The 115,343-nt window shown below is 39.6% G+C and carries 115 protein-coding genes, 2 tRNA genes, 1 CRISPR repeat array and 1 other annotated feature (1 of these 119 cut by a window edge); of the genes, 95 read left to right on the top strand and 22 right to left on the bottom strand.

The genetic code is table 11. From position 1 onward, the window contains the following. The 5 genes from hemW to dnaJ all read left to right on the top strand — a co-directional run. On the top strand, positions 1-493 hold the 3' end of the coding sequence (gene hemW / locus FC90_RS06300) for a radical SAM family heme chaperone HemW (RefSeq protein WP_057908418.1). Its footprint begins 647 nt before the window's first position; the window shows 493 of its 1,140 coding nt (coding positions 648-1,140); its start codon lies beyond the left edge, outside the window; the stop codon is at positions 491-493. Between the two features lie 208 nt (positions 494-701). After that, entirely contained in the window at positions 702-1,754 is a 1,053-nt protein-coding gene (gene hrcA / locus FC90_RS06295; RefSeq protein ID WP_057908417.1) for a heat-inducible transcriptional repressor HrcA, read from the top strand. Positions 1,755-1,775: 21 nt separating this feature from the next. Continuing rightward, positions 1,776-2,387, top strand: coding sequence for a nucleotide exchange factor GrpE (grpE, locus tag FC90_RS06290; RefSeq protein WP_057908416.1), 612 nt, complete (start codon positions 1,776-1,778; stop codon positions 2,385-2,387). 36 nt (positions 2,388-2,423) lie between these two features. After that, positions 2,424-4,265 carry a molecular chaperone DnaK gene (gene dnaK, locus FC90_RS06285; protein WP_057908415.1) on the top strand — a complete coding sequence of 614 codons (1,842 nt, stop codon included), beginning with the start codon at positions 2,424-2,426 and terminating at the stop codon, positions 4,263-4,265. A 119-nt stretch (positions 4,266-4,384) separates the two neighbouring features. Continuing rightward, the gene (gene dnaJ, locus FC90_RS06280) at positions 4,385-5,524 is read left to right on the top strand and encodes a molecular chaperone DnaJ (RefSeq protein WP_057908414.1); all 1,140 of its coding nucleotides are present in this window, start codon (positions 4,385-4,387) and stop codon (positions 5,522-5,524) included. An 87-nt stretch (positions 5,525-5,611) separates the two neighbouring features. Here dnaJ and FC90_RS06275 read toward each other — a convergent pair whose 3' ends face one another. After that, on the bottom strand, positions 5,612-6,385 hold the full coding sequence (locus FC90_RS06275; protein ID WP_057908413.1) for a Cof-type HAD-IIB family hydrolase: 774 nt from the start codon (positions 6,383-6,385) through the stop codon (positions 5,612-5,614). A 355-nt stretch (positions 6,386-6,740) separates the two neighbouring features. On the opposite strand from FC90_RS06275, the gene FC90_RS06270 reads away from it, so the two are divergent. The 5 genes from FC90_RS06270 (at position 6,741) to FC90_RS06250 (ending at position 11,873) form a co-directional block, all read left to right on the top strand. Then, on the top strand, positions 6,741-7,484 hold the full coding sequence (locus FC90_RS06270; RefSeq protein WP_057908412.1) for a response regulator transcription factor: 744 nt from the start codon (positions 6,741-6,743) through the stop codon (positions 7,482-7,484). Then, positions 7,481-8,920, top strand: a complete 1,440-nt coding sequence (locus FC90_RS06265) for a sensor histidine kinase (protein ID WP_057908411.1) — start codon at positions 7,481-7,483, stop codon at positions 8,918-8,920. Before FC90_RS06270 ends, FC90_RS06265 begins: the two co-directional genes overlap by 4 nt. Positions 8,921-9,216: 296 nt before the next feature. Beyond that, positions 9,217-10,572 carry a cytosine permease gene (locus FC90_RS06260; protein ID WP_057908410.1) on the top strand — a complete coding sequence of 452 codons (1,356 nt, stop codon included), beginning with the start codon at positions 9,217-9,219 and terminating at the stop codon, positions 10,570-10,572. A 105-nt stretch (positions 10,573-10,677) separates the two neighbouring features. Next, complete coding sequence (locus FC90_RS06255) at positions 10,678-11,409, top strand: hypothetical protein (RefSeq protein ID WP_057908409.1); 732 nt, start codon at positions 10,678-10,680, stop codon at positions 11,407-11,409. 5 nt (positions 11,410-11,414) lie between these two features. Continuing rightward, positions 11,415-11,873, top strand: coding sequence for a hypothetical protein (locus tag FC90_RS06250; RefSeq protein WP_057908471.1), 459 nt, complete (start codon positions 11,415-11,417; stop codon positions 11,871-11,873). Between the two features lie 46 nt (positions 11,874-11,919). On the opposite strand, the gene FC90_RS06245 is transcribed toward FC90_RS06250, so the two are convergent. Together FC90_RS06245 and FC90_RS06240 are read right to left on the bottom strand one after the other, a co-directional pair. Then, positions 11,920-14,091 (bottom strand): LTA synthase family protein, encoded by a 2,172-nt coding sequence (locus FC90_RS06245; protein ID WP_162258684.1) that lies wholly within the window; start codon positions 14,089-14,091, stop codon positions 11,920-11,922. Between the two features lie 94 nt (positions 14,092-14,185). Beyond that, a complete protein-coding gene (locus tag FC90_RS06240) occupies positions 14,186-15,241 on the bottom strand; it encodes an LTA glycolipid anchor biosynthesis glycosyltransferase, IagA/BgsA family (RefSeq protein WP_057908407.1) in 1,056 nt (351 codons plus the stop codon). A 208-nt stretch (positions 15,242-15,449) separates the two neighbouring features. Between FC90_RS06240 and FC90_RS06235 the strand changes: the two genes are divergently transcribed. From FC90_RS06235 to FC90_RS06220, 4 genes are all read left to right on the top strand, one after another. Then, the gene (locus FC90_RS06235) at positions 15,450-16,064 is read left to right on the top strand and encodes a VanZ family protein (RefSeq protein WP_057908406.1); all 615 of its coding nucleotides are present in this window, start codon (positions 15,450-15,452) and stop codon (positions 16,062-16,064) included. 225 nt (positions 16,065-16,289) lie between these two features. Then, a complete protein-coding gene (locus FC90_RS06230) occupies positions 16,290-17,156 on the top strand; it encodes a GRP family sugar transporter (RefSeq protein WP_057908405.1) in 867 nt (288 codons plus the stop codon). Positions 17,157-17,248: 92 nt separating this feature from the next. After that, positions 17,249-19,771: a YfhO family protein gene (locus FC90_RS06225; protein ID WP_057908404.1), complete on the top strand. Its 2,523-nt coding sequence runs from the start codon at positions 17,249-17,251 to the stop codon at positions 19,769-19,771. 269 nt (positions 19,772-20,040) lie between these two features. Further along, positions 20,041-20,490, top strand: a complete 450-nt coding sequence (locus FC90_RS06220) for a hypothetical protein (RefSeq protein ID WP_057908403.1) — start codon at positions 20,041-20,043, stop codon at positions 20,488-20,490. A gap of 47 nt (positions 20,491-20,537) precedes the next feature. Here the strand turns inward: FC90_RS06220 and treR are convergent, their stop codons facing one another. After that, complete coding sequence (gene treR, locus FC90_RS06215) at positions 20,538-21,251, bottom strand: trehalose operon repressor (RefSeq protein ID WP_057908402.1); 714 nt, start codon at positions 21,249-21,251, stop codon at positions 20,538-20,540. A 199-nt stretch (positions 21,252-21,450) separates the two neighbouring features. Here treR and FC90_RS06210 point away from each other — a divergent pair, with 199 nt between their 5' ends. From FC90_RS06210 to FC90_RS06195, 4 genes are read left to right on the top strand one after another with little or no spacing between them, the layout of a single operon-like run. Further along, the gene (locus FC90_RS06210; RefSeq protein ID WP_057908401.1) at positions 21,451-22,932 is read left to right on the top strand and encodes a PTS transporter subunit EIIC; all 1,482 of its coding nucleotides are present in this window, start codon (positions 21,451-21,453) and stop codon (positions 22,930-22,932) included. A 25-nt stretch (positions 22,933-22,957) separates the two neighbouring features. Beyond that, positions 22,958-24,604 carry an alpha,alpha-phosphotrehalase gene (locus FC90_RS06205; RefSeq protein WP_057908400.1) on the top strand — a complete coding sequence of 549 codons (1,647 nt, stop codon included), beginning with the start codon at positions 22,958-22,960 and terminating at the stop codon, positions 24,602-24,604. A gap of 16 nt (positions 24,605-24,620) precedes the next feature. Further along, complete coding sequence (locus FC90_RS06200) at positions 24,621-25,109, top strand: PTS sugar transporter subunit IIA (protein ID WP_057908399.1); 489 nt, start codon at positions 24,621-24,623, stop codon at positions 25,107-25,109. Between the two features lie 51 nt (positions 25,110-25,160). Further along, positions 25,161-25,403, top strand: coding sequence for a hypothetical protein (locus FC90_RS06195; protein ID WP_057908398.1), 243 nt, complete (start codon positions 25,161-25,163; stop codon positions 25,401-25,403). 140 nt (positions 25,404-25,543) lie between these two features. Here FC90_RS06195 and FC90_RS06190 read toward each other — a convergent pair whose 3' ends face one another. Beyond that, positions 25,544-26,251, bottom strand: coding sequence for a VIT1/CCC1 transporter family protein (locus tag FC90_RS06190; RefSeq protein ID WP_057908397.1), 708 nt, complete (start codon positions 26,249-26,251; stop codon positions 25,544-25,546). A 22-nt stretch (positions 26,252-26,273) separates the two neighbouring features. Beyond that, on the bottom strand, positions 26,274-26,954 hold the full coding sequence (locus tag FC90_RS06185; RefSeq protein ID WP_057908396.1) for a VIT1/CCC1 transporter family protein: 681 nt from the start codon (positions 26,952-26,954) through the stop codon (positions 26,274-26,276). Between the two features lie 192 nt (positions 26,955-27,146). On the opposite strand from FC90_RS06185, the gene FC90_RS06180 reads away from it, so the two are divergent. Further along, the gene (locus FC90_RS06180; protein WP_057908395.1) at positions 27,147-27,563 is read left to right on the top strand and encodes a MerR family transcriptional regulator; all 417 of its coding nucleotides are present in this window, start codon (positions 27,147-27,149) and stop codon (positions 27,561-27,563) included. 252 nt (positions 27,564-27,815) lie between these two features. Further along, the gene (pnuC, locus tag FC90_RS06175; RefSeq protein WP_057908394.1) at positions 27,816-28,574 is read left to right on the top strand and encodes a nicotinamide riboside transporter PnuC; all 759 of its coding nucleotides are present in this window, start codon (positions 27,816-27,818) and stop codon (positions 28,572-28,574) included. A 57-nt stretch (positions 28,575-28,631) separates the two neighbouring features. On the opposite strand, the gene spxB is transcribed toward pnuC, so the two are convergent. The 4 genes from spxB to trpX form a co-directional block, all read right to left on the bottom strand. After that, on the bottom strand, positions 28,632-30,458 hold the full coding sequence (spxB, locus tag FC90_RS06170) for a pyruvate oxidase (RefSeq protein WP_057908393.1): 1,827 nt from the start codon (positions 30,456-30,458) through the stop codon (positions 28,632-28,634). A gap of 127 nt (positions 30,459-30,585) precedes the next feature. Then, positions 30,586-31,329: an ABC transporter ATP-binding protein gene (locus FC90_RS06165; RefSeq protein ID WP_226789484.1), complete on the bottom strand. Its 744-nt coding sequence runs from the start codon at positions 31,327-31,329 to the stop codon at positions 30,586-30,588. Positions 31,330-31,337: 8 nt separating this feature from the next. After that, entirely contained in the window at positions 31,338-32,201 is an 864-nt protein-coding gene (locus FC90_RS06160) for an ABC transporter permease (protein WP_057908391.1), read from the bottom strand. Continuing rightward, on the bottom strand, positions 32,198-33,199 hold the full coding sequence (gene trpX, locus FC90_RS06155; protein ID WP_057908390.1) for a tryptophan ABC transporter substrate-binding protein: 1,002 nt from the start codon (positions 33,197-33,199) through the stop codon (positions 32,198-32,200). The genes FC90_RS06160 and trpX overlap by 4 nt, the downstream gene beginning before the upstream one ends. A 140-nt stretch (positions 33,200-33,339) precedes the next feature. Here trpX and FC90_RS09220 point away from each other — a divergent pair, with 140 nt between their 5' ends. From FC90_RS09220 to FC90_RS06145, 3 genes are all read left to right on the top strand, one after another. After that, positions 33,340-33,507, top strand: a complete 168-nt coding sequence (locus FC90_RS09220; RefSeq protein ID WP_157053047.1) for a hypothetical protein — start codon at positions 33,340-33,342, stop codon at positions 33,505-33,507. A gap of 129 nt (positions 33,508-33,636) precedes the next feature. Further along, the gene (locus FC90_RS06150) at positions 33,637-34,983 is read left to right on the top strand and encodes a glucose-6-phosphate isomerase (protein WP_057908389.1); all 1,347 of its coding nucleotides are present in this window, start codon (positions 33,637-33,639) and stop codon (positions 34,981-34,983) included. A 297-nt stretch (positions 34,984-35,280) separates the two neighbouring features. Continuing rightward, positions 35,281-35,487, top strand: a complete 207-nt coding sequence (locus FC90_RS06145) for a hypothetical protein (RefSeq protein ID WP_057908388.1) — start codon at positions 35,281-35,283, stop codon at positions 35,485-35,487. Positions 35,488-35,703: 216 nt separating this feature from the next. On the opposite strand, the gene FC90_RS06140 is transcribed toward FC90_RS06145, so the two are convergent. The 3 genes from FC90_RS06140 to FC90_RS06130 form a co-directional block, all read right to left on the bottom strand. Beyond that, a complete protein-coding gene (locus FC90_RS06140) occupies positions 35,704-36,345 on the bottom strand; it encodes a C39 family peptidase (protein WP_057908387.1) in 642 nt (213 codons plus the stop codon). Positions 36,346-36,970: 625 nt separating this feature from the next. Continuing rightward, positions 36,971-37,660, bottom strand: a complete 690-nt coding sequence (locus tag FC90_RS06135; protein ID WP_057908386.1) for a hypothetical protein — start codon at positions 37,658-37,660, stop codon at positions 36,971-36,973. Between the two features lie 113 nt (positions 37,661-37,773). Next, complete coding sequence (locus tag FC90_RS06130; RefSeq protein ID WP_057908385.1) at positions 37,774-38,445, bottom strand: hypothetical protein; 672 nt, start codon at positions 38,443-38,445, stop codon at positions 37,774-37,776. A 227-nt stretch (positions 38,446-38,672) separates the two neighbouring features. Between FC90_RS06130 and FC90_RS06125 the strand changes: the two genes are divergently transcribed. Together FC90_RS06125 and FC90_RS06120 are read left to right on the top strand one after the other, a co-directional pair. After that, a complete protein-coding gene (locus tag FC90_RS06125) occupies positions 38,673-39,392 on the top strand; it encodes an MIP/aquaporin family protein (RefSeq protein ID WP_057908384.1) in 720 nt (239 codons plus the stop codon). Between the two features lie 375 nt (positions 39,393-39,767). Next, positions 39,768-41,141, top strand: coding sequence for a glycoside hydrolase family 1 protein (locus FC90_RS06120; RefSeq protein ID WP_057908383.1), 1,374 nt, complete (start codon positions 39,768-39,770; stop codon positions 41,139-41,141). A gap of 43 nt (positions 41,142-41,184) precedes the next feature. Here FC90_RS06120 and FC90_RS06115 read toward each other — a convergent pair whose 3' ends face one another. Together FC90_RS06115 and FC90_RS09425 are read right to left on the bottom strand one after the other, a co-directional pair. Further along, positions 41,185-41,664, bottom strand: coding sequence for a nucleoside 2-deoxyribosyltransferase (locus tag FC90_RS06115; RefSeq protein WP_057908382.1), 480 nt, complete (start codon positions 41,662-41,664; stop codon positions 41,185-41,187). Positions 41,665-41,806: 142 nt separating this feature from the next. Further along, positions 41,807-41,974 (bottom strand): hypothetical protein, encoded by a 168-nt coding sequence (locus FC90_RS09425; RefSeq protein ID WP_164477410.1) that lies wholly within the window; start codon positions 41,972-41,974, stop codon positions 41,807-41,809. A gap of 139 nt (positions 41,975-42,113) precedes the next feature. Between FC90_RS09425 and FC90_RS06110 the strand changes: the two genes are divergently transcribed. From FC90_RS06110 to FC90_RS06090, 5 genes are all read left to right on the top strand, one after another. Continuing rightward, entirely contained in the window at positions 42,114-44,153 is a 2,040-nt protein-coding gene (locus FC90_RS06110) for a KUP/HAK/KT family potassium transporter (protein ID WP_057908381.1), read from the top strand. A gap of 217 nt (positions 44,154-44,370) precedes the next feature. After that, positions 44,371-44,979 (top strand): aggregation-promoting factor, encoded by a 609-nt coding sequence (gene apf / locus FC90_RS06105; protein WP_057908380.1) that lies wholly within the window; start codon positions 44,371-44,373, stop codon positions 44,977-44,979. A gap of 274 nt (positions 44,980-45,253) precedes the next feature. Further along, complete coding sequence (locus tag FC90_RS06100; protein WP_057908379.1) at positions 45,254-45,523, top strand: hypothetical protein; 270 nt, start codon at positions 45,254-45,256, stop codon at positions 45,521-45,523. A 31-nt stretch (positions 45,524-45,554) separates the two neighbouring features. Beyond that, positions 45,555-46,820 (top strand): Y-family DNA polymerase, encoded by a 1,266-nt coding sequence (locus FC90_RS06095; protein ID WP_057908470.1) that lies wholly within the window; start codon positions 45,555-45,557, stop codon positions 46,818-46,820. Further along, a complete protein-coding gene (locus FC90_RS06090) occupies positions 46,813-47,205 on the top strand; it encodes a hypothetical protein (RefSeq protein ID WP_057908378.1) in 393 nt (130 codons plus the stop codon). The genes FC90_RS06095 and FC90_RS06090 overlap by 8 nt, the downstream gene beginning before the upstream one ends. Positions 47,206-47,256: 51 nt before the next feature. On the opposite strand, the gene FC90_RS06085 is transcribed toward FC90_RS06090, so the two are convergent. Continuing rightward, positions 47,257-47,329: transfer RNA gene (locus tag FC90_RS06085), tRNA-Gln, on the bottom strand. Positions 47,330-47,435: 106 nt separating this feature from the next. Between FC90_RS06085 and FC90_RS06080 the strand changes: the two genes are divergently transcribed. Together FC90_RS06080 and FC90_RS06075 are read left to right on the top strand one after the other, a co-directional pair. Next, the gene (locus FC90_RS06080) at positions 47,436-47,687 is read left to right on the top strand and encodes a hypothetical protein (protein WP_057908377.1); all 252 of its coding nucleotides are present in this window, start codon (positions 47,436-47,438) and stop codon (positions 47,685-47,687) included. 71 nt (positions 47,688-47,758) lie between these two features. Next, positions 47,759-47,831 (top strand) — tRNA-Glu (locus FC90_RS06075). 118 nt (positions 47,832-47,949) lie between these two features. Here FC90_RS06075 and FC90_RS06070 read toward each other — a convergent pair. Beyond that, the gene (locus FC90_RS06070) at positions 47,950-48,168 is read right to left on the bottom strand and encodes a hypothetical protein (protein ID WP_057908376.1); all 219 of its coding nucleotides are present in this window, start codon (positions 48,166-48,168) and stop codon (positions 47,950-47,952) included. Between the two features lie 462 nt (positions 48,169-48,630). On the opposite strand from FC90_RS06070, the gene FC90_RS06065 reads away from it, so the two are divergent. The 3 genes from FC90_RS06065 (at position 48,631) to FC90_RS06055 (ending at position 50,632) form a co-directional block, all read left to right on the top strand. Then, a complete protein-coding gene (locus FC90_RS06065) occupies positions 48,631-49,392 on the top strand; it encodes a flavodoxin family protein (protein WP_057908375.1) in 762 nt (253 codons plus the stop codon). An 11-nt stretch (positions 49,393-49,403) separates the two neighbouring features. Next, positions 49,404-49,826, top strand: a complete 423-nt coding sequence (gene mgsA / locus FC90_RS06060; RefSeq protein WP_057908374.1) for a methylglyoxal synthase — start codon at positions 49,404-49,406, stop codon at positions 49,824-49,826. Between the two features lie 110 nt (positions 49,827-49,936). Further along, on the top strand, positions 49,937-50,632 hold the full coding sequence (locus tag FC90_RS06055; protein ID WP_226789485.1) for a YoaK family protein: 696 nt from the start codon (positions 49,937-49,939) through the stop codon (positions 50,630-50,632). A gap of 171 nt (positions 50,633-50,803) precedes the next feature. On the opposite strand, the gene FC90_RS06045 is transcribed toward FC90_RS06055, so the two are convergent. Both FC90_RS06045 and FC90_RS06040 read right to left on the bottom strand, forming a co-directional pair. After that, positions 50,804-51,124: a hypothetical protein gene (locus FC90_RS06045; RefSeq protein WP_057908372.1), complete on the bottom strand. Its 321-nt coding sequence runs from the start codon at positions 51,122-51,124 to the stop codon at positions 50,804-50,806. 23 nt (positions 51,125-51,147) lie between these two features. Further along, positions 51,148-51,798, bottom strand: a complete 651-nt coding sequence (locus tag FC90_RS06040) for a CPBP family intramembrane glutamic endopeptidase (protein ID WP_226789486.1) — start codon at positions 51,796-51,798, stop codon at positions 51,148-51,150. A gap of 125 nt (positions 51,799-51,923) precedes the next feature. On the opposite strand from FC90_RS06040, the gene FC90_RS06035 reads away from it, so the two are divergent. The 9 genes from FC90_RS06035 (at position 51,924) to FC90_RS05995 (ending at position 61,290) form a co-directional block, all read left to right on the top strand. Continuing rightward, positions 51,924-52,982 carry an ABC transporter permease gene (locus FC90_RS06035; RefSeq protein WP_057908371.1) on the top strand — a complete coding sequence of 353 codons (1,059 nt, stop codon included), beginning with the start codon at positions 51,924-51,926 and terminating at the stop codon, positions 52,980-52,982. 1 nt (position 52,983) lies between these two features. Beyond that, positions 52,984-53,643, top strand: a complete 660-nt coding sequence (locus FC90_RS06030) for an ABC transporter ATP-binding protein (protein ID WP_057908370.1) — start codon at positions 52,984-52,986, stop codon at positions 53,641-53,643. A gap of 83 nt (positions 53,644-53,726) precedes the next feature. Beyond that, a complete protein-coding gene (locus FC90_RS06025) occupies positions 53,727-53,954 on the top strand; it encodes a CsbD family protein (RefSeq protein WP_057908369.1) in 228 nt (75 codons plus the stop codon). Positions 53,955-54,102: 148 nt separating this feature from the next. Further along, positions 54,103-54,741 carry a TetR/AcrR family transcriptional regulator gene (locus FC90_RS06020; RefSeq protein WP_057908368.1) on the top strand — a complete coding sequence of 213 codons (639 nt, stop codon included), beginning with the start codon at positions 54,103-54,105 and terminating at the stop codon, positions 54,739-54,741. A 20-nt stretch (positions 54,742-54,761) separates the two neighbouring features. Beyond that, positions 54,762-56,492: an ABC transporter ATP-binding protein gene (locus FC90_RS06015; RefSeq protein WP_057908367.1), complete on the top strand. Its 1,731-nt coding sequence runs from the start codon at positions 54,762-54,764 to the stop codon at positions 56,490-56,492. After that, a complete protein-coding gene (locus FC90_RS06010; protein ID WP_057908366.1) occupies positions 56,492-58,366 on the top strand; it encodes an ABC transporter ATP-binding protein in 1,875 nt (624 codons plus the stop codon). Before FC90_RS06015 ends, FC90_RS06010 begins: the two co-directional genes overlap by 1 nt. Before the next feature lie 124 nt (positions 58,367-58,490). Further along, entirely contained in the window at positions 58,491-59,519 is a 1,029-nt protein-coding gene (locus FC90_RS06005) for a serine hydrolase domain-containing protein (RefSeq protein ID WP_057908365.1), read from the top strand. Positions 59,520-59,600: 81 nt separating this feature from the next. After that, positions 59,601-60,575: a mannose-6-phosphate isomerase, class I gene (gene manA / locus FC90_RS06000; RefSeq protein ID WP_057908364.1), complete on the top strand. Its 975-nt coding sequence runs from the start codon at positions 59,601-59,603 to the stop codon at positions 60,573-60,575. A 70-nt stretch (positions 60,576-60,645) separates the two neighbouring features. Next, positions 60,646-61,290: an HD domain-containing protein gene (locus FC90_RS05995; protein WP_057908363.1), complete on the top strand. Its 645-nt coding sequence runs from the start codon at positions 60,646-60,648 to the stop codon at positions 61,288-61,290. A gap of 66 nt (positions 61,291-61,356) precedes the next feature. On the opposite strand, the gene FC90_RS05990 is transcribed toward FC90_RS05995, so the two are convergent. The 3 genes from FC90_RS05990 to FC90_RS05980 all read right to left on the bottom strand — a co-directional run bounded on the left by FC90_RS05990 (position 61,357) and on the right by FC90_RS05980 (position 63,885). Then, positions 61,357-61,599 (bottom strand): hypothetical protein, encoded by a 243-nt coding sequence (locus FC90_RS05990; RefSeq protein ID WP_057908362.1) that lies wholly within the window; start codon positions 61,597-61,599, stop codon positions 61,357-61,359. A 196-nt stretch (positions 61,600-61,795) separates the two neighbouring features. Beyond that, positions 61,796-62,539, bottom strand: coding sequence for a type 1 glutamine amidotransferase (locus FC90_RS05985; protein ID WP_057908361.1), 744 nt, complete (start codon positions 62,537-62,539; stop codon positions 61,796-61,798). Next, the gene (locus tag FC90_RS05980) at positions 62,536-63,885 is read right to left on the bottom strand and encodes a Mur ligase family protein (RefSeq protein WP_057908360.1); all 1,350 of its coding nucleotides are present in this window, start codon (positions 63,883-63,885) and stop codon (positions 62,536-62,538) included. The genes FC90_RS05985 and FC90_RS05980 overlap by 4 nt, the downstream gene beginning before the upstream one ends. 177 nt (positions 63,886-64,062) lie before the next feature. Here FC90_RS05980 and FC90_RS05975 point away from each other — a divergent pair, with 177 nt between their 5' ends. The 51 genes from FC90_RS05975 to FC90_RS05735 all read left to right on the top strand — a co-directional run. Next, complete coding sequence (locus FC90_RS05975; RefSeq protein ID WP_057908359.1) at positions 64,063-64,656, top strand: thymidine kinase; 594 nt, start codon at positions 64,063-64,065, stop codon at positions 64,654-64,656. A 6-nt stretch (positions 64,657-64,662) separates the two neighbouring features. Beyond that, positions 64,663-65,760, top strand: a complete 1,098-nt coding sequence (prfA, locus tag FC90_RS05970; RefSeq protein ID WP_057908358.1) for a peptide chain release factor 1 — start codon at positions 64,663-64,665, stop codon at positions 65,758-65,760. Continuing rightward, the gene (gene prmC / locus FC90_RS05965; RefSeq protein WP_057908357.1) at positions 65,738-66,601 is read left to right on the top strand and encodes a peptide chain release factor N(5)-glutamine methyltransferase; all 864 of its coding nucleotides are present in this window, start codon (positions 65,738-65,740) and stop codon (positions 66,599-66,601) included. The genes prfA and prmC overlap by 23 nt, the downstream gene beginning before the upstream one ends. A gap of 35 nt (positions 66,602-66,636) precedes the next feature. Continuing rightward, on the top strand, positions 66,637-67,656 hold the full coding sequence (locus FC90_RS05960; RefSeq protein ID WP_057908356.1) for an L-threonylcarbamoyladenylate synthase: 1,020 nt from the start codon (positions 66,637-66,639) through the stop codon (positions 67,654-67,656). Positions 67,657-67,690: 34 nt separating this feature from the next. Next, positions 67,691-68,938 (top strand): serine hydroxymethyltransferase, encoded by a 1,248-nt coding sequence (glyA, locus tag FC90_RS05955; RefSeq protein WP_057908355.1) that lies wholly within the window; start codon positions 67,691-67,693, stop codon positions 68,936-68,938. A 160-nt stretch (positions 68,939-69,098) separates the two neighbouring features. Next, positions 69,099-69,728 (top strand): uracil phosphoribosyltransferase, encoded by a 630-nt coding sequence (gene upp, locus FC90_RS05950; protein ID WP_057908354.1) that lies wholly within the window; start codon positions 69,099-69,101, stop codon positions 69,726-69,728. 326 nt (positions 69,729-70,054) lie between these two features. Further along, a complete protein-coding gene (gene atpB, locus FC90_RS05945; RefSeq protein ID WP_057908353.1) occupies positions 70,055-70,768 on the top strand; it encodes a F0F1 ATP synthase subunit A in 714 nt (237 codons plus the stop codon). Positions 70,769-70,785: 17 nt separating this feature from the next. Continuing rightward, complete coding sequence (gene atpE, locus FC90_RS05940; RefSeq protein WP_057908352.1) at positions 70,786-70,998, top strand: F0F1 ATP synthase subunit C; 213 nt, start codon at positions 70,786-70,788, stop codon at positions 70,996-70,998. Positions 70,999-71,062: 64 nt separating this feature from the next. Beyond that, positions 71,063-71,584: a F0F1 ATP synthase subunit B gene (gene atpF / locus FC90_RS05935; protein WP_057908351.1), complete on the top strand. Its 522-nt coding sequence runs from the start codon at positions 71,063-71,065 to the stop codon at positions 71,582-71,584. Then, positions 71,571-72,113: an ATP synthase F1 subunit delta gene (atpH, locus tag FC90_RS05930; RefSeq protein ID WP_057908350.1), complete on the top strand. Its 543-nt coding sequence runs from the start codon at positions 71,571-71,573 to the stop codon at positions 72,111-72,113. Before atpF ends, atpH begins: the two co-directional genes overlap by 14 nt. A 27-nt stretch (positions 72,114-72,140) precedes the next feature. Continuing rightward, positions 72,141-73,679 (top strand): F0F1 ATP synthase subunit alpha, encoded by a 1,539-nt coding sequence (atpA, locus tag FC90_RS05925; RefSeq protein ID WP_057908349.1) that lies wholly within the window; start codon positions 72,141-72,143, stop codon positions 73,677-73,679. Between the two features lie 12 nt (positions 73,680-73,691). Beyond that, a complete protein-coding gene (locus FC90_RS05920; protein ID WP_057908348.1) occupies positions 73,692-74,636 on the top strand; it encodes a F0F1 ATP synthase subunit gamma in 945 nt (314 codons plus the stop codon). Between the two features lie 25 nt (positions 74,637-74,661). Next, on the top strand, positions 74,662-76,092 hold the full coding sequence (gene atpD / locus FC90_RS05915; RefSeq protein ID WP_057908347.1) for a F0F1 ATP synthase subunit beta: 1,431 nt from the start codon (positions 74,662-74,664) through the stop codon (positions 76,090-76,092). Between the two features lie 15 nt (positions 76,093-76,107). Beyond that, positions 76,108-76,542: a F0F1 ATP synthase subunit epsilon gene (locus tag FC90_RS05910; RefSeq protein ID WP_057908346.1), complete on the top strand. Its 435-nt coding sequence runs from the start codon at positions 76,108-76,110 to the stop codon at positions 76,540-76,542. A 124-nt stretch (positions 76,543-76,666) separates the two neighbouring features. Then, positions 76,667-76,900: a DUF1146 family protein gene (locus tag FC90_RS05905; protein ID WP_057908345.1), complete on the top strand. Its 234-nt coding sequence runs from the start codon at positions 76,667-76,669 to the stop codon at positions 76,898-76,900. A gap of 28 nt (positions 76,901-76,928) precedes the next feature. Further along, positions 76,929-78,230 (top strand): UDP-N-acetylglucosamine 1-carboxyvinyltransferase, encoded by a 1,302-nt coding sequence (gene murA / locus FC90_RS05900; protein ID WP_057908344.1) that lies wholly within the window; start codon positions 76,929-76,931, stop codon positions 78,228-78,230. A gap of 129 nt (positions 78,231-78,359) precedes the next feature. Next, positions 78,360-79,349 (top strand): rod shape-determining protein, encoded by a 990-nt coding sequence (mreB, locus tag FC90_RS05895; protein WP_057908343.1) that lies wholly within the window; start codon positions 78,360-78,362, stop codon positions 79,347-79,349. Positions 79,350-79,381: 32 nt separating this feature from the next. Further along, positions 79,382-79,564, top strand: coding sequence for a DNA-directed RNA polymerase subunit beta (locus FC90_RS05890; protein ID WP_057908342.1), 183 nt, complete (start codon positions 79,382-79,384; stop codon positions 79,562-79,564). A 25-nt stretch (positions 79,565-79,589) separates the two neighbouring features. Next, the gene (yidD, locus tag FC90_RS09110; protein WP_083482020.1) at positions 79,590-79,847 is read left to right on the top strand and encodes a membrane protein insertion efficiency factor YidD; all 258 of its coding nucleotides are present in this window, start codon (positions 79,590-79,592) and stop codon (positions 79,845-79,847) included. Between the two features lie 28 nt (positions 79,848-79,875). Further along, positions 79,876-80,106: a DUF2969 domain-containing protein gene (locus tag FC90_RS05885; protein ID WP_057908341.1), complete on the top strand. Its 231-nt coding sequence runs from the start codon at positions 79,876-79,878 to the stop codon at positions 80,104-80,106. A gap of 93 nt (positions 80,107-80,199) precedes the next feature. Continuing rightward, positions 80,200-81,399 carry an FtsW/RodA/SpoVE family cell cycle protein gene (locus FC90_RS05880; protein ID WP_057908340.1) on the top strand — a complete coding sequence of 400 codons (1,200 nt, stop codon included), beginning with the start codon at positions 80,200-80,202 and terminating at the stop codon, positions 81,397-81,399. Positions 81,400-81,412: 13 nt separating this feature from the next. Then, positions 81,413-81,721 (top strand): glycine cleavage system H family protein, encoded by a 309-nt coding sequence (locus FC90_RS05875; RefSeq protein WP_057908339.1) that lies wholly within the window; start codon positions 81,413-81,415, stop codon positions 81,719-81,721. A 76-nt stretch (positions 81,722-81,797) separates the two neighbouring features. Continuing rightward, positions 81,798-82,041 (top strand) — a binding site (T-box leader). Positions 82,042-82,102: 61 nt separating this feature from the next. Then, positions 82,103-83,137 carry a methionine ABC transporter ATP-binding protein gene (locus FC90_RS05870; RefSeq protein ID WP_057908338.1) on the top strand — a complete coding sequence of 345 codons (1,035 nt, stop codon included), beginning with the start codon at positions 82,103-82,105 and terminating at the stop codon, positions 83,135-83,137. Then, complete coding sequence (locus FC90_RS05865; RefSeq protein WP_057908337.1) at positions 83,130-83,819, top strand: methionine ABC transporter permease; 690 nt, start codon at positions 83,130-83,132, stop codon at positions 83,817-83,819. The genes FC90_RS05870 and FC90_RS05865 overlap by 8 nt, the downstream gene beginning before the upstream one ends. Positions 83,820-83,837: 18 nt before the next feature. Then, positions 83,838-84,659 (top strand): MetQ/NlpA family ABC transporter substrate-binding protein, encoded by an 822-nt coding sequence (locus tag FC90_RS05860; protein WP_057908336.1) that lies wholly within the window; start codon positions 83,838-83,840, stop codon positions 84,657-84,659. 128 nt (positions 84,660-84,787) lie between these two features. Then, complete coding sequence (cas9, locus tag FC90_RS05855) at positions 84,788-88,894, top strand: type II CRISPR RNA-guided endonuclease Cas9 (protein WP_057908335.1); 4,107 nt, start codon at positions 84,788-84,790, stop codon at positions 88,892-88,894. A gap of 230 nt (positions 88,895-89,124) precedes the next feature. Next, positions 89,125-90,030 carry a type II CRISPR-associated endonuclease Cas1 gene (cas1, locus tag FC90_RS05850; protein WP_057908334.1) on the top strand — a complete coding sequence of 302 codons (906 nt, stop codon included), beginning with the start codon at positions 89,125-89,127 and terminating at the stop codon, positions 90,028-90,030. Continuing rightward, complete coding sequence (gene cas2, locus FC90_RS05845) at positions 90,008-90,313, top strand: CRISPR-associated endonuclease Cas2 (RefSeq protein WP_057908333.1); 306 nt, start codon at positions 90,008-90,010, stop codon at positions 90,311-90,313. The genes cas1 and cas2 overlap by 23 nt, the downstream gene beginning before the upstream one ends. Then, positions 90,310-90,981 carry a type II-A CRISPR-associated protein Csn2 gene (gene csn2, locus FC90_RS05840; protein ID WP_057908332.1) on the top strand — a complete coding sequence of 224 codons (672 nt, stop codon included), beginning with the start codon at positions 90,310-90,312 and terminating at the stop codon, positions 90,979-90,981. Before cas2 ends, csn2 begins: the two co-directional genes overlap by 4 nt. A gap of 26 nt (positions 90,982-91,007) precedes the next feature. Further along, a CRISPR array of direct repeats spans positions 91,008-93,287; the repeat unit is 36 nt; unit sequence GTTTTAGAAGAGTATCAAATCAATGAGTAGTTCAAC. Between the two features lie 303 nt (positions 93,288-93,590). After that, complete coding sequence (locus FC90_RS09215) at positions 93,591-93,767, top strand: hypothetical protein (protein ID WP_157053046.1); 177 nt, start codon at positions 93,591-93,593, stop codon at positions 93,765-93,767. Between the two features lie 122 nt (positions 93,768-93,889). Next, positions 93,890-94,672, top strand: a complete 783-nt coding sequence (sufC, locus tag FC90_RS05835) for a Fe-S cluster assembly ATPase SufC (RefSeq protein ID WP_057908331.1) — start codon at positions 93,890-93,892, stop codon at positions 94,670-94,672. A 12-nt stretch (positions 94,673-94,684) separates the two neighbouring features. Beyond that, the gene (sufD, locus tag FC90_RS05830) at positions 94,685-95,986 is read left to right on the top strand and encodes a Fe-S cluster assembly protein SufD (RefSeq protein ID WP_057908330.1); all 1,302 of its coding nucleotides are present in this window, start codon (positions 94,685-94,687) and stop codon (positions 95,984-95,986) included. Continuing rightward, entirely contained in the window at positions 95,967-97,205 is a 1,239-nt protein-coding gene (locus FC90_RS05825) for a cysteine desulfurase (RefSeq protein ID WP_057908329.1), read from the top strand. Before sufD ends, FC90_RS05825 begins: the two co-directional genes overlap by 20 nt. After that, positions 97,192-97,683, top strand: a complete 492-nt coding sequence (sufU, locus tag FC90_RS05820) for a Fe-S cluster assembly sulfur transfer protein SufU (RefSeq protein WP_057908328.1) — start codon at positions 97,192-97,194, stop codon at positions 97,681-97,683. The genes FC90_RS05825 and sufU overlap by 14 nt, the downstream gene beginning before the upstream one ends. Further along, positions 97,680-99,083, top strand: a complete 1,404-nt coding sequence (gene sufB, locus FC90_RS05815) for a Fe-S cluster assembly protein SufB (RefSeq protein ID WP_057908327.1) — start codon at positions 97,680-97,682, stop codon at positions 99,081-99,083. The genes sufU and sufB overlap by 4 nt, the downstream gene beginning before the upstream one ends. A 583-nt stretch (positions 99,084-99,666) precedes the next feature. Then, positions 99,667-100,056 (top strand): biotin transporter BioY, encoded by a 390-nt coding sequence (locus FC90_RS05810; RefSeq protein ID WP_057908326.1) that lies wholly within the window; start codon positions 99,667-99,669, stop codon positions 100,054-100,056. Positions 100,057-100,469: 413 nt separating this feature from the next. Then, a complete protein-coding gene (locus FC90_RS05805; RefSeq protein WP_057908325.1) occupies positions 100,470-100,760 on the top strand; it encodes a WXG100 family type VII secretion target in 291 nt (96 codons plus the stop codon). A gap of 77 nt (positions 100,761-100,837) precedes the next feature. Further along, positions 100,838-103,828, top strand: coding sequence for a type VII secretion protein EsaA (gene esaA, locus FC90_RS05800; protein WP_162258683.1), 2,991 nt, complete (start codon positions 100,838-100,840; stop codon positions 103,826-103,828). After that, entirely contained in the window at positions 103,815-104,276 is a 462-nt protein-coding gene (gene essA / locus FC90_RS05795) for a type VII secretion protein EssA (RefSeq protein WP_057908323.1), read from the top strand. Before esaA ends, essA begins: the two co-directional genes overlap by 14 nt. Before the next feature lie 18 nt (positions 104,277-104,294). Continuing rightward, positions 104,295-104,522 (top strand): hypothetical protein, encoded by a 228-nt coding sequence (locus FC90_RS05790; protein WP_057908322.1) that lies wholly within the window; start codon positions 104,295-104,297, stop codon positions 104,520-104,522. Positions 104,523-104,567: 45 nt separating this feature from the next. Then, a complete protein-coding gene (gene essB, locus FC90_RS05785; protein WP_057908321.1) occupies positions 104,568-105,731 on the top strand; it encodes a type VII secretion protein EssB in 1,164 nt (387 codons plus the stop codon). Positions 105,732-105,744: 13 nt separating this feature from the next. Beyond that, entirely contained in the window at positions 105,745-110,142 is a 4,398-nt protein-coding gene (gene essC / locus FC90_RS05780) for a type VII secretion protein EssC (protein WP_057908320.1), read from the top strand. Beyond that, on the top strand, positions 110,135-110,563 hold the full coding sequence (locus tag FC90_RS05775; RefSeq protein WP_057908319.1) for a YwqH-like family protein: 429 nt from the start codon (positions 110,135-110,137) through the stop codon (positions 110,561-110,563). Before essC ends, FC90_RS05775 begins: the two co-directional genes overlap by 8 nt. Positions 110,564-110,581: 18 nt before the next feature. After that, positions 110,582-110,860 carry a TIGR04197 family type VII secretion effector gene (locus FC90_RS05770; RefSeq protein ID WP_057908318.1) on the top strand — a complete coding sequence of 93 codons (279 nt, stop codon included), beginning with the start codon at positions 110,582-110,584 and terminating at the stop codon, positions 110,858-110,860. A 1-nt stretch (position 110,861) separates the two neighbouring features. Next, positions 110,862-112,262 (top strand): T7SS effector LXG polymorphic toxin, encoded by a 1,401-nt coding sequence (locus FC90_RS05765; RefSeq protein WP_057908317.1) that lies wholly within the window; start codon positions 110,862-110,864, stop codon positions 112,260-112,262. Further along, a complete protein-coding gene (locus FC90_RS05760; RefSeq protein WP_057908316.1) occupies positions 112,262-112,933 on the top strand; it encodes a hypothetical protein in 672 nt (223 codons plus the stop codon). The genes FC90_RS05765 and FC90_RS05760 overlap by 1 nt, the downstream gene beginning before the upstream one ends. Before the next feature lie 102 nt (positions 112,934-113,035). After that, a complete protein-coding gene (locus tag FC90_RS05755; protein ID WP_057908315.1) occupies positions 113,036-113,725 on the top strand; it encodes a hypothetical protein in 690 nt (229 codons plus the stop codon). Then, positions 113,709-114,008: a DUF4176 domain-containing protein gene (locus tag FC90_RS05750; RefSeq protein ID WP_057908314.1), complete on the top strand. Its 300-nt coding sequence runs from the start codon at positions 113,709-113,711 to the stop codon at positions 114,006-114,008. The genes FC90_RS05755 and FC90_RS05750 overlap by 17 nt, the downstream gene beginning before the upstream one ends. A 120-nt stretch (positions 114,009-114,128) precedes the next feature. Next, the gene (locus FC90_RS05745; protein ID WP_151886736.1) at positions 114,129-114,626 is read left to right on the top strand and encodes a hypothetical protein; all 498 of its coding nucleotides are present in this window, start codon (positions 114,129-114,131) and stop codon (positions 114,624-114,626) included. Between the two features lie 138 nt (positions 114,627-114,764). After that, a complete protein-coding gene (locus FC90_RS05740; protein WP_057908312.1) occupies positions 114,765-115,070 on the top strand; it encodes a DUF4176 domain-containing protein in 306 nt (101 codons plus the stop codon). Positions 115,071-115,160: 90 nt separating this feature from the next. Next, the coding region (locus tag FC90_RS05735) for a T7SS effector LXG polymorphic toxin (RefSeq protein ID WP_201781111.1) at positions 115,161-115,343 on the top strand (183 nt) is incomplete at its 3' end.

The raw sequence follows: 115,343 nt of genomic DNA, 5'->3' as shown, positions 1-115,343 counted from the left end.
TCACATGTATCAAGCTGCGATTGATAGTTTTCAAAATGCTGGCTTAGAGCAATATGAGATTAGTAATTTTGCAAAGCCGGGTTTTCAATCGGCACACAATTTAACCTATTGGCGAAATGAAAAATACTTCGGCTTTGGGGCAGGTGCTTATGGCTACTTAGGTAAAGATCGTTATCATAACTTCGGCCCCATTCAACAATATATAGAGCCACTCAAGGCTAATAAGGTGCCAGTGATTGAGCGGCATGTCTTACCATTGACGGAACAGATGGAAGAAGAACTCTTTCTTGGTTTACGGACAATGCAGGGGGTGTCGATTGATCACTTCCAGGATAAATTTAATTATCCATTGCAAACTGTGTATGGGGAAACTGTGGCTGATCAAATTGCTAAGGGATATCTCAAGCAAGATGGCGATTGGCTGCGACTCACTGAAACCGGTAAGTTCTTAGGTAACGAAGTCTTTCAAGCCTTCTTATTGGATAGTTATTAAATCGGCCAATAACTAATTTAAGCTAGTCGCTAGAATAAGAGCGGCTAGTTTTTTGTGCTTAAGGCTGGAAGGCGACTCAGTCTGAAGTCTGATTTTTAGTGAATTCGTAAAAAAAATGGTGTGTTTCTTGACTTTATTTGACGTTCTTGCTATATTAATACTTGTAATTAGCACTCGTTATAATCAAGTGCTAAAAAGAGGTGATGACATGCTGACCGAAAGACAGTTGATGATTTTGAAAGCCATTATTCGTCTTTTTACAGAAAGTGGTCAGCCAGTGGGTTCTAAGAAGTTAATGGCAGAATTACCGGTTCACGTTAGTTCTGCGACAATTCGTAATGATATGGCTGATCTAGAAAGTGTCGGTTTAATTGAAAAGACGCACTCGTCATCTGGACGAGTACCATCGATGCAAGGTTATCGTTACTATCTGGATCATCTCATGCAACCAGCAACTCTCAATCCGGTTGATGTCGCAACTGTTCAACAGTCATTTGGACAACACTACCATAAGATTGATGAGATCGTCTCACAATCAGCGAATATTTTATCGAACCTTACCAGTTATACGGCAATTACGTTAGGTCCGGGAGTTGCGGAAGTGCGATTAACTGGGTTTCGCTTAGTTCCATTGGGGAATCACCAAGTGATGGCGATTATTGTTACAAGTGCTGGGACAGTTGATAATCAAGTATTTACCATTCCCCAAGCAATTTCGGGTGATGAACTTGAAAAAGCAATCCGGCTCATTAATGATCAATTAGTCGGTTTACCACTAACAGTGGTGAGTCAAAAATTAAAGACGGATGTTCCTGTATTATTAGCACATTATATGGCTTCGCCAACTGGTTTTTTGGATATCTTCGACGATGTTTTGAAAAAGGCAAGCCAAGAGCGTCTATATGTTGGTGGCCAGATGAACTTATTGAATTTTTCAGAGTTCGATGATGTGACTCAACTCAAGTCATTGTATAACATGATTAATCAGTCAGATGATTTAGCTAAGTTACTAAATTTATCCCCTGAAGGTGCCAATAGCAAAGTCCAGGTTCGCCTAGGGGCTGAGATGGCGAATGATTTGTTGAAACATTACAGTCTGATGACTGTGAATTATGATGTTGGTGAGCATGGTCAAGGTGTGATTGCATTACTAGGCCCCACTAGCATGCCTTATTCACGGATGATTGGTTTACTTGATTTATTTCGTGAAGAATTGGCAAAGAAATTAATTGATTATTATGCAAATTTAGATGATGATTAATCTTAAAAGGAGCGTGTTCATTTGACCAAGCAAGAAAAGGCTGAAAAACAAACAAAGTCAGCTACAGAGATGCCAGAAACAAAGACACCTAAAGAAGAGACGCCATTTGAACCCGAACTAGAAGCGGATAAGGTGGTTGAACCAGCACCAGAAGCTACAACGGCTGAAAAACCAGCTTCAGATGAACAACTTACTGAACTACAAACGAAATATGATGAATTAGAAGACCGGTTCTTACGTTCACAAGCTGAAATTAAGAATATGCAAATGCGTCAGCAAAAAGAACAGGCTAACTTATTAAAATATGATGGCCAATCATTGGCTAAAGCTGTTTTACCAGTCTTAGACAACTTAGAACGGGCATTAGCAACTGAAGTTACTGAAGAAGGTGCAGCAAGTCTTAAAAAAGGCGTGCAGATGACTTATGATCATATGAAGCAAGCTTTAGAAGATCATGGTGTTAAAGAAATTGAGGCCCAAGGGCAAGCCTTTGATCCGACCATTCACCAAGCGGTCCAAACAATCGCTGCTGATGGTGATCAAAAAGCAGATACGGTGGTTCAAGTTTTCCAAAAAGGTTACTACTTGAAGGATCGTGTTTTGAGACCAGCAATGGTCGTTGTTGCTCAATAATTAAATTTAAAAATCTTAAAAAAGAGGGTATTTTTCATGAGTAAAGTAATCGGTATTGACTTAGGAACAACCAACTCAGCGGTTGCCGTTCTGGAAGGCGGCCAACCAAAAATTATCACAAATCCAGAAGGCGCACGGACAACACCATCGGTTGTATCATTTAAAAACGGCGAAATCCAAGTCGGTGAAGTGGCAAAACGCCAAGCAATCACTAACCCTGATACAATCGCATCAATCAAACGGCACATCGGCGAAGCAGGTTACAAAGTAACTGTTGGCGACAAATCATACACACCACAAGAAGTTTCAGCAATGATCTTACAATACATCAAGAAATTCGCTGAAGATTATCTTGGTGAAGAAGTCACAGAAGCTGTTATCACAGTGCCTGCTTACTTCAATGATTCACAACGCCAAGCAACTAAAGATGCTGGTAAGATTGCCGGCTTAGATGTTAAACGGATTATCAACGAACCAACAGCTTCAGCATTAGCTTACGGTTTGGACAAGACAGAAACAGACGAAAAAGTCTTAGTTTATGACCTTGGTGGTGGGACATTTGACGTTTCAGTGCTTGAATTAGGCGATGGTGTCTTCCAAGTATTATCAACAAACGGTGATACCCATTTAGGTGGGGATGACTTTGATGAAGCCATCATGAACTGGTTAGTTGAAAACTTCAAATCAGACAACGGTATCGACTTGTCAAAAGACAAGATGGCTATGCAACGGTTAAAGGATGCTGCCGAAAAAGCTAAGAAAGATTTATCTGGCGTTACAAGCACACAAATTAGCTTGCCATTTATCTCGGCCGGCGATAACGGCCCGTTGCATTTAGAAATGACATTATCACGTGCTGAATTTGATAAGTTAACCTCCGACTTAGTTGATCGGACTAAAGCACCTGTTATGAATGCTTTGAAAGATGCTGGTCTAGAATCAGGTGACATCGACAAAGTCATCTTAAATGGTGGTTCAACACGGATTCCCGCTGTTCAAGAAGCAGTTAAGAATTGGACTGGCAAGGAACCTGATCACTCAATCAACCCTGACGAAGCGGTTGCACTTGGTGCTGCTGTGCAAGGTGGTGTTATCTCAGGTGACGTTAAAGACGTTGTTTTACTTGATGTCACACCATTATCATTGGGGATTGAAACAATGGGTGGTGTCTTCACGAAATTAATCGACCGGAATACAACGATTCCAACAAGCAAGGCACAAACTTTCTCAACGGCTGCTGACAATCAACCGGCCGTTGATATCCATGTTCTACAAGGTGAACGTCCAATGGCTGCCGACAACAAGACTTTAGGTCGTTTCCAATTAACTGATATTCCTGCTGCACCACGTGGTGTACCACAAATCGAAGTTAAATTCGATATTGATAAAAACGGGATTGTTAATGTTTCTGCTAAAGACTTAGGCACAAACAAAGAACAAAAGATTACAATCAAGAGTAACTCTGGTTTATCAGACGAAGAAATTGATCGGATGATGAAAGAAGCTCAAGAAAATGAAGAAGCCGATAGTAAACGTAAAGAAGAAGTTGATTTGAAGAATGATGTCGATCAATTAATCTTCCAAACAGACAAGACTTTGAAGGAGCTTGAAGGTAAAGTTTCTGATGAAGAATTACAAAAGGCTAAAGATGCGAAGGAAGAATTAGTCAAGGCACAACAAGAAAATAATCTTGAAGATATGAAGACTAAACGTGATGCGTTAAGTGAAATTGTTCAAGAATTAACGGTTAAATTGTATCAACAAGCACAAGAAGCGCAACAAGCTGCTGGTGGTGCTGAGGGTAGTGCAACTGATGGTAAGCCTGATGATGGTACTGTCGACGGCGACTTCGAGGAAGTTAAAGACGACAAAGAATAATGTGTTTAGAAAAAGCCAAAACCTAGTATGGTCTAGGGCCTTGGCTTTTTTTAATCAGTCAATTATGCTATCCTTGTTAAGGTAGATTTAGCGCATAAGTATATGAATGGAGGCCCACAATGGCTGATAAAAGAGATTACTATGACGTCTTAGGAATAAGTAAAGACGCTTCAGATGATGAGATTAAAAAAGCCTATCGTAAACTTTCAAAGAAATACCATCCAGATATTAATAAAGCACCTGATGCAGAAGCCAAGTTTAAGGAAGTCACGGAAGCTTATGATGCATTAAGCGATCCTCAAAAACGAGCTGCTTATGATCAATATGGTCATGATGGGATGAATGGTGGCTTCGGTGGCGGTGCTGGCCAAGGCTTTGGCGGCGGTGCCCAAGGCTTTGGTGGTTTCGAAGATATTTTCAGTTCATTTTTCGGTGGCGGTAGTGCACGTCAACAACCCAACGCCCCTCGTCAGGGTTCTGACTTACAATATCGAATGGATTTAAAATTTGATGAAGCCATTTTTGGAAAAGATACTAAGATTTCTTACAATCGTGAAGCAGAATGTCATACGTGTCACGGTTCTGGTGCAAAACCTGGAACGAGTGCCCAAACATGTCATAAATGTCATGGTTCTGGTCAAGTTCAAGTTGAACGGCAAACTGCATTTGGCCGGATGATGGTTCAAGAAGTATGTGATGTTTGTGGTGGCACTGGTAAAGAAATTAAAGAAAAATGCGAAACATGTCATGGTACAGGTCATGAAGACGAGCGTCACACTGTCAAAGTTAAAGTCCCAGCCGGTGTCGAAGACGGGCAACAAATGCGTCTTCAAGGTCAAGGTGAAGCTGGCACCAACGGCGGCCCTTATGGAGATTTATTTATTGTATTCCGTGTGGCACCGAGTGCTGAATTTAAACGCGACGGGGCTCAGATTTATTCAGAAGTTCCAATTAGTTTCGTCCAAGCTGCCTTGGGGGATGAAATCGAGGTCAACACTGTTCACGGCTCGGTAAATCTAAAGGTGCCAGCCGGAACACAAACGCATACGGTATTCCGTTTACGGGGTAAAGGAGCACCTAAGTTACATGGTACAGGTAACGGTGATCAAAATGTTACAGTCAACATTGTTACGCCCAAGACCCTAAATAGTAAACAACGGGATGCCTTAAAGGCATTTGCAGTGGCCAGTGGAGATTCAGTTAACCCACAAGACAACAACTTATTCGATAAGATTCTAAATAAAAAACATAAGAAATAGTAAAGCATGGCAAAAGTATTTTTGGTACGTTAAAAGGATCACCGATTTTTTAATCAGTGATCCTTTTTTACATAGATTAATATGTTGTTAAATTAACCCCCAATGACGGAGCCCTTTGATAATGCCACCTTCAGTGTTTTTAGAGGTAATGTATTTCGCCTTTGCTTTGGCTTCAGGAATTCCATTGCCCATGACGGTTGGATAGTCCACATAGTCGAGCATTGGTAAATCATTTGTACCATCACCAAACGCATAAGTGGGAATCCCCGATAAGTTTTGTGATTTGATTAGTGTTTTAATGCCCGTTTGCTTAGAACAATCTTTTTCAACTGTATCAATTGAATAAGGTGTGTTGCGATAGAAGGTCAAATTAGTCCCTTGTGGTTCCGTGTAAGCTTGATCGTTATTGTTAGTTAGGATCAACATCATGTATACCGGATGGTTTAAATAGTAATCGGGGTCGACTGGCGGCAAGTCTGAATTAACATAGTTATAAGCGTCCTTACCAGCTTGGGTGATTGCAGTAATGCGGATTGCTTGGTCGTTATAAAAAGCAACAGCTTCGCCAGCAGCCTTAGCAGTCGCCACCGTCGCTTCAATAACGGGGGTTGGAATCGTTCCTTGGTAGACTGATTGGCCTTCAAATTGAATGTAACTGCCGTTTAAACAGATGAATGAATCGATACCCGTCGTTGCCAATGCATCTTGAATCTCAAGTGGTGAGCGCCCAGTAGCAATGATGGGTAGGTAGTTGTTGGCGCGTAGTTGCCGCAATGCAATTGCAACCGCAGCGTCAACTTCTGAATGCGCGTTGTAAAGTGTACCGTCCAGATCAAAAAATACCAGTCCTTTATAGGTCAAAATAGGGCCTCCTAAAATTTAATATCTGTCTCATATGCTATCATGTTTCAAGCATAAATAACAGTCGTAGCATCTTTGAAAATTAAAGACGTGGTGATAGTTACATTGATATTGAAGGATAATGGGCGACGTGCTTGCGAAAATAGTGCGGTCTGGTTTTGAGGACTAATTTTAAATCTTAGTGTTTTTTAGGTAATCCCCAAAAGGTCATTCGACTGGTTAAGGACTTATTTTACAGGACGCTTAATTGTATCAGCGGAACTATTTTCATGAGTTCTTCATATTTTATTCATCCGTAATTAGTTTATCTACTGTATAATGTAGACATAATGTTGTAAAAAGAGAAGGAATTATAATGAAAATTTTAATGGTTGAAGATAATAAATCGGTATCTGAAATGATGAGTATGTTTTTCCAAAAAGAGGCTTGGGATGCCCATTTTGCATACGATGGTGTAGAAGCAGTGACCGCTTTTAGTACCGATCCAGAAAGTTGGGATATTATTACTTTGGATCTTAACTTACCAGGTTTAGATGGTATGCAAGTGGCACAGAAAATTCGCGAACGCTCAAAGACGGTACCAATTATAATGCTCACAGCACGTGATTCTGAGAGTGATCAAGTGCTAGGATTAGAACTAGGGGCCGATGATTATGTGACCAAGCCGTTTAGCCCAATCACATTAATTGCCCGGATTAAAGCCCTACATCGACGGGCCGAATTAGTTGATGAACAAGTAGAGGCTGCTGAAGAAAGTTTACAACAAACGACTGACCAATCTGATTATGATGTGCAAACGACGCACTTCAAATTGAGTTCTAAAACACGTGAAGCCTACTTATTAGATCAGCCGATTTTAGAGTTAACCCCAAAGGAATTTGATCTGTTAAAAACGTTAGCTAAAAATGCGCGCCAAGTTTTTTCCCGTGAACAATTACTGGAACTGGTATGGGACTATCAATATTTCGGGGATGAGCGCACTGTCGATGCCCACATCAAGAAGTTACGTCAGAAAATCGAAAAAGTCGGGCCACAAGTGATTCAGACTGTCTGGGGTGTTGGTTATAAATTTGATGATTCAGATGTGGCTGCAAAATGAAATTAATTTATCAGTGGATGTTAGCCTTTTTCGGGGTAATAATGACAACAATTGTGATTGTGGGCATTGCATTTACGCAATATTCGACTAAAACTGCCTACGAAAATACTTGGGATCAATTAGAAGGCTACGCAAATGTAATTGAACGCGAGGCCTTTAAACAGGGGGCCCAGGCTACCTTGTCGACTCAATTTATTGCTGACAGTCAACAGATATTGTCCCAACAGCATGTTGGGTTTAACTTCTTTAATGCTGAAAATGAGATGGTTTATCCCACACCAGATTCTAAAATATCGGTTAAGAAGCAGTATTGGAAACACTTAAAGAACGGTCAAATTCAACGGCTTAGTTTGAGTCGTGATTCACATCAGGTGAATAATAATAAGCAGGAACAGTTAGTCGTGTTTAAACCAGTTTTTTACAATAATAAACTAATTTACGTAATTGGTGTTGCGGCGCCTTTACAGACCGTTAAATCTGGCCTGACCACAATGCGTAAGAACCTGTTCGTCGCATTTTTACTATCAACGATTGGGGGCGTTTTGTTAAGCTATGTTTTAGCCCGGTATCAAATTTATCGGATTAATCGGCTGCGAAATGCAACGCATTTAGTGGCTGAAGGTGACTTTGACGTCCAGATTAAAAATCCTGGGAAGGATGAATTAGATGATTTGGCGACCGATTTTAACGAGATGGTCCATTCATTAAGTGCTTCTGAAAAGGAAATTAAGCGGCAAGAGGACCGACGACGCCAATTTATGGCAGATGCTGCACACGAAATGCGAACACCACTGACGACCGTTAAAGGCCTTTTGGAAGGCCTACAATATGATGCAATACCAGAAGAGATGCGGGCTAAGAGTATTACATTGATGCAAAATGAAACTAATCGTTTAATTCGGTTGGTTAATGAAAACTTGGATTACGAAAAAATTCGGACTAATCAAATTAAGTTAAATCGACAGACATTTAATGCGGTGGCTGCCATCCAGAATATTCAAGAACAATTAGATAAGAAGGCCACTGAGGCAGGGGATCGACTGGTCTTAGAGGCTCCCGATAATGTGCCAATTTATGCCGATTATGACCGATTTGTACAAGTTATCTTTAACATCATGCAAAATGCAATCCAGTTTACACAAGATGGAAAAATTACAGTGACTGCTGAAGTTGGGTTTCACGAGACTGTGTTAGCAATACGAGATACTGGGATTGGCATGACTGCTGACCAAGTTAAGAATATTTGGGAACGTTATTACAAAGCCGATCCATCGCGGAAAAATACTCGTTATGGGGAATCTGGACTGGGCTTAGCAATCGTCCATCAGCTCGTCCAGTTACACCATGGGAAAATTGATGTGCAAAGTGAACTCGGCCAAGGAACGACCTTTACGTTGACTTTTCCAGATGAAACAATTGTGAACACTGAAGCTTAATCCAAGCGGAATGGATTGTGCTAACGTGTTTATCGGCATGGATGGGCGCATAGTTGTGGCGCATTTATTGAACGGATATTTCAATCTGGCAAAATAAGATGGACTATTTTTCATATGCCTGTAACAATCTTCGGTTGACTTTGGCAAGCAGTTTTACTACAATGCTTATAAATAAAATCCTTTTAAGTGCAGTTCAGCGAGGCTGCCAAGGGAGCGGTTAATAAGCAATGATTGGCCTGCTCTTGTTCAGAGCAGGCTTTTTTTATGTTATCAATTACGTGGAGGACTAAATAAATATGGCAAAACAACAAACAATTGATGCAGTGACTAAAGATCAACGGACTATGGGTCGATGGGACTTATTGGCAACTTGGATTGGGGCTAATGCGAATAACGGGACTTGGTTTATTGGCGGGATTATTGCGGCAACTGGTTTGCTCCAAGGATCAATGTTATTGCTTGTTGTAGGTTGTTTATCATATGTGTTACTTGCACTGGCATCATATATGGGCTATCAAACCGGTGTTGGGTCGATGGGGTTAACCCGCGCTTCTTTTGGGGTCAATGGTTCGGTGGTCCCTTCAATCATTAATGTAATTCAATTTATGGGTTGGGCGGCAGTTAATACCTACATTGCGGCAACCTCAGTCAGTTTGATCATCAAGGAAATTATGGGTTGGACTGGCAATAATGGTCCAATGAATCGAATGAGCCTGATTATTGGAATTTTAATTATGTCAGTCTTACATTTAATCAGCATTTCGTTAGGTGAAAGATCTATCCGTTGGATTGAACGGATTGGGATTATCTTAGTGATTATTTTAGTGATGTGGGAATCGCTGATTGTTTTTAAGATGGTGCCATTCAAGAATTTAATCGGTTGGCGGCCAGCAGCAAACTTACGACTTAAACTGGGGCAGGCGGTTGATATCTTAGCGGCATTTAACCTGGCGTGGGTGACAGCTGCCGCGGATTTTAGTCGTTTTTCAAAGAGCAAAAAAGCGGCGACAGCCTATTCATTTTTAGGCGCTAATATTGGATTATTTTGGTTTGCATTTATTGGTCTGGTGGCTACGATTGCGACTGCGATTACGCTACATCATTTTGATCCGAATAATGCTGATCCAAGTACGATCGCTGTTAAGTTAGGCTTGGGTATATTGGCCTTGCTAGTCATTGTGATTACAAGTACAACTGCTAATGCCGTTAATTTGATGGCGGCTGGTTCAGCACTAACCAATATTTGGCCGCGATTTAAATTAACACCGGCTTTGTGGTTAGTGACTTTATGGGCAACTGGGGTAACTTTTATTCCGGTCTATGTCGCATCATTTATCACTACTTTTGAAGCTTTTTTAGATAGTATCGGGATGTTTCTAGGACCAGAGATTGCTATTTTTTTAGTCGATTATTTCATCGTTAAACACCGGCAATATAATATTCATGACCTAAACATAGTTGGTGGTCAGTATTGGTATACCAAAGGCTATCATCTAACGGCACTGTTTGCGTGGATTATTGGAGTGATCAGCTATCTAATTTTAAATCAATTCACAATTATTCAGACGTATACTGGGGCAACCTTCATCGCGATGTTAATCACGGCGGGGCTTTACTGGGGATTGATGCAAAAGAGAACATCTAGTATTTAAATACTAAAAAAACGTCAATTCGTTGACGTTTTTTTAATTTTTACCCACATAGTTCATATAAATTTCACACTTTAGTTTTACACTAATTGTATTAGGAGGTGGGGTATGTTCTTTATTAAATCAATTCCAGCTAATATCCGGTATTATTTACGCCAATCGATAGTAATCTACCTTGTGGACTGTTTCTTTTTAGGTGGTATGATAATTACGCTGAGTTTGATCAGTTTGGAACGTTATGACCTCCACCGGTTAGAGAAACAGCTAGCTAATTTTAGTCATGCCAAACAAGGTGCTGATCCGTTGAATCAGCTTATTGAAGGCAAGCATCTCTTACTTGGTCGATATCAACTTATCGGACTACTCATGATGATTATTACGATAATTTTGGTTGGTATTTTAGCTGGCCAAGCTTTTAAAAAGTTACGTCAAGATATTGAAACATTTTCGAGTGCCGCTTGGCCACAGTACAAAATTGTTAATTATTATACGCTAATAGCATTATGTATTTTAGTTTTAGCTAGTATTACCGTTATCGTCGGGTGGTTAGTATTGAATTCCTATTATTGGCACGGATTAGAGGTTGTTAATCAACGTTGGTTACAAAAACCGTTTCGGCCAGTTCAAGGCCCACAAGCGCTACAACCACTATTTAAAAATCACTTAACTGACTTTAGCAGTCGCTCCTTATTAAATCCTGTTTTACACGAAAGTACGAAGCAAAGTCTAACCAATCAGGTCCTTAGGCGATTATGGTTACCACTACTAAGCTTAATTGTCCCCATTTTTATTGTGGGGTGGTATCAAGTAAATCACTTTAGTAAAATGAGAAAGCTGTGATTAAAATGCTGAATAAACAACCTTTAAGACTCGGCGAAGTCTATTTCAGCCAACCAGAAATGATTAATCAGATTCTACAATCTGCAGAACAGCCATACATGATTGATTACCAGATGCCTAAAATCCTCCCGTTTGCAACCGGTTGGGATAATTTATTATTACCCAGTAAGCAGGTGATACCGGCGTTAAAACAGTTAATTAAACAGCATTTAAAGCAGGTACGTGATCGCTTGGGCACTGAATTAACGGTTGTTGATCAATTTTGGATTCAGTTGATTCGTGGATTAGCAAGTCAGCATCAATTGATAGTTATCAACCACTTTTTGGATGAGCTTCCGCCAAACGATGCCCGCCAACTATTAAAGGATGTTAAACAGGTTGCTGCTAAATGGCAAATTGTGATTATTATAACCACCAACCAGGAAGCCATCTTTAATAATTTTAGAGCGCAAGTTCTTAATTAAAAATAAACTAAAACCCACTAATCAATTATGATTGGTGGGTTTTAGTTTATTTTGATGCACTATCGTTGCTAGTGGAAGTGCTATTTTTTTGCCAAGCTTTATTCTTAGGGACTTCGGTTAAGCTTGATTGATCATTGACTAATTCTGGGGCATCTGTTTTGAAAAGGCCGATAGTTGATTGATTTCCATGTTGTGAGAAGAGACTCGTGGAACGAGTGCCTAATTTATTTTGAATATCAATCAGTTGCTGATAACCAGTCGAATAGTTGTAATCAGCGGGATTGACTGGTTTGAAGCCTTGCGGGGTATAGAAACGCAAGAGGTTCTTTTCATTAACTGAATCAGACAAGCTGAGTTCATGATTAACTTGCTTTTGCCAAGTCGCAACTTGTTTTTGTAATTTGGCCGATGGCGCGGTTATTTGTAAGCCGGTTTGATTATTGTAAATTGTATCATCCAACACAGTGTAAGCAGGTGTTACAAAATTGTGATTTCGGAAGGCGACGACTTGATCATGTTGTGGCGATAACAAATCAGTCCCAAATTGAATGTAATTTTGATTATCAATTCCGAGCAAGTGTAATAAAGTCGGTAAGGCGTCAATTTCACCACCATATTGCTTTTGAATACCACCTTTGAGTCCTTTCATGTGAATCATATACGGGACTCGTTGTAACTGAGCGTTATCGTAATCAGTCCAAGTCTCAGGATCGCGTCCCAGCACACTGAGTAAAGCTTGATTGTCAGAATTTGAAAGACCGTAGTGATCACCATAGAGGACAATCAGCGAATTATCTTCGAGTCCAGAAGCCTTGAGATAATCGAAGAATTCTGCCAACGATTGATCGAGATAATGCGCAGTAGCAAAGTAGTTATTGACTGCTGTATTATCCGTTGTTGCGCGGGGGAAATCACCATCTTTTTCCGGTAATGGGAACGGAAAGTGATTTGTAACTGTGATGAATTTCGTGTAGAACGGTTGCTGCAATTGTTCGAGATACTTAATCGATTCGCCAAACAATAATTTATCCTTCAAACCATACTGTAAGACGTTATCTGGATCGGTATTAAAGTAAGATGAATCAAAGAAGTAATTATAACCGAAATTTTTATAGACATTATTCCGATTCCAGAAGGTTCCCACATTTCCATGGAAGACAGCGCTCGTGTAATCCCCATGTTGCTTAAGAATTGATGGTGCTGCTTGGAAAGTATTATCTGAGCCTAAGGTGGTGAAGACTGACCCCTGGGGTAATCCATAGACGCCAGTTTCCATCATGTTTTCAGCATCACTGGTTTTACCTTGACCCACTTGATGGAAGAAGTTTTCAAAACCTAACGTGTTTTGATCATGGTAGAGATGATTCAAAAACGGCGTTACCTCACGACCTTCAAATTTGAAGTCGATCAAAAATTGTTGAAAACTCTCTAAATGAATGACAATCACATTTTTACCTTTAGCCACCCCGGCGTACTCAGGATTAGCCGCTGCATGATGTTGTTTCATAAAATCGACCACTGGATCTAAATCGTAACTTTCAGCCTGGGCGCGTACTTGATTATTTTGGGTAGTTTTAAAGGCATCATAGACTGTGAATGTATCAATCCCAAGGTATTTAACGATATAATTACGATCAAAGGTCCGTGATAGGATTTGAGGTCGACTGATTTCACTTAGACCGAGATTTACACCGAATAATAAAACAGCTAGTGAAGTAGTGCTAAAAGCCCAGCGTCGATCAAATGCCCGTTGATCAATTCGAATGATCTTGGTTAGAACTAACCCGGCTAATATAATAATATCAATCCAATAGAGAGCGTCATGCCAATTCATTAGGGCGAGTGAACTTTTGCTTAGACCAGCTGATACTTTGGAATAGCCTAAGATGGTATTGATAGTCATATAATCGGTAAACTGCCGATAATAAATAACGTTAAAATATAAAAGGGCGGTATTGCCAGCATAGATAATTAACCCTAACCAATAGCTGAGACGTGGTTGGCGAATGTAGAGAATGATGCCAAATAAAAGCAAGGTAGTCGCCAATGGATTAAAGAATAAAATGATAACTTGTAAGAAGCCACTAGCTGCGAGGTTAAAATCGGTAAAATACCCGAATAACGTTTTTAGCCAAAATAAAAAGACCAATAAACTCATGAAGCCCAATCGAGAAGATCGGAATGATTTAATTTTTGTGAGTTTCAAGAAAAGTGACATCCTTTCAAAATGCAAAACTAAATAAGCACTAATGCCTTATTTTAACGCGGCGATAGCAAGGGCGCAAACTGCAGCCTAAATTTTAAATGGAAATTTAAAGTTTCGGAGTCTTCATAATTGTTGTATATTGTTGGTTAGCTTTTTCTGGTGTTAAAACGTGTTGATAGACCGCCTGTAATTCTTGACCAATTTTTGAAATCTGTTTCGCTTTTGCAATCTGATAACCTTGATCCGTTAAATTAGGAACGGTCTCGTTGACCATGGCTTGAATTAGTTGTCTGAATTCTGCGTTGGTATGGCCCATATAGCAATTCTGACGATCTACTAACCAACCTTGATAAACCGGAATATCACGAACAAGGACTTTTTGACGGCTGGCAAGGGCTTCAAGGACGACAATACCCTCGGTTTCTTCGTATGAGGGAAAGAAAAATAAGTCAGCATTCCCATAAGCGCCTTCGATAATCTCACCACTAATATAACCAGGAAAGATGACGTTGTCAGGATGGTTGTGTTTAACAATTTGGCGAATATTCTGTGGGATACTATACATTGGAACCGCACCAAACCAAATAAAGGTATATTCCGGTAAGCTTTTGGCGATTTCAACAAAATCGATCAGCCCTTTTCGCTTAAAGAATAAGCCGACACAGATAATGACTTTCTGATCTGGTTGTAAGTGGAAGTAATTCCGAAAAGCGGTTTCTTTTGCCGCGGATGGCTGGTATTTAGCCAAATCAATGCCATTAGAAATGGGGGCGATTGGGTTGGTTAAACCGTAACTTTCCAATAAGGACTTCGCATATAGAGTCGGGGTAATCAAATGATCTGCTTGCTTGTAGAGACTTACAAGATAGCGTTTCACTAAGGGGGCTAATTGATTAGAACCGATAAACGAATTGCGAAAATCCTCTTCAGTTGAATGGGCGTGATAGATGACCGGCTTTCCCATCTTACGGGCTTTACGAATCACGCTACGGCTTTTAAGGCCATATGTATTAATGTGTAAGAGGTCGTAATCTTGATCATTGGGATCGAGGGTGAAATCAATCCCCATAGCGCTGAGAGCCCGTTTTTGATGGTCCAAGGCCCGGCCAATCCCAGATTTAGCAAGTAATTTTTCACTTTCAAAGTATAATAAGACTTTCATAAAAGACACCTGTTTCAATAAATAATATTCTTTATTATAGCATAGCATAGCTACTAGTCATCCGACTAAAGGCGTTTGAATTGATGCAATAGTTTAAGATTCACTTTAGCTGAGTAATTAATATTATTTTTTTTAAAGTAAACAGCTATAATAGATTAATTAGGAACCGAATCATGAATAAATTAGTAGGATAAGCGAGGGTATTTTTTTGGTTTTTCTAGGGCATATTTATGAACAGTGGATTCTTCCGTGGGGAAAACAATACAATCATCTACCACTAATTGAATTAACGGTGGCGAGCTTGGATAAAACCATTTTGTATTGTTTAATTTTTATCGGCTGTCGATTAGTGTACATATTAATTAGACGACGTAAAATTAATATCATTCCGGAACTGAAATTATTGATGTTTGTCTTTTATATCGGATTGTTAGTTTCTTTAACTGTTTTACGGCATATTTATTATCCGTGGCAATTAGCATTGCACTTTCAACGGCCACTCAGCCAGATTAACCTCACACCATTTGTTGAAACCTTCAAATTACGCCAAGCGCCAGCCCAACTTGATTATTGGTATAACTTTTATGGCAACATCATCTGGTTCATCCCTTTTGGGTTGTTAAGACGCTCACTGACGCAACGTAAAGGGGACTGGTGCATCACAATTATTGAAGGGGCCGGTTTGTCATTATGTATTGAGTCTGCACAGTTTATATTAGGCACTGGGATGGCTGATATTGATGATTTAATCTTCAATACGCTAGGTGTAATCATTGGGGTGCTCTTATATCAATGTTTACATTTCAGTCGGCGTCGTAGGTAAAAATAAGGTTATCAGCGGTTAAAAAACAACGATTGTTATTTTTTTGACTTTAAAAATGTTTTTTTACGTAAAATTTACGTAATCGCTAACATCGTTGAGGCACTTGATTAGATTATCATAGGCACCATTAATAATAGTGGAATGGTGCCGTTTTCCGACTAGCCAGTGTGGTTAAAAATATGTATAATGGATTCTTGTACTTTAGAGAAGAAGAGGAAATTTAAAATGGCTATTTTAATTGCATTGATCCCAGCACTTGCATGGGGTAGTATCGGATTAGTAAGTGGTAAACTTGGCGGAAATGCCTACCAACAAACGCTCGGGATGACAATCGGGGCGCTTGTTTTTGGAATCGGTACCTTTTTAATATTACAACCCGTTTTAAACTTACGGATTATGATTATTGGGATTATTTCCGGTTTATTTTGGAGCATTGGTCAAGGTCAACAATTTCAATCAATGCAGGCAATGGGGGTTTCAAAAACAGTCCCAATGTCAACTGGCATGCAACTGATTGTCAATACTTTAGCCGGGGCATTATTATTCCATGAATGGCGAACAACACACGATTATATTTTTGGAATTACTGCGCTTGTGATCTTAATCTTGGGAGCGACATTGACATCGATGAAAGATCCTAAGAGTAAGATTGCCGGTCAACAAGATACACAATTGGCCCGTGGTTTTAGAGCATTGATTTTATCAACTATTGGTTATGGCGGTTATACAATCATCGTTAACTGGTCACATATTGGGGCCACTTCAATTGTCTTGCCACAAGCCATTGGGATGTTTATCGGGGCCGCTATTTTCGCAGGGGTCGGCATTGGTAAAGCAGTTGTTAATAAGAAAACTGCTTTGAATATTAGCACTGGTTTATTGTGGGGACTTGGCAACTTATTTATGCTGATTTCAATGAATAATATCGGTTTAGCGATTAGCTATTCATTATCACAATGCGGGATTATCATTTCAACAATTGGGAGTATCTACCTGTTAGGTGAACAAAAAACGAAAAAAGAAATGGTTTATGTAATCCTCGGCTGTCTTTTAGTGATTGTCGGTGGTGTAACCCTTGGTATGATGAAGTAGTAACACTAATAAGCCCCATAGACCATTGGAGTCTATGGGGCTTATTTATTTTTAAAGGGAGTAGCTCAATAAAAATAGAAGAAGTGAATTAGATGAATAAAAAACATAAAACTGCTATCTGGTATTATGGCCTGAGTGGTTTATTACCAATGATCATTATGCTGAGTTTGTATGCCTGGCTTAAAATTGTCCCTTTTGGGCAGCATAATCTATTAATTAGCGATCTTGGTACACAATATATTCCCTTTTTAGCCGAATTTAAACGGCAAATAGGGCAACTTAATTTTAGTTCCTATTCTTTTTCATTATCCTTAGGTGCTAACATGCTTCCTTTGGCGGCTTATTATTTAATTAGTCCTTTTAATTTGCTACTATTGTTTTGCTCGAATAGTCAGTTACCAGTAGTAGTCGGATATGTAATTGTTTTAAAAATCAGCGCAATGGGTTTAACAATGGCACATTTTTTGAAGACGCGTCAGTCTGAATATCATTTTTCAGCATTAATCTTTGCGACAGCTTATAGCCTAAGTGGCTTTGTCGCAATGAATTTTTACAATTTAATGTGGTTGGATGCGCTGATTTTATTACCATTAGTAATTTTAGGCTTAGAACAGCTATTTTATCGACGACAGCCAAACCTTTATATTGGAATGTTAACAGTAACCATTTTAACTAATTATTATTTGGGCTACATGACATGTTTATTCGTTGTTTTGTATCTGATCAGTTTGCTGATTAAAGAGCAGCAACCCAATCAGTCCTGGAAGCAATTAGTTAGTCAACGCTGGTCAACAATTTGTCAATTTGGGTGGGCTTCACTAATTGCTGGTGGAACAGCTGCTATCGTTCTAATACCGGCATTACTAGGGATGCTAAAGACGGGGAAAAAGACCATTGCTGCGACGCACTTTTATCCAACACTCAAGTTTGGTGGGGAAGTATTGAGCCAATTCCAAGTTGGCGGTAGTCAGTATGCCCAACGATTAATTCATGAACCGTCGCTATTTATTAGTACATTAGGATTGTTATTTGCGGTCGCATATTTCTGCCTACCAACGATTAAACGGCAAGCTAAATGGTCCAATGGGTTTCTAGTTAGCAGTTTGGGCTTGAGTTTTTGGGTGACAACGTTGAATACAATTTGGCACATGTTTCAGCAACCAGCTGGTTTTCCATACCGAAATACTTATTTGTTATCGTTTGTCTTGTTGAAGATTGCATATGAAGCAAGTGTTGCTCCAACCGGTCAACGTCAAACAAAAAAATTGGTTATTTGGCTAGTGTGGGGCCTATTCAGTATTGGCCAGCTCGCTCTTTATTACGGTCCACAAATCCGTGGGGTCCAAAAGCAACCTCTCTGGCTATTGATGGGACTAACACTTGTGGCTAGTGCTATCTTTTATATCTGGCAAAAGAGGACTCGTTGGCAGTTTTGGGTGATTGGTATCGGGGCGATACTGACGTTTAGTGAGTTGTTCATCAACGCCCGTTTAGCAATGCGGCAGTTGCCATTAGGTAATCAGGCAGTCTATGTGCAGCAATATCGGCAGCAAGCAAGGTTACTAAAGCAACTGGAAAAGCGAACGCCTAATTTTTATCGTGTTAATAATCAGGCAATTCTATTGAGAAAAGCATTTAACGAGCCATATTTTGGCTATAATGATGCGCTATTGTTTGGACAATATACTTTTAATAGCTATTCATCAACACTTGATGAACAAATGCGATCGATGTTAGTTAAGCTAGGCTTTTATAGCAAGAATGCCCGTCGAATCAACGGAATTGGACATACGCAGATTACTGACTTATTATTCGCAAATCGATATGATTTGGTTGACAAGCAAGGTAGAATCCAAGTTAAAAAGCATCAGACTTTAGGGTTAGGGTTCGCCGTTAATGCGCGGTTGACGCAAGTGGCATTAAAGGCTGGTGCGCCATTTGAAAACCAGACGCAGGTTATGCAGGCGATGACAAATCAAACTGCGCCTTTTTATCATGTTGACCGGTTAGTGATGCAGCAACAAAAGTCCACGCAGGTTACGTTTAAAACACAAATTAGAACTAGCGGAGCTGCTTATTTATATTTACCAAGACAAGCGATGTCCAAAGTTAAGCTTCAAGTGAATGGGCAGCTGCATAAGATCCCTATCCACCTCAAAGGAGCTACAATTATTGGGTTGGGTCGCTACCAAAAAGGGCAACCGCTGACACTCACAATCTCTGGTCAGCACCCGCAAGCCTTTCGTCAGGTTCAAGTAGCAAGTTTGGATCAGAATCAGTTTAAGCAAGCTTTCAGCCAATTAGCGCAACAACGATTAACGGTTAATCAATCACAATTATCCGCAGATAATGGGCGAATATCTGGCCAAATAACTGTTAAACGGCCTCACCAGCTACTTTATTTGAGCGTTCCATATGACAGTGGCTGGCATGCTGAAGTTAATCAACACACGGTCAGACCCCAGTCCGTGATGGGGAATATGCTGGCAATCCCGTTGGAAAGTGGTTCAAATCAAGTTCACTTAGTTTACTGTGCCCCTGGCCTTGTTATGGGGGCACTGATTACGATCTTTAGCCTGTTGATTTGGATAATAACGTATTTCAAGCGGCACTAAAAATAAAAACGGCTTTCTACGTGTGACATGATTGCACATTTAGAAGCCGTTTTTTTGTGTAGCTTGGCCATCATGTAGCTCATTAGTTAGGAACTGACAGCGGCCTTTTTTATAAACGAAGTAGTAAGAATGGCTACGATTTATGGCCAAAACGGTTTATTGAATTAATTACCATTCATAAAGCCTAATCAGTAGCATTTTGGTTATTTTTAATATATATTTATACATATGATAAGTATTTAGATATTATATTTAAAGGAGGAACGACCATGAGTGTTAAAGTAGAGCAACTATCACCACAGGAATACATTGTTCGGTGGAACCAATTTTTAGAACGATTTATTGTCTTTGAAACGGTATTTAGCGAATACACACAGACCAGTAAGAACATCATTAAAGGCCGCTGTTTGGTAGATGAAAATTTAGAGCTATTGAATGACTACTTCCAACGCAATCTACGTGTTTTTAAACGGTTTATTGATCAAGTAACCTGCCTCAACCCACCAAGGGATTTGCGCGAAATCAACCGACAATTGCAACTGGTAATGGTGGATTACGTTGCATCTGCTGAAGCGATGGTCACAGCTTTCGATGAAGGTGATGAATTAAAGTTATATCAACAATTAACGCTCAGTCGTCAACAACAAAAGGAGCATCGCATGCGCATTAGTACTCTTTTAAATGAAATCGCAGCCTATAAAACACAAGCAGTTAAATAAAAACGACTCCAGTCTGCCAGATGATGGCGAACTGGAGTCGTTTTTATTTATAACATTTTACGTCGAGCATGTTCAATAAATTTAAACTTATCGGCACGGTGAATCGATTCGGTGAATTGAAGAAGGGTATTGTCCTGTAGATGGGTGATCCCTTTCACACTGACGACGGAGCTGTTAGGCGGTAATTTTAGTATTTGACGTTGTCCTTCAGTAGCAGGGACGACCGTGAACTCCTTACTCCCATAACCAATTTCAAGGTTAAGGGTTTCTTCAAAGTAACGATAGAGTGAATCTTGGGCTACGCCTTTTGAAATATGGGGGACAACGTTGGTTAAGACGTAATCGTTATCAATTACCAGTGGTTCACCATTAACAATGCGCAGCCGTTGAATGTAAGTGGCCGGCAGCTCTTCATCGGCTTCGAGATGGAAAAGGGTTTGAGGTACAGTCGTCTGTGCTAATTGTAAGACTTGAGTATCAGTGTGCATATCAAAGAGACTATCTAGTTCACGATAACTGGTCAAGCCAGAAATCGGAAAAGCATACTTGTCTAGACCGAGGACCAAAGAGCCTTTACCTTTAATTTTATGGATAAAGCCATTTTCAAGTAAACTGCCTAGTGCTTTACGAACCGTTTCCCGCGAGGCACCGTAGAGTGCGGCAAGCTCATTTTCGCTGGGCAAAAAAGTGCCGCTTTGATAGAGTTGATGGGTAATCTTACGGACGAGATCCCGATAAATCATTTCATGTTTTTTAGCCATTTGTCAGTCTCCAATTTATTTTCTCATGCCTATCATAACGGGGATTTAGTGAAGTTGCAAGGCTGGATTAAACGATAATAAGAAAGCGGTTTAAAAAAGCATTGACAACTTGTACGTACATGATATATGATAACGGTGTACTTAGAAAGCGCTTTTATTCATATTACTTTTAATTCAAGAGGATTCGGGAGGAATGATTATGGCTCAAAAAGATTATTCACAACTCGCTCAGGCAATTGTGGCCGGTGTCGGGGGAAAAGAAAATATTGATAGTTTAATTCACTGTATTACACGGCTTCGTTTTTATTTAAAGGATGAATCAAAAGCGAAGACCGAAGAAATTAAAGCATTAGATGGCGTCATCAATGTCCAAAAAGCATCAGGACAATATCAAGTGGTAATTGGCAACCAAGTCACCGCTGTTTACGACGCTGTCATTGCTGAAATCGGCACCGAATTTGCTGATGAAGATGAAACCCGCCCAAGTCGTGGCGGCAACAACCCACCAACAACAACCCACCAACAACATTTAACGCCTTGGGGACGTGTTAAAGAAGCCTTTAATCAATTAATCGGAGTGATTACCGGTGCGATGAGTCCGATTGTCGGGATCTTAGCAGCCGGTGGGATTTTAAAAGGGGTCTTAGCGATGTTAACCATGCCGCAATTGGGCGCCTTGTTAAGTGCTAAGAGTGAAGCGTACATTGTATTGAGCGCGATGGGCGATTCTGTTTTCTACTTCTTACCAATGTTAGTTGGCTTTACGGCTGCTAAGAAATTAAAAGGAGATCCAGTCTTAACTGCCGTCATTGGCGGTGTGTTGGTCCATCCTTCACTAGTCGCTTTAAACGGAAAATCATTGCTTGAAATTGGTTCATTAAATTTCCCAATGGTCAACTATACGTACTCCATTTTCCCAATGATTTTAGCCGCTTGGTTGGTCGCTAAATTAACCAAATGGGTTAAGAGCTGGTTACCAGGTTACTTGCAAATTATCTTTACACCACTGATTGTGATTGCCGTGGTTTCTGCCATTACGCTATATATCACCGGTCCGGCCATTATTTGGTTATCAAATGGCTTAGCGTTTGGGATTCAATTCTTGTTATTAAAGAGTGGTTGGTTATCTGGTTTATTAATTGGTGGCCTTTATCAAGTGCTCGTTATCTTCGGGTTGCACTGGGGCATCTTACCAATTATCGCCAACGATGTTGCAGCAACGGGCCACAGTTATTTAAATGCCATTTTAAGCACAACAATGGTTGCCCAAGGGGCAGCTGTATTAGCAGTTGCGATTAAAACCCGCAAGACAGCTTTAAAAGAATTATCGTTTGCCGGTGCCATCTCGGCATTTTGTGGAGTTACAGAACCTGCCATTTACGGGGTTAACTTGAAGTTCCGGCGGGTCTTCATTGCCGGCTTACTCGGTTCAGCAGCTGGTGGGTTTGTCAGTGGACTATTCCATGGCAATATGTTTGGTTTTGCGGGTTCGTGGATTGGTTTTGCGTCATTCCTAGATCCAAAACACCCAGCAGATTTATCAAACTTATGGATTTTCATCGCATCATCAGCAGTTGCAACGATTGTCCCATTTATCGTAACACTCGTTTGGGGTTACAACGATCAAATGACAGCCGGTGAAGCAATGGCGAAACCACAAAAACCAGGTACGGCAAAATAAATGACGAAAATAGGAGAGAAATAGGATGGCATGGTGGCAAAAAGCAACAGTTTATCAAATTTATCCGCGGAGTTTTCAAGATTCCAATGGCGACGGAATTGGGGATATTAACGGAATTATTCAACGGTTAGATTATTTACAAAATCTTGGCATCGAATTGATTTGGTTGACGCCAATGTACGTTTCTCCGGGGCGGGATAACGGCTATGATATCGCAGACTATTACCACATTGATCCCATTTTTGGTGACTTAACTGATTTTGAACGGCTTTTAAACGAAGCCCACAAACGAGGCATTAAAATCATGATGGATATGGTGGTCAACCACACCTCCAATCAGCACCACTGGTTCCAAGAGAGTCTCAAAGGTAAGGATAATCCATACCATGATTTTTATTTGTGGCGTGATCCAGTGGACGGGCAGGCGCCCAATAATTGGCTGTCTAAGTTTAGCGGTAGCGCTTGGGAATATGTCCCCGCTCTTGATCAATATTATCTCCATTTATACGAAAAGAGCATGCCCGATCTGAACTGGCGCAACGAACACTTACGCGCTGAAATTTTTAAAATGATGCAATTCTGGGCGGATCTCGGGATTGATGGCTTACGCTTAGATGTGATTAACAATATCTCAAAAGATAAACACTTTCCCAATGATACGTTTCAAACCCCGAGTGACGATGGGCGCAATTTTTATACGAATGGCCCCCATGTACATGAATACATTCATGAAATGTACGAAAAAGTCTTCGGTCCGAACCAATTTGTCACGGTCGGCGAACTTTCCTCAACCCCAATTGATGAAGCAATCCGTTATACCAATCCTGCCCGCGAAGAGTTATCGATGGCCTTTACCTTCCATCATGTGAAGGTCGATTACACTGGCGGCAAAAAATGGACGTTAGGTGCGTATCGCTTATCAGATTTAAAACGGATTCTTAGTGATTGGCAAACCGGGATGGCCGCAGGCGGCGGGTGGAATGCATTGTTCTGGGCCAATCATGATCAACCGCGCGCAATTTCGCGCTTCTTAGATGACGGTCAATACCGTGACCAATCCGCTAAGCTATTAGCTTTAGTCGAATTTGGCTTGCAAGGTACCCCGTATATCTATCAGGGCGAGGAAATTGCGATGAAAAACGCAAACTTTACCGCCATTGACCAATATCAAGATGCGGAATCAATCAATGCTTACCACCAAATGTTGAGCGATGGGATTGATGAAGCGTTAGCGATTAAGATTTTACAGCAGAAATCACGGGAAAATTGTCGGATTCCAATGCAATGGGATCAAACTGCCCATCATGGTTTCACCACTGGGACACCGTGGTTAATGCCAGTTGTGCACGACAATTACTCAGTCGCCACAAAAATTCACGAACCCAGTAGTGTCTTTGCCTTCTATCAGAAATTAGTGCAAATGCGAAAGACAATGCCAATCCTGATTGAAGGGGACTACCAATTATTTGAACCAGAGGACGAAGCAGTTTACACTTATCAACGACACCTCGATACTGAGACAATTCGGGTGATGGCTAACTTTACTGGTCAAACACAAGTCCGTACCATGCCAAACGTCAAGGAAGTACTTATGGATAATTATGAACAACCGCAGTTTGATGGTCAGCAAATCACCTTACGACCCTATGAAGCTATCATGATGCGGGTTTAAGAAAAGAGGAAGCGCGATGCTTAATTTTTTTAGAAAAGGACCAGTTGGTCAAGTAACGGCCCCTATTGCCGGCAGCTACTTACCAATTGAACAAGTCACTGACGACGTATTTGCAAGTAAGGCAGGGGGTGATGGCTTTGCCATCACCCCGGATGAACGGCAAACAACAATTGTTGCACCAGTTGATGGTGTTGTTAGTTCGATTTTTCCCACCAAACATGCCATCATGATGACAACAAAGCAAAATGTTGAAATTTTGCTTCATATGGGAATCGATACGGTTGAATTAAAGGGAGGCCCCTTTACGATGCAAGTCGCAGTTGACACGCGGGTTAAAGCTGGTGAAGCGTTGGTTGATATCGACTGGCAACAGCTAGCAGACGCCCAAAAAGCGACGACCATCATGGTTGTCAGCAGCAACGCCATTTTTACACCAGCAGAGCCACTACCGACAATGGTCACGACGGATACCGTTATTGGGCAGTTTGACTTAGCGCCGGAATAGGTGGTTTAATATGCAACCAATTATTATTGAATCTGATGATTTTGGCTACTAATGCGCAAGTCACATCGCCTCATTTTGAGAGCGGTGTGGTCCCACGCACGGCAAACCGGTATTACGGCAATGGTCTTGCACTTGGTCCTCGATAAAGACCGTCCAATTAGTGTGCCGGCAATGATTGCTGGGGTTTGTCATGTTTATCAAACCTTACAAACTCATCAAGAGCAACTAGTGATTGCTGATGCCCAACAAGCGGCTGAGTACCCCAATGATGCCGGCCATAAAAAAATTGCTTAATTGCTACGGACTAAGATTAGATAATTAAAAAAGCGCTGAAATCGAAGTTAATTCGATTTCAGCGCTATTTTTTTGATTTGGATCAGCATGCTCGATCAACTAATTTTTATCGGTTAATCTCGCTTGATGCTGTATTTTTGCTAAAATAGTTGACCAATTCCATAGTGAATAGCCATTGTAATCAAACCAATTAGGATGTTGCGAATAATGGCGACTTTGGCTTTACCGTCACCCAGTTTAGCGCTAATAAACGCAGTAATGGAAACAGCGATTGTTACCGCAATGATGGTGCCGGTCATCTTGTAGGCTTCCGGGAGCAGAATCATTGTCACGAGGGGAAAGACACCGCCAAAAGCGGCTGAAAAGAGGGATGCAAACGCTGCGGCCCATGGATTCATGTAATGGCCAAGCTCTAGGTCGTATTTCACATTAACAATTGTTGCTAAGGGTTTTTTGTGCATCAAGTCTTTAGCGATTGCGAGTGCTGTTTCAGACGTCACCCCTTTGGCTTCGTAAAAAGCTTGGACTTCTTTAATTTGATCGTCTTTGGCTGTTTTTAAGCGTTTCTGCTCAATGGCAACGGCGGCCTTTTCGGTGTCACTCTGCGAGCTCACTGAGGCGTATTCACCCGCCGCCATTGAAAAAGCGCAGGCTAGTAAATCAGCAAGTCCAGCGATAAAAATGGTGAAATTATTGGTTGTTGCGGCGGCAACACTAAACAATACACCGACCACGGTCAAAATACCATCGTTGGAACCGAGGACACCGGCCCGTAAAGTATTCATTTTTTCTTCCATTGTTTGATGTGGTTTTTCAATTGTTTGGATCTTTGATTTCAGAGTGGTCATAACAAAATCCTTTCGAAATAATTTATTGTTTAAATAAGGTACCAATCGCGTAGGTGACAGCCATCGTTAATAGACCGGAAATGACATTTCGTAGCATCGCTTTTGAACGATTAGCTTTGCCAAGGGCGGCTGCACTATAGCCAGTTATTGCAAGGGCTAGCATAACCGCAACAATTGTGGCTTGCACGCGGATTGTCACTGGCAACAGTGTAATTGCAGTTAATGGTAGAATTGAACCGATTGGAAATGAAATGAAAGAAGCAATTGCAGCAGCGTAAGGACTAGTAAAAGCGGTGGGGACAAACCCGTATTTTTCGCGGACAACTGTGGTGAGTGGATCGGCGGTCATCATTTCATGAGTGGCTTGGGCAGCTAGTTCAGGATTGATACCAGTTTTAATATATTTTTGTTGGACAAACGTTAGCTGTGAGTCATAATGATGCTTTAAATTTAGTTTAGTGTTAATGATGGCCATTTCTTGAGCATCTTTTTGTGTGCTGACAGAGACATATTCGCCCATCGCCATTGAGATGGTACCAGCAATCATTCCGGCAATTCCGGAGATGAAAATGGCAAAGCTGTTACTGGTAGCACCGGCAACCCCAATAACGATCCCAGCCACCGATAAAATACCATCGTTGGCCCCCATGACGCTAGCACGAAGTACATTGATTTTTTGAGCAAGTGATAATTTCTTTGACAAGGTGAAACCTCCAATATTCTTTATTACTTTGTAATGATTATAATTTGTATTATCTTTAATTTTAGCTAATTTAAGTAGAAAGTCAAGGACCATCACAACAGAGACTGATAAAATAAAAAAATAGTCTAAAAATTTGCCTTCGAGTATACTATAAGGTATATGTTAAAACGAATCACTAAGGGAGGATTTAAGATGGTTGAACAACAATATCGAATCGGGGCATTCGCTAAATTAGTTGGTTTATCAACGTATACATTACGTTATTATGAAGAACAAGGATTAATTAAGCCGCAACGTGACCCAGCAGGCGACCGTTTTTATACCTTAGAAGATGTTAAATGGGTGGGCTTTATTTTACATTTGAAAGGGACTGGGATGCGAATTACCGAATTGAAGCGCTATGTTGAATTACGTGCGCAGGGGGACCAGACAATTAAAATGCGAAAAGCATTGTTACAAAAAACCAAGGCACAAGCTGAAGCAGAAATAGCTGAATTAGAAGCTAATTTGCAAGTTTTAACACATAAAATTGATTGGTATGATGGTAAACTAAAGCAAACGATTGATCAATCTGAAGATTTCGAAACTTATTTAGCGCGATTTGAATAGTAACTGAGATTGTTAGGAACACACTTAAATTTTAAATGGTATTGAAAAACGCTTTCAGTCACTATTTAATGGGATTATTAAAAGACCGTGATTAGGAACTACCACAAAACGAATTAAATACAAGAGTTTAAATTAAGTTAGATAGTGTGTACTATATATAGTGTTACTTCGAGAGTTTGAACATCAATATATAGAAATGATATTGATAATCTGAAGTGATAACTAAATTTGTGTAAAGAAGGTTTCAGTTCAATGCAAGATAGTCGAGCAATCTCCAGTGTTTTTAATCCAAAGTGGTATATTCAACAAATGAAGGGGTGGTCAACAGCTAGCTACGGGTTATTGATGTTTGGTTTAGGATTTATTATGGCCGCCACGATTTCTGGTGGAGCGATAACCAGTATTTCGTTACTAACCATGTTCGCTGGTATGTTAGGCTTTACCTGTACCATCAGTATTACTAATACGAAGCCTTTAAATGGTGTATTTGGCGTTATTTCAGCTTTAATCTATATTATTGTGGCGTATAATGCTAAAAATTATAATGATATGTTGTTACAAACTGTCTACATTATTATGCTAGATATTCCAGTATTACTAATGCCTGATTGGGCACAAAATGTTGATAAAAAAGTTCGGGGACTTGCTAGTCGTGGTAAAGGGCTTCGTAATTGGGTATTTACTTTATTATTCTTTATCGTATCCGTTGGTTTGTTATATCTGTGGGAAAGTCAAATGACCGATAGCCCACGACCGCTGATTGACAGCATTGCGGCATCCGTTGGTTTTACCGGCGCGCTCTTGACGACATTACGTTTTAAGGAAAGCTACTATTTCTGGTTCATTCAAAGTATCATCTCAATCGTCTTGTGGGGAATCACAGCCATGCAAGGTGGTTCAAACTGGGTCTTGTTCTTCACTTACATCTTGTACTTATCCAATGATTTGGTTTCATTTTTTGATAAGAATATTGTCTGGTTCCATCCTAAAGAATTACAATCTAAAAATTAAATCAATCAAAAGAGCGTCCCACTTGTGTGGGGCGCTCTTTTTAGTATTATGTGCGGATTATAGTTCAACACCGTATTCTTCAAATAACTCTGGTAATGTCTTAAGTGATTGGCCATCGTATTCTGCGAAGAAGTCAGCAACACTGTACTCTTTGGTCGTAGGACGTGAAGCATCATAATTTTTACTGATTGTTTCAATAAACTGTCCATCTTTGGTCGTCAATTCTAATTCTTCAACTGGTAGACTGCGCTTATCAGTGATTTTAGCGTCGATTAAGAAAGGCCGGCCTGCTTTGGTAACTGCCAGTGCTTTATCAAAGGCTGCAGATAGTTCTTTTGTGGAACGGACGGTAATTGATTCAATCCCCATTGCTTGGGCAATCATCGCAAAATCTTGGTCTTCAATGAAGATTCCTGAATAATCCATTGAAATATCATCTTGTTCACTCTTAATGAAATTTAAGGCAGCGTTAGAAGTAATAATATTGATGATCGGTAGTTGATATTTCTTTTCAGTAATTAAATCTTGCATCACCATTGAAAAGGCCCCATCACCAGAGATATTGAAGACTTGCCGATCGGGATAACTTAATTGACCAGCCAGAGCACCAGGAACGCCGGAACCCATTGAAGCAAAGAGGGCAGAAATGACCCATTTATTCTTAGGGGTTAAGTTCAAGTGACGGAAACTATTGATGATGTTATCACCAACATCAATTGAAAAGACAGCATCTTCTTCAGCAATTCGATTGATTTCCTTGTAGATTGGTTCGAATTCAAGCGGATCAGAGTCACGATTAGTTAAAATATCAAGGTATGCTTGCCAGTTCGCCATGTCAGCGACCGCAGCTTTGAAGAATGGAGTTGGGGCCACCGCTTCACTTCTGGCGATAACTTTTTCAACAAATGCCGTTGCATCCGACCAGATTCCGAAGTCTAAGAAATGGTGACGACCAAATTGTGCCTCATCGTTATCGATTTGGATAAACTTGAAGTCGTGTGTCCGATAAATTAAGTTAGCAAATGGGAAGTCAGCACCGATTGCAATCACAAGATCACTAACCGCCATGATTTCATCAGCCGCTTTCGAAGCTGCTCGGTTAGCCATCCCTAAATTGCCTTCATAACGATCAGGCACTAAACCCTTTGCAAGTCCAGTCATGACGATTGGAATTTGTAATTTCTTTGATAATTCAACGAGCTTGTCGCCACCATCTTTAATACCACGACCAACGTGGATAACAGGTCGGTTAGCATCTTTGAGCATTGCCAAAAACTGGTCGACTTCTTCGTCAGTCGCAATTGGCCCAGCCACTTTTTTCCGATCTGCAGGTGAGCTTGAACTATATGGTGTATCCGGAATTTCAACGTAGCCAAAGTCATTGGGGATAACAACAACCGCTACACCGTTGTGTTTGTATGCTTCACGGATTGCTTTATCAACAACATATGGCAAGCTTTCCGGGGTCATGACGAGGCGGTTATAGACAGCAACGTCGGCGAACATTGGATTTTCAGCGAATTCTTGGAAGTAGTTGTAATTCATGTTTTTGCTAGGTACCTGGCCAATCAAGGCTAAGACCGGTGCATGATCTTCTTTAGCATCATATAAACCAGTTAGCAAATTAGTTGCTCCTGGACCAGCTGAACCAAAAGCAACCCCGATTTTACCAGTTAATTTAGCATCAGCAGCAGCGGCAAGGGCCCCAACTTGTTCGTGACGGATTTGAATATATTTAAGGCGATCTTTTTCAATGTTTAAGGCATTCATTGTTGAGTTGAATGAACCGCCAGGATAACCAAAGAGGTGGTCAACTCCCCAGGATTCAATCACTCTAAGCATTGCAACACTTGCTGGAATAGTTTTTTGAGTCGTAACAGTCATTATACAAAGCTCCCTTAAATTGATAATTAGGTTGTATGCAACCTTATAGTGTATAATTTAGCACAATTAGAAAACGATTACAAGTACATAGAAAATCGCTAATAAGGTTAATGGTTAAAAATAATTACTAGTTTAAATAATTGAATAAGGCATCAATGGTTAATGATTGTTTTTCGCTGGTATTCAGGTCCGCAATGAGCTCACCAGCCTTTAGTACTAATAAACGGTCGCCATAGTGCAACGCATCTTTTAAATCGTGGGTAATCATTAAGCAGGTCAGATGATGGTCACGGATGGTTTGGTTAGTAAAGGTCATTAGGGCTTGACTGGAAACCGCATCTAAGGCTGACGTATGTTCATCTAATAGTAGTAATTCAGTTTTTTGAACTGTGGCCATTAAGAAGTTCAATGTCTGCCGTTGACCACCCGATAAGGTACTGACCGGACGATTAAGTTGTTGATCTAAGTGATTCGGGAGCGTTTTGGCGAGCATTTTAATTGTAGGGAGCTGTTGTTTTAAGCGACGGGGGAATATGCGACGGTGTTGGCCACGGCGCATCGCTAACAAAATATTTTCAGCAACGGTCATATCAGCTGCGGTGCCCAACTTAGGATCTTGATAGACACGACTAATAAGCCGTGTGCGTTGTTGGGCGGATTGCTGCGTAATATCGTGGTCGTTGAATAATAGTTGCCCACTTGTGGGGGTTAAATCACCCGCGATGGTATTAAAAAAGGTTGATTTACCCGCACCGTTTGCACCAAGGAGAACGACGAATTCACCAGGGTTAATTGTGAGATTTAGATCACTTAAGAGTTGTTTGGGTTGATTATTATCAGTAATTTCAAAATTGAGGTGGTTTAAAGTCATGCGCGGAGTCATTTGGTAATCAGTCCTTTCTTTTGTTGCGGTGTAATGATGAAGATGGCCAAAATGACGGCCGAGAAGAGTTTGAAATCGTTGGCGTTAAAGCCAAGTTGTAAAACGAGCAGTAAGATGAGGCGATAGACGACGCTTCCAAGGATAATGCTAATTAATTTTGCGACGAAATGCTTGCCGATAAGAAGCCGTTCACCAATGATGATCGCGGATAACCCGATGACCATCACCCCAATGCCCATGTTGACATCAGCGAAGCCGTTATATTGTGCAACGAGCCCACCTGCAAGGGCGATGAAACCGTTTGATAAGACAATCCCAATTGTTTTTGTCCGTTTCACGGCAATTCCTTGTGAAAGTGCCATCGTAGGATTGTCACCGGCTGCAATTAAAGATTGCCCGAATTCGGTATAGAGTAAGCCGGCTAGTAATAACAGGGCAACGAGGATAATGGCTAAGTTGATGACCAAAAGTCGTTGGTCAAGCGTTAATAGGTGCAACAGTGGCAGTTGGTAGAGGTTGTGTTGATCACCAATTGCCATGTTGACTTGGCCTAAGATCCGCAAGTTGACGGAATACAAACCGGTCAACGTTAAAATTCCAGCTAACAAACTTTGTACATGGAAGTAGTTGTATAAAATCGCGGTCACGAGTCCGGCTAAACAGCCACCGATGAATGCGACAAATAGGGAAAAGGCAATGTTGTGTTGTTGCAACATTAAAGCGCTGAGGGCTGCGCCTAGCGGGAAACTGCCTTCAACGGTCATGTCAGGAAATTTTAAGATGCGGAAAGTGATGAAAACTCCTAAGCTTAGTAGGCTCCATAATAATCCTTGATCAATGGTTGAAATAATGAGATTCATTTGAGGACAGCTCCTTTTTGTTTAGCGGTTTGCATTAAACTTTGGGGAATTGTGATGTGGAGGGCTTTGGCTTTTTTGTGGTTTAAGACTAAGTGTCCTTTGCGCAAATAGCGAATAGGGGTGGTTGCGGGGGCTGAATGGCCACTTAAAACGGCAGCGGCCATCTGACCGGTTTCAACGCCTAAGTCGTATTGGCTCAGACCGACGGTTGCAAGCCCGCCATCTTTAACCATTGTTTCAGCGGATGGAAAGACCGGCGTTTTGGTTTTATCGGTCACATGGACGAGGGTGCCCATCGCACTAGCGATGGTATTATCGGTGGGCACGTAAAGCGCGTCGACTTTGGGGGCTAAGTTCTGGCTGACTTGTTCCAAATCGTTGATTGAACTGAGGCTGGCTTCGATCACGGTCAGCCCTTTTTGTTCAGCGAGTTGTTTGAATAAGTGCATTTGACTGGCGGCAGAGTTATCACTGCTTGAATAGAGAATTCCGACGGTCTTAAGTTGGGGGATGATCCGTTGCATCAATTGTAATTGCTTCTGAATCGGGGCTTGATCGGAAACCCCGGTGATGTTGGCGCCAGGATGGGCATTGTTTTTAACGAGATTAGCGCTCGCCGGATCAGTCACGGCGCCTAAAATAATTGGTAATTGTTTAGTGGCATTTGCTAGGCTTTGTGCAGCAGGCGTGGCAATCCCGATCGTTACTTTGGCTTTTTCAGTGACAAATTGATTACTCATCAAACGCAAATTACTTTGATCATTTTGCGCATTTTGAAAATCAATTTTGATGTTACGGTTGTTGTGGTAGCCTTTGCTTGCTAGACCAGCGATAATGCCGCGGTGAATTTCATCGAGGGCGGGGTGGGATAAGGGCTGTAAAATACCAACAATCGGTAATTTAGGTTGATTGGCTGCTTTGATTTTTTTGATACCAAGTCCGGTGAGTAAACTTCCAAAAATCAAAATGAGGGGTAAAAAACGTTTGAGTTTAGACATGGAAAAAGCTCCTTTAATTTTTATCAAACAAAAAGTCCCCCACATGACAGTCATGTAGGGGACAGAAAAAGCCTACATGGATTTCCTCGAGTAAAATCCATGTAGGCTTAAAATTCAATCGATTACTGATGAATGGCCGCATGGATACAATCAATAGATTGCATCCACAACGGCATACAATCTCACTTAGCGGCTTTGCCAACGAATATCCAATTGTCCTAAGTGAGTGTTTGTCATTTTCAGTAACCTCCGTTTTATTTGATGATACGAAGTATAGCGGGATGGATGAAACAAGTCAAGGGCTTTGAGTAAAATGCTTGTGAAAATAAAGGTGGTCTAGGCTGAAAAAGCGGTTAATCTGGCTTGCTTTTTAACGCTAAAAAAGCTAAAGTTATTAACGTATACTTGTGTTTAAAAACAGGAGGAATAAGACTAATATGGCACATATTTCATTTGACGCATCCCGGTTGGACAAATTTGTTCAATCAAACGAACTTGCAGAAATGCAAGCAATGGTTAATGCTGCAGACGCACAATTACGTGAAGGCACTGGTGCAGGCAACGACTTCCGTGGTTTCTTAGATTTACCAGTCAACTACGATAAGGAAGAATTTGCCCGCATTAAGCAAGCTGCTGCTAAAATTAAGAGCGATTCAGAAATCTTCATCGCAATTGGAATCGGTGGTTCATACCTCGGCGCCAAAGCGGCAATTGATTTCTTGAACAACACGTTCTACAACATGTTACCAGCAGAACAACGTGACTTCCCACAAGTATTATTCGCCGGGAACTCAATCAGTTCAAGTTACTTAAACGACTTAGTTAACTTGATCGGCGATCGTGATTTCTCAATCAACGTTATCTCAAAATCAGGAACAACAACTGAACCTTCAATTGCTTTCCGTGTTTTGAAAGACAAGTTGATCAAGAAATATGGTAAAGAAGAAGCTAAGCGCCGGATCTACGCAACAACTGACCGTGCTAAAGGCGCTTTGAAGACAGAATCAGATGCAGAAGGCTACGAAGAATTCGTTGTGCCTGATGACATCGGTGGCCGTTTCTCAGTATTAACAGCCGTTGGTTTATTACCAATCGCCGTTGCTGGTGGGGATATCGACCAATTGATGAAGGGGGCAGCTGATGCCCGCATTGAATATACAGATACAGACGTTATGAAAAATGATGCATACAAGTATGCTGCTTTGCGTAACATCTTATATCGTAAAGGTTACACAACTGAATTATTAGAAAACTACGAACCAACATTGCAATACTTCTCAGAATGGTGGAAGCAATTGATGGGTGAATCTGAAGGTAAAGACCAAAAAGGCATCTATCCTTCAAGCGCTAATTTCTCAACTGACTTGCATTCATTAGGCCAATACATCCAAGAAGGTCGTCGTAACTTGATGGAAACAGTTGTCAACGTAGTGAACCCTAATAGCGACATTGACATTCCAACTGACGAAAAGAACTTGGACGGTTTAGGTTATTTAGAAGGCCACACAATGGACTTTGTTAACAAGAAAGCTTATCAAGGGGTTGTCTTAGCACATACTGATGGTGGTGTGCCTGTTATGTCAGTTAACATCCCAGATCAAACAGCCTACACATTAGGCTATATGATCTACTTCTTCGAAATGGCTGTCTCAATCTCAGGTTATCTGAATGGCATTAACCCGTTCAACCAACCAGGGGTTGAAGCTTACAAGAAGAACATGTTTGCATTACTTGGCAAACCTGGCTTTGAAGAACTTGGCAAAGAATTAAACGAACGCCTATAATTCAATGTTTTTAACAAAATAAAATAATAATTTTAGAAGCAATTAAAATAATGTTTTTGGAAATGGTAACGGATTTGGTAACGACCATTAAAAAAATGTGGTTTAATTGCTTTTTTTGTTTCGATATAGTTTGCGCAGTATAGCAACTAAAGTGATTGATTATTTTTTTAAGCTAGAAGATTTTTATGGCAATTGAGGAATAAAACGTTGCTTATATTTTGTAAGTGAAGTATGATGAAGTTGTCAAAGATAGCCAACTTGTCAATGACTTTAAAAGTCAAAATGGAGATGATAGCAATGTTAGTAATTAAATATGTAAATGGTCAAAATAGTGCTGAAAAGACTTATAAAAAGGCGGCTGAGTTTGTCGCAAATCAACAGTTAGAAGTACCCGATTTTGAGGATTACGTGCAAATTACGCAGGTTACTTTAGATGGCAAGCCAATCACATTAGCCGATACCACAATGCGTGGTTTATATAATTATTTAAACCAAGAAAATTAGTTAATTTTTAAAGTAGGTAAACGTCACTCATTCGAGCGACGTTTTTTATTTTAATTCCTCTAAAAAACCTCCCTAGTTAAATTCGAGCTTAACTAGGGAGGTGCGGTTGTGCTATTCGAATTATATTTCAACAACGGATTCTGTCAACGCTTCAATGATTTTGGCTTGTGCGATGATGTTAACTATGCTTGACTTTAGTTGCGTTCCACTTTACCTTTAATAAGTCATTGCCCGATGGCCTTGCGGGGTAGCGATTTTCCAAAATTTTGCAAATGAGATTTGCTTACGTTTTCCAGTGTACGGATCGTTAAAAGTAAATGAATTTTGATCGTAACCAACTAATAGGACAGAATGGGCAGGTTGTTTATGATAGTTAATCCAAGCGACAACTGGTTTTTTTTGTTTTAAAGTCGCTTTGAGTTTGCTAACTGGTTTGTTTGATAGATCGGTGAACCCACCTAGATACTGATCGAAAAAATTGCGCCAAGCAGGTGGATACATGGTATAGCCAGTATCATTATATGGATTACCCCAAAAACCAACTTCCATATTACCATCGCTTACATAAGGGATATTATCGGCAACTTCAGTTTTACTTAGATTAACATCGCGATAATTCAGAAGCATGGTAACAGCGGTAATTTCACAACCGGTTGGTAATTCAGGAAATTGGGAAATCGGTGGGATATCGAGTACAATCTTTTCGGGAACTTGTTGCTTAATAATTTGTTGTGGGGTTGCGTTACGGAAAAACCAACTCCCAGCGTCACTTTTGGCGGATACCTTAAATAGCCATAAAAGAAGGAGTACAATTAACAATAAAATGATAATTAGTTGTTTGTGAACGTGTTTAGGCATTAAAAAATCCTCATTCTTATTTTAGTCTTAATTAGTGTAATAAATATTGAGAATAGTATACCATTCATTATTGAAAAAATCGCATTAATAAGCGATTGAATGTTGACCACCAACTTGTTGGATGCAATAAGTTGACTTGGATGCTTTGGCGATGTTTTGAAAACCAATCCTTAATATTCTGATCGGATAATTTAGTAATATCAAACCGCATGTATGACCACTTCCAGACTGACTTTATTGTATACCAAAAAAAGCTAATGATTAGAAGATGAGGTTAAATTTAACTAATCTTTAATGATGATTCAGGAGACTGTCTAAAATTAAAAGGTTAAAGGAAATTTAATTAAAATATTTTTGTTGCTTAATCAGTTAACAGAAAAGTTATTTGTAAGACTATCAATGGATCATTATCATTAATAAACGCCGTAATGACAGGCTGTAATTACAAATTTCCAATACTGATTTAGGGGCTATAAGGATTTGACACCACTAATTTGTGTCGACCGCATCGTTTACATTAATTGTTGTGGACCCTATAATAAGAGTGTGAATAATTTCTCCCGAAATTTGTTAACCACTATATAAAAAAACGCCTCCGAATAAAATTTCGGGGCGCTTTTTTATTTTATGGCTGGGTAATTGAAAGCTGAGTGATTTGGTGTTTATTGTGTTTGGTAGTCATTACTGTGTAGCGGACCTGATGATCGGTTAGCTGTATCAATGAGCCTGGTTGTTTAAGGGATCGATCCACGAGCGTGGTAATCCGGGCTGGCTTAGTACCGATACTGGTTATAAAAGCAAAACAATAATTTTTAAAGGTTTGATTTTTGTCAGCAGCGAGTGCTTTAATTGAAATCCCAAGTATCTTACTGTCACTGACATTCATTGCAATCATAGTATTTCGATCAATTTGGTCGGTGCGAATTCCTTCCAAGGTAGTCGCCTCGAAAACACCGAGGCCTTTTTGACGGGCAATTGGATTATAAAGCTGAATAAAGTCTGACCAATGAATAATACTTTTGGCAGTGGGGCCTTCAACATAAGTTGGTTTATTTAACTGCTTATTATCGGCCAGTGTAACACGGTATTGCTTGGCCTTATACGGAACTTCAAAAGTAAACTTCCCGTCAGTTGTCTTAGTAGCGTGAACAGTGTCACCAATTTGCCAATAAACCTTTTTTTGCTTAGTCTTACCAATGATTTGCGCATTGAAGCCATTATTGGTTGTGTGTAATTTGGCCTTAACCGGGTTTCCACAAGCAGATAAAAGCAAGGTTAGACCTAAAATCATAGATAATAATTTGATATGACGCATTTTTCACACTCCTAAAAAGTAACAGGGTTAACTATATGTCTAAAACAAAGGACTTTTCAGTCACTTATTTTATTGTAACCTATTTCTTTGTTTTTTTAAAATGAAGCAAGTAATTATTTAATACTACTGTAAGTAAATTTCAATTTTTGGATGGCGCGAATGTGACGTTGATTCGCTTTGTATACCGCGTCAGTGTATTCTTGAAAGGTACCGTTTGGGCGCGTTGCCGTGTCAATGAACGAGCCAGTCTTTGATAAAACAGTTTTGGCGTAAATGAGTTCTTGGCGATTTTTATCGGTTGCTGATGCCTTCATTTTTTGATAGTCACTTTGAGCACTAACCAGGTAGTCGTCTGCATCGTCGAGTTTACCTTTTGTTAGTAAAAGGCGGGCTTCACTGGCAACTGCAGCATCATGGTCGTTATAGTCTACTCCGGCAACATTAACTGTTCCATTTTTCGTCAGTTCGCGCCAAACTTTGTTATATTTTTGCGCAACGTATTCAGTTGCAACGGTTGCTTTTTTGATATGCTTGATGAAATGGCGTTCAGCTTGATCAAACTTTTTATCTTTTTTTTCAATCTTAGCCAGTTCTTCGCGATGTTGTTTCTGGGCGGTATAGAAATTATAACCAACCGGAGATGCCGCAACAATTAATCCCAGTAGGCAAATGATAAGTGGTGCTTTTAGTCGTTTTTTGAAAATCAAGAAAAGTAGTAGTAAGAGCATCCCAAAAATAAAGATGGCAAGACCAGCATAAAGAATTATGGCGAGTATTAAGTGCATATAGCAACCTCCAAAATAGTAATCAAATCATTAGAGTTAATACGGTGAATCAATAAATATTATCCCATTTTATCTGAGATTAGCAAGTTAAATCGGCATAAATTACTGTGAAAATATGAATGTTCTCATGAAAGGGGTATCATCCTAAAAGTAAATTGTTTTTCATTAAATTTTCACGTATTATAGAAGGATAAGAAAAAAAGAATTACTTTATAGGAGGAATAATAGTGGATGCTTCTTTAACAACCCGTTTGGCTGCTGAATTTATTGGAACTGCAATTATGATTATTTTTGGTAACGGAGCAGTAGCCAACGTTGAATTAAAAGGAACAAAGGGGTTTAGTAGTGATTGGTTCCTAATTGCTTTTGGATATGGGTGTGGGGTGATGATCCCCGCTGTTATGTTTGGTAGCATTTCTGGTAACCATCTTAATCCAGCTGTTACATTGAGCTTCGCAGTGATGGGCTTATTCCCTTGGGGAGATGTATTACCATACATTATTGTTCAATTCTTAGGGGCTATGGTAGGCCAATTATTATTGATTGCTGCTTACAAGCCATACTACGATCGTACAACTAATCAAGAAGGTATCTTAGGTTCGTTTGTAACGATTGACGCTGCTCATAGTCGACTTAATGGGTTTATCAACGAATGCTTAGGAACATTCATCTTGGTATTTGGGGCTCTAGCCATTGGTGCTGGCAAGTTTGGTGCTACTGGTCATATTGCAGTTGGACTGTTGGTGATGACCTTAGTAGCTTCATTAGGTGGGCCAACTGGTCCAGCTTTAAACCCTGCCCGTGATTTAGGGCCGCGTTTGGTGCACATGGTGGCACCACTTAAGAATAAAGGCGATTCACAATGGCGCTATGCTTGGGTTCCAGTGGTGGCACCAATTGTTGGTGCCATCTGTGGGGCCGCTGTTTTTCAATTTATTTTCGCCTAATACAAGCCTTAAAAATAGTCCTTTAGGGCTATTTTTTATGCAAAAAAACACCCGATATAAGCCTTAATTGGGAAGGCAGATACCGAGTATTTTCTGAATATTGAAATGATCTTACTTGGGGGAGTATTAATCATTTCCGGTAACTAACATATCATAAAATAACATGTGTTTACAACCTTTTTACGTTAAAAATCATAAAAACACAGTATATCTACTCAATCATTAGAAATACTTAATTGTTTAAATTGATTGAATATATGTATAATATTTATCCATAATGAATATTTTTTGTTTAATCTGGAAAGATGTGTCACCGTCTAAGAGAAATGGTATAATATGAAATGTTGGCGATTACATTTAAGGAGAGTAGCGTTTATGATTAAGTTTCCAGAAAATTTTTTGTGGGGTGCGGCAACCTCAGCACCTCAATCAGAAGGATATTCCCAAAGTTATGGTAAATCACCTTCAACTTGGGATAAGTGGTTTGAAATGCAGCCTGATAAGTTTAATGGCGATCAAGGCCCTGACACAGCAAGTGATACTTATCGGCTGTATCGTGAAGATATTGAAAATATGCAAAAGATTGGTTTGAACTCATTTCGAACATCAATTGCTTGGACACGGTTGATGCCTGACGGAGAACATGTCAATCAAGTCGCAGTTGATTTTTATCGTGATTATTTTAAGCGCTTACGGGAAGCAAACATTACGCCCATTATTAATTTATTTCATTTTGACATGCCTTGGTGGTTAATGGAAAAAGGGGGATGGGAAACACGTGAATCGGTTGATGCTTATGCGTTTTATGCAAAGACGGCCTTTGAACTATTCGGTGACCTGATTGATCGCTGGACGACTTTTAACGAACCAATCGTGCATATTGAATGTGGTTATTTAACGGGTTATCACTATCCAGATATCGTTGATTTCACAAAAGCAGTGCAAGTTGGCTACCATACATTGATGGCCCACACAGCAGCTGTTGCTGAATTTCGCAAGGTTAAGCCGGACGGCCAAATAGGGATAATTTTAAACATTACTCCAGCGTACGCTAAAAGTGCAGCTCCCGAAGATTTAATTGCAAAGCAAAATGCAGACTTATTATTAGCAAAAAGCTTTTTAGATCCAACAGTTTTAGGTACGATTCCGCCAGCATTAATTGATTTATTAGCCAAACATGACTTACTACCAGTAACGAAGAAGCATGATCAGCAGCTCATCGCTGATAACTGTGTCGATTTTATTGGAGTAAATTATTATCAGCCCTTGCGCGTACAAGCACCGGAGAATCCACATTTTCCTGCGCAAACTACGGATGATTTATATGCCAATTATATTTGGCCAGAACGCAAGATTAATCCATATCGTGGCTGGGAAATCTATCCGGAAGCATTGTATGATGTGGCAATGATGATGAAAAATGATTATCGCAATATTCCATGGTACGTTTCTGAAAACGGGATGGGGGTTGCTGATGAAGACCGATTTATGAATGAAGATGGTCAAATTCAAGATGATTACCGAATTGAATTTATGCAGGAACATCTTTTACAACTACATCGCGCCATTGAAGCAGGTAGTAGCTGCTTTGGCTATCATACGTGGACGTTTAATGATTGTTGGTCTTGGCTGAATGGCTATCGGAACCGATATGGCTTTTTCCGTGTTGATTTGGAGCATGCTGCCCGCCGCACGATGAAAAAAAGTGGTTTGTGGTACCGGGAGTTAAGTCAAAATAACGGCTTTTAGATTAAAAAAGTACCGACTAATTATTAGTCGGTACTTTTTTAATCTAAAAGACATCAGTTTGGACGTATTTATTGTGTAATTCAAAGAAATCATAGGTGGCTAAATTTTCGATGTCTGCGGCGCCGTTAAAGATTGCTGTAGCAGAGCCAGCTAACATTAAATTAATTGGTAAATTGTCACGGAAACGTACGAGAATGATTGGCGTATTATGTGCAAATGCATAACCACATTCCCAGATTGTACCTGAATCAGGTTCGAACTCGCCCATTTCAGAATTATAATCTAAAACCGCAACAACCACGTCAGCTTGGTCAATTTGACGGGTATCAACGTTAAAGGTGGCTACTTGCCATTCAAAACTGCCAAATTCTGCATCAGGATAAGGGTGCTGCCCAGGCTTGAAAAGGGAATCAGCCTCGATCGTTGGATTTTTAGTGAGTAACTCAGCTACTTTATCTAGGCGATTATTTTGTTCAGGACTAAAAAATGGTCCGGCGAGATAAACTTGTTTTTTTGAGGGCATAAGAGCCGCCTTTCCCGACAATGTTCGTGTTTCTACGTTTTATATTAGATTGATTAATTGATTTATTTATTATATACGTACGATAAAAAATATTCAACATTGTTTTTTTAATATGACAAATAAAAAAACTGCGCAAGCAGTTTTAGTGAACGAACCAGTAGATGACTAATAGAATAAAGGCAATCAACATAATTGTGAACATATAAGTTGATGCTGAACTAACCGCTTTTTTTCGCTCTTTGGCCAATGGCCGGTTTGCTAATTTCTTATATTGCTTTTTAGCAATTTCAAATTGACGTTTATCTTTCATTGGGATCCCTCACTTGTTTCAATACATTTATTATAGCATGGAATCGAGTTTGATTGATAATTATTGATGATATGACTGGACTTTCAATCGGGAACAAGCTACGATAATGCTATCTCGGAATATAAGGAAGTTGCAAAAAATGAAATTAATGGCAGATAAACATTCAACTGGACATAAATTATCAGTTGCTGGAATTTTGATTACCATGGGAGTTGTTTACGGCGACATCGGAACTTCCCCGTTATATGTAATGAAATCGATTGTTGCTGGGAACGGTGGTTTGGCAAATATTAGTCGTGATTTTATTGTAGGTAGTATTTCACTGGTTTTTTGGACATTAATGTTAATGACGACGATTAAATACGTCATGATTGCCTTGCGTGCTGATAATAATGGTGAAGGCGGCATTTTTGCGTTGTATACCCTAATTCGCAAACAAGCAAAATGGCTTGTAATTCCAGCCATTATTGGGGGTGCAACGCTACTAGCAGATGGGATGTTAACTCCAGCGGTAACTGTGACAACCGCGATTGAAGGACTCAAGGGATTACCAATTAATGGCAATGTTTTAATTAATAATCAAAAACAGGTTATATTATTAACGGTTTCTATTTTATCGGTATTATTTTTTATTCAAAAATTTGGCACAGATCTAATTGGAAAATCATTCGGACCCATTATGTTGCTGTGGTTCACCTTTATTGGAGGAGTGGGCTTAGTCAATTTATTAGGCGATCTAACAATGCTCAAGGCACTCAATCCCTATTATGCGATTGAATTATTGTTCAGTCCGGAAAATAAAGTGGGAATTTTAATTTTAGGGAGCGTCTTTTTAGCGACGACTGGGGCCGAAGCACTTTATTCAGATATGGGGCATGTTGGTCGTTTAAATATTTATGGTAGTTGGCCTTACATCGCTCTTTGTTTGGTTTTAAATTACTTTGGCCAGGGTGTCTGGTTGTTGCAACACAAAGATATTGCTGCTTACCAACATGTTGCTGATTTTAATCCTTTTTTTGAGGTTATGCCGGAACAATTGAAGGTGCCAGCAATTTTGCTAGCAACGGTGGCAGCAATTATTGCTTCCCAAGCCCTAATTTCGGGTTCATATACCTTAGTTTCAGAAGCAATCAAATTGCGTCTTTTACCGCGAATTAAAATTGATTATCCGGCTAAATTAAAAGGCCAACTCTACATTCCCATCGTGAACTGGATTTTATGGGCCGTTTGTTTAATGGTTGTTTTCTACTTTAAGAATTCAACCCATATGGAAGCCGCTTACGGATTAGCAATTACCGTGACGATGCTGATGACGACGATTTTATTATTCCACTATCTAGGGCGACGTGAGAAAAAATGGCTATTGGCATATGCCGTCTTAATTTTCTTTGGCGCAATTGAAGTGATATTCTTTATTTCAAGTGCCGCAAAATTTATGCATGGTGGCTATGTGACCGTTTTAATTGCAGCCATTATCTTATCGGTCATGTTTGTTTGGTATCGGAGTAATACGATTAAAGAAAGTAATACCTTCAGAGCCAGCACTGTTTCATTATTAGCCTTTAAACAGCAACTACATGATTTGCGCGATGATCAATCAGTATCAGTATATACGACCAATTTGGTTTATCTATCGAAACCTCAAACCGAGCCAAATGAAAAGAATCGAGTTAAAAAGAACATTCTTTATTCAATTTTGGATAAGCGGCCAAAGCGCGCGCAGGTTTACTGGTTTGTTGCTGTTAACGTAACGGATGAACCTTACACAGCTGAATATACCGCGGATACATTAGGAACAGACTATATCGTCAATGTACAGTTATACCTTGGCTTTAAGATGGAACAGAAAGTGAATATTTTTATTCGCCAAATTATTCAAGAGATGATTCGTCGGGATGAGTTACCAGCACAACCCCAGCGTTATACCACCATTCCTAACCGGAATGTTGGGGATTTTTCATTCGTAATTATGCAAGAAGACTTATCGCCAGCAACTCAAATTCGAGCAATGGACAAAGTTATTGTCCAAATTCGATTATGGTTGGAAAAATTTACGGATACCCCGGCCTCATGGTTTGGCTTGGATTACAGCGATGTTTTTGTCGAACAGATTCCACTTGTGCTTGGGCGTCAGCAGGCTGTTTCGAAATATCATTTAAAACGCCGAATAGAAAAATAATTTAATTAATAACGGCTTGGACGAGTTGATGTCCGAGCCGTTATTGGGTGTAATAATGGGTAAGTAAGCGGTATACATTACAAAATAGAGGTTATTTGCCACTGCTTTGTTACTGCTTTGTCATCAATTGTTATGGTTTTGATATCTATAGCTGGCCGTTAGATGGTATATTAGTCTCACGTTAATAAATCAAAACAACAAGGAGCACATCTATTACATGAAATCTTTTAAAACATTATTGTTTAGCGCTACATTGACAACTGCTGCCACGGCTGGATTACTTTTTGCCGGCCAATCAAAAGCAAGTGCTGCAACTACTTATACCGTTGCAACTGGCGATACATTATCAAAAATCGCGCAAAAATTTGCCGGTAATCCAAATTTAGTCAATCAGATTGCCACAACTAACAATATTAAGGATATCAACATGATTTTTGTTGGGGAACAATTGACCATCGACACTGACCAAACTGCAACTCCTGTTCCAACGACAACCCCTGCAGTTGCTCCACAACCAGTCGCTGTTACAACACCAGCCCCGGTTGTGCAAGCACAGCCTACAGCACAAGCTACACCAGTTCAACAAAAAACTACCGTTGCAACGACAACTAGTTCAGCAAAAGAATGGATTGCACAAAAAGAATCTGGCGGTTCATACTCAGCACGTAACGGTCAAGTGATTGGTCGTTATCAATTATCCGCATCATATTTAAAGGGTGACTATTCAGCAGCAAACCAAGACCGGGTTGCAGACCAATATGTAGCAAGTCGGTATGGTTCATGGGATGCCGCTAAGAGCTTCTGGTTAAATAACGGTTGGTATTAAAAATTTTAAAAAATGTGGCGTTATCGGTTAGAGATCTTCTGAGGATTAAAATACAGTGGTCCATGATTGCATAGTAATCGTTTGACGACTTAGGGATAACCAGAAGAAGCTGGCTGATAGAGCACGCTTATATTATCAGAATAAGTTCAAAGACTGAGGCAAAAATTATTTTTGTCTCAGTCTTTTTTGGTTTTTCAAGAAAACGCACTTGACTAAATCGAATGTATGTTCGTATAATTAAGAAGACATAAGCTGAATTAAAGAGGTGTGCCGGATGCATACGAACAAAGACATTATGACGCTAGACCAAGCAGGATTAAGTTTATATTTAAATGGGTTTGGCGTTTTAGAATTACGGCGACTAGCGATGAATCGCAGCGATGATTTGATTGATTCAATGAATTATTACTATAATCGTGAGAAGTTTCCTCAATTTATTTATCGCCACTTAACTGCCGTTACTCTGATTGAGATTAATCGCTGGCAGCGTGAATTAGATGAACAGGTACGCCAGATTCAAGTTGAGGTGAAAAGTCGTGTATGACTATCAAAATGAACCACGACGTGTGATTTTAATGATTGATTCGAAGTCTTTTTACGCTTCAGTCGAAGCCGCTGCCAAGGGACTTAATCCACTAAAGGCGATTTTAGTCGTGATGTCGGCTGAAAAGAATACTGGCAGTGGCTTGGTTTTGGCAGCAAGTCCCATGGCTAAGAAATTATTTGGCATCAGTAACGTGACGCGTGCACGGGACGTTCCGATTCATGATAAGCGTTTAATGGTTGTCCCCCCACGGATGAATCTCTATATTCAAGAAAATCAGAAGATTAACCGCATTTTCCAGCAATTTACGGCAGAAGAAGACATTCAACCGTATTCCATTGATGAATCGTTACTGGATATCACCGATAGTTGGCAACTCTTTGGCACAACGCCGTATGAAGTTGCGCGTAAAATTCAATTAGCGGTTAAGAAAGAAACCGGAATTTATTTAACGGTGGGGATTGGTGATAATCCATTACTTGCAAAACTAGCATTAGATTTGGAAGCAAAGCATAATCATAGCTTAATTGCTGAATGGCATTATGAGGACGTGCCAGATAAGTTGTGGCCAGTAACAAAGCTCGACGATGTCTGGTCGATTGGATATCGGACAGCAGAAAAACTTAATAAGAAGCATATCAATTCAATGTATGACCTAGCTCATGTAAATCCATATTTAATTAAACAAAAAATGGGAATAGTAGGCAGTCAATTATTTGCTTTAAGTTGGGGAATTGACCGTTCATTAGTACGCCATAAATATCAAGCAAAAGGTCAATCATATGGTAACAGCCAGGTATTACCACGCGATTATTTTTTACAACAAGAGATTGAAGTTGTTATTCGCGAGATTGCCGAACAAGTGGCGGCAAGACTGAGATCACATCATAAGGCCGCAACCGTTATTAGTCTGAGTATTGGATTTTCATTCTCTGAAAAAGAAAAAACAACGCGTAATGGCTTTGGTCATTCAATGAAGATCGATGCAACCAATACCAATCAACAATTAACTAAATATGCGATGAGGTTATTCCGTGAAAAATGGCAACACGAAACCGTTCGACATATTAGTATTTCGTGTGGTAATTTAGTCGATGACTGTGTAGAGCAATTGGATATGTTTGACACTAAGTTTATCAATTTAAAGAATCAAAATCTTGATAATACTGTCGATGAAATTCGCAAAAAATATGGGTTCAAATCAGTTGTGAAATTATCAAGTAAACTAGAAGGAGCCACCGCAATTGAACGGGCTGGGTTAGTCGGTGGGCATGCTGGGGGAAATGCATATGAATAATACACAATATGACCCTAACTTAGTTAATCAATTTTTAAAATATGACTACCATGATCGTGGCATGATGAAGTGGCAAGGGTTCTACCTAAGTGATCATACTGCGGTGATGGATAAAAATACCAAGGAACAAGTACGTAAATTAAACGAAAAACATATTAAACCAATGACCAATGAAGAAATTGCAAATACAATTAACACTGCACTAGTGAAGAATTTACCAGTTCAAATCGATAAGGCTGAACGAACGATAGAAGGTACTATACCAAGTAAAGTCACAGGCTTAATTAGCGGTTGGTTTGGTAGTCAAATTATTGTAAATAATGAAGTACTATTGATAGCAGACATATATGCACTGACTATACTGAAGTCTAAAGCGAATCTGTGAGGCTAAAAGCACAAAAAAAGAGCTGATTGCTCAGCTCTTGCTAATTATTAATTGGGTATATAGGGCTCGAACCTATAAATTCCGGATTCAGAGTCCGGTGCCTTACCAATTTGGCGAATACCCAATAACATCAACGAATACTATAATACTGCACTCGATGAATGTTGTCAATTGCGATTTTTAACAAATTACGAAAAGAAGACTATACTATTCTTGGAGGTGGTTTCAAATTGGAAAAAAAAGAGATTGAAAAGTTATTTGATGGGAAGGTGGCTACCTATGATCAAAATCACGTAGTCATTGATTGGCAAGACTCACGTAAAACATTAGAGTTATCAATCGATAATGATATTTTAAACTTACTGGTGAGTCATAGAGATTATATTCGTAATATTCTCAAACACCTCAAGCGACAAACAAATCATACGATGACCAAAGAAACCATAACGATTAATCGCCGCAACTACAAAATATTCATCTAAGCTTAGGACACTAGGCAATTAACCATTGACATTAACGGCTAGATTCGCTAAGATATTAATTGTTCCAAACTTGCCCGTTGGTCAAATTGGTTAAGACGTCGCCCTCTCAAGGCGGAGTTACGGGTTCGATCCCCGTACGGGTGATATTTAAAGCATCAAAAGCCATTAAGCATTAGGTTAGTGGTTTTTGATTTAACTGGGCGATATGAAAAACAATAAAAAAGCGAGTGTTTAACTAGGATGTTAGTTAGACACTCGCTTTTTATTGTTCAAACCAATCTGTTCTTTGCTGAGAGCCAGATGTCATTTGAATGGCGCATCGATTTGCTATTTTGTCTAAAACATGTAAATTGAAAAACCAGTATTGAGCAATTAGCTGATTCTTAAAAACCAACGTTTTATTTTTAGAACCGGAAATTTGAATAATTCGCTTATCAATTCTGATTTGAAGTCCTAAATCATTCAATTTTAAATTTTTCATTTTATCACCTCTTTTAATAGCTACGGGAAGTGAGCTACTTTTTCTTTAAATAATGATATTTAAGCCAAAATGTAAATTAAATGACATATTTGTATCAAGCGCGGTAATCATTAATCATTAATCCTTGTAACTTGGATAAAGCATACGATTCATGACAAAGTTAGACTTAATTGGACCATTTTGTTATGGCTTTAATATTGACTAGTTGTGGTTGTATACAAGCCCATGTAACAACTGCTTATACAGTTGTAAGTAGCGATATTCTTTTAAAAATTGTTCAGAAATTAATGGTAATACTACGTGGTTAGTGAATTGAATTACCACAAATAATCAGATCGCATAAATTAATAAGCTATTTGGTAGTGAACAATTAATGATTGATGCTGCAAAGGCTTTTTTGACTGGCAAGTTAGCGGTTAAAAGTGTAAACTGAGATTAGTTTATCGAGTGGGGTTTGTTAAGATGAAAGTTTTAGGATTGTTGGGAAGTCATCAAAGAACCGGTGTTAATAGACAATTGTTAGATGCTGTTTTGGCAGGCGTTCAACCAGATGCTGACGTAGAAATCGTCTTTTTAAATGATTACCGAATTTTACCGGATACGGGTACGCCTAATCAGGTATTAGATGAATTAGAAGCGAAATTACTAGCAGCTGATGTTTGGGTATTAGTGGCACCAACTTACTGGGGAGCAATGGCTGGTGTCATGAAAAATTTTTTAGATTGTATGCGTCCACGTTTAGTTCGTTTTAACCAGGTGGGAGATGCACTAGCCGATCGGTTTAAAGGAAAGCACTATGTGACGATTAGTAGTTGTTATGCTAGTCCAGCTGAAGAATTAATTACCGGAATGACTGACGAGACTTTTAGAAGTTTTGACAAGGTACTCAGCGCTGCTGGTTTGTTGAAGATTCGTGAAATCGTCCAAACCAATACATATGGGTTAAAAACATTATCGGTGCGAAAACAAGCAGAGTGTCGCCAAGTCGGAGCCAGCATTCAATCTAAAGCAAAGAGGACTGATGATACAGTGAAACGGTATATTCAATTGTTTGGAATGGTTGCCGGGGCGACGTTGATTACGATGGGGCTTCAGCAATTAGTGAATTTAATTTTACCAATCAGCCAATTCTGGTTAAATTATATCTCATTTGTGTTAATTTTCTTTATACTATTAGCGAGTGTACTGCGCTTTTTTACGGTAGTTAAGCACCGAAGACATTAGGAGGAATTCAGATGAAAATTGCATTAATTGCCCATGATCGGCAAAAGCCAACGATTGTGAAACTTGCGACGGCTTATAAACCGATTTTGGCACAACATGAATTATTTGCAACTGGAACCACTGGACAGAAAATTATGGAAGCTACTGGATTGCCGATTACGCGGTTTAAATCGGGTCCATTAGGTGGCGATCAACAAATTGGTGCCTTGATTTCAGAAAATAAAATGGACATAGTCATCTTCTTGCGTGATCCTTTGACCGCGCAACCCCACGAACCAGATGTGAACGCGTTGATTCGTTTGTCAGATGTGTACGAAGTACCATTGGCGACCAATATCGGAACGGCTGAGGTTTTATTGCGAGGTTTAAATCTGGGCTTGATTGATTTCAGAAATGTCGTGCATGATCAAGCAAGCAACTCCATCAATTTATAACTAATTGTGGGACGAATTGTAATTATTTCATATTTGAGATAATTACAATTCGTTTTTTGATTTCTGAAATAATTTGCGTATAATGAAAGTAACCGTTTGGAGGGATTAAAGTGCAAAAAGAAGTTAGTTTTCATGATCGCTTGGGGACCGCAATGTTTTTAACCTTCATCGGTGGATTCTTAGATGCCTATTGTGTCATTTTAAGAGGTGGCGTTTTCGCAAGTGCGCAAACGGGAAATATTGTTTTTATCGGGGTGGACGTTGCGACTAACCAATGGTCACAATTACCGCAAAAAATATTACCGATTATTGCTTTTGGCGTTGGGGTGATTATCGTGCAAATTGCCAAACGTTTTTTTAATACTGGTGGGATGAACGTCTGGCGGTTATGGCTATTGGCGTTTCAGATTGCAGTGCTCGTGATTGTTGGCTTTTTATCAACGGATGTTTCTAATATGTTAGTAACGCCGATGTTGTCGATGTCGATGGCGACGCAACTAGCGAGCTACTCAACTGTTAATGGTTATCCATATGCGAATACCTTTACAACGGGGAATTATCGTAAATTAGTCGAAAATACATACCTCTATTTAACAACCAAGCAAAAAAACTATCAACAAAAAGCCCAATATTTTGGGTTAATTGTCGGTAGTTTCTTCGTTGGTACGATTAGCTCCGGGTTAATCGTTAAGTTGATTAATGTTCGTACGGCTTGGGTTGCAGCCGTGATGTTGTTAGTCTTTTTCGGCTTCCAATTGTATTTTACAGAAGAAGTGATTACAGAAACCAAGCATATGCAGCCTTAACCGTAATAGTAGACAATCAGCATGGCGATAAAATAGGCAACACAGATTACAGCACTTATCCAACTAGCAATTATGATAATTGGATGGGCAATAAATGCGCGCATCACAAATAAGAATAAAGTGAGAATCGCGTATTTAATGCAACTGACCTTTAATTGTTCAAATTGAGGCCTATTCAAAAGAAAGATCCACCAAATAAAGTTGACGGTCACTAAGATGGGCGGTAGTAATCCACACATCTTGAAAGCCGTCTTTTTGTTTGCCTTCCGTTTGTTGGTAAAAGCCTGTCAGTAAATTCCGGTGTTTACTGACATATGCAGGATCAATTCGAATAACATGAAGGCGCATATCAGGGAAACGTTTTTCAACTTCTGGCAAGTCAACTTGATCATCAATTCCAAAACGAATAACATTTGCATATTGAAAGGGCTCTAAAGTTACTTCATCAGGATGATCACGAATATAAGTTAAAATGGTTGTTAGTGGTGACATAATGCGACTTCCTTTCTAGGCGATTAAAAAATAGTCAAGCCAGCTGAGATGTTATTTAACATATGCAAGGCAATACTACTTTTAATATTGCGTGTATGGTAATAAACGATGGCCAAAATAAGACCTAGGAGTGCTTTAGAAATAAAGTAAATGGGGTCGGTGGTACCATGCACGAGACCGAATAAGAATGCGCTTAAACCAATTGTGATGACTGGAGAACTAGGGAAAAACCAATTCATCAAAAAGCCACGATAGAGCAGTTCTTCCATAATAGGCCCTAAAAATAAGGTATAGGGCAGCATGAAAATCCCAATGGTTTCAAAGACACTAGTTATGGCGTCCACATTTACATTACCGGTCGTACGCATAAACGGCAAGGTGGCATTATTTATGAGGATCATTGCAATGAAACCAAGCAATATAGTCCACCAAGTTTGTTTAGTAAAAGGTTGGCCATAGCGAATCGTTTTACTTTTTTGGTAAAAATGCCACATACCAGCGGTAATACCAATCGTTACAATTAAAAAAAGCCAGCCGAAAAGCAATATTAAATGGGTCGTTTGTTGGGCTTTTGGTAGTAGGGTTAGGCCACTGACGAACATTAAAGGAATTTGTTGAATGATAATTAGTATCAAAAAGCCAATGACGTGTTTGACATATTTAATAAGCGCCACCTCCGTGTGCCTATCATAGCATATTCATCAAAATGAATAAAAGATTGGCAATGCGAGTAAGCTAATTTCTTTTCAGTTAATCAACTACTATGTTAGATTAAGACGACTGAGAAAGAGGTGGTTTGATGTACTTAGCACTTAAAGAAATTAAACACGCGAAGTTACGCTATTCATTAATTATTTTCACAATCTTTTTGATTGCTTATTTGATTTATTTTTTAACGGGGTTAGCATACGGCTTAGCTAATAATAATCGTTCGGCAATTGATCAGTGGCATGCTAAAGAGGTGATCATCAGTCAATATGCGAACAAGAATTTAGCAGCCTCTGAATTGGCAGTGGCCCAGTTGCCTCCAGTTAGTGGTGATCAAAAAGATACCGCGCAACTCGGCCAAATGATGGGCGTAGTTAGCGGTACCGGGTTAAGTAAACAAAATACTAGTATATTTGGTATCGCATTTGATACTTTCTTAAAACCTGAATTACAGACTGGACGTTACCCGCAAAAAGCTAATGAAGTGGTAGTTGACGATGGATTGCAAGGCGTGAAATTAAAGCAACAAATTAAATTAAACGGCCACCAACAACAATATACGATTGTGGGGATTACCAATAACCATCGGTATAATACTCAGCCGGTGACTTATTTACGTTTGACTGATTTCAGTCAATTACGTTACGGGACGCCGCAAGTTACTCGAATTAGTGCCTTTGTTTTAAAGGGTAAAGCTCATGTGAAAGCGACCAATCAACTGACTAAATTGACCATTTCGCAAATGATTAATAAAATTCCAGGTTATGGACCACAAGTGAAGACTTTTGCGCTCATGATTAGCGCATTGCTAGTAATTGTTGCCTTTATTGTGGGGATTTTTATGTATATCATTACGATTGAAAAAACGGCGATTTATGGAGTTATGCGGGCTCAAGGTATTTCGGGGATGCAACTGGTCATCAGTTTAATGTGGCAATCCATTTTCTTAGGTGTAATTGGGATTGGTTTGGGTCTTTTGGGCAATGTGCTAACCACGATTGGGTTACCAGCGGCTGTTCCATACACCAATAATCCGGAATTGATTAGTCTTTTTTCAGGTGTCTTACTAATAATGACCGTAGTCGGTGCTTTATTCTCAATTTGGCGAATTCTTAAAATTGATCCACTTGATGCGATTGGAGGGGCTTAAGATGGCTTTAATGCGGTTAGAAAAAATTATTAAGCGTTTTGGAACAGGTACCAACCAAACAATGGCACTAAATCAAATTGATTTAACGATTGAAGCAGGTCAGTTCATCGGACTGACTGGACCATCTGGTTCTGGAAAAACAACGCTATTGACGATCATGGGGAGCTTGCAAGGGCCCACCAGTGGTCAAATTTTCTTCAATGATAACGAGATTAGTCAATTAAATGAAAAACAACGTTCGAAATTACGTTTTAATGATTTTGGTTTTATTTTACAAGGTGCCAATCTCGTACCGTTTTTAACGGTTAATGAACAATTTCAGTTAGTCGATCGACTCCGTCAAAAAGAAGGCCCACAGACAGCAGAACAATTATTGACAACACTCGGTGTGTGGGAACAACGGTACCAATATCCGGCTAGTTTGTCAGGGGGACAGCGGCAGCGGGTGGCCATTGCCCGCGCTTTATATGGCCAACCAGCTTTGATCTTTGCAGATGAGCCAACGGCCAGTTTGGATAGTAAGCGGGCCTTACAAGTGGCACAGCAATTGGCTGATATAACCAAGCAAACGGGCCAAACAATTGTTATGGTTTCACACGATGAACGCGTCTTAGCTTATACGGATCAACAATATATGATGCGTGATGGTCAACTTACTTAGAATTAATGCCTAGTCATAAATTTTGACGAACGTCAGCGCGATGACCTATTATATAGGTAGACCAACAAGAAGGAGTGATTTTAATGACAGATAAAGAAAAATTAGATGGCATGAAAGATCAGGTAACCGGTAAGGTCCAAGAAACGGCGGGCAAGGTGACTGGCGATCACGAAACTGAGGCCAAAGGTAAGGCCAAAGGTTTCATGGGTGAGGCCAAAGAAAAATTAGCAGATGCTAAAGATAAAGTTGCTGAAAAGGCCAATGATGTGATGGATGATATTAAAGAAAAAATGGATAAAGACGATAAATAACAGCTTTAGAAAGGGGCGCGTAGGTGTTAGCCTGCGAGCGCCTTTTTTTGTGGATTTAATGCTTGCATGCACGACCAAGTTAGCGTATTATGACGTTATGTCACATTTTGTGACGTTATGTCATTTGTTTTCAGAAAGGAGGATCGGAATGCCGAAGAAAACTTTTTTTAGATTGCCCGTAGAAAAACAACAACGTTTGATTCAAGCTGCCCATGCTGAATTTTCGCGTGTGCCGTTTAATGAAGCGTCTGTCAGTAACATCATTAAAGCTGCCGAAATTCCGCGGGGGAGCTTTTATCAGTATTTTGAAGATAAAGCAGATATTTTCTTCTATGATTTGGGCTTGCTACGTGATAGCTCAAAACAAGATTTAGAAAAGACGCTATTGGCTGTGCAGGGTAATCTATTCAAGGCAGTCCGCCAATTCTTTACTGAAATGGCAGAAGAGATTATTAATGGTGAAAATGCCCAGTTTTACAAGCACCTCTTCTTACATATGGATTATAAGAATCGGCGCAAAATGTCACCTGAACTAATGCATGCCAAGCAAGATGATGGGCTACAATTTCTGGTCGAAAATGTTAATTATGACTTGCTCAAAATTGGTGCAGATCAACCAGAAGCACTCCGGATTTTGTTTCATGAACTGATGACGACTGTTTTTCAGAGTATCGCAGCATATTATCTGCAACAAGAAAGCAATCATGCAATCACAATTGAGCAGGTACAAGAACGATTTGAACTAGTATTAGGCTGGCTCGAACATGGTGCCAGTAACGAAGTATAAAGAAAGAAGGGACACATGACATGATTAGACTTGCAAAGAAAAGAATGTCAACTTGGGCCGTATTTGGTGCGGTTTTATTCATGGTGATTCAGGTTGTCAGTAACCTCTATCTCCCCAATTTAACCTCTGACATTGTCAACGATGGGATTGCTAAGGGAGATATTAATTATATCTGGCAAGCTGGATTCAAGATGTTAGGCTTCTCATTAATTAGTATTTTGGCGGCGGTTTGCAATGTTTATTTAGCAGCCCGCACCTCACAAGGATTAGGCCAAAAGTTACGTTCAGATATTTATCGAAAGATTATTAATTTTTCACATGATGAAATGGATCAAGTCGGGACATCTTCGTTAATTACACGGACAACAAATGATGTGGTGCAGATTCAGAATGTGGCAATGATGTTCTTACGAATGATGATTATGGCACCAATTATGTTGGTTGGTGCGAGTTTCTTGGCTTACCAAAAAGACGCACAATTAACCGCCATCTTCTTGATTGTCTTGCCAATCATGGCGATTTTTATTGGCGGAGTGATGTATTTTGCCGTACCATTGTTTAAAGCCATGCAGAAAAAGACGGACCGGATTAATTTAGTTTTCCGGGAAGGCTTGACTGGGGTGCGCGTTATTCGGGCATTCCGGCGGGATAAATTTGAACAAGAACGATTTGATGATGCCAATTTAGACTACACGCAAAATGCAAAAAAGGTTTATAGCATTATGTCGGTTATGTTCCCAGCCATGACCTTAATTATGAGTGGGACCAATATTGCGATTACTTGGATGGGTGGTCATTTAATCGCCAATCAAGCAATGCAAGTCGGAAATTTATTAGCGTTTATGACATATGCAATGCAGATTTTAATGAGTTTCATGATGTTATCAATGGTCTTTGTTTTCATCCCACGAGCACAAGCTTCGGCAGTCCGGATTAACGAAGTCCTTGATCTAAACACGCCCATTAAAGCACCGGCTAATCCAACTAAATTTGGCAATCAGCCTGCCAGCTTGGCATTTAACCAAGTTAATTTCCGGTATCAAAATGCGGAACATTTAGCTCTTAAAAATATCGATTTCCAAATGACGGCTGGTCAAACAGTTGCCATTATCGGTGGTACCGGTTCAGGGAAAACGACTCTGGTAAATTTAATTCCACGTTTTTATGATGTTGAAACTGGTGAGGTGTCAGTCAAAGGGGTTAACGTCAAAGATGTAACTCTCCACGATATTCATCAACAGGTCTCATTTGTGCCACAGAAGGCTAATTTATTTACCGGTACAATTCGGGAAAATATGCAATATGGGAACGCCAAGGCGACTGATGATGAAATTTGGCATGCTCTTGAAATTGCACAATCCAAAGATTTTGTGAGTGAACTTGAAGGCGGCCTAGATAGTCATGTTGAACAAGGTGGGGGTAACTTCTCTGGTGGTCAACGACAACGACTGGCCATCGCGCGTGCGCTGGTTAAAAAAGCGGCTGTTTATGTCTTTGATGATTCTTTTTCAGCATTGGATTTTAAGACGGATGCCCTGTTGCGAAAAGCGTTAACAGAAGATGCCGAAATTCAAAAGAGTGTCGTCGTAATCGTTGGCCAACGGGTTTCGACGGTCGCTGATGCTGACACAATTTTGGTTTTGGATGAAGGCCAACTGGTTGGTAAGGGATCACACGCAGAACTAAAAGCTAATAATACTACTTATCAAGAAATTATTAACTCACAAATTAGAGAGGGGGATGAAGACTAATGGCTGAAAAAACAACAAATCAGTCCCAAGGTAGTCACGGCCCCGGCCGTGGTATGGGTGGTGTCGTTGAAAAACCTAAAAATTTCTGGGGAACAACCAAGCGATTATTGACTTACATGTCTAGCCGATTAATCGGGTTAGTGATTGTTTTGGCGTTAGCAATCATCTCCGTTATTTTCCAAATTAGAACACCCAAAGTATTAGGGAAAGCAACCACTGAAATCTTTAAAGGGGTTATGAAGGGCAATGCCATGCAAAAAGCGGGCATTCCAATGGATAACCTGCCAATTGATTTTGATAAGATTCAACAGATTATTATAACTGTTATTTTGATGTACCTAGCATCAGCAATCTTTAGTTTTTTACAACAATTCATAATGACTCGGATATCACAGCAGACGGTCTATGAATTACGTAAAGAATTAAAAGACAAAATGCAACGTGTGCCAATTAATTATTATGATACTCACTCTAACGGTGATATCATGAGTCGGGCAATTAATGATATGGATAATATTGCCAGTACATTGCAACAAAGCTTAACCCAAATGGTAACCAGTGCTGTAACGTTTATCGGGGTCATGTGGATGATGTTATCGATTAGTTGGCAGTTGACTTTGATTGCGCTGGTCACGATTCCACTTAGTTTAGTGGTAGTCGGGATTGTCGCACCAAAATCACAAAAATTCTTCGCAGCGCAACAAAAGAGTTTGGGATTGTTGAATAATCAAATCGAAGAAAACTTTTCAGGTCAAGTGGTCCTAAAAGCGTTTAACCGCGAACAGGTAACCATTGATACGTTTGAAGAGCAAAATGCTTTACTATATAAGGCAGCTTGGAAGGCACAATTTATTTCGGGGGTCATTATGCCGTTGATGACTTTTGTGAATAATATTGGATACGTCTTTGTTGCCATTATCGGTGGTATTCGGGTCTCACATGGTCAAGTCACCTTAGGGGATATGCAGGCCTTTATGCAGTACACGCAACAATTTTCACAACCCATCACACAATTGGCTAACTTAGCCAATACAATCCAATCAACGATTGCTTCAGCTGAACGGGTCTTTGCAGTTCTAGATGAAGACGATATGAGTGATGAACCATCTGGGATTCCAGCCGTTGTTGATGATCAAAATCAACTTGAATTAGAACACGTTGAATTTGGTTATCAAGGTAAGGATACCTTGATGAAGGATTATAACTTAAAGGTTAAACCTGGTGAAATGATTGCAATTGTCGGACCAACTGGTGCTGGTAAGACAACAATTATCAATTTGTTGGAACGGTTTTATGATGTTAGTGGTGGTTCAATCAAACTTCAAGGAGTTGATACCCGCGATATGACCCGTGAACAATTACGGAGTCACTTTGCGATGGTATTACAAGATACATGGTTATTCACTGGGACTATCTGGGATAATTTGAAGTATGGGAATGAAGAAGCTTCAGATGATGTAATTTTGCAAGCGGCTAAAGCTGCGCATGTTGATAGCTTTGTTCGTCAATTACCAGATGGCTATGACACTGTTTTAAATGAAGAGGCTTCTAATATTTCGCAAGGGCAACGACAATTACTAACCATTGCCCGGGCGTTTGTTGCTGATCCGGATATCTTAATTTTGGATGAAGCAACTAGTTCAGTTGATACACGGACTGAAATTCATATTCAACATGCCATGGAACGTTTATTACAAAACCGGACGAGTTTCGTTGTTGCGCATCGTCTATCAACAATTCGGGATGCCGATAATATTATTGTGATGAATCACGGTTCGATTATTGAAACCGGAACTCATGATAGTTTAATGGCTCAAAATGGTTTCTATGCTGACCTTTACAATAGTCAATTCTCAGGTAATGTTGAAATTTAAATGATAGATTTTAAAACAAGACCGCAGATATTTCTGTGATCTTGTTTTTTTGTAGTTATTAAGCTGTTGAATATGATTCGTTAGCGTATACTAAGCTTATTGAACGTCAACAGGAGGGTTAAAGATGCAATTTGAACAGACGGTCCAACAAATTAAAACATTGGTTGATGAAGCAATTGTTCCTGGTGTTTCTTATGCAATAATTGAAAATCAGCAAGTCTTTACCAACGTCATCGGAGATGCTGAACTATTACCCCAGAAAATACCTTTAGAAGCTGATCAATTATATGATTTGGCGTCGTTGACTAAGGTCATTGGAACGACCACACTTATCTTACGATTGTTAGAGAAAGGACGGCTTTCTTTATGGACAAAAGTACACAGTATTTTGCCAACCTTTAAAGACCGCCGGGTCACTATTTTACATCTGTTAACGCACACTTCAGATTTAAGGGGTTATATTGCTAATCGCAACCAATTATCAGCAGCTGAACTCAAAAAAGCGCTTTTAACGCAATTAACCGTTGGCCCCGACCTAGGCACCAAAATCGTCTATACCGATATCGGTATGCTATATTTAGGCTGGATTATCGAAACCATCTATCAGAAACCGGTTCAGGATTTAATTCAAGAACTTGTTTTGACTCCTCTAAAAATGCAAGCTAGCACTTTTTATCCACAAAAAGAATTGGCTGTTCCAACTGAATTGACTACTGACCGCGGCTTAATTAAAGGGACTGTACATGATCCGAAGACTATGATTTTAAAGAATCATAGTGGAGCAGCTGGGCTTTTTGCACCGTTAAAAGATGTAGTTCGCTTTGCCCAATTTCAATTAGGTCAATTGAAACTTGAACACCCACCAGTTAGCCAAGCTAGTATTAAAAGCCTTTATCACGACTGGACTCCTAGACATTTAGGACGTTCACTCGGTTGGGATTTGCGTTTCAACGGTCAAAATCAGCATGCTTTAATTTATCATACGGGTTTTACTGGCACTTGCATATTGTTGGATCGACAGCGACAAACAGGGATGGTGATTTTGAGTAATCGCATTCATCCAACGGCCGACAATCACATCTTTTTAGACCGTCGTGACGCGATCGTGGCACAATTTATCGCCGAAAATCAACCACAGTCAAAGCTGCACTAAATCAACAAATTGCCTATTATCCGCTTACATTTGTGGTAGAATAAAAGCATTGATAAATAAAGTGCATTAGGAGTGAGTGAATTGACAGAACCGTTATTTCTAAAACCAGTATTTCAAGAAAAAATTTGGGGTGGCCGCAAATTAGCACAGGCTTTTAATTATAATTTACCAGAAGGGGACATTGGTGAATGTTGGGCCATTTCAGCCCATCCACATGGTCCGAGCACAATCGAAAACGGCCCATTAAAAGGCCTTACTTTAGACCAAGCATGGGCAACCCATCGCGAATACTTTGGTAACGCGGAAGGTAAAGTGTTTCCGTTGTTAACCAAAATCTTAGATGCTGAAGCAAGTCTTTCGGTCCAAGTCCATCCGGATGATGCTTATGCTGCTGCCCATGAAGGGCCTAATGAATTGGGAAAGACTGAATGCTGGTACATCTTAGATGCTGAACCAGGGGCATATTTAATCTATGGACATTATGCAAAAACGAAATCTGAATTAACGAAAATGATTGAAACCGGCAAGTGGGATGACCTCTTGCGCAAGGTACCAGTTAAAACAGGTGATTTTTTCTATGTTCCAAGTGGCACCATTCATGCATTGAATAAGGGGATTATGGCCCTTGAAACCCAACAAAGTAGTGATACAACATATCGGTTATACGATTACGATCGGGTCGATGCTAAATCAGGTGAAAAACGCGAGCTACATTTGAAGCAATCAATTGATACCACGATTGTGCCGCACAAAGACCCTGCTTTGAATATTCAAACTGAACAGGTTGGCGATTCAACAATCACGACATATGTCCAACCACCACTGTCACCATTTTTTAGTGTTTATCAATGGTTAGTGAAGGGGAACCTGCATTTTGAGCGGACTACGGCCCCGTACACCTTGGTATCAGTAGTCGATGGTCAAGGGGAACTGGTCGCTGATGGTCAAACTTACCCGATTCATAAAAACATGCATTTCATCTTACCATTTGGAATTAAGGCATGGAATTTAAAGGGCGACCTACAAATTATTGCTTCTGAACCAGGTAATAAGTAGTCTTAAAATCAAAAATTGCAACCGCCCGTCGGATTGCAATTTTTTAATGTTGTAAAAAGAGGAGGAGACTATGCAAAAACAAATTGAAGCAATCGAACAATTTGTCCGTGCTGAATTAGCAACCGAACACAGTGGTCATGGATTTGACCATATTCAGCGGGTCGTGAATAATGCACGATTGATCCAGCAAAATGAAGCCACAGGAGATTGGCTGATCATTCGTTTAGCTGCCTTATTACATGATGTAATAGATGAAAAAATAGTCGCCGATGTTGCTCAAGCACGTCAAAAAGTACAGCTTGTTTTAACTGCCAATGGGATCAGTGAGGTTCAACAGCATGCCATCTTGGCGATTATTGACCACCTGTCATTTGCGGATAATTTGGACCAACAATCAACATTGACATTGGAAGGTCAGATTGTCCAAGATGCCGACCGGTTAGATGCAATTGGAGCAATTGGCATTGGTCGGACGTTTATGTATGGTGGTGCTCATGCTGGGGTTGCTTATGATCCGCATATGCACCCGCGAGCAACATTGACCAGGGAAAATTATCGTGAACCCACAACGGTGATTAATCATTTCTATGAAAAGTTATTTAAGTTAGCTGCGACAATGAATACGCAAGCCGCGCGTGATATTGCCCAAGCTCGTACGAGCTTCATGCATCAATTTGTTGATCAATATTTAGCTGAGTGGCAAGGTCAACGATAAAAAATGATCAATTATAACAATAAAAGAAGGCGACTAGTTATGGGATTGCTAGTCACCTTCTTTTGTTTAGGATCCATCGGTAGTGAGCCAATCATTTTTTAATAGTTCATGGGTTTTTTTCTGAAGCGGCAACCAAAGTTCAGCACGAAGAATATTGATGAGCGATTCCCAGAAGAGACGGTCTTTTTTCTGTTGATCGGTAATATGTAATTCAATCATTTGCCCATTTTCAGTAGTTGCAAAAACTTTATCGTCACTTTCAATGCGATTAATTCTAACAGATTCAATTGCCGATGGTTGATTTAACATAACTAATCACTCCTTTTTTAGTGTTAAAATCAGTATAATGGGTAATTATTGTGGAATAATAATTGTTTTATGAATAAAAAATGCTTTTTTTCTTGCGAAAAGATTAAGGGACAATTGTTTAATGATTTTTGTTATCACGCAAAAAGGCGGTAGTGGATAGATTATCTATCCACTACCGCCTTTTTATATATAATGGTTAATTTTGAACGCGTTTAACGCCAGCGGCATCAACTTGGTAACGAGATTCTTCAAGTGGTAAGTCGGCGATCTTTTGTAAATCAAACTCGGGGAAACGGTGTTCGATTGCAAGTGATAAGAGGCGCTTAGTTAAAACACCGTTATGTGTGAGAATGGGACCATGGAAGTATGAGCCGAAAGTATTTTTGTAAACACAACCTTCAGTACCATCTTCACCGTTATTACCGTGACCACGTTGGACATAACCAAGTGGCTTTTCACTTGCCCCAAGGAATGTGCGGCCATTATGGTTTTCAAAGCCAAGATAGGTTTCATTGAATTCACGGTTTTCAATGACAATATCACCGATAAAGCGATTGTTGTCTTGGCTTAGTGTATAGTGATCGAGGGCTCCGATTCCAGGAATCTGATCGCCATTGGCGCCGATATAGTAGTGACCAAGTAATTGATAGCCGCCACAGATTGCCAGCATAACGCCACCATTTTCGATATATTCAGTTAGTGCAGTTTTTTTTGTAGCGAGATCTTCAGAAATGATTTTTTGTTCGAAATCTTGACCCCCACCAAAAAGGACGATGTCATAACGATTAGCATCAAAAGTTTGGCCGATACTGATGACTTCAGTTTCAGTTTGAATGCCTATTTTTTGCGCATAGTAATCAAGCACTAAAATATTACCAAGATCACCATAAGTATTCATTAAATTACCATATAAATGACAAATTTTTAACGTTCGGGTCATACTGAAAGTCCTTTCTTAATATAATTAGCAGCTGCCATCTTACTCCGTAGCTGTAAAACAGCAGTGTAAGTTGCTAGGACATAAACATGTTTCGTTGGAGCGGCTTCAATTGCCGCTAAAGTGGCATCTAAATCACTGGTTTCATGTAACTGATCAGCTGTCACGCCGGCAACCTTTAAACGAAAAGCAATGTCGTCGCCGCGCTCGCCACCGGTAATTACTGAAGGAATGTGCTGTTTAAGCAAAGTTTCAAATTCGCCATCCCAAATCCAACTCGTGTCGATACCATCAGCGTAATTTGCATTGAGCAACATTGCCAATGCAAAATCGGTTGGATCAGAACTAATCATTTGAAGGACTTGATTTAAACCGACTGGGTTTTTGACAAGGACTAAGGTAACCGCCTTATCCTTAACCTGAATTACTTCTTGTCGACCAAAAACTCGCTTATCTTCAGTGAAGGCCCTTTGGATGGCTTCAACAGAAATATCGAAGTAACGGCCAACACTATATGCTGCAAGTGCATTATAGATGTTGTACATGCCCCCAATTGAAATTTCAAAAGGTGCATGGTTAATTTCAAAGTGGGAGTATGTGGGGCGCAGCTGGTTAATGGCTGTTACTTCTTCGTTTAATTCAGGCCGCTTGAAGCCACAGTTTGGACAGTAGAATTTGCCTTGGCTTGCATAGCTAATGAATTTGTAGTGGATGATATGGTTGCAAACTGGACATAAAACACCATCTGTATTGCTTGAAGCCATCACTTCACCATCTGGTAGGTGATTAAAGCCAAAATAGATTTTGGGATTTGGAAGTTCAACAGATGAAAATAGTGGTAAGTCGGCGTTCATAATGAGGGTTGCTTCAGGAACAAGCTTTACGCCGGCTAATATCATGTTATAAGTTGTATAAATTTCACCAAAACGATCCATCTGATCACGGAAAATATTCGTCAAGACAATTGCTTTAGGTTTAATATAGTGACAAAGTGGTTCAACGTTGGCCTCATCTACCTCAAGGACGGCTAGTTGACGTTGGCCTTTTTGTTGATGATCTGCTAAAAAGGCGGTGGTCAACCCCTGCATCATGTTCGAGCCGGTTGAATTGGTCATGATATGATCGTATTTTTGCTTCAAAGTCTGCACAGTTAGTGCGGTTGTTAAAGTCTTACCGTTTGTACCGGTAATGATAATCACGTCGTAGTTCTTGGTTAGTTGCTTTAAAACAGCTGGATCGAACTTAGTTGCGATTTTCCCAGGGAGGGAGCTGCCACCTTTCATAAAGGTATGTAAATACCAGTATGAAAAACGTCCTGCTGTAATTGCAAATGAGCTTTTAATTGTCATACTTGCCACCCTTTCAATGTTCATAATCATAGCATAAATTCTCAATTTCGACGATATAAATGCGTATCTGAAAATAAAATAAGAGAAACTTTAGAATTTAACCGTAGCGAATATTGTTGCCGTAATGATTTTCAGGTATACTAGACTAAAATGTGCTTAATATAGGGGTGCTTAAGAGTGGCGCAGTTATTTTTTAGATATGGTGCAATGAACAGTGGCAAGTCGATTGAAATTTTGAAAGTCGCACATAATTATGAAGAACAAAATAAATCAGTAATTATCTTAACCAGTGGCATTGATAACCGGGATGGGGTTGGCATGATTGCCAGTCGGATTGGTCTCAAACGTAAAGCCACGCCAATTTTCACGGACACGAATCTGTTTGAGCTTGTCAAAGCAACCAATCCAGCGGCTGCTTGTGTCCTAATTGACGAATCTCAATTCTTGGAACGGCATCACGTCATCGAGGCTGCTAAAGTTGTCGACGATTTGAATATTCCAGTGATGGCGTTTGGCTTGAAGAATGATTTTAAAAACGAATTATTTGAAGGCTCAAAATATTTATTGTTATTTGCTAATAAGATTGAAGAAATGAAGACTATCTGTTGGTTCTGTCGCAAAAAGGCGATTATGAACTTACGGATGAATGATGGTAAACCGGTTTACACAGGGGAACAAATTCAAATCGGGGGTAATGAAGCATATTATCCTGTTTGTCGCAAACATTACTTTAACCCACCGGTCACACAAGAGAATGAAAAGGAAGGCTAGTTATTCATGGATAAAATGTTTGAACAACTTGATAGTTTATTAGATCGCTATGCGGAATTGCAGGAATTAATGTCAGATCCTGAAGTCATCAATGAAACCAGTCGTTACATGGAACTGTCGAAAGAAGAAGCGGGTTTGCGCGAAATTGTCAGTCAATATACCCGGTTGAAGGCCGTATTAAGTGATATCACAGAAAGCGAAGAATTGTTGCGCGAATCGAACGATCCTGAAATGGAAGAGTTAGCCAAAGCTGATTTATCAGACTTACAGGCTGAAAAGGAACAATTAGAACAAGCTATCAAAATTTTAATGTTACCAACTGACCCGAATGATGAAAAGAATATTATCATGGAAATTCGTGGTGCTGCCGGCGGCGATGAGGCTAGTTTGTTTGCGGGTGATTTATTAAATATGTATCAGCGCTACGCCGAATCACAAAATTGGCAGACTGAAATCATCGACGAAACGGCAACTGAAGTTGGTGGTTTTAAAGAAGTTGCGATGATGATTACCGGTAAGAATGTTTATTCAAAATTAAAATATGAAAATGGGGCTCATCGTGTCCAACGAATTCCTAAGACGGAATCACAGGGGCGTGTGCATACTTCAACGGCGACCGTTGCAGTCATGCCAGAATATGATGGGGTTGATGTGCAGCTTGACCCTAAAGATATTCGGACCGATGTTTATCGTGCATCTGGGGCCGGTGGTCAACATATTAATAAGACCTCTTCAGCGGTACGGATGACGCATATTCCCACAGGGATTGTCGTTGCGATGCAAGACCAACGTTCACAACAACAAAACCGAGTGAAAGCCATGCAAATCTTGAAATCACGGGTTTATGATTTCTACGAATCGCAAAACCAAAGTGAGTACGATTCAAGTCGAAAATCTGCAGTCGGTTCAGGCGATCGTTCTGAACGCATTCGAACGTATAATTATCCACAAAATCGGGTGACAGATCATCGCATAGGTTTAACGTTAAATAAATTAGATCGGATTATGAACGGTGAATTAGGCGATGTGATTGATGCATTAATTCTGTACGATCAAACCGAAAAATTGGAGCAATTACAAGATGGCACAGCTCACTTATCTTAAAGCCCTGAATTGGGCTTTTTTATTTTTAGAAGAACATGCTAAAGAACGTGAAGCAGCCCGTTTTTTGTTGTTGGGGCGGCGACATTGGACGACTACGCAACTTGTTTTGCATTATCATGATGTAATGCCAAGTACTGAATATGCACAATATCAAGCTGATCTAAACGCATTTGTTGCTGATCAACCAGTTCAATATATCTTAGGATATGCGACTTTTTATGGGCGTGATTTTAAAGTTACGCCGGCAACGCTTATTCCGCGACTTGAGACGGAGGAATTGGTAGAATGGGTATTAGAGACGCCGCACCCTAAAAAACAACCGCTTAGCGTATTGGATGTTGGTACAGGTACGGGTGCAATTGCGATCACGCTGGCTTGTGAACATCCAGAGTGGTCGGTGACCGCGATTGATATTTCACCAGCGGCCATCCAAGTCGCTCAAGAAAATGCACGGCAGCTAGCGGCAAATGTCAACTTTATTGTTGGTGATTTTTTAACCCCGGTTGTGGGTCAAAAATTTGATATTATTGTTTCTAATCCACCATACATTGCGCAAGCTGAACGAAATGTAATGGATGAATCCGTTTTAAAATATGAACCAGATTTAGCCTTATTTGCAGCCCATAATGGATTGGTATTTTATGAACGCTTTGCAAAAGAAGTGCGTGCAAATTTAAATCAGGATGGTCAACTCTATTTAGAATTTGGTTATCAGCAAAAAGCGGCGCTTGTGAACCTATTTGAACGCGAATCAGCAGATGTCGCAGTCGTTATCAGAAAAGATATGGCTAATTGGGCTAGAATGGCTAAGATTAGCTATGCTACCAATAAAATTCAGTAGTACGGTAAGCAAAAGGAGAGTAAGGAAGATCAATCATGGAAACTAGAAGATACACAACAAAACAGATTGAACAAGCAGCAGCAGATTTGAAAGCTGGAAAATTAGTCGCGTTTCCAACCGAGACTGTCTACGGATTGGGGGCCGATGCAACTAACCCGGAGGCAGTTAAGCAAGTATACGCCGCTAAAGGTCGACCGAGTGATAATCCATTGATTGTGCACGTCGCCAAGATATCAACGGTTGAACACTATGCTGCCGGTGTCAGTCAACAATTTAAGCGCTTGGTTGACGCTTTTTGGCCAGGGTCACTGACAATCATTTTACCTTTAAAACATGCGGCCTTTGATACTGTCGTGACAGGGGGATTAAAAACGGCGGCTTTTCGGATGCCAAATAATGCGGCCACATTAGCATTAATTGAAGCAGCAGGGGTGCCATTGGTCGGTCCATCAGCGAATACGTCGGGCAAACCGAGTCCCACGCTTGCTGACCATGTTTTACATGATTTAAACGGTAAAATTGCCGGCGTTATTGACGATGGTCCCACTGGCGTTGGCCTAGAATCCACCGTGATTGATTTGAGTGTTGCGACACCAGTGATTTTACGACCAGGTGTCGTGACGCAAGAAGCGATTGAACGGGTGATTGGCCCAATTAGGACTAATCAACATCGAGTAAGTGCGACAGAAATCCCCAAAGCGCCAGGGATGAAGTATAAGCACTATGCCCCAAATGCGCAGGTCTATATTGTGCCATCTGCCACCGATTTTAAGGCTGCAATTAGTTGGGCTAGTCAACAAAACGTGCCCTTTGGATTGATGGCAGTCGATCAGGTCTTAACCCAGCAATCAGCAGTTCGATTTAAAGATCAGTTTTCTTTGGGTAATTCAGTCACTTCTGCTAGTCAACATTTATTCGAAGGCTTACGTTATTTCGATTTAAATCCAGAAATCAAAATTATATTGGTACAAGGTTTTGAAAAATTAGGCGTTGGTTTGGCATATATGAATCGTCTTGAAAAAGCAGCCGGGCAACAATATTTCACTTCAAAATAGTCACTATCTTAAATAGGAAGAAGCGTGATGGTAAATGCTTAAACAAACTGACCCAGCAATTTATCAATTAATCAAAGAAGAAGAGCAACGACAGGTACATAATATTGAATTAATTGCCTCTGAAAATATTGTTTCCGAAGCAGTGCAAGCAGCCCAAGGAAGTGTCTTAACCAATAAATATGCTGAAGGCTATCCTGGCAAACGTTTTTATGGAGGCTGTGAGTTTATTGATCAAATTGAGTCACTCGCGATTGATCGCGCTAAACAACTTTTTAATGCTGAACATGTCAATGTCCAACCCCATTCCGGTTCGCAAGCTAATATGGCTGTTTATCAAGCACTTTTGGAACCTGGCGATAAGATTCTAGGTATGAATTTGACGGATGGTGGGCATTTAACCCATGGATCACCGTTTAACTTCAGTGGGCAGCTCTATCATTTCTATAGTTACGGAGTAGCTGGCGACAACGAGCAAATCGATTATGATGCACTCGCTATTAAAGCAGACGAAATTCATCCTAAAATGATTGTTGCAGGTGCTTCAGCATACAGTCGGATAATTGACTTCCCGAGATTACGTGCTATTGCAGATCATGTTGGTGCCTATTTAATGGTCGATATGGCGCATATTGCTGGATTAGTGGCAACAGGCGTTCATCCTAGTCCAGTGCCCTATGCGGATGTGGTAACGACCACCACACATAAAACACTACGTGGGCCTCGCGGGGGGATGATCTTGTGCAAAAAAGAGTATGCTAAAGCAATCGATGCTGCGATTTTTCCAGGAATCCAGGGTGGGCCATTGGAACATGTAATTGCAGCCAAAGCGGTTGCGTTTGGCGAAGCTTTACAACCTGAATTTATAACTTACACGCAACAAGTTGTTGCAAATGCACAAGCTATGACGGCGGTTTTTGCACAGTCGGATTTGGTCCGCGTCGTTTCTGGTGGTACGGATAATCATCTAATGTTATTGGATTTGACTAAGAGTGGTTTAAATGGAAAACAAGTGCAAGCCTACTTGGATAGTGTGCATATTACCGTCAACAAAAATACGATTCCGTTTGAAACATTAAGCCCCTTTAAAACAAGTGGCATTCGAGTCGGAACGCCGGCAATTACTTCACGTGGTTTTAAAGAAGCAGATTGTCGATTAATTGCCAAATTGATTTTAGAAGTGATTGAAAATCATGATCAATTAGCGACGATGACACGGATTAGTAACGATGTTTTAGCGTTGACGAATCGTTTCCCGATCACACAAGCTAAATTTTTAGATTAATTGGACAATACCGCTAGTTTTTTGATACTATTTACGCTACAATAATAGACAGAATTTTACGCGGAAAGGAGAGTGGCTCGAAGAAAGTTTTCTTTAGAGTCACTCTTTTTTTGCGAAAATATTGAGACAAAATTCATTGAATAGAATAGGGGCAAAGTAAATGGCAAAATTCACAGTATTAAATCATCCGTTAATTCAACACAAATTAACGATTATTCGGAATAAAGATACCGGGACCAAAGTTTTTCGCGAAGTTGCAAATGAAATTGCTGAACTAATGGTTTACGAGATCACACGGGATTTGGCAATGGAAGACGTCGAAGTTGAAACACCAATGGGCCCTGCAATCGAAAAACAATTGAGTGGAAAAAAATTAGCTGTGGTGCCAATTCTCCGCGCTGGCCTAGGAATGGTTGATGGCGTTTTAGAATTAATTCCAGCCGCAAAGGTTGGCCACATCGGTATGTACCGTGATGAAAAAACATTACAACCCCATGAATATTTTGTAAAATTACCAACGGATATTGATCAACGACAACTATTCATCGTTGATCCAATGCTCGCGACGGGCGGTTCCGCAATTATGGCCATTGATGCTCTTAAAAAACGTGGTGCGACTTCAATGCGTTTGGTCGTTTTGGTTGCTGCTCCAGAAGGAGTAAAAGCAGTCCAAGAAGCGCATCCAGACGTGGATATCTATGCAGCTGGTCTAGATGATCGTTTGAATGAAGATGGGTATATTGTTCCTGGTTTAGGGGATGCGGGGGACCGTCTTTTTGGGACAAAATAGGTAATGAATAAATAATAAAGTTGCGCAAGCCAAAATGAATTTGGTTTGCGTTTTTTAAATTTAAATTTTAATGATTGATAAGTTTAAAATGTCGGTTCAATAAGATTTTTAATACTTAAGTGAACTAACAAACAAATAATTAAAAATTAGTTAGGATTTACTTTGTACTTTCAATTTAATGGTGGTATTATCATACTTGTATTGCGGTGATGATTTATGCTTTTTTACATAAATATTACTGTTTTTTAGGTTCGTTGTGCAACTCATAGTACATTCATCAACAATGGAGTGAATCAACAAATAAGCCTAGGGGAGGAGGGAATTTTGTGGATGATAAATATCCCATTATTAGCATTTTGGGAATTCGTTTTAATTTAGCGAACTGTCTATCGGTTTTGGTTAGTGCGATTTTGGTTTTTGCACTCGTTTTCTTTTTATCAAGAAAAATTATGCTCAAGCCGACTAAACGGCAAAACATTCTCGAGTGGATTATTGACTTTACAAATGGCATCGTTAAGAGTGCCATGCCTGGTGAAGAAGGGAAACAATTTTACCTATTTGCATTCGTAATGTTTATGTTCGTTTTCATTAGTAATCAGCTTGGTTTGATGCTTCAAGTTAAGGTACAAGGTGTCTCTTGGTTGAAGAGTCCGACCGCCAATCCAATTATCACAATGTCGCTTGCGATGATCGTGTTAGTGATTGCGCATTACTTTAGTGTGGAGCGTTTGGGTTTTGGCAATTACATGAAGAGTTATATTAAACCGGTAGGATTTTTCTTACCAATTAATATCATCGAGCAATTTACCAATTTCTTAACGTTGTCTTTGCGTTTGTACGGGAATATTTTTGCAGGGGAAGTTTTACTAAGTTTATTAGTTAAAATGGCCTTCTCACATGGCCCAGCAACAATGCTTGTGACAGCACCGATTCAAATGGTTTGGCAAGGATTTTCCGTCTTTATTGGGGCAATCCAAGCGTATGTATTTGTAACATTATCGATGGTCTATATTTCAGAAAAAGTTGAAATGGCAGACTAAAACTAGGAGGAAAAAACATGAACTATTTAGCAGCAGCATTCGCAGCAGGTTTAGCAGCATTCGCAGCATCATATGGTAACGGTAAGGTTATCTCAAAAACAATCGAAAGTATGGCACGCCAACCAGAATTAGCGGCAGAATTACGTTCAACAATGTTTATCGGTGTTGGTTTAATTGAAGCTGTTCCAATTTTGGCAATCGTCGTTTCTTTCTTGATCTTATTTAGTTAATCCGAGTGAATCTAATGTTCGCTTTTAAAAATTAGTCAGTAAGTCAAGGAAGGAGTGTCAATAGATGTTTAGTAATTTAATCGTTGGTGCTTCTGAAGCCTACCTTGGAGATTCGCTTTTCGTATTAGTTGTCTTTATTATTTTAGTTGCTTTAGTTGGTAAGTTTGCCTTTGGTCCTGTTTCTAAAATGATGCAAGACCGTTCGGACAAGATTACCAACGACTTAGATAACGCGGCTCAATCGCGGGAAGATGCTGCTAAATTAGCAGCGCAGCGAGCAACCGAGTTGAAAAACTCTAAATCAGAAGCAGTTGAAATTGTGAATACTGCCAAGCAAAATGGTGAAAAACAACGCGAAGGTATGGTCACACTCGCTCAAGAAGAAGTCCAAACCTTAAAACAAAATGCTAAAAAAGACATCGAACAATCTCGTTTAGATGCGTTAAACAGTGCGAGAGATGATGTTGCTCAGCTATCTATTGAAATTGCTTCTAAACTCATTAAGAAAGAATTGTCAGTCACTGATCAAAAGTCATTGATCAATTCCTACATTGAAGGGTTGGACAAGCAAAATGAAATTAGATAAATATGCAGTCGGACAACGCTATGCTAAGGCATTACTTTCCCTTGCAGAGCAAGAGCAACAATTTGAAAGTATCCATGAAGAGATACAAGCACTTGAGACCATTTTCAATGGCAACCCCAAATTGGGGGCAGTTCTGACTGATACAACCTTATCTGGATTAAAACGACGCGAACTATTAAAAAAACTTGTCGGTGAGTTTAGCACACTTATGCAACATTTTTTAAGCCTTGTTTTTGACTATCAAAGAATGGCAGAAATGCCTTATATCATTGCCGCCTATGAGGATCTTTATGATCATAAAATGGGAATTGCACATGCTAAAGTAACTTCAGCAGTTGCTCTCGATGATGAACAGATTACTAAGATTAGTCAAAGCTTTGCTAAACGTGAAGGCCTCAACCGAGTTTTAGTTGAAAGTGTCATAGATCCTGATATTATTGGTGGAATTGTACTGGAATCGAATCACAAGGTGATCGATGGCAGTATCAAACACGGCTTAGAACAAATTAAGGCGTTATTATTGAAATAGTCAATCGTTGATAAAGAGGTGAACCTGATGAGCATCAAAACTGAGGAAATCAGTGCATTAATTAAACAACAACTTGCAAATTATAATGAAGATTTAGCCGTTGAAGAAGTCGGTACTGTCACTTATGTTGGTGATGGGATTGCACGTGCTCACGGTTTAGAAAACGCCCTTTCAAGTGAATTGCTAGAATTTTCTAACGGTTCATACGGGGTTGCACAAAACTTGGAAACCAACGATGTTGGGATTATCATCTTAGGCGAATATGAAAATATTCGCGAAGGTGACCAAGTTAAACGGACAGGCCGGATTATGGAAGTGCCGGTTGGCGATGCTTTAATTGGTCGCGTTGTTAATCCATTGGGTCAACCAGTGGATGGCCGAGGCGAAATTAAAACGGATAAAACGCGTCCCATCGAAAAAAAAGCTCCCGGTGTGATGGCTCGTCAATCTGTTTCAGAACCTTTACAAACAGGTCTAAAAGCCATCGATGCTTTGGTCCCAATTGGTCGTGGTCAGCGTGAGTTAATCATCGGGGATCGTAAGACTGGTAAAACATCTGTGGCGATTGATACGATTATTAATCAAAAAGATCAAGATATGATTTGTATCTACGTTGCGATTGGTCAAAAGGAATCAACCGTTAGAGCTCAAGTTGAAACCTTGCGGCGCTATGGTGCGATGGATTATACAATTGTTGTCGAAGCTGGTCCTAGTCAACCAGCACCACTGCTCTATATTGCACCATATGCGGGGGCAGCTATGGGTGAAGAATTCATGTATAACGGCAAACATGTCTTAATCGTTTACGATGATTTAAGTAAACAAGCTGCCGCTTATCGTGAAATTTCGTTACTTTTGAGAAGACCGCCAGGTCGTGAAGCTTATCCGGGGGATATTTTCTACTTACATTCCCGTTTACTCGAACGAGCTGCTAAATTAAGTGATGAATTAGGTGGTGGTTCAATGACCGCTTTACCAATCATCGAAACACAAGCTGGCGATATTTCAGCTTATATCCCAACTAATGTTATTTCGATCACTGATGGACAGATTTTCTTGGAAAGTGATTTATTCTATTCGGGAACGCGGCCAGCGATTGATGCTGGTTCATCTGTTTCTCGTGTTGGGGGCGCAGCCCAAACCAAGGCAATGAAGAAAGTTTCTGGGACATTGCGCCTTGATCTTTCATCATATCGTGAACTTGAAGCCTTTACGCAATTTGGTTCTGATTTGGATGCTGCCACCCAAGCGAAATTAAATCGTGGTAAACGGACCGTTGAGGTCTTGAAACAACCACTGCATAAACCACTACCATTTGAACAACAAACGGCGATTCTCTATGCATTAACGCACGGTTTTATTGATAATGTTCCGGTTGATGATATCATGCAATATGAAAGTCAATTGAATGATTATCTTGAAAGTAACGCAAAGGATTTGATGGACACCATCCGTCAAACCGCTGCATTGCCAGATACAGATAAGTTAGATGCTGCAATCAAAGCCTTCACAGAAGGCTTTGCTGATGCTGAAACTACTGCTGACAATCAAAACTCAGGACAGTAGGGGGTGAATTAATTGGCTGAATCTTTAATGGATATTAAGCGAAGAATCGCCTCTACGAAAAAAACTGGGCAAATTACAAGTGCGATGCAAATGGTTTCTGGTGCAAAGCTTTCTCAGATTGAAAAAAATTCAATCGCTTATCAGCAATATACAAATAAGATTCGCGAAATTGTGACACATTTGGCTGCTAGTCAATTGATCGCAAGTGCGCGACAAAAGCGGACCACTAAAGCGACTACTAACGGTATTGCTGAGCAATCAGTACGTCATGATATTTCGTTAAGTAATTTGCTAGTCGAAAGACCAATCAAAAAGACTGGTTACTTGGTGATTACCAGTGACCGTGGTTTAGTTGGTGCTTATAACAGCTCAATTTTAAAAGCGATGGTGGAAATGATTTCGCAAAATCATCAGTCTGCTGACGAGTATGCGATCTTAGCAGTTGGTGGGACTGGAGCCGATTTCTTTAAAGCACGGCAAATGAACTTATCTTACGAATATCGTGGGGTCAGTGATGTGCCATCATTTAATGAAGTTCGTGAAATCATTAAAACAGCGGTTGCAATGTATGATAGTGGTGTGTTCGATGAGTTGTACGTTTGTTATAATCATCACGTTAACTCACTAACAGCTGCTTTTCGAGCTGAAAAGATGCTACCAATTACCGACTTGGATGTTTCAGAAGTTACAGATAAAGATCAAGAATATATCACGGAACCTTCTGTTGATGATGCGCTAGATGCTATTTTACCGCAATACGCTGAAAGTTTGATTTATGGTGCACTCCTTGATTCTAAAACAGCTGAACATTCAGCTTCCATGACGGCGATGAAGAGTGCAACTGACAATGCCAATAATTTAATTTCTGATTTATCAATTAAATATAATCGGGCTCGTCAAGCACAGATTACTACAGAAATCACCGAAATTGTCGGTGGTGCGGCAGCATTAGAATAAGAAACGCGGGAGGAAGATAACAACTATGAGTATGGGAAAAGTTGTCCAAGTTATTGGTCCCGTTGTCGATGTCGAATTTTCTTTAGATACGACTTTACCAGATATCAATAATGCCTTGGTTGTCAACAAGGGTAATGATGAATCAGTCGTCTTAGAAGTGGCACTAGAATTAGGCGATGGGGTAATGCGTACTATTTCAATGGAATCAACCGATGGTTTACGTCGGGGGATGGCTGTTGAAGATACTGGACGTGCAATTAATGTACCAGTTGGGAAAGAAACTTTAGGACGGGTTTTTAACGTCCTAGGTGAAACAATCGATGGCGGTGAAGAATTTCCTGCAGATTTTAGACGGGACAGTATTCACCGTTCTGCACCTAAATTTGAGGAATTAAGTACAAGTTCAGAGATTCTAGAAACTGGGATTAAAGTGATCGATTTACTGGCCCCTTATGTCCGCGGTGGAAAGATTGGATTATTCGGTGGTGCTGGTGTTGGTAAGACCGTTTTAATTCAAGAATTGATTCATAATATCGCAGAAGAACATGGTGGTATTTCGGTCTTTACTGGCGTTGGTGAACGGACACGTGAAGGTAACGACTTATACTTTGAAATGAAAGAATCCGGTGTTTTGGAAAAGACAGCCATGGTTTTTGGTCAAATGAATGAATCACCTGGTGCACGGATGCGTGTTGCCTTGACTGGTTTAACAATTGCGGAATACTTCCGGGATGTTGAAGGTCAAGATGTGCTCTTATTCATTGATAATATTTTCCGTTTCACGCAAGCTGGTTCAGAAGTTTCTGCCTTATTAGGGCGGATGCCTTCTGCTGTTGGATACCAACCAACACTAGCAACCGAAATGGGTCAGTTACAAGAACGGATTACATCTACTAAAAAAGGTTCAGTTACATCAATTCAAGCCATTTACGTGCCTGCCGATGATTATACTGATCCTGCGCCTGCAACGACTTTCGCGCATTTGGATGCCACAACGAACTTGGATCGTAAGTTAACGCAACAAGGAATATATCCCGCAGTTAACCCACTAGAATCGACTTCTAGTGCTTTAGATCCAGAAATTGTCGGCGAAGAACATTACGAAGTTGCTTCAGAAGTACAACATGTCTTACAACGGTATCGTGAATTACAAGATATCATCTCGATCTTAGGGATGGACGAACTATCTGATGATGAAAAGATTATCGTTGCTCGGGCACGTCGGATTCAGTTTTTCTTATCGCAAAACTTCCATGTTGCCGAAGCCTTTACTGGTCAAGCTGGTTCATATGTACCAGTTAAAGATACTGTGGCCGGATTCAAGGGTATCTTAGCCGGTGACTATGATGATGTTCCTGAAGAAGCGTTCCGGCTTGTCGGCAATATTGATGCTGTATTAGCAAAAGCAAAAGAATTGGGATATACACCATCTGAAGCAGAAACGAAATCAGTTTAGAAAGGGGCATTAATGATGGCAACAGAACAAAAAGTATTAACCGTTAATATCGTTACTCCGAGTGGGATTGTCTATGATCACCATGCGACATTGTTGGTTGTACCAGCGATGGCCGGACAACTTGGTATTATGGCTAATCATGAGCCGATTATTACCCCTTTAGAAATTGGCGAGATTCGTGTTAAACGGACTGACAATCCGGCACGTGAAGATGCGATTGCGGTTAATGGTGGGTTCATGGAAGTGAGTCATAATATTGCCTCAATCGTTGCTGATAGTGCTGAGCGAGCGCGTGATATTGATATTACACGGGCGCAAAGTGCTAAAGAACGGGCGCAAAATGCTATTAAAACAGCATCTGAACATCATAATCCTGATGAGTTACGCCGGGCACAAATTGCACTACAGCGCGCGATGAACCGAATTAACGTCAAGAATCACCTATTGTAGGATTATAGCCTTAAACCATTTGGTTTAGGGCTTTTTTTGTTTCTTAAGATCCATCCTTATGGGCAGACAAATGCTATTTCTGTATGTTACAATGGCCTCATATCACAAAAGGAGCGTTATATAAGTGCAATCAATTGGATTACAGGCAGTTATTTCGATTATTAGTCATATTGGCTTTATTTTAATTAGCTTTTATGGGCTACAAGCGATTCGGTTTGAGCAGTTTTTCAAGCCGAATCATGTTCGCCAAGTGCAGATTATAATGATCTTCCTTGCGATTGTGATGGGTTACACTGTTAGTCAATTCTTTTTAGAAATAATCGCGCAAGCTAAAAATGTTATTTTTTTGGTCCCATAAATTAGCAATCTCATTCGGAGGGAAACTCTTGGAAAAATTAATAATACAAGGCGGCCAACGATTAGTTGGTGAAGTTCAAATTGAAGGTGCCAAAAATGCTGTGTTGCCAATTATGGCAGCAGCTTTATTGGCAACTGACGGACCAGTTAAATTAATGAACGTCCCCATTTTGTCGGATGTTTTTATGATGCAAGACGTATTAAAGAGTCTTGATGCTAAAGTCGTGTTTGATGAACAACGAAATCAGTTAAGTATTGATGCAAGTGGCGATTTGAATTATGAAGCTGCTTTTGAATATGTTTCAAAAATGCGAGCTTCGATTGTTGTAATGGGACCGCTATTAGCACGCCTCGGCCACGCTCGGGTTGCGATGCCAGGAGGTTGTGCTATCGGATCACGTCCGGTTGATTTACACTTAAAAGGCTTTGAGGCGCTGGGCGCTACAATCCAGCAAGACCATGGCTATATTGAAGCACGAGCTGATCATTTAGTGGGGGCCAACATCTATTTAGATTTTCCAAGTGTGGGCGCCACCCAAAACATCATGATGGCCGCAACAATGGCAGAAGGCACAACTGTTATTGAAAATGTTGCGCGGGAACCCGAAATTGTTGATCTTGCTAACGTCTTGAACAAGATGGGCGCACAGGTTTTTGGTGCTGGGACTGAAACGATTCGAGTGGAAGGCGTAACGTCCTTACATGGGACTAAACATACAATTGTACAAGATCGAATTGAAGCGGGAACTTTTATGGTGGCCGCTGCTGCTACCCAGGGTAACGTTTTGATTAAAGAAGCAATTGCGGAACATAACAAGCCACTCCTTTCCAAATTAGCTGAAATGGGTGCAGAGGTAGTCGACGAAGAAAACGGTGTGCGGGTGATTGGGCCAGCTAAATTAAAGGCTTGCAATATTAAAACATTACCTTATCCAGGGTTTCCAACCGATATGCAAGCGCAGATGACGACTCTTCAGTTGCTTGCACATAAGACGAGTGTGATGACTGAAACGGTTTTTGAGAATCGGTTTATGCATTTAGAAGAGTTACGCCGGATGAATGCTGATTATCGTATTGAAGGGCAATCGGTTATTTTATATGGTGATACACATTTTAATGGTGCTCAGGTGGCAGCAACGGATTTACGAGCGGCAGCAGCGCTTGTTATTGCGGGGTTGGCCGCTAATGGGGAAACCCTAGTCACTAACTTACAATATATGGATCGGGGCTATTACCACTTCCATCAGAAGTTACGCGCACTGGGAGCGCATATTAGCCGAGCTGATTTTGATGCTAGTGGCAATCGCATTAAACCGGCAAAACATGCCTAAAATGAAAAACAGCGGCATCCGCTAATTTAGTGAATGCCGTTTTTTTATTTGCCAAAACAGGATACTAAAGATTTTCGTCTTATGGTATAATGACATACTGAATATAGTTTTCGGAAGGAGCAACACTAAATGGCTAAAGATATCGGGATTGATTTGGGAACTGCCAACGTCTTAATTAACGTTAAGGGGAAAGGGATTGTCCTAAACGAACCTTCAGTTGTTGCAATTGATACCCAAACTAAAAAAGTTTTGGCAGTTGGCTCAGAGGCATACCGGATGGTTGGTCGTACACCTGGGAATATTCATGCAGTCCGGCCATTAAAGGATGGCGTCATTGCTGATTTCGACATTACAGAAGAAATGTTAGCGTATTTTATTAATAAATTAAACGTAAAAGGCTTCTTATCAAAGCCTAACATTTTGATTTGCTGTCCGACTAACATCACATCAATTGAGCAAAAAGCAATTGTGGAAGCTGCTGAAAAATCAGGTGGTGGCAAAGTTTTCCTCGAATTAGAACCTAAGGTAGCTGCTGTTGGAGCTGGAATGGATATTTTTCAACCACGTGGCAACATGGTAATTGATATTGGCGGTGGAACTAGCGATGTTGCGGTACTTTCAATGGGTGAAGTAGTTACTAGTCAATCATTGCGCCTAGCTGGCGATAAAATGAATAGTGAGATTGCTACGTATGTAAAGAAAAAACACAACCTCTTAATTGGGGAACATACTGCAGAAACCATCAAGTTAACCATTGGTGATGTTTGGCATGCTGATGCTAGTGAATCGATGGATATTCGTGGTCGGGATATCGTTAGTGGCTTACCACAGTCTGTCACAATTACGGCTGATGAAGTTGAATCAGCCTTACATGAAACAATGATGGAAATCATTGCAGCAGCTAAAGAAGTCTTAGAAGTGACACCACCAGAATTATCAGCAGATATTATTGATCGAGGCATTATGTTAACTGGTGGGGGTGCTTTATTACGGAACATCGCTAGTCTTTTTTCAGAACATCTGAAGGTTCCAGTAGTCTTGGCAGAAAACCCATTAGATGCTGTCGCTTTAGGGACTGGAATCTTATTGGATAACATTGAACATAAGCGGGCTTATTAAGTCGCACTTTATTAAAGAAGGATTGTGATTGTGTGTATCAATCAAATTTTGACGAATACGTTAAACCGATTTTAAAAAAGATATTGTTAGTGGTTGTACTTATAATTCTGGCGTTATTAGTTGGTCAGATGATTGGTTTTGCAATTGGCGGCCAAAATCCATTTGCTGTCTTCTTACCAAGCACATGGAGTCATATTATTAATTTCTTGCAGTAGTATGTCCTAAAGTGAGGCTGATAAATTGCGAAAAATATTAATTGCGGTAGTGCGATTCTATCAGATGGGGATTTCACCATTGTTTCCGCCTAGTTGTCGATATTACCCGACGTGTTCAAGCTATATGATTCAAGCAGTTCAAAAACATGGCGCGCTTTTAGGCTTAATCATGGGAGTTGGGCGCATTTTGCGTTGCCATCCCTTTGTTCGGGGTGGATACGATCCAGTCCCAGACCATTTCACCATATTCCGCAATAAGCAGCATGATAAGTCACCAAAGTAAGTCGAAGAAGTTAGGGGTTCAGGATAACATGTCAAAAAAAGAACAAAAAATTACTGTCACAATTGATGATATTAAACGCGACAATCAAGAAATGACTAGCGTAATGGTTGGTAAAAATGAAATCGGCCTTATTGTTGAAGATTCTGATAAGAAACGCTTTGAAGCAACTGTCACCGAAACAGGTCAGAGTATTATTACTAAGACTCATGATGATGCAGTTAACGAATTACTACGGGAGTACCATTTACACCAAGGTTAATTCTTAAGAATTAATTAGAATTACAGTAACCCGGCAGAATTCTGGCCGGGTTATTTATATAATGAGAGCAGAATTGATTGAAGGAGACTTAGCATGCCAAAGGAAGTAGAAACAACAGAAGATTCTGCACGCATTGATTACGGAATTGTCTTTTCAGTCTTTATGTTGGCGTTAATTGGCTTGATGTCAATCTATGTCGCAACGACTCATGACACTTCGGGTGGTAGTTCAACTCGGGCAGTCGTGATGCAGGCTGTCTGGTACGTGATTGGGGGCATTGCGATTGTTGCGATTATGCAATTTGATTCAGAACAATTATGGCGTATTGCCCCCTTAGCTTATGGGTTAGGTATTTTTCTCTTAATTGCCGTATTAATTTTTTATAATCGAGCTGTCGCAATCCAAACCGGGGCTAAGAGTTGGTTTTCATTAGGCCCCATTTCTTTTCAACCCTCAGAAGTCATGAAGCCGGCATATATTTTAATGTTGGGCCGGGTTGTAACCCAACATAATACCGCTTATCCAGAGCATTCGATTAAAACCGATTGGCTTTTATTAGGTCGCTTGTGTCTGTGGACGTTACCGGTAATGGTCTTGCTGAAATTACAAAATGATTTTGGGACCTTGTTAGTGTTCGTTGCTATCTTAGGAGGGATTATTCTGGTTTCAGGAGTGACTTGGAAAATACTCGCCCCAGCGATTGCGGCGCTTGCTGCAGTCGGTGGAACAGCTTTAACATTGGCAGCAACTGTCCCTGGTCGGGTGATTCTAACGCACTTAGGTTTCAAAACGTATCAATTTAATCGGATTGATGCATGGCTCCATCCGTTTGATAATACTGCTAGTACTAGCTTACAGCTTTCACAAAGTTTAAAAGCAATTGGTTCTGGCCAGTTATTTGGAAAAGGCTTCAATCAAGTACAAGTGCATGTTCCAGTTCGTGAATCGGATATGATTTTTTCAGTAATTGGCGAGAATTTTGGTTTTGTCGGAGCCTGTTTCGTAATTCTGTTGTACTTTTTTTTAATATATCAGATGATTCGCGTGACTTTCGACACGAAGAACGAGTTTTATGCATATGTATCAACCGGCGTGATCATGATGATTTTATTCCATGTTTTTGAAAATATTGGGATGAGCGTTGGCTTGTTACCTTTAACGGGAATTCCATTACCGTTTATTTCACAAGGGGGCTCGTCTTTGTTGGGCAACCTGATTGGAATTGGTTTTATCATGTCGATGCGGTATCATTATAAGAGTTACATGTTTAGTGAAGCTGAAGATACTTTCTAGGAGTGAATGACAGATGACAATGGTCAATAATGATTATTTTTGGACAGAGGAAATTGCAGCATCCATTAGAAGAATTGGTATTACAAAAGCGGCCCAAAATGAATTTGGATTAATTAAATTTGTTGATGTGCCTGTTGTGGGTCAAAAATTAACGCTTAACGAAACATTGGTGGCTATTGAGGCTGAAAAAATGGTGCAGGAACTTGACAGTCCCTTAGCGGGTGAATTAGTGAACGTCAATACACCGTTAGCAGATAATCCTGAATTATTAAATGCAGATAATGAAAAAGATGCTTGGATTGCTGATATCCGTGTTGATTAGCTCATGATGGGGTTAAATTATTTAGAATTTATAGCTTGACATTTAAGTCGCCTTTAATTATGATTAAAAACAATTAATCTAAGCGATGAAAAGATGAGTAGTCTAGTGAGTAATATTTTTAGAGAGTCCGGTTAGGTGCAAGCGGATAATATGAAAGCTAGACGAATATGGTCTTTGAGCAATTCATTTGGTAAGGTTTGACTGAGCTGAATGCGGGGGTTGCCCGATATAGCGAACGAGTATCAATCTGGTACTTTGTAAGGCGATTACTGTGAGGTAATCGTGAATTAAGGTGGTAACACGCATTTAGCGTCCTTTCTCTCATTGACTTGAGAGGAAGGATTTTTTTTTGCATTTTTAAAAGAAGAGGGAGCGATTAGGATGTTGCAATTAAAACAGGTGGGAAAAACTTTTATCCGCGAACAAAAAACATTCGCTGCATTAACCGATGTATCCTTGAACATTGAAGCCGGCGAAATCTATGGCATTATTGGTTATTCTGGGGCTGGTAAGAGTACGTTGATGCGCCTCTTGAATGGACTAGAAAAGCCAACCACTGGGGATGTACTCGTTGAGGGCCAATCAATTGTGGGGTTGAGTGAACAAGCAATGCGACCGATTCGCCAAAAGATCGGGATGATTTTTCAACATTTTAACCTACTCTGGTCAAAGACTGTCTTAGAAAATATTATGTTACCGCTAAAATTGGCGGGCGTTCCCAAAGCACAACGCCAAGCAAAGGCCCGTGAATTATTAAAGGTTGTTGAATTGACTCATTTAGAAGCGGCTTATCCAAGTGAGTTATCGGGTGGGCAGAAACAACGGGTGGCGATTGCGCGAGCTTTGATTAGTGATCCGAAAATATTATTGTGTGATGAAGCAACAAGCGCCCTTGATCCGAAAACGACCAATTCAATTTTAACGTTACTAGCTCAGATTAATCGGGAGATGGGGATTACAATCGTCCTTGTCACGCACGAAATGGAGGCTGTTCGGCGAATTTGTCAACGGATAGCCGTTATGGAAAATGGTCGGTTAATCGAAGAAGGGACGGTGCATGAAATTTTTGAAAAACCAAAAACTGAGGCGACTCAGGCCTTGGTGGCAGAGTCATTGATGGTCACTCCCAGTGAAACCGCTGCTTCGATCAATCAGCTGCTCGAACGGGTGCCAAATGGGACAATCGTGCAACTGCGTTTTAATGAAGCCCAATCAAGCCAACCGGTGATTGGCCGATTGATGCGACAATATCCAACCGTTGAAATTAGTGTTATCAGTGGGAGTTTACAACAAACCATCAATGGGGCACTTGGCTATTTATACATTCAAATTCAAGCCAATCCTAGTGATTTAAAAGCAGTGCTTGCAGAGTTAGCACAACAAACAATCGAAGTGGAGGTGGTTCGACATGGATAAATTAAATGGTTTTCAATCCTATTTTCAATTTAAGCAAGTGAACTGGCCGAGTATGTGGCAAGCAACTTTTGAAACAGTTTGGTTAACGATTGTCAGTGTTTTATTAGTGGCCATCTTAGGATTGGCCCTCGGGTTAATCCTTTATCAAACTAATGCAAGTAGTGGTCGCGTGAGCCGCATTTTGAATGGCATCGTGGCTTTATTCGTCAATATTTTTCGATCAATTCCGTTTATCATTTTAATCGTCTTATTGATTCCGTTAACCAAAGGGTTGATGGGGACCATGATTGGCCCGAAAGCGGCTATTCCAGCTTTAATCATGTCAGCCGCACCATTTTATGCGCGACTAGTTGAATCAGCTTTTCGTGAAGTAGATGACGGGGTGCTTGAAGCAACCCGTTCAATGGGCGCTTCAAAAGCCCAAATCGTCTGGCAAGTATTGTTGCCAGAAAGTATGCCAGCGCTTGTCTCCGGTTTAACGGTCACTGCGATCTCACTTGTTGGTTATACCGCAATGGCGGGTGTGATTGGTGCCGGTGGTCTTGGCAATCTTGCTTATCAAGATGGCTTCCAAGCTAACCAAAACGCGATTACATTAGTCGCAACTGTCATTATTTTAATCATCGTGTTCGTTTGTCAAAAAATAGGCGACCTTGTTGTTCAACACATTGATCATCGTTAATTTAAAGGAGGCATTTTCATGAAAAAAAGTCGTTTAGGATTATTAGTAGCCATTTGCTTATTAGGGGGCGCACTTGCTGCTTGTGGCAACCAGCAGCCCAAGTCGGATCGCAATACAATTGTTGTCGGCGCCTCAGCGATTCCACATGCCGCTATCTTGAAGCATGTTCAACCTGAATTGAAAAAAGAAGGGGTTAATCTCCAGATAAAAGTCTTTAATGACTACGTATTACCTAATAAAGCCTTGGCAAGTGGTGAATTGGATGCCAACTACTATCAACATAAACCGTTCTTGAAAAAAGCAAACAAAAACAACGGCTATAACTTGGTTAGTGCCGGCAGCATTCATTTAGAACCGCTTGGCTTGTACAGTAAACAAGTTAAGAAATTAAGTGATGTGAAATCGGGTGCTAAAGTCTTGGTCTCAAGCAGCCAACCCGACTGGGGCCGCGTCTTAACGATTTTAAAAGATGGCGGCTTAATCACCTTAAAATCGGGTGTGAATGCAGAGAATGCAACGTTCAAAGACATTGCCAGCAACCCGAAGCATCTCAAGTTCGAATACACTTTTGAACCTAAATTGATGCCGGAACTCTTGAAAAATGATGAAGGTACATTAGTCGCGATTAACTCAAACTATGCTGTTCAAGCCGGGCTCAATCCTGAAAAGAATACTGTGGCCCTTGAAAAGCAATCATCACCATTCGCCAACATCGTTGTGACCAATCAAAAAGACCGCAATAATCCAGCAATCAAGAAGCTCGTTAAAGCCCTCAAATCAAAGTCAACACAAGCGTGGATTAAGCATCAATGGCATGGGGCAGTGTTACCAGTTAAATAGGCAAAAAGACAAGCTAAGTAAAGGCTTGTCTTTTTTTGGGCAATATTTGTGTTATTTTTAATTTAATTGGAAAAGTCGCTCAAAATTGGATATACTGACATTGTATATTATTACTGGGGGGAGTATGTATGAAACGTTCGTATAATATTGGTCTAGATATTGGGACCAATTCAATTGGCTGGGCGATTGTTGATGATCAAAGTAAACTAATCAGTGTTAAAGGAAAATATGGTTATGGGGTTCGCTTATATGATGAAGGCCAAACCGCTGCTGAGCGCCGTAGTTTCAGAACAACACGGCGGCGCTTAAAGCGGCGTAAGTGGCGCTTGGGATTATTAAGAGAAATCTTTGAACCCTATATCACGCCGATTGATAGCACTTTTTTCTTACGGCAAAAGCAATCAAATTTAAGTCCCAAAGATCAGCGTAAATTATATCCGCAAACGAGTTTATTTAATGATCGTCCGGATGCCGATTTTTATCAGCAATATCCGACAATTTACCACTTGCGATATCAGTTGATGACTGAAAAGCGCCAGTTTGATATTCGTGAGATTTATTTAGCGATGCACCATATTGTGAAGTATCGGGGGCACTTCTTGAACGAAGCGCCGGTTGCCTCATTTAAAAGTAGCGAAATTAATTTAGCAGAGCATTTTGATCAGTTAAATACCATTTTTGCTGACTTATTTAGGGAGTCCGGCTTTCAATTAGAGACTGATGAATTGGTAGCGGTTAAGGCCCTTCTAATGGATAATCAACAAAGTGCTAGCAATCGCCAACGCAAAGCGTTACCAAAGCTATACACGCCAAGTGCGGATAAGTCGATTGAGAAGCAACGTAAAGCCATTGCAACTGAAATATTAAAAGCCATCTTAGGATTAAAGGCGAAGTTTAATGTGGTTACTGGGATTGAAGCTGAAGATGTTAAAGCATGGGCATTGACTTTTAACGCTGAAAATTTTGATGAAGAATTGGCTAAGCTCGAAAGTAGTCTCGATGACAATGGCCACGAAGTTATTGGTATCTTACAGGAACTTTATTCGGGAATCTTACTGGCCGGAATTGTCCCCGAAAACCAGTCATTGTCACAAGCGATGATCACAAAATATGAAGAACATCAAGCACATTTAAAAATGCTAAAAGCAGTGCGAGATGATCTAGCAACAGCAGATCAACAAAAACTAAAGAAGGCTTATGATCAGTATATCGATGGTCAAGAAAATACGAAGGCCTATTCGAAGGAAGCTTTTTATGACGACGTCACAAAAGCCTTAAAGGATTATTCAGAACAACCGCTCGTGAGTGAAATTCAAAAATTAATTGAGCTTGATCAATTTATGCCTAAACAACGGACCAAAGATAATGGGGCGATTCCACACCAGTTACATCAACAGGAATTAGACCGGATTATCGAGAACCAACAGCAATATTATCCATGGTTGGCAGAACTCAATCCCAATCCGAAGCGCCAAACCGTTGCTAAGTACAAATTAGATGAATTAGTGGCATTTAGGGTACCGTATTACGTTGGGCCGCTCATTACAGCTGAGCAACAACAACAAAGTTCAAATGCCAAATTTGCATGGATGATTCGTAAGACTGAAGGCCGCATTACACCATGGAACTTCGATGATAAAGTGGACCGGCAAGCATCGGCGAATGAGTTTATTAAGCGCATGACAACCACTGACACTTATTTATTGGCCGAAGATGTATTACCAAAGCAAAGCTTAATTTATCAACGGTTTGAAGTATTAAACGAATTAAATGGGCTTAAAATTGATGACCAACCGATTACTAATGAGCTTAAACAAGCAATCTTCAATGATTTATTTATGCAAAAGACAAGTGTATCAGTGAAAAACATTCAGGATTACTTGGTATCAGAGAAGCGCTATGCAAGTCGCCCCGCAATTACTGGTCTATCTGATGAGAAAAAATTCAATAGTCGATTAAGTACGTATCATGACTTAAAGGTGATTGTTGGGGATGCGGTTGATGATGTTGATAAACAAGCTGATTTGGAAAAATGCATTGAATGGTCAACGATTTTTGAAGACGGTAAAATTTATAGTGCTAAATTGAATGAGATTACATGGTTAACAGAACAACAACGGGGGCAACTAGCTACTAAACGCTACCGCGGTTGGGGTCGCTTGTCGGCTAAATTATTAACGCAAATTGTTAATGCAAATGGACAACGCATCATGGATTTACTCTGGGATACAACCGACAACTTCATGCGGATTGTTCACTTTGAGGACTTTGACAAGTTAATTACTGAAGCCAATCAAATGGTGTTAGCTGAAAATGATGTGCAAGATGTCATCAATGATTTATATACGTCACCACAGAATAAAAAAGCGCTCCGCCAAATTCTACTTGTGGTCAATGACATTCAAAAAGCCATGAAAGGGCAAGCACCAGAAAGAATATTGATTGAATTTGCGCGGGGGGCACAGAAAGATAAAAGTTTGACAGTTCGGCGTAAAAGAAAGCTAGATGAGATGTATAGCCAAATAAGCGATGCTGTACTTGCAGATGAAAGTGTTCGGCAAGAACTGAAAAGTAGTAATCAAGATGACTTAGTTAAAGAGAAAGTGTACTTATACTTCATGCAAGGAGGACGAGATTTATATACCGGGAATGCATTAAATATTGATCGTTTGTCGGACTATCATGTCGATCATATTATTCCCCAGGCTTACATTAAGGATGATTCCTTGGATAATAAGGCGCTAGTATCATCTAGAATGAATGAGATTAAAGCCGATCGAGTTCCTCTTCAGGTAGTTCAGAAGCAATTTGGCAAAAATATGGCTTCTGAATGGGGCTACATGCATCGAGCAGGATTAATTAGTCGGAAAAAATATGATAATTTAATGTTCAATCCTGAAAACCTAAATAAGTATCAGATTAATCGTTTTATTAGCCGTCAACTGGTAGAAACCCAACAAGTTATCAAATTGGTAGCAAACTTATTGAGTAACCAGTATGAAGGTGATAATGTCAAAATCATTACAGTCAAGAGCAAGTTAACACAGACGATACGTTCTGAATTTGATTTTCCTAAAAACCGAGAGGTCAATAATTATCATCATGCTTTTGATGCTTATTTAACAGCTTTTGTGGGGATGTATTTATTGAAACGCTATCCAAAACTAAGTTCATACTTTACTTATGGCGAATATTTAAAAGGAAATCAACAGGATAAGTGGAGTAGCTTTAATTTCTTAAATGATTTAAAGAGGGCTAAATTAGAAGATAAAACTAATAAGGAAATCTTTTGGCATAAAGAATCCGGCCTAGCTTACTTGAATAAAATTTATCAGTTTAAGAAGATTTTAGTGACCCGCGAAGTGCATGAAAATTCAGGAGCATTATTTAATCAAACACTCTATGCGGCTAAAGATGATAAAGCCAGTGGTCAGGGCGGGAAGCAATTGATTCCTGCTAAACAAGCCCGACCAACTGCGCTCTATGGTGGATACTCAGGGAAGACTGTTGCCTACATGTGTATCGTACGCATTAAAAATAAAAAGGGTGATCTCTATAAAGTCTGTGGTGTTGAGACAAGTTGGCTAGCACAACTTAAACAACTGAAAGATGAAGACTCACAAAAAGCATTCTTAAAGCAAAAAATTAGTCCGCAATTTACAAAAGCGAAGAAACAAAAAGGAACGATTGTGAAAGTAGTCGAAGACTTTGAAGTTATCGCACCACACATCTTAATTAATCAACGGCTCTTTGATAATGGTCAGGAATTGACATTGGGTTCTGCGACGTATAAACACAATGAGCAGGAACTGATTCTCGACAAAACAGCCGTCAAATTGTTAAATGGTGAATTGCCATTAGCGCAGTCTGAAGAACTTGCTGAACTAGTTTATGATGAGATTTTAGATCAAGTGATGCACTACTTCCCATTGTATGATACAAATCAATTTAGAGCTAAATTATTAGCGGGTAAAACGGCCTTCATGCAGTTACCATGGAAGAGTAATCCTGATGATAATAAGACAGTACAGATTACTCAGCCGATAGTGTTGAAAAAAATTCTACAAGGACTGCATGCTGATGCGGGACGTGTATCGTTAAAAGAATTGGGAATGACCACTGATTTTGGAATGTTGCAGAAGGCTACTGGTATTACATTCACACCTGACACCCAAATTATCTATCAATCTCCAACCGGTTTATTCGAACGACGAGTAGCTTTAAGGGATTTATAAGCAAATAAAGCTAGCCTGTCATTGGTGTAATGATGGGCTAGCTTTTTAGGTTTGAAGGCATAAAAAAAGGCCTCATAAGAGGCTCAGAATAGAAAACTTGGTCCAAAGACCTTGTTTGATTTTAACTCAGAGTATCAAATCAATGAGTATTTCGATTGAGTGTATCAAGCTCAACAAAAGCATTATAGCATGTCATCATTTTGAAAACAAGGATGTAGGGGGAAAATTTTATGAGTTGGCGAACCGTTGTGATTTCACAACATGCAAAGGTTTCTTATTCCGGACGGAAGATTGTTGTCCAAACCAAAGATGCGACACACCAAGTACCAATTGACGATATTCAGATTTTGTTAGTTGCGACTACCCAGGCTGTTTTAACGGCATCAGCGATTACTGAGTTGAGTGAGGCGGGCACTAAGATTATTTTTACAGGCAAAGACGGTAATCCAACTTGCGAAACGATTGCCGATTACCCAGGAAATCGTAGTCGCGCGTCGATTCAACAACAGGTTGAATGGGGAACGGGGTTGAAAGAAACGGTGTGGACAGCAATTGTCCAAGCAAAAGTTGCGATGCAGATTCAATGTGCGCAACTGCTAGGAAGAGATGTTGAGACCTTAACAACTGAAGCTGATGCAATGGTATTTGCTGATCGAACAAATCGAGAAGCCGTGATTGCACGAAAGTATTTTCAGTTAGTTTTTGATAAAGACTTTGTGCGAACGGATTACAGTCCTATTAATGCTGCCCTTAATTACGGTTATAGTTTATTGTTATCTGCCGTTAATCGCGAAATCGTTTGTAATGGCTATTTAACCCAATTCGGGATTCATCATCATAATAGTGTCAGCGATTTTAATTTAGGCTCCGATTTAATGGAACCCTTTCGACCAGTGGTTGATTATTGGGTTGCACATCAAAAGTTTAATGAATTAACCCCCGATGTTAAATTCGGTTTAGTGGAGTTATTGAACCTTGAGCTAGAATATAACGGACAAACAACGATTCTGCGAAATGCGCTCACAAAACATGTACAGAATTGTTTGAAATTTATGACAACACCAAAAGAAGCATTTGAAGTAAAGGTGGTAATGACTCATGAGGTACCGAATAATGCGCTTATTAGTCATGTTTGATTTACCAGTTGAAACGAGCGAGAATCGCAAGGCGTATCGTCATTTTAGAAAGGCATTACTCAATGAAGGCTTTTTGATGATTCAATACTCTGTTTACGTCCGTGTTTGTGTCAGCAAACAATCAGCGCAGTTTATCGAAAACCGCATTGCTGGCTTTACACCACCGACGGGTTTGGTGCAAACATTGATGGTTACCGAGCAACAATATAATAAAATGCATTTCTTAGTGGGCGAATCGAGTGATGATGTCCGTAATTCTGCCGAGAGGACGTTAATTTTATGAACATTACTTTTTATCCATACCAATCTTTTAAAGTTCAGAATAAGATAATCACGGTTTGTAGTACAAGTAATCCAGAGGTGTATACCAAGTTAATTGCTGGGATGTCTGGGACACAAGAGACCGTTCAATTTAGCAATGATCAATATGAACTGATAGACTATTCGAAAGCTGTCATTTGGGGTGGCGATGTGGCAGCAATTGATTTGAATCACCTATTTCAGAATCGGTTGATTAAAAAATTTGCCGCCGATTTAACGGATCAGCATCGGCAAAAGTTAGCCCAACTAGATAGTGAAATTCGTTCGACAATTTTAGATGCCGCCTTTATGTATGAACTGACGCTTGATATTGACCAGCAATGGGATCTTCAAAGAATGATTAAGTTCTATAATTTACAATTTTCGACTGTCGTCCAACATGACCCATATGGTATAATTGAGAGTATAGTACAGACAGCAGTTGAGTTAAATGAAGCAAAAATCATCACGTTGATCAACGTTTCGCACTACCTCAGTATCAACCAATTCAATGAATTGGTGAGGTTGGTGGCGACATTGAATGTGAAACTCTTTCTCATCGAATTTTCAGAAGAGGCTAAATTTGAACAGTACCAGAAATGTTGTTATTATCACATCGATAATGATTATGTTGAATGGCGCTATGAATAGAATGAGATTCTGATGAAAAAACGACGGTTTTAGAAGAGTATCAAATCAATGAGTAGTTCAACTGTAAATCCTGCTTGAATTCGAGCTCTGCCGTTTTAGAAGAGTATCAAATCAATGAGTAGTTCAACCAGATGGGCCTAACCATGCAACATACTCAAGTTTTAGAAGAGTATCAAATCAATGAGTAGTTCAACGAAATGGTGATCACTGGATAATCGGCTTTTGTTTTAGAAGAGTATCAAATCAATGAGTAGTTCAACTGCAACATTTGCAATGATTGAACGCAATCCGTTTTAGAAGAGTATCAAATCAATGAGTAGTTCAACAGAGAGCAAGTCTAGTGACGTTAAGTACCTGTTTTAGAAGAGTATCAAATCAATGAGTAGTTCAACCGCCAATAAGTTCTATTTGCGGACAGCCAAGTTTTAGAAGAGTATCAAATCAATGAGTAGTTCAACACTAAAACTATGCTGAATGTTGTTAGAATCGTTTTAGAAGAGTATCAAATCAATGAGTAGTTCAACTGTAGGAGGAATAGCATGGTTTGAGCAATGGTTTTAGAAGAGTATCAAATCAATGAGTAGTTCAACAAGTCCCGCGACTGTGTAGCCCCGAATTAAGTTTTAGAAGAGTATCAAATCAATGAGTAGTTCAACTAACTTAATTGGGTTCGTGGCAATGTCCTGGTTTTAGAAGAGTATCAAATCAATGAGTAGTTCAACAGCAGAAATGGTACAGCAATACAAGGCTAAGTTTTAGAAGAGTATCAAATCAATGAGTAGTTCAACTCACTTATCAAGAATTCGAGCCTGGTTCAAGTTTTAGAAGAGTATCAAATCAATGAGTAGTTCAACTTGAAGCACGACCAAATGGGGTAGAGGTGTGTTTTAGAAGAGTATCAAATCAATGAGTAGTTCAACAACTGCTATTATTTGCGAATATTAATTCGTGTTTTAGAAGAGTATCAAATCAATGAGTAGTTCAACTAGCGATTCAAAAAGATTTACCAACTTTGAGTTTTAGAAGAGTATCAAATCAATGAGTAGTTCAACAAAATTAATATTCAATGATGTCATGATATTGTTTTAGAAGAGTATCAAATCAATGAGTAGTTCAACATGAAAACGGTTGGAAACAAGCATCTAGAAGTTTTAGAAGAGTATCAAATCAATGAGTAGTTCAACAACACGTTGGTCAGGCGCTTAAATCTGGCAGTTTTAGAAGAGTATCAAATCAATGAGTAGTTCAACTCAGCTTCTTCAAAATCAGCTTCAACTGCGGTTTTAGAAGAGTATCAAATCAATGAGTAGTTCAACAGATTTGAGTGGTGTTGTTCAAGATGATGAGTTTTAGAAGAGTATCAAATCAATGAGTAGTTCAACGTACGTACTGAAGATGGATTCTTTGTTTCTGTTTTAGAAGAGTATCAAATCAATGAGTAGTTCAACAGAGTCAGCAAAAGTTTATCGATAAAGTTTGTTTTAGAAGAGTATCAAATCAATGAGTAGTTCAACTGGTGGTGTTGCTTCCTCGTCAGTCACATCGTTTTAGAAGAGTATCAAATCAATGAGTAGTTCAACTAGCATTTTTCTTCACAAATTCTATTATTCGTTTTAGAAGAGTATCAAATCAATGAGTAGTTCAACTAGCTTCCAAACGTTGCGAACGCTGCGTATGTTTTAGAAGAGTATCAAATCAATGAGTAGTTCAACTTGTTCTTTAGTAAATCAATAAGTTCATGTGTTTTAGAAGAGTATCAAATCAATGAGTAGTTCAACCATTAATATGACAGAACAAGCACAGAATACGTTTTAGAAGAGTATCAAATCAATGAGTAGTTCAACTTGGAGTGAAAAGCGAATATAATTTCCATTGTTTTAGAAGAGTATCAAATCAATGAGTAGTTCAACAATTGACCCGGCAGACTTTACGAGCGATTTGTTTTAGAAGAGTATCAAATCAATGAGTAGTTCAACATTATATCCAGATAAAAATATTGTAAATCGGTTTTAGAAGAGTATCAAATCAATGAGTAGTTCAACCATAATAATAATTAATACAACAGCAATGGTGTTGTAGAAGAGTATCAAATCAATGAGTAGTTCAACTACAACTTTGGAACAAGCTGTTGCTATCCTGTTTTAGAAGAGTATCAAATCAATGAGTAGTTCAACCATTGGCTTCAGCTGCCGCTGCTAAAGAAAGTTTTAGAAGAGTATCAAATCAATGAGTAGTTCAACAACTTCCTTAGGATCTAAGCCGAGGGCCTTGTTTTAGAAGAGTATCAAATCAATGAGTAGTTCAACAATATGACGGTAAATCAGTACCGCCAGGTTGTTTTAGAAGAGTATCAAATAATGTGTAATTAAATTTTAAGAGCATAGTTATGAATCAATTAAGAGAAAGAATAGGACTTTTAATTGTTAAAATGTTTTGCTATACTCAATGTGTATCAATTGACTATAGTAACGGAATGTAAACTTTATCAGAAAGAGGAATTCAACCAAACTTGCATTTGTAGGTTTGTAGTTTTAGAAGAGTATCAAATCAGTGGGTTTTTCATTGTATAAAAATATATTTTCATACAAACTTACAAAAGGAGTATCGTGATGTTCAATAAACAAAAATATCAACGTGATTACCAACGGAAATTAAGAAATAATCCAGAGAAAAAAGAGAGAGTAATGTACTATCAATTAAAATCACAGACAAAAAGATTTATTAATTGCTTCGCGAAAGATAAGGATATCCTAGAAATCCAAGAACTAATAGAAGGCAGAAAATAATAGAAATGCAAATTGAGAGCTTGTGAATTAAAATATATCATCGGCATTGAAAACAGTTCTCAATTAGCATAGAATTAAGAGCGTATAATAATTGCTAGAATGCGATTCTTGGAGGGTCATCTATGTCTAAATTAGAGATTATTGATTTGCACGTCGGCATCGACGGTAAGGAAATTTTAAAGGGTGTTAACCTGGAAATGAACACGGGTGAAATTCACGCGATCATGGGACCTAACGGGACTGGGAAGTCGACGCTTTCAGAAACGATTATGGGCAATCCCAAGTATGAAGTATTGCAAGGTCAGATCAAATTAGATGGCCAAAATATTTTAGAAATGCCAGTCGATGAACGCGCCCGTGCGGGGTTATTTTTGGCGATGCAATATCCGGCTGAAATTCAAGGGGTAACAAACGCAGAATTCATGCGCGCTGCCATCAATGCACGTCGGGCTGACGATGATCAGATCTCAGTGATGGCTTTCTTGAAAAAATTGGATCAACGGATGGCATTCTTGGATATGACGGAAGAAATGTCAGAACGCTACTTAAACGAAGGCTTTTCTGGTGGCGAAAAGAAACGGAATGAAATTCTGCAATTGATGATGATTGAACCCAAATTCGCCATCCTAGACGAAATTGATTCTGGGCTCGATATTGATGCCTTGCAAGTCGTTTCAAAAGGCGTGAACGAAATGCGCGGGGCTGATTTTGGCTCATTAATCATTACGCATTATCAACGGCTCTTAAACTACATCGTGCCAGATTATGTGCACATCATGATGGGTGGCAAAATCGTGACGACTGGCGATGCGTCACTTGCAAAACGTTTGGAAGACGAAGGTTATGTCGGGATTCGTGACGAATTAGGCTTGGATGTCAAACTGACTGACGACGAAAGTAAATAGGGGGCGATTCTGATGAAGAAAACTTTAGCCATCACGCCCGAACAAATCGCGTCATTCTCACAATTGCATCAAGAACCGGCCTGGTTTGCTGAAATGCGTCAAGCAGCGTTTGCGCAAATTGATCAACTCGAATTACCTATTTTTGAAAAAATTAACTATAAACATTGGCCAGTGATGGCGGCAAGTGCGCCAACAGCTATTAAATCTGATTCAAGTTTGATGCCAGGCGCGGCGGCCAACCTGGAAGCTGATCAACCCTATGTGGTGCAGATTGGGCAGACAACTGTCAAGTTGAATTTACCGGCAGAATCGGTAGACCAAGGGGTGATTTTGACCGATATTTTTACCGCGTTACAAGAGCACCCTGATTTGGTGCAACAATATTATATGCAAGTCACCGTGAAACCGGATGAAGATCGCTTAACGGCTTTTCACACGGCTTTGATGAATAGTGGGCTTTTCTTGTATGTGCCTAAAAATGTAGTAATTAAGCAACCGATTACGGCTTATTATGTGCAAGACAGTACCCAACCGGCTGACTTTATTCACCACGTACTGGTGGTCGCAGAACAAAACAGTGAATTTAGCTATCTTGAAAATCTCCAAACAGCTGGTGACCAAAAGAACTTGGCGAATGTTGTCGTGGAAGTGATTGCCAAAGAAAACAGTCACGTTCATTTTTCAGCGGTTGATGCTTTTGGAAAATCCGTAACGACTTATTTGAATCGGCGGGGCCATTTAATGCGCGATGCACGAATTGATTGGGCATTAGGCGCAATGAATGATGGCAATATCATTGGTGACTTTGATTCCGACTTAGTTGGCGCCGGATCGCATGCTGAAACCAAGGTAGTCGCTATCTCCACCGGTAAGCAGGTTCAAGGGATTGATACGCGCGTGACGAATGTCGGACCGCGATCAATTGGCCACATCTTGCAACATGGCGTGATTCTAGAAGATGCGACATTAACGTTTAACGGCATTGGGCATATTTTAAAAGGGGCCAAGGGTGCCGACGCCCAACAAGAAAACCGCGTGTTAATGTTATCGCGGACAGCGCGTGGCGATGCGAACCCCCTCTTATTAATTGATGAAAATGACGTGCAAGCTGGTCATGCTGCCAGTGTTGGGCGCGTCGATGAACAACAAATGTATTATTTAATGAGTCGCGGTCTTTCAAAAGAAGTGGCGCAGCGACTTGTGATTCGCGGTTTCTTAGGCGCTGTGCTGAGTGAAATTCCCGATAAAAACGTGCGTCAGCAATTAACGGACACGATTGAAAGGAAGTTAATTGATGGTCAATCAGCTAAATGATTATCGGCGTGACTTTCCGATTTTGAAGCAAATTGTCAATGATGAACCACTCGTTTATTTAGATAATGCAGCGACCACCCAGAAACCACAAGCGGTAATTGACCAGCTAGTGGCTTATTATCAAAATGACAATGCAAATGTCCATCGTGGCGTGCATACCTTAGCTGAGCGGGCAACCGCCCAGTATGAAGCAGCGCGCACGAAGGTGCAGAATTTCATCCATGCTACGGAAAGTGCCGAAGTGATTTTCACAAAAGGGACGACGCAAAGTTTAAACTGGGTGGCTGGTAGTTTTGGTCCGACCGTGGTTGAAGCAGACGATGAAATTGTGATTAGTGTGATGGAACACCATAGTAATCTTGTGCCGTGGCAGCAACTGGCACAGCAAACGGGCGCTAAGTTGCGCTACATTGATTTATTACCAGATGGCCGGCTTGATTTAGATTCAGCGCAGCAGGTGATTGGGCCTAAGACGAAAATTGTTAGTTTGGCGCATGCGTCTAACGTGCTCGGGGTCATCAATCCGATTAAAACGATTGCGGCTTTAGTACATGCCCAAGGCGGTTACATGGTAGTCGATGGCGCCCAAGCCGTGCCGCATATGAACGTTGATGTGCAAGCACTTGATGCCGACTTTTACGCTTTTTCAGGGCATAAAATGCTCGGACCAACCGGAATTGGCGTGCTTTATGGCAAGCAAGCGGTACTCGAACAAATGCCACCCGTTGAATATGGTGGTGAGATGATTGATTTTGTGGGCTTACAAGCGGCAACGTTTAAAGAATTACCGTGGCGCCTAGAAGGCGGTACACCGAACATTGCGGGTGCGATTGGCTTAGGGGCCGCCATTGATTATTTAACGCAAGTTGGGATGGCGAATATCCAAGCCCATGAACAAGCGCTAGTCACAATGGCTTTACCGAAGCTCCAAGCAATTGACGGCCTGACGATTTATGGCCTACAAGATGCCGCGCAACGCACCGGTGTGATCGCTTTTAATCTCGATAATTTACATCCGCATGATTTAGCGACCGCGCTTGATATGCAAGGGGTCGCCGTGCGTGCTGGGCATCATTGCGCCCAACCATTGATGCAATGGTTGAACGTTGCGGCAACCGCGCGTGCTAGTTTTTACCTCTACAATACCGAAGCGGACGTGGAAACGTTCGTGACCGCCATTCAAGCAGCAAAGGAGTTTTTCCAAAATGGCACTCTCTAAATTAGATAACTTATATCGGCAGGTCATTCTCGATCATGCACAACATCCGCACCATCATGGTCACTTGACGACTGCCGATCATGAAATTGAATTACGCAACCCTACTTGTGGCGATGTGTTGCAACTGGAGCTGGTGCTCGAAGACGACCAAATTAGTCAGATTGCTTTTTCAGGGGAAGGCTGTACGATTAGCCAGGCCTCTGCTAGCATGATGACCGATGCCGTGATGCATAAAACACCGGCGCAAGCCGAAGCGATGATCGAGCGCTTTTCAGATATGATGATTGGTGATCGTGATGAAGACTGGTCATTGTTAGAAGATGCCGCGATTTTACAAGGGGTGCAACAATTCCCCGCGCGAATTAAATGCGCGACTTTGGCTTGGAAGGCCCTCCACAAAGCTTTAAAGAGTGATGACCAACGTACGACAACCGGTCAAATTATGAACCATGCAGAAACGGAGGAAACTAATCAATGACAGAAGAGACAACGATGCCTCAATTTGAAGAATACGACTACGGCTTTAGCGATGATGTGCAGCCCGTCTTTTCAACTGGGCGCGGTTTAACGGAAGACGTTGTGCGCGCCATCTCGCGTGAGAAAAAAGAACCCCAATGGATGTTAGATTTCCGCTTAAAATCGTTTCACGCTTATGAAAAGATGCCGATGCCTGATTTCGGACCAGATTTATCCGACCTTGATTTAGAACACATGTTGTATTATCAAAAGGCAACGGATAAGCAATACCGCGATTGGGAAGATGTTCCCGATAAAATCAAAGCAACGTTTGATCGCTTAGGGGTGCCTGAAGCTGAACGTAAGTATTTAGCGGGTTCCAGTGCGCAATATGAATCAGAAGTGGTTTATCATAATATGCGTGAAGAATTTGAAAAACTCGGCATCATTTTTACCGACATGGATACCGGCTTGCGCGAATATCCTGAAATTGTGCAGGAATACTTCAGTACGTTGGTCAAACCAACCGATAATAAATTTTCAGCGCTTAACTCGGCCGTTTGGTCAGGTGGCACGTTCATTTATGTCCCCAAAGGTGTGCGGACGGATATCCCAATCCAATCGTACTTTCGGATTAACGCCGAAAATTCCGGTCAATTCGAACGGACATTGATTATTGTCGATGAAGGCGCCAGCGTGAACTACGTTGAAGGCTGTACTGCACCGAGCTATTCAAGTGATAGCTTGCACGCAGCGGTCGTTGAAGTCTTCGTGAAACGGGATGGCTATTGCCGTTACACGACCATTCAAAACTGGTCAAAGAACGTTTATAGTTTGGAAACCAAACGGGCTCAGGCGTTAGAAAATGCGACAATGGAATGGGTCGATGGGAATCTCGGCTCAAAGATGACTATGAAATACCCAAGTGTCTACCTTGATGGGGAAGGTGCCCGTGGAACTATGCTCTCAATCGCCGTCGCCGGCGAAGGCGTTGACCAAGACAGTGGCGCGCGGATGATTCACGCCGCACCGAATACGTCTTCGTCAATCGTTTCAAAATCGATTGCCAAAGATGGCGGGGCCGTTGATTACCGCGGGACTGTTCGTTTTGAACGCGATAGTGATGGTTCGTTTGCTCATGTGGAATGCGACACGATTATTATGGATGACCGCTCCAGCTCCGATACGATTCCGTACAACACAATTCTAAACGGTAACGTCTCAATGGAACATGAAGCCAAAGTCTCTAAAATTTCTGAAGAACAACTCTATTACCTGATGAGCCGTGGCATCTCAGAAGCCAAAGCAACCGAAATGATCATCATGGGCTTCGTCGAACCATTCACCAAGGAACTCCCAATGGAATACGCGGTGGAATTAAATCGATTGATTAGTTATGAAATGGAAGGGTCTGTAGGATAATAAAAAGGCTGTAACCCTTGATGAATATAGGGTTACAGCCTTTTTAAAATTTAGAATTATCTGTGATAACATAATAATAAAGGATATTTTAAAATGAACTCATTAAATTATAGATGAGATTAGATAGACGCCTGAAATTCAAAAGAAAATTATTTTTGACTTTATCAGGGTTACTTTTGTTACTTGTTCTGTTTACAGGAATTGAAAGTTTTTTAGAAATGAAATATAACAATATTATTACCAACTATAGGACTTCCAATAATATTTGTAGCTATTATATTAGGAGCGTTTAAGGACACGTATGATGAACTAGTTCTATTCGGTATTAAGCGTTAGAAACGCAAGAGCAGCCGCTGACGAAGTCTTAGTTAAGTATTCTGAATTTCAAAAAAGCGTCGGAATTTTCTTAAAATTTAACCTAACAGTTCTAGAAAAAGATGTTTCGTTTGATAATGTTACTTCTTCAAATGCAAAATGGTCTTGTTATTACACAACTTTTAACAGATGGGACGATCGTGCTAAGTAACGGGGCCCACGTGGCAGTCGGTCAAAAAATTAACTTTATGGAGGGGAGCTGATTTCAATGCTACAATCGGTTGCCAGAAAAGTTAGCTTAGTCGGGATGCGTTTGGCGTTATTGATCGTCAGCGCCCAGGTTAGTCTACCGATTTTGCTAGTCCCAGTGACTCTCCAAACCCTCGCGGTCGGGGGTGATTGGGACCACATTGCCATGGCAGTTCAGTCGGCTTGCTATCGGGGGTATCTTTTGTTAGGCATGTTCGGTTTACCGATTTTTGCAAATTATGCGAGTGGTGCCGCAGTGTTAGTCGGGCCAACCGGCGGCTATCTGATAGATTTTATCGTCTATGTGCCCATTGTTCATTATAGTCAGCAACTATTTGGGCAATCGAACTGGGTGCTACTTGGCGGCAATGTGCTAGCAAGTATTATCCAACTTGGTTTTGTGCCGTGAAATGATTAAGTGTTGCTTGGTGGTGATGATTGCCAGTCGAATCAATCAAAAGAGTGATTTTAGAAAATAAATATTTAAATGAAAAGAACCATAAGATATGCTGTTTTGGGCTTATATATCTTATGGTTCTTTGTTTATATAATAATGCATAAATGAAAAATAGTTTTAAAATAAAATTAAAATAGAAGTTTATATTATTTTTTAAACTTAAGTAAGTTTGAATAACTAAAATATAAGAAAAATGAAAATTAATTTATCTTGAAGAGTGCGATTAACGGGGATAAATTAAATACCATTTGATAAAATAGGGTAAAATTAGTTTAAGGGGTTGCCATTAAATGGAATTTTTGGTAACATAATATTATAAAGTTATATAAATATAGTATAACTTCATAAAATAAAGGAGAGTTATTATGGCAAATACAATTAAGTTAACCCCAGAAGATTTACGTGCCTCAGCAAATAAATATGAGGGATTTAATCAAGATGTTTTAGATTTAATCCAGAATGCATCTCAAGAACAAGAAAATATTCGTTCAAATTGGGAAGGGAATGCTTTTGATAAATTTGATCAACAATTTGAAGATTTAAAACCAAAAATGCAAGATTTCGCTCAATTAATGGATGATATTAATAATCAATTGAAGAAAGTCGCTGAGATTATTGAAAATACTGACAACGACATTGCAAACCAAATTAACTAATCTATCAGTAGCTTAAGGGGCGGACATGTAAAGTTCACCTCTTTTTTATTATGGATAATATGGAGATTAATATGCAGATGAAACGACATATAGGAGTAATCATTATATCTTTATTGACAGCTTGGGTGATGATTGTAGGTGCTTTGAAATTAAATACGTTATATCAGTCAAATCAAACGCAAAGTATAAAGAATAGTCATACAACACCTCATTTAAATATTGCGTTAGTGAATGAGGATTTAGGCGTGACATTGAATAATGAGAAAGTGAATTTGGGTCAAAATTATACAACTCAGGCAGAAAAGGCGAAAGGAAATCAGTGGTTCGTTGTTAGCCAAGGGATTGGAAATGTTGGGTTGAAAGATGGCGATTATCAATTGATGATTGAAATTCCGACAAATTTTTCCGAGAAATTATTGGATATTAATAATCCTAATCCCGACACTGCTAAAGTAACGTATTCAGTTGCAGATTCTGCCAATACAAATGTTAAAGCAACGGCAGAAAAAGTTGGTCAAAAGGTTGTTAGTCAATTAAACGAACAGTTAGTAAATGTTTATTTTGCAAGTGTCTTAGATAACCTTTATACCGCACAAAGTAATGTTTCTACATTGGTGACAAACGATTCTCAAAATATCGATCAGTTCAATAGTAAATTAACAGAACCCGTACAAAATTTTCAATCAATATTTCCTGTATTGGGCTCGCAGATGGAATCAACAGTCGATACAAATACAGGATTGCAAGGTGCGCTAACAGATTTAGGTAAGTCTGCTAATACAGTTCATGATGCGGGTACAGCAGGAACTGAATCATTCACTGATTTGCTTGATAAGCATGCTAATAACAAGATAACAACAGCTCAGTTTTACGATGCTATCCAAGCAATGACACCTGATATTTTAGGAGATCAAATCAATAGTGCCATGGAATCGTTACAAGACTCTAGCCAATCATTAAAAAATAGTATATCTGGAAAAGAAAATCTAAGCGAAGGCGAGGCGGATTTGAATTTAACGTTAGCTGTTAAAAATATGCAGGCTGGCATAACAGGGATGGATAAGGTACAACAAAAAAACTATCAACAGGCTAATACCGTTATTCAGAGTGTAAAAACACTAAAAGATAATTTTGCGGCGCAAGTTGCGGCACAAATTGGATCAGAAAATCCCGAACAAATTACACTGGGAGATCTAATTAAATATAAACTTGACGGCCATGAAGAAACTGATCTGAATGATAATGCAGTAGCAGCATTAGCCAATATGATAAATGAACGTAACCGGAAAAAAGTAAAGATTATTCAAAAAAGAATTGATTTATTACCATTTTCAACGGTTGATTCGCCGATAATTGAAAGCTTAAAAGGACAGGCAAAAATTGATCGTGATAAATCACAAATAGATAGTTTGTTAAACATTGAGACAAGTATTCATTCACTCAAAGAAACAATTGATAGCTATAATTCGTCAGTTACTGATGATGAATTAAAATTGATGTATCCAAGTACAACGGAATCTAATAGCTCATCGCAGCCAAACGAAAGTAAACAACAATTGATAGAGCTGTTCAAGCAATATCAAAGGGCATTACAACAGCATTCAAATGATGTTACGTTGAAGTATCGTGCGTACACAGCTTTTACGTCTAAGACAGAAGGTATCTATAATAGTGAATTAGCTAACGTACAAAATTTCACCAATAAGAATGACGAAAATGAAGCAATCATGAACGATCAAGATTTACCTGAAGCTGTGAATGGACTGCTATCGATGCCATTAACAGAATACGTTAATCAGATTGGCTCAACTCTGGTATTGAATAGTTTGGGGTTAAGTGAAGATAAGCCACTTTTAATGGATGATGGGACACCATTCACTGTTGATGAATTGGTTCAAGCGATTAATGAAGATCAAGTTTCAGACAACTTAACCAAACTAATGACGGAGTTGAATAAGCAAAACACACAACTGATCAGTGATTCAAAAGTAGTTCAAACGAATGTTCAACAACAGGCTAAGCAACTCTCTGATTTACAAAAGATATATACAGAGTTATTAGAAAATGAAAAAGAAACGCAAACCTTACAAGAAACGTTTAATCAAATGCTAGTAACAAACGGTGAAAAGATGACAACGTATCTGCAAGAAAGTGAAGAATTGAAGCAAACAAGTAGTTCAGAGGTGGATAAGGCTAAAGCAACTTCACAGACGATGCAAGCGTTTAAAAAACAAGTTTCAAAAGCAACTGATGATGGTGAAAATTTGAACAAGACGGTTACAACAGTTAAACAAGATTTTACAACTAGCTTGAAAAACAATAACCGTTTTTCAAATCAGTTCGCAAATGTTTTGAATAACGCACACCAAAATGGCGTTAAAAATGAAAATATGTTGAAATTTTTAGCCAATCCGGTTAACAGTGATTCAAAGACCGTTTCTGTTGGTAAGCAATCAACATTTAATCCGTTTGGTTGGTTAGTCATACTATATGTTGTTAGCCTGTTCTTATCCTTTACGATGCGTTCTGTTGATTTGTTATCTGTACGAAATCGGAAAAGAGATGAACAGAGTCATTTTGTTTTCAGAAATTTAGTTTCGGTATTCTTGAATATATTGATTCATCTTGTACTAGGCATTGGGTTTGCGCTGGTTGTGGGGCAACAACTAATAACTGAAAAGTCTGAGTGGCCCATTTTTGTCTTAACGATTATTCTTTCTAGCATTTTGTTTGGAGAAATCAATAATTATTTAGCACGACAATTCAAAACAGTAGGGTTAGGTGTTGGCTTATTGTTTATGCTGAGTTATATATTTACAGCGTTAGTTGGAAATAATATGCAAGTTCAAGATAATCTACTGCAAGCTAGTTTAGTAGTGAATCCAATAGCTTTCATTAATCGGGTAATGGTTGCTGTTATTAGTAATTATGATTACCTTGCAATGTTAGTCCGGTTAGGCGTTGTAGTTGCTTTTGTTTTTGGTATTAATTTACTGATCTATCACTTTGATTGGGCATTAATATCAAGTCGTGTTGTATTTTGGAGGAAACCACATGAAGAAAGCTAAATGTTTATTACTGTTGCTATTGCTGCCAATCGTGGGTTTAGTTCAAACTCAGTATGTTGCAGCAGAACAAGCACTAGTCAATAATAAATTAGACATTGCAACAGACCGATTAACGACAGATAAGCAAGAACAAACACATACGCAAACAGTGGTTGGGGCTGAAACATTATTTAATCCTACCGATCAGACACATATTAAGCAGTATCATCAAAAAGAAGAAACGTTAATGAAAGCAAAACAAACTAAGTTATTTACACAAGGTGCTACAAAGACAGAAGTGACAGTGCCTAAAACAACGGACTTGAATGTTGCGACGGCCGCTACATCAACTTCAACAACTAGAAGTAGTAAGCAGCAAAATGGTGGTTCAGGAATAGTGGCGTTATTTAGTGGGCTTTCGATTACTGCTGGTGGTGGCGCATCTGTCTTATTAAGGCGACGCGATTAAAAGAAATAGAGGTCAATCATGATAAATATTACGATTAAGTTAAATGAAAAAGCCAATTATGATATTCGAGTACCATTAAATATTAAGACTTCTAAATTGGTAGCAATGTTAGGTAGTGCATATGATTTTGATCAACCAGAATTTCCGATACTTGTTAACCAAACGAATGGTGAAGAATTTTACCCGTTTGATGCTTTGACGGCAGATAAGGTTGCAAGCGGGAATATATTAATTTTGCAAAGCTAGTTACTTGGCTTTGCATACATATTAAAGATAAGGAAGTAAGTAAATATGGGATTTAAGTTAGGCAATCAGGTTGTAGAATTCTTACATGAGAATGATGATATTGAATTAGTTTTGCCACAGTCAGCTATTCGACAGAATAGTGATGATGTTTTGTTAATGATTCGGCAACCATATGCATTTTTTGCAGAACAAGTTTTTACTAAAGTTCATGATAATTACCATTTTAAATATAGATTAGATGAGGGTACTAAACTATTTAGTAATGTTCAGCAATGGCGATTAATTGATAAATTACAATTAGCGCAGAAATTGTTGGTTGTTCAGGAATTAGAAAACTCTGTCTATGCAACAACTTTACACCCAGAAAATATTATGATTTCTTCAACAGAGGATCCCATCATACTTTATCGGGGAATCAGAGCAGTGATGCCACCAGTCGACTTTGATGATCAATTATTATTTAGTCAACTGAAGTCCTTATTAATTATTTTAATCAATGGTAAAGGTCAATTTGATGATTTAGCTGAGGGTGGGTATAAATTCGCTAGTGGGTCAAAATTAATTAAAAAAATTATTTCAGCTAATGACTATGACGATTTAAATCATATTTTAGCAGAGCAATTGATTACGCTAAAAGCAGATGAAGATAGCAAAAAGAGAGTTGTTTCAAAAATACGATATCGAGTTTATCAACAGGCAACTATTTGGATGACTGTTGCAACATTGATTTTATTAGCAGTTGTTGGCTATTGGCAATTTAGTTTACAACCTCGAGAAGATTCATTCTCAAGCGCAACAACGGGATTTCTAAAGAAGAATTATTCAGACGTGACTAAAGAATTGACGGATGTGTCAGAAAGCGCACTACCAATGACACAACGGTATGAACTTGCTTATAGTTATGTGCAGAGTGCCGCATTATCAAATAAGCAGCGCGAGGCAGTATTAAATAATATTAGTCTGAATTCTAATAAAAACTATCTTAACTTCTGGATTGAAATTGGTCGTGGACAGCTAGGTGAAGCGTTAGATACAGCTAAAACGACTGAAGATAATGACTTGATTTTATACGCAATTACAGAAAAAATGGCTAAAATCAAGGCTGATCCCAATAAGTCAGGTGCTAGTCGTGAAAAGAGCTTGAACGATTTACAAAAAAGCTATGATAAGTACTATAAATTACGAAAAAAGGCATTAAACGATAAATAAGAGGAGTAAACAAATGAAGATATACGTTTATGCCCAAAATAGGGTAATGCATTTACCGACCAGTGATGAAGATTATCAGTTAAATGAGGTTATGTCAGAATTCCCTGAAGAATTAAATCGCTTGATGATTCATGTCAGTGATGATCGAGCTGTTATTTTACAAGATGGACAAGAAATTGACACTTTGAATGCAGAAGGCGAAAGATTCACTCGCTCAGGGGTTACGATTAGTGCTATGCACATAATCCGACAAGTATTTTGGATTCAAGATAAGACCGAACTGTGGGTATCTGGTCAAACAGGTGCGGCGATTCAATTGGCAGATATACCTGTTGAAGATACAACTATCGGTGGTTTTCTCCTGAAACGAAGTGCGGTTACTGATAAATGGGAGTTGATTGTTCAAGGCAATGGGCTCTACACAATGGGACGACTGCTTGATAAGGGGACTAATTTTGTTCTAGACAGCGGTCAGACGATTACTTTCGGGACAACGCAAATTAGAATTTTTGAAAAAGAACTATGGGTTTATGCAGCGGAGATAAGCATTAAGTCTAAAATTCCATATGGTCAAATAAAATCAGTGTACGATAAGCCCGATAATTATCCAGCGTATCGGCGATCACCACGACTTATTTTACGTAGTCCAGATGAACAGTTAACTGTACCGCAACCACCAGCAAAAGCTAAACGAAATGATGATGGCTTGGCAGGGCTAATTCTACCACCAGCATTAAGCTTTGGGGCAACAATTGCGATGGCGATTTTTATGCATCGTGGGTTATTGGTTTTAGTTACAGGGTCTGTCACGTTAGTCACAACTGCGATTTCAATCCGTAAATATTTTAAAGATAAAAAAATCCGTGAAAAGGAAGAAAATCAGGCTGTTGAAGCATATGAGCAAATACTAAATGAACGTAATTTAGCAATTAATGAAGCAAATGCTAAGCAACGTAAAGCAAAAGAATATCATTATCCAGATATTTCGGTTTTAAACCAAATGGTGGCAGTCACCGATTCAAGGTTATATGAAAAAACACCACAACAATTTGATTTTCTAACTTATCGATTGGGATTAGGTGAAGAAGAATCTTCATCACAATTAAAATTTGAAGCAAAACCTGAAACAGCTAAAACGGTTTTTGGTAAGATGGCTCAGCGGGTTTTCGATGAAGGTCGCACTTTAAAAGACATGCCAATTATTGGCACATTAAACAGCAGTGTAGTCGGGTATGTTGGACAACGAAAAACTGTTTTAGAACAACTACAATTATTAGTGCTGCAAATAGCAACTTTTCAAAGTTATCACGACGTAGAATTTGTGACAATTTTTCCAGAAGAAGAGAAGCAACTTTGGGATTGGATGCGTTGGCTACCACATAGCCAACTTCACGACATTAATGTTCGTGGATTTGTCTACAACCAGCGAACACGCGATCAAGTAATGGGTTCAGTTTACAGTTTGTTGAAAGAAAGAAAAAATGCATTAAGTGAAACCAGTCGTAATCAACAGCCGTTATTTTTACCACGGTTAGTGATATTGGTAACTGATGAAAAATTAATTATGGACCATGTCATTATGGAATACTTACAAGAGGATCCACAGGAATTAGGCGTCAGCTTAATTTTTACTGCTGATGTACGTAGTTCCTTACGAGAAAATGTTAAAACGGTGATAGATGTACTGGACAGTACAACTGGAGTGCTCGTTATGGAAGATGGTGTTGTCAAGAATAAGCAATTTAAATTAGATCATGTCCCAGACTATGTCGATAAAGAATTGTTTGCTCGTTATTTGGCACCGATCGATCATAAATTAAATTTAGAAAGTTCTATTCCATCGATGTTGGATTTCATGCAAATGTATGATGTGACGCATGTTGAAGAATTGTCGATTAAAGACCGGTGGGAAAATAACCAACCTAGAAAGTCGATGGCCGTACCGATTGGTTGGCGGGCTGATCACGATGTTGTCGAGCTAGATCTTCATGAAAAAGAAGATGGCCCGCATGGTCTTTTGGCCGGAACGACCGGATCTGGTAAAACCGAAGTGATTAAAGATTTAATGACTTCACTCGCGGTTAATTTTAAGCCGACGAATGTCGCCTTTTTGCCGATTGACTTTAAGGGTGGGGCGCTTGCGGATGATTTAGCGTACTTCCCACATACTGTCGGGGCAATTACTAATCTAGATGGTGCGGCAGCAATGCGCGCACTGACATCGATTGATGCCGAGATGAAACGGCGGATGCGTGTCTTTTCATCTGTCGGGGTTGCCAATATTAATGATTACCACAAGGCACTAGAATCTGGGGATGCCACTGAACCAATCCCTCACTTAGTAATGGTATCAGATGAATTTGCTGAGCTTAAGTCACAAGTGCCTGAGTTCTTGGATGCGTTAGTGCAGACCGCGCGTGTTGGGCGTTCGTTAGGTGTCCATCTATTATTGGCCACTCAAAAACCTGCCGGGGTTGTTAATGATCAAATCTGGGCTAATTCTCGATTCCGAATTGCCTTGAAGGTGGCTGATGCAGCCGATTCAAAAGAAATGTTAAAAACACCTGATGCAGCAGATATTGTAGAAACTGGGCGTGGCTATCTACAAGTTGGGAATAATGAGCGTTATGAATTATTCCAAACAGCCTACACCGGTGCGGATTATAAGCCTAATCAGGAAGAAAATTCAGAGGAAGAATTGGCTATTTATAACATTAATGAATGGGGCCAATATAATAAACTGAATAAAAATGATGATACAGGATCAGAGAAGGTTACCAAAAAAGTCAAAAAACAAATTGACGTTGTGATCGATGAAATCAATCATATTTTCAATGAAGGTGACTATGTTCGTCCAACAAAGGTCTGGTTGCCTGCTTTGAAAGATCGGGTCTTTTTGGCTGATTTAACTGAAACTGATTTTGCTAGTCAATGGCAAAAGGCCAAGCAACCCCTAGTAGCGACACTTGGCTTGATGGATATTCCGGCTGAACAGGATCAACGGCCACTAGAACTAAACTTGTCTGACGGGCATGTCGTGTTATATGGCTCATCTGGTTATGGTAAGTCAACCTTCATTCAAACTATGATTTTGGATTTGGCACATAAGCATACCCCTGAAACACTACACTTGTACCTAATGGATTTTGGCACCAATGGTTTGCTTCCATTACGGCAATTACCGCATACGGCGGATTTCTTCCGGTTAGATGAAGAAGAGAAGATTACTAAGCTAATGACGAAGTTAATAGAAAAAATTAAGGAACGGAAAAAATTATTAGCGCAGAAAAACGTCGCAAATTTATCATTATATGAACGTGCAACCGGTGAAAGTTTACCTGAAATTGTTGTCGTGTTGGATGGCTATGATGGTATGAAAGATGTTAGTTACGAGAATGAATTAAATAAATTAATGATTCAGATTGGACGTGAAGGTTTAGGGCTAGGTATCCACGTTGTTCTCACCGCTAATCGAACCGCTGCTATTCGCTCGAACTTATCCTCTACCTTGAAACATCGATTGATGCTAAGTTTACTTGAAGTCGGAGACATTTCTGGTGTTGTTGGACGAACCAAATTAGTGCCTCAAGATCGACCAGGCGCTGGATTAGTCAAGCTCGATGAAGCTGTTGAGTTCCAAACAGCTTTACCAGTTCGAGGTGCTGATGACTTAGAAGTGTTGGATAATATTACAGCAGAAATTAAAACAATGAACGAAAAATGGACGGGTAAGCGTCCTAAACAAATTCCGATGATTCCTGATACGCTAGATGTTGAATCATTCATTGAATTTGAAGGTGTAGAAGATGCGTTTACTGCTGGTGACTTCCCACTAGGGTTAGATACAACGACTGTTGAACCGATTATGCTTTCGGGAAATATGATTGTTTTCGGTCAACCTGAAGATATTAGTTATCAGTTAATGGTTAGTGGTTTGATGACACTTGCAGAGCGTGCTAAATCAGCACTCGTATTTGACGGACAAAATCAAGCTGATGTGGTTGACTTCAAAGAAAATATATTAGATCAGTTAATTGATGATCAAATAACGAATCAAACAATTGTCATTAATCATACAGAAGCGTTCATCAGCGCAACAAATATTGAACCGGATATTGATGAGATTGGTAATGTGAAAGCTAACTTATTAGCCGATTTACTAGATACTGAAAACACCTTTATCCTAATTGATGAATTTGCGTGGTTTAAACGTGGTCGAGAAACGGCGCAGTATGAAATTAAAAAACGAATCAGCGGCAGCATGGCAACCATGCGTGCGGTTGATCAAAACAGTATTATGGATGGTTCAACGAACAGTCGTGAACCAGCGTTGCCTGAGAATTTGGCAACGATTAATCTGCGTGGATCGTTCGATCGAATGCAGTATGTAAGAGGTGAGATAGATGGGTAAAGATCATATATTGGAGCAAGCAGCGATTGGTCGTGAAATTGCTCAAATGAGTAGTAAAGTCGGAAGTTTATTTGCGAGTTCAGCGACTGATACTGCTAAAAGAAATCAGCTGAAAAAGGCGTTAGAGAAATTAAATCGGCTTACTGATCCATTTAGTGATGAAATAAGTAAAGCAAACGAAGTGCTCTTGATAGAAACAAATGATTGGAATGGCGATCGGAAAGATAAAGCCGAAGAAGCAATCGATAGTTTGGCAAAATCGCTATCTTCTTTAAAAAATAAATTGGAAGATGCCAAAGGTGATATAGAGGCCGAGATTGGCAGCTTGAACGGTAAGATTAATGCGCATAATAATACAATGGCGGCACTTAAAAAACTAATTTCATCAAAAACAAACGAGATGAAGCATTTAAATGATTAGTTAGTAGGAGGTAAATTCATGGTGAAGAAAATTAGTTACAATCAGTCCGATTATAGTCAGGCCGTCAAACAGCTAAAGACCGATTCTTCAGCGATTCAAATAAAGTTGGATGACGTTAAATTAAGTAAGACCAATGTTCATGCAGCAAAACCCGCAATTAAAATTCTAGATGAAGTAGCACAATTAACGAGTGGATTTAGCGAATACGCTAATAGTGCTGCGGATGATATGACTACCATTGGTGAAAAAATTGAGGCTGCGGATAACGCAGCTAAGAATGCAGTCGGGGGAAACTAAGATGGGAAAATACGTCGCAACTGAATTCGATGAGTTAGTTGATTCAATTAATCCTAAAATTAAAGCCCTCCGGAACCAATTAAAAAGCTACGAAGGTTCCGGACAAAAATTCGTCGACATGGATTCTTTCAAAGGTTCTGGTGCGGAAAATGCGAAGGACTACTATCACAGCGCGCAAATTCCGGCCGCTAAAACCTTCAGTACATTGGTCGGTGATATTCAAAAAAAGGCAAAGAAAATTCAAGATGATTTTCGAGATAATGTAGACGCAAATTCCAATGCTGTTTATGATTCTGATTTTTTGGAGGATTATCTAAGTAAAGGCAAAACTAATAAAAAAGCGCTTGATCAAACAATTCGCGAGATCAATGCCGCCATTGAGTCATCTGGTTCTGATCGTGCTGAAAAGTTAAAGCCGTCGGCGTTTAATGATCACTTTGATGAGTGGGAAAAAGAAGTCAAAAAGGCCAAAGAGAAATTTGATGATTTTCGTTTAGATAATGCAAATACGTGGGAAAGCCTAGAGAATCGGACTGATAGTTTTCAAACGGTTATCAAAGGTTTTGCCTACAGCAAGCAACATGGTGGCGTTACCGCTTATAGTGGTAAAACGAAATCAATGTTGAAAACAGCGATAAGGAACGCAAAACCGGTTAGTGAGGTGGAAAAAGAGTCCGGGATTAAGAAACCTAAAAATATGAGTCAACAGAAGTATAAAGCATTAGTTTCAAGAGCTGAAGAGGCAATGGCGCACGCACCAAAATCGGTGAAAGGCAAAAAAGCAAAACAGCTCTACAAGCAATACCTTGCCAGTCAGTTAGGGGAAGCTAAACAAAAGGATTGGGATAAGACGGTTAAAGCAGTTAATGAGACTGCTGAAAATGATTCTGATTTCCTAACACGTTTAAAGAGCCAAGTATTGAGTACGGATACGGCCAAAGATGCACTACAGGAAGTTGCACAGCCGTGGATGTTGAAACAAACTCAAAATACGTTTAAGAGTGTTGCGAGTGCAAAACTTGGTGCAGGATTAACGGCTCGAGAAGCATATGGTTCAGCGCTAAAAGTATCGGCTGAAGCACGTAATGGCATCGGAAAATCATTCTCGGCTGGCGGAAAGCTATTAGGCGGAGTCGGGATTGCTTTGGATGCGAAAGGAACCTATGATTCCGGGAAAGCACAAGGATTAGACGATATTCATGCGGCAGAATATTCGGGGGCGAAAACAGCATCGAAAGTTGGTTTAAGTCTAGGAGCGATGGCTTTACTAGCAGCAGTTTCTGTTACTCCTGTTGGCTGGGCAGCTGTTGGATTATCATTAGGGGTTTCCTTCGGTGTTGGGAAAATTGTAGATTATGGAGATCAAAAAGGTCTTTTTGATTTCACAAAAGGGGTAAAGTAATGAAATGGACTAAAATAGAGCCTGGAAGACATACATTATCATTAGAAATTGATGGACTTCGTTATAGTTTGCTTGTTCGAAGTAGATGGTACGAGTTCTTGTTACCATTTAATATATCTTTATTGGGTCATGAAGTTGGTCGATATCAGGCGCCTTTAGAAATTCATAAGAATAACAGTAATTATTATTTCACGGGGTATGGGCTTGCAAGTATTCTTTCGGCATTATTAGTAACGCACACAGTTACCTTGAATCTTTTCTTAATGAATCTATTTAAAATCTTATTATACTTAGTAGGTCTAATATTAGTAGTTTTTTGGTTCAACCGAAAAAAGAAAAAGTGGCATAGAATAAATTTGAATACTTTAAATGCCCCCTTACCGGTTATTTATTTAATACCAGGAATAAAAGCAGTGATAATTGTCATTTTAGGAACAGCATTTAATTTAATTGTCTCATATTTTATGTTAATTGATAGTTCAAATGTTGTCACAGATGATTGGCGTATATTTTTTGCAATGCCCTTGTATGGTGCATTTATGGGATTAATTGGTTTATTTAGTATTGTACCTGTCAAACAACTTTATAGAATTCGTAAAATTAAATACCAAGGTCGAGAAATCACGGTACCTGAATTAGAACAAATTATTAAAAACTTGGAGACACAATAGAATGACAAATAAAACTGAGTATTTACCAATTAGAAGCAAGTATTGCAGTGGATTACGCAGATGATCATGGTGCGTACGATAAGATAAAGGGGAAATCATAATATGGAGATTATTAGTGTTCGTGGTGGAAAGTATGGCGCAGAAACTAAAATCAATAATAAGTGGTACGGGTTTCTCCCAAAATCTAGATGGTACGAATTTTTATTGCCATTCAATATGATTTATTTAGGGCATTATGTTGGTGAACGCAAAGGGATGTTAAGGAAAAGCAAACAAAATCAATTTGATTTAATTGCAATTGGTTGGGGACTTGGCGGTATTCTTTCGGCTATTTTAGTTCAACATTCGGTTAATATAAGTGGTGTAGTGCAGGGGATTTTTAACATGTCACTTTTTTTATTTGGATCGATTGGGATGATTATTTGGTTTACTTTAAGGCGTAAATTATGGTTAGGAAATCGTTTTAAAGAAGAATATCCGCGTTTATATTTGGTGCCCACAATACGTGCAACTTGGTTGAACATATTTTTTTCGCTTTTTATGATAATAATGGCCATTTTTTTTATAGTAGTAACTTTTGATGAAAAGCAGATAACGGATTGGCGAGCTTTTATTGGTTTACCGTTATACGGAGCTCTTTTTGGGCTTTCTGGTTTCTTTGCAAATATACCACTTCAGAATAATAAGTATTATATTCGTAAAATCAAATACCAAGGTCGAGAAATCACAGTACCTGAATTAGAACAAATTATTAAAAACTTGGAGGTACAACAAAATGACAAATCAAACTAAGTATTTACCAATCGGAAGCGTCGTGATTTTAAATGACGGTGAAACACCGGTGATGATTGTTGGGCGAGTATTGTTGCTTGGAAAAAAACAAATATTGTGGGACTATCAAGCAGTTGTGTACCCAACCGGACTAGAAGAGACGTTAGTCTATTTTAATCAAGGTGATATACAAGAAATCTTACATCGTGGTTTTGAAGATGCAACAGAAGAAAAAGCACAAGCTGAACTAAATGATTGGATTCAAAATAATGCCGATCAGTATACACGCGGGCAAACAGAATAAAATAATTAAGTTATCGGAAACAGGCGATTAATTATCGTATTAATCGTTTGTTTCTACTACATAGAAACAAGGGTGTTCAGCAGTTATTACAAATAAAGAAACTTTAATTTCGAGGTCGGCATGATGAGAAGAATAATTTGGTTAGGTGACGCACCTAAGTCAGGCAGTGTCTATTGGGATACAAAAGAAAAGAAAGCTTATGTTGGCGAATCAAGTTCGATTATTTCGGCAAGTGGCAGTCAACAGAATGGGGCTAAGGTCTGGTTATATACAGGAATTGGAATAGCGATTATCGCTATTTTAGGCTTTATTTTACCGCATGGATGGCTTCATATTAAAGAAGATCCATTTAATTCAGTACTGTCGCGTGTCGTTTTTACAATCTTTTGGATACTGTTTTCAACTATTGAAATCTATTTAATGAATAAGTTTATGTATATGGATATGAAGCATATAAGACCAGCTACATCGAAACAAGTTCAATATGCAATTGAATCAACTGGTTATCTAACGAATCCAAATACGAAATATGGGAAATATTGGATTGTATTTTCTTTTATAGTTTTTGTAACAATACTTATGCAAGCTATACCAATTAGTATTATTGTGGGGGTCTGATTATGGTTATATTATTATATGCGTTTGGTTCCAGTATTTGTACTTTCATTTTCGTTCACATTTTATGGATTAATAATGGGTATCGTTGGTTCAAAGCCGTAAAAGAAATACAAGAAAAAGGATTAAAGGAGAAAAATAATGAATGATGTCATTTTACCATTAGGATCAGTCGTCGCTTTAAAAGATAGCGACGGCACTTTACTAACAATCGTCTCACGCGGGGCGCTAACAGAACAGGCAGGCACGACTTATTACGCAGACTATGGGGCTGTCGTATCACCATTAGGCTTGGTTGATGTTGATGAAATCTACTTCTTCAATCACGAAAATATTGAAGAAGTAGTCTTTGTGGGCTATTGTGATGCGCAAGAACAAGAATTTGAAGCGGATTACCCAACCTTGATTGCTTCAAGTCAGTACCCTAAATTAGAAATTACAAAGTAGAAATCATCTGTAATGGCAATTAACCCAATGACATCTAGTCATTGAGTGCTATACATAGACATTAAGTTTTTTACTAAGGAGATGATAGATATGGGAAAATACGTCGCAACTGAATTCAATGAGTTAGTTGATTCAATTAATCCTAAAATTAAAGCTCTCCGGAACCAATTAAAAAGCTACGAAGGTTCCGGACAAAAATTCGTCGATATGGATTCGTTTAAAGGTTCTGGTGCGGAAAATGCAAAGGACTACTATCATAGCGCGCAAATTCCA

Source organism: Latilactobacillus graminis DSM 20719 (assembly GCF_001436415.1).
In the GTDB taxonomy this organism is placed as follows: domain Bacteria; phylum Bacillota; class Bacilli; order Lactobacillales; family Lactobacillaceae; genus Latilactobacillus; species Latilactobacillus graminis.
This window is presented reverse-complemented; position numbering and strand designations above follow the sequence as displayed.

Excerpts from the sequence above, each read along its gene's own strand:
- FC90_RS06110 (WP_057908381.1), top strand. The coding sequence starts at position 42,114 with ATGAAATTAATGGCAGATAAACATTCAACTGGACATAAATTATCAGTT.
- FC90_RS05980 (WP_057908360.1), bottom strand. The coding sequence starts at position 63,885 with ATGACAATTAAAAGCTCATTTGCAATTACAGCAGGACGTTTTTCATAC.
- FC90_RS05775 (WP_057908319.1), top strand. The coding sequence starts at position 110,135 with ATGGGTAAAGATCATATATTGGAGCAAGCAGCGATTGGTCGTGAAATT.
- atpD (WP_057908347.1), top strand. The coding sequence starts at position 74,662 with ATGAGTATGGGAAAAGTTGTCCAAGTTATTGGTCCCGTTGTCGATGTC.
- FC90_RS05770 (WP_057908318.1), top strand. The coding sequence starts at position 110,582 with ATGGTGAAGAAAATTAGTTACAATCAGTCCGATTATAGTCAGGCCGTC.
- FC90_RS05985 (WP_057908361.1), bottom strand. The coding sequence starts at position 62,539 with ATGACCCGAACGTTAAAAATTTGTCATTTATATGGTAATTTAATGAAT.
- FC90_RS06140 (WP_057908387.1), bottom strand. The coding sequence starts at position 36,345 with ATGCCTAAACACGTTCACAAACAACTAATTATCATTTTATTGTTAATT.
- FC90_RS06210 (WP_057908401.1), top strand. The coding sequence starts at position 21,451 with ATGGCTCAAAAAGATTATTCACAACTCGCTCAGGCAATTGTGGCCGGT.
- FC90_RS05875 (WP_057908339.1), top strand. The coding sequence starts at position 81,413 with ATGACAATGGTCAATAATGATTATTTTTGGACAGAGGAAATTGCAGCA.
- FC90_RS06150 (WP_057908389.1), top strand. The coding sequence starts at position 33,637 with ATGGCACATATTTCATTTGACGCATCCCGGTTGGACAAATTTGTTCAA.
- FC90_RS06070 (WP_057908376.1), bottom strand. The coding sequence starts at position 48,168 with ATGAAAAATTTAAAATTGAATGATTTAGGACTTCAAATCAGAATTGAT.
- esaA (WP_162258683.1), top strand. The coding sequence starts at position 100,838 with ATGAAACGACATATAGGAGTAATCATTATATCTTTATTGACAGCTTGG.
- FC90_RS05740 (WP_057908312.1), top strand. The coding sequence starts at position 114,765 with ATGAATGATGTCATTTTACCATTAGGATCAGTCGTCGCTTTAAAAGAT.
- FC90_RS05880 (WP_057908340.1), top strand. The coding sequence starts at position 80,200 with ATGCCAAAGGAAGTAGAAACAACAGAAGATTCTGCACGCATTGATTAC.
- FC90_RS05825 (WP_057908329.1), top strand. The coding sequence starts at position 95,967 with ATGGTCAATCAGCTAAATGATTATCGGCGTGACTTTCCGATTTTGAAG.
- prfA (WP_057908358.1), top strand. The coding sequence starts at position 64,663 with ATGGATAAAATGTTTGAACAACTTGATAGTTTATTAGATCGCTATGCG.
- FC90_RS06190 (WP_057908397.1), bottom strand. The coding sequence starts at position 26,251 with ATGACCACTCTGAAATCAAAGATCCAAACAATTGAAAAACCACATCAA.
- sufU (WP_057908328.1), top strand. The coding sequence starts at position 97,192 with ATGGCACTCTCTAAATTAGATAACTTATATCGGCAGGTCATTCTCGAT.
- FC90_RS06255 (WP_057908409.1), top strand. The coding sequence starts at position 10,678 with ATGTTCTTTATTAAATCAATTCCAGCTAATATCCGGTATTATTTACGC.
- FC90_RS06065 (WP_057908375.1), top strand. The coding sequence starts at position 48,631 with ATGAAAGTTTTAGGATTGTTGGGAAGTCATCAAAGAACCGGTGTTAAT.
- FC90_RS06270 (WP_057908412.1), top strand. The coding sequence starts at position 6,741 with ATGAAAATTTTAATGGTTGAAGATAATAAATCGGTATCTGAAATGATG.
- mgsA (WP_057908374.1), top strand. The coding sequence starts at position 49,404 with ATGAAAATTGCATTAATTGCCCATGATCGGCAAAAGCCAACGATTGTG.
- FC90_RS06205 (WP_057908400.1), top strand. The coding sequence starts at position 22,958 with ATGGCATGGTGGCAAAAAGCAACAGTTTATCAAATTTATCCGCGGAGT.
- atpH (WP_057908350.1), top strand. The coding sequence starts at position 71,571 with ATGAAATTAGATAAATATGCAGTCGGACAACGCTATGCTAAGGCATTA.
- FC90_RS05745 (WP_151886736.1), top strand. The coding sequence starts at position 114,129 with ATGATGAGAAGAATAATTTGGTTAGGTGACGCACCTAAGTCAGGCAGT.
- FC90_RS06005 (WP_057908365.1), top strand. The coding sequence starts at position 58,491 with ATGCAATTTGAACAGACGGTCCAACAAATTAAAACATTGGTTGATGAA.
- FC90_RS06015 (WP_057908367.1), top strand. The coding sequence starts at position 54,762 with ATGATTAGACTTGCAAAGAAAAGAATGTCAACTTGGGCCGTATTTGGT.
- FC90_RS05995 (WP_057908363.1), top strand. The coding sequence starts at position 60,646 with ATGCAAAAACAAATTGAAGCAATCGAACAATTTGTCCGTGCTGAATTA.
- FC90_RS06045 (WP_057908372.1), bottom strand. The coding sequence starts at position 51,124 with ATGTCACCACTAACAACCATTTTAACTTATATTCGTGATCATCCTGAT.
- FC90_RS06250 (WP_057908471.1), top strand. The coding sequence starts at position 11,415 with ATGCTGAATAAACAACCTTTAAGACTCGGCGAAGTCTATTTCAGCCAA.
- FC90_RS06100 (WP_057908379.1), top strand. The coding sequence starts at position 45,254 with ATGCATACGAACAAAGACATTATGACGCTAGACCAAGCAGGATTAAGT.
- FC90_RS06035 (WP_057908371.1), top strand. The coding sequence starts at position 51,924 with ATGTACTTAGCACTTAAAGAAATTAAACACGCGAAGTTACGCTATTCA.
- FC90_RS05765 (WP_057908317.1), top strand. The coding sequence starts at position 110,862 with ATGGGAAAATACGTCGCAACTGAATTCGATGAGTTAGTTGATTCAATT.
- sufB (WP_057908327.1), top strand. The coding sequence starts at position 97,680 with ATGACAGAAGAGACAACGATGCCTCAATTTGAAGAATACGACTACGGC.
- sufD (WP_057908330.1), top strand. The coding sequence starts at position 94,685 with ATGAAGAAAACTTTAGCCATCACGCCCGAACAAATCGCGTCATTCTCA.
- prmC (WP_057908357.1), top strand. The coding sequence starts at position 65,738 with ATGGCACAGCTCACTTATCTTAAAGCCCTGAATTGGGCTTTTTTATTT.
- FC90_RS06165 (WP_226789484.1), bottom strand. The coding sequence starts at position 31,329 with ATGACTTTAAACCACCTCAATTTTGAAATTACTGATAATAATCAACCC.
- FC90_RS06145 (WP_057908388.1), top strand. The coding sequence starts at position 35,281 with ATGTTAGTAATTAAATATGTAAATGGTCAAAATAGTGCTGAAAAGACT.
- FC90_RS06030 (WP_057908370.1), top strand. The coding sequence starts at position 52,984 with ATGGCTTTAATGCGGTTAGAAAAAATTATTAAGCGTTTTGGAACAGGT.
- mreB (WP_057908343.1), top strand. The coding sequence starts at position 78,360 with ATGGCTAAAGATATCGGGATTGATTTGGGAACTGCCAACGTCTTAATT.
- atpF (WP_057908351.1), top strand. The coding sequence starts at position 71,063 with ATGTTTAGTAATTTAATCGTTGGTGCTTCTGAAGCCTACCTTGGAGAT.
- FC90_RS06130 (WP_057908385.1), bottom strand. The coding sequence starts at position 38,445 with ATGCACTTAATACTCGCCATAATTCTTTATGCTGGTCTTGCCATCTTT.
- FC90_RS05860 (WP_057908336.1), top strand. The coding sequence starts at position 83,838 with ATGAAAAAAAGTCGTTTAGGATTATTAGTAGCCATTTGCTTATTAGGG.
- FC90_RS05960 (WP_057908356.1), top strand. The coding sequence starts at position 66,637 with ATGGAAACTAGAAGATACACAACAAAACAGATTGAACAAGCAGCAGCA.
- essC (WP_057908320.1), top strand. The coding sequence starts at position 105,745 with ATGAAGATATACGTTTATGCCCAAAATAGGGTAATGCATTTACCGACC.
- FC90_RS06095 (WP_057908470.1), top strand. The coding sequence starts at position 45,555 with ATGATTGATTCGAAGTCTTTTTACGCTTCAGTCGAAGCCGCTGCCAAG.
- FC90_RS05755 (WP_057908315.1), top strand. The coding sequence starts at position 113,036 with ATGGAGATTATTAGTGTTCGTGGTGGAAAGTATGGCGCAGAAACTAAA.
- FC90_RS05805 (WP_057908325.1), top strand. The coding sequence starts at position 100,470 with ATGGCAAATACAATTAAGTTAACCCCAGAAGATTTACGTGCCTCAGCA.
- atpE (WP_057908352.1), top strand. The coding sequence starts at position 70,786 with ATGAACTATTTAGCAGCAGCATTCGCAGCAGGTTTAGCAGCATTCGCA.
- FC90_RS06025 (WP_057908369.1), top strand. The coding sequence starts at position 53,727 with ATGACAGATAAAGAAAAATTAGATGGCATGAAAGATCAGGTAACCGGT.
- csn2 (WP_057908332.1), top strand. The coding sequence starts at position 90,310 with ATGAACATTACTTTTTATCCATACCAATCTTTTAAAGTTCAGAATAAG.
- FC90_RS05760 (WP_057908316.1), top strand. The coding sequence starts at position 112,262 with ATGAAATGGACTAAAATAGAGCCTGGAAGACATACATTATCATTAGAA.
- FC90_RS09220 (WP_157053047.1), top strand. The coding sequence starts at position 33,340 with ATGGATACAATCAATAGATTGCATCCACAACGGCATACAATCTCACTT.
- treR (WP_057908402.1), bottom strand. The coding sequence starts at position 21,251 with ATGGCTAAAAAACATGAAATGATTTATCGGGATCTCGTCCGTAAGATT.
- FC90_RS06180 (WP_057908395.1), top strand. The coding sequence starts at position 27,147 with ATGGTTGAACAACAATATCGAATCGGGGCATTCGCTAAATTAGTTGGT.
- glyA (WP_057908355.1), top strand. The coding sequence starts at position 67,691 with ATGCTTAAACAAACTGACCCAGCAATTTATCAATTAATCAAAGAAGAA.
- atpA (WP_057908349.1), top strand. The coding sequence starts at position 72,141 with ATGAGCATCAAAACTGAGGAAATCAGTGCATTAATTAAACAACAACTT.
- FC90_RS06265 (WP_057908411.1), top strand. The coding sequence starts at position 7,481 with ATGAAATTAATTTATCAGTGGATGTTAGCCTTTTTCGGGGTAATAATG.
- FC90_RS06115 (WP_057908382.1), bottom strand. The coding sequence starts at position 41,664 with ATGCCCTCAAAAAAACAAGTTTATCTCGCCGGACCATTTTTTAGTCCT.
- hrcA (WP_057908417.1), top strand. The coding sequence starts at position 702 with ATGCTGACCGAAAGACAGTTGATGATTTTGAAAGCCATTATTCGTCTT.
- apf (WP_057908380.1), top strand. The coding sequence starts at position 44,371 with ATGAAATCTTTTAAAACATTATTGTTTAGCGCTACATTGACAACTGCT.
- FC90_RS05790 (WP_057908322.1), top strand. The coding sequence starts at position 104,295 with ATGATAAATATTACGATTAAGTTAAATGAAAAAGCCAATTATGATATT.
- FC90_RS06160 (WP_057908391.1), bottom strand. The coding sequence starts at position 32,201 with ATGAATCTCATTATTTCAACCATTGATCAAGGATTATTATGGAGCCTA.
- FC90_RS05865 (WP_057908337.1), top strand. The coding sequence starts at position 83,130 with ATGGATAAATTAAATGGTTTTCAATCCTATTTTCAATTTAAGCAAGTG.
- cas2 (WP_057908333.1), top strand. The coding sequence starts at position 90,008 with ATGCGCTTATTAGTCATGTTTGATTTACCAGTTGAAACGAGCGAGAAT.
- FC90_RS05870 (WP_057908338.1), top strand. The coding sequence starts at position 82,103 with ATGTTGCAATTAAAACAGGTGGGAAAAACTTTTATCCGCGAACAAAAA.
- essA (WP_057908323.1), top strand. The coding sequence starts at position 103,815 with ATGAAGAAAGCTAAATGTTTATTACTGTTGCTATTGCTGCCAATCGTG.
- FC90_RS05810 (WP_057908326.1), top strand. The coding sequence starts at position 99,667 with ATGCTACAATCGGTTGCCAGAAAAGTTAGCTTAGTCGGGATGCGTTTG.
- essB (WP_057908321.1), top strand. The coding sequence starts at position 104,568 with ATGGGATTTAAGTTAGGCAATCAGGTTGTAGAATTCTTACATGAGAAT.
- trpX (WP_057908390.1), bottom strand. The coding sequence starts at position 33,199 with ATGTCTAAACTCAAACGTTTTTTACCCCTCATTTTGATTTTTGGAAGT.
- FC90_RS06020 (WP_057908368.1), top strand. The coding sequence starts at position 54,103 with ATGCCGAAGAAAACTTTTTTTAGATTGCCCGTAGAAAAACAACAACGT.
- dnaJ (WP_057908414.1), top strand. The coding sequence starts at position 4,385 with ATGGCTGATAAAAGAGATTACTATGACGTCTTAGGAATAAGTAAAGAC.
- FC90_RS06200 (WP_057908399.1), top strand. The coding sequence starts at position 24,621 with ATGCTTAATTTTTTTAGAAAAGGACCAGTTGGTCAAGTAACGGCCCCT.
- upp (WP_057908354.1), top strand. The coding sequence starts at position 69,099 with ATGGCAAAATTCACAGTATTAAATCATCCGTTAATTCAACACAAATTA.
- FC90_RS06260 (WP_057908410.1), top strand. The coding sequence starts at position 9,217 with ATGGCAAAACAACAAACAATTGATGCAGTGACTAAAGATCAACGGACT.
- FC90_RS06245 (WP_162258684.1), bottom strand. The coding sequence starts at position 14,091 with ATGTCACTTTTCTTGAAACTCACAAAAATTAAATCATTCCGATCTTCT.
- FC90_RS06240 (WP_057908407.1), bottom strand. The coding sequence starts at position 15,241 with ATGAAAGTCTTATTATACTTTGAAAGTGAAAAATTACTTGCTAAATCT.
- FC90_RS06195 (WP_057908398.1), top strand. The coding sequence starts at position 25,161 with ATGCGCAAGTCACATCGCCTCATTTTGAGAGCGGTGTGGTCCCACGCA.
- cas1 (WP_057908334.1), top strand. The coding sequence starts at position 89,125 with ATGAGTTGGCGAACCGTTGTGATTTCACAACATGCAAAGGTTTCTTAT.
- FC90_RS05885 (WP_057908341.1), top strand. The coding sequence starts at position 79,876 with ATGTCAAAAAAAGAACAAAAAATTACTGTCACAATTGATGATATTAAA.
- FC90_RS05750 (WP_057908314.1), top strand. The coding sequence starts at position 113,709 with ATGACAAATCAAACTAAGTATTTACCAATCGGAAGCGTCGTGATTTTA.
- spxB (WP_057908393.1), bottom strand. The coding sequence starts at position 30,458 with ATGACTGTTACGACTCAAAAAACTATTCCAGCAAGTGTTGCAATGCTT.
- FC90_RS06135 (WP_057908386.1), bottom strand. The coding sequence starts at position 37,660 with ATGCGTCATATCAAATTATTATCTATGATTTTAGGTCTAACCTTGCTT.
- FC90_RS05990 (WP_057908362.1), bottom strand. The coding sequence starts at position 61,599 with ATGTTAAATCAACCATCGGCAATTGAATCTGTTAGAATTAATCGCATT.
- FC90_RS06010 (WP_057908366.1), top strand. The coding sequence starts at position 56,492 with ATGGCTGAAAAAACAACAAATCAGTCCCAAGGTAGTCACGGCCCCGGC.
- FC90_RS06120 (WP_057908383.1), top strand. The coding sequence starts at position 39,768 with ATGATTAAGTTTCCAGAAAATTTTTTGTGGGGTGCGGCAACCTCAGCA.
- dnaK (WP_057908415.1), top strand. The coding sequence starts at position 2,424 with ATGAGTAAAGTAATCGGTATTGACTTAGGAACAACCAACTCAGCGGTT.
- FC90_RS09215 (WP_157053046.1), top strand. The coding sequence starts at position 93,591 with ATGTTCAATAAACAAAAATATCAACGTGATTACCAACGGAAATTAAGA.
- FC90_RS06220 (WP_057908403.1), top strand. The coding sequence starts at position 20,041 with ATGAGTGTTAAAGTAGAGCAACTATCACCACAGGAATACATTGTTCGG.
- pnuC (WP_057908394.1), top strand. The coding sequence starts at position 27,816 with ATGCAAGATAGTCGAGCAATCTCCAGTGTTTTTAATCCAAAGTGGTAT.
- sufC (WP_057908331.1), top strand. The coding sequence starts at position 93,890 with ATGTCTAAATTAGAGATTATTGATTTGCACGTCGGCATCGACGGTAAG.
- FC90_RS06090 (WP_057908378.1), top strand. The coding sequence starts at position 46,813 with ATGAATAATACACAATATGACCCTAACTTAGTTAATCAATTTTTAAAA.
- FC90_RS05910 (WP_057908346.1), top strand. The coding sequence starts at position 76,108 with ATGGCAACAGAACAAAAAGTATTAACCGTTAATATCGTTACTCCGAGT.
- FC90_RS06225 (WP_057908404.1), top strand. The coding sequence starts at position 17,249 with ATGAATAAAAAACATAAAACTGCTATCTGGTATTATGGCCTGAGTGGT.
- FC90_RS09425 (WP_164477410.1), bottom strand. The coding sequence starts at position 41,974 with ATGAAAGATAAACGTCAATTTGAAATTGCTAAAAAGCAATATAAGAAA.
- cas9 (WP_057908335.1), top strand. The coding sequence starts at position 84,788 with ATGAAACGTTCGTATAATATTGGTCTAGATATTGGGACCAATTCAATT.
- FC90_RS06230 (WP_057908405.1), top strand. The coding sequence starts at position 16,290 with ATGGCTATTTTAATTGCATTGATCCCAGCACTTGCATGGGGTAGTATC.